The sequence below is a fragment of the Myxococcales bacterium genome (assembly GCA_016706225.1).
Lineage (GTDB): Bacteria > Myxococcota_A > Polyangia > Polyangiales > Polyangiaceae > JADJKB01.
Genome location: JADJKB010000005.1, coordinates 458,512 through 573,854 on the forward strand (window position 1 = coordinate 458,512; position 115,343 = coordinate 573,854).

Annotated in this window: 97 protein-coding genes, 1 tRNA gene and 1 pseudogene (1 of these 99 running past the window's edge); 47 read left to right on the forward strand and 52 right to left on the reverse strand. The window is 67.1% G+C overall.

Going from position 1 to position 115,343, the window contains the following annotated elements; all coding sequences use genetic code 11:
• Positions 1–102 precede the first annotated feature (102 nt).
• The 5 genes from IPI67_09800 (at position 103) to IPI67_09820 (ending at position 4,302) form a co-directional block, all read left to right on the forward strand.
• A complete protein-coding gene (locus IPI67_09800; protein ID MBK7580485.1) occupies positions 103–909 on the forward strand; it encodes a class II glutamine amidotransferase in 807 nt (268 codons plus the stop codon).
• A gap of 110 nt (positions 910–1,019) precedes the next feature.
• Positions 1,020–2,213, forward strand: a complete 1,194-nt coding sequence (locus tag IPI67_09805; GenBank protein MBK7580486.1) for a hypothetical protein — start codon at positions 1,020–1,022, stop codon at positions 2,211–2,213.
• Between the two features lie 17 nt (positions 2,214–2,230).
• The gene (locus IPI67_09810; GenBank protein ID MBK7580487.1) at positions 2,231–2,752 is read left to right on the forward strand and encodes a hypothetical protein; all 522 of its coding nucleotides are present in this window, start codon (positions 2,231–2,233) and stop codon (positions 2,750–2,752) included.
• On the forward strand, positions 2,749–3,648 hold the full coding sequence (locus IPI67_09815) for an endonuclease/exonuclease/phosphatase family protein (GenBank protein MBK7580488.1): 900 nt from the start codon (positions 2,749–2,751) through the stop codon (positions 3,646–3,648). Before IPI67_09810 ends, IPI67_09815 begins: the two co-directional genes overlap by 4 nt.
• 180 nt (positions 3,649–3,828) lie before the next feature.
• On the forward strand, positions 3,829–4,302 hold the full coding sequence (locus IPI67_09820; GenBank protein MBK7580489.1) for a hypothetical protein: 474 nt from the start codon (positions 3,829–3,831) through the stop codon (positions 4,300–4,302).
• Positions 4,303–4,422: 120 nt separating this feature from the next.
• Here the strand turns inward: IPI67_09820 and IPI67_09825 are convergent, their stop codons facing one another.
• A complete protein-coding gene (locus tag IPI67_09825; protein ID MBK7580490.1) occupies positions 4,423–5,169 on the reverse strand; it encodes a hypothetical protein in 747 nt (248 codons plus the stop codon).
• 140 nt (positions 5,170–5,309) lie between these two features.
• On the opposite strand from IPI67_09825, the gene IPI67_09830 reads away from it, so the two are divergent.
• Both IPI67_09830 and IPI67_09835 read left to right on the forward strand, forming a co-directional pair.
• Positions 5,310–6,914, forward strand: coding sequence for an aldehyde dehydrogenase family protein (locus tag IPI67_09830; protein ID MBK7580491.1), 1,605 nt, complete (start codon positions 5,310–5,312; stop codon positions 6,912–6,914).
• A 27-nt stretch (positions 6,915–6,941) separates the two neighbouring features.
• Positions 6,942–7,490, forward strand: coding sequence for an NUDIX hydrolase (locus IPI67_09835; protein ID MBK7580492.1), 549 nt, complete (start codon positions 6,942–6,944; stop codon positions 7,488–7,490).
• A gap of 4 nt (positions 7,491–7,494) precedes the next feature.
• Here the strand turns inward: IPI67_09835 and IPI67_09840 are convergent, their stop codons facing one another.
• On the reverse strand, positions 7,495–7,881 hold the full coding sequence (locus tag IPI67_09840) for a hypothetical protein (protein MBK7580493.1): 387 nt from the start codon (positions 7,879–7,881) through the stop codon (positions 7,495–7,497).
• Positions 7,882–8,087: 206 nt separating this feature from the next.
• Here IPI67_09840 and IPI67_09845 point away from each other — a divergent pair, with 206 nt between their 5' ends.
• Positions 8,088–9,128 (forward strand): SUMF1/EgtB/PvdO family nonheme iron enzyme, encoded by a 1,041-nt coding sequence (locus IPI67_09845; GenBank protein MBK7580494.1) that lies wholly within the window; start codon positions 8,088–8,090, stop codon positions 9,126–9,128.
• Between the two features lie 116 nt (positions 9,129–9,244).
• Positions 9,245–9,463 (forward strand): hypothetical protein, encoded by a 219-nt coding sequence (locus IPI67_09850; protein MBK7580495.1) that lies wholly within the window; start codon positions 9,245–9,247, stop codon positions 9,461–9,463.
• 12 nt (positions 9,464–9,475) lie between these two features.
• Here IPI67_09850 and IPI67_09855 read toward each other — a convergent pair whose 3' ends face one another.
• The gene (locus tag IPI67_09855; protein MBK7580496.1) at positions 9,476–11,695 is read right to left on the reverse strand and encodes a M3 family metallopeptidase; all 2,220 of its coding nucleotides are present in this window, start codon (positions 11,693–11,695) and stop codon (positions 9,476–9,478) included.
• A gap of 40 nt (positions 11,696–11,735) precedes the next feature.
• A complete protein-coding gene (locus IPI67_09860; GenBank protein ID MBK7580497.1) occupies positions 11,736–13,019 on the reverse strand; it encodes a DUF362 domain-containing protein in 1,284 nt (427 codons plus the stop codon).
• Between the two features lie 171 nt (positions 13,020–13,190).
• Between IPI67_09860 and IPI67_09865 the strand changes: the two genes are divergently transcribed.
• Positions 13,191–13,913, forward strand: a complete 723-nt coding sequence (locus IPI67_09865) for an AgmX/PglI C-terminal domain-containing protein (protein MBK7580498.1) — start codon at positions 13,191–13,193, stop codon at positions 13,911–13,913.
• Here IPI67_09865 and IPI67_09870 read toward each other — a convergent pair whose 3' ends face one another.
• Complete coding sequence (locus IPI67_09870) at positions 13,914–14,669, reverse strand: hypothetical protein (protein ID MBK7580499.1); 756 nt, start codon at positions 14,667–14,669, stop codon at positions 13,914–13,916.
• A gap of 49 nt (positions 14,670–14,718) precedes the next feature.
• Positions 14,719–15,471 (reverse strand): dienelactone hydrolase family protein, encoded by a 753-nt coding sequence (locus IPI67_09875; GenBank protein MBK7580500.1) that lies wholly within the window; start codon positions 15,469–15,471, stop codon positions 14,719–14,721.
• Between the two features lie 191 nt (positions 15,472–15,662).
• Here IPI67_09875 and IPI67_09880 point away from each other — a divergent pair, with 191 nt between their 5' ends.
• A complete protein-coding gene (locus IPI67_09880; protein MBK7580501.1) occupies positions 15,663–15,953 on the forward strand; it encodes a hypothetical protein in 291 nt (96 codons plus the stop codon).
• A gap of 37 nt (positions 15,954–15,990) precedes the next feature.
• Here IPI67_09880 and IPI67_09885 read toward each other — a convergent pair whose 3' ends face one another.
• Positions 15,991–16,815, reverse strand: a complete 825-nt coding sequence (locus tag IPI67_09885; protein ID MBK7580502.1) for an amidohydrolase — start codon at positions 16,813–16,815, stop codon at positions 15,991–15,993.
• A 25-nt stretch (positions 16,816–16,840) separates the two neighbouring features.
• Between IPI67_09885 and sthA the strand changes: the two genes are divergently transcribed.
• The 3 genes from sthA (at position 16,841) to IPI67_09900 (ending at position 20,893) form a co-directional block, all read left to right on the forward strand.
• On the forward strand, positions 16,841–18,244 hold the full coding sequence (sthA, locus tag IPI67_09890; GenBank protein ID MBK7580503.1) for a Si-specific NAD(P)(+) transhydrogenase: 1,404 nt from the start codon (positions 16,841–16,843) through the stop codon (positions 18,242–18,244).
• Between the two features lie 39 nt (positions 18,245–18,283).
• Positions 18,284–20,035, forward strand: coding sequence for a hypothetical protein (locus IPI67_09895; protein MBK7580504.1), 1,752 nt, complete (start codon positions 18,284–18,286; stop codon positions 20,033–20,035).
• A gap of 72 nt (positions 20,036–20,107) precedes the next feature.
• Positions 20,108–20,893, forward strand: a complete 786-nt coding sequence (locus tag IPI67_09900) for a leucine-rich repeat domain-containing protein (protein ID MBK7580505.1) — start codon at positions 20,108–20,110, stop codon at positions 20,891–20,893.
• A gap of 45 nt (positions 20,894–20,938) precedes the next feature.
• Here IPI67_09900 and IPI67_09905 read toward each other — a convergent pair whose 3' ends face one another.
• From IPI67_09905 to IPI67_09915, 3 genes and pseudogenes are all read right to left on the reverse strand, one after another.
• Complete coding sequence (locus IPI67_09905) at positions 20,939–21,490, reverse strand: hypothetical protein (GenBank protein ID MBK7580506.1); 552 nt, start codon at positions 21,488–21,490, stop codon at positions 20,939–20,941.
• 103 nt (positions 21,491–21,593) lie between these two features.
• Positions 21,594–23,654, reverse strand: coding sequence for a KUP/HAK/KT family potassium transporter (locus tag IPI67_09910; GenBank protein MBK7580507.1), 2,061 nt, complete (start codon positions 23,652–23,654; stop codon positions 21,594–21,596).
• Between the two features lie 588 nt (positions 23,655–24,242).
• A pseudogene (locus tag IPI67_09915) lies at positions 24,243–26,132 on the reverse strand (potassium transporter Kup).
• A 365-nt stretch (positions 26,133–26,497) separates the two neighbouring features.
• Here IPI67_09915 and IPI67_09920 point away from each other — a divergent pair.
• Together IPI67_09920 and IPI67_09925 are read left to right on the forward strand one after the other, a co-directional pair.
• Positions 26,498–28,450, forward strand: a complete 1,953-nt coding sequence (locus IPI67_09920; GenBank protein MBK7580508.1) for a hypothetical protein — start codon at positions 26,498–26,500, stop codon at positions 28,448–28,450.
• 33 nt (positions 28,451–28,483) lie between these two features.
• Positions 28,484–29,485, forward strand: coding sequence for an SPFH domain-containing protein (locus tag IPI67_09925; GenBank protein ID MBK7580509.1), 1,002 nt, complete (start codon positions 28,484–28,486; stop codon positions 29,483–29,485).
• 18 nt (positions 29,486–29,503) lie between these two features.
• On the opposite strand, the gene IPI67_09930 is transcribed toward IPI67_09925, so the two are convergent.
• Positions 29,504–30,067 (reverse strand): DUF4345 family protein, encoded by a 564-nt coding sequence (locus IPI67_09930; GenBank protein ID MBK7580510.1) that lies wholly within the window; start codon positions 30,065–30,067, stop codon positions 29,504–29,506.
• 77 nt (positions 30,068–30,144) lie between these two features.
• Between IPI67_09930 and IPI67_09935 the strand changes: the two genes are divergently transcribed.
• The 6 genes from IPI67_09935 (at position 30,145) to IPI67_09960 (ending at position 37,537) form a co-directional block, all read left to right on the forward strand.
• The gene (locus tag IPI67_09935; GenBank protein MBK7580511.1) at positions 30,145–30,411 is read left to right on the forward strand and encodes a hypothetical protein; all 267 of its coding nucleotides are present in this window, start codon (positions 30,145–30,147) and stop codon (positions 30,409–30,411) included.
• On the forward strand, positions 30,408–31,391 hold the full coding sequence (gene rsgA / locus IPI67_09940; protein ID MBK7580512.1) for a ribosome small subunit-dependent GTPase A: 984 nt from the start codon (positions 30,408–30,410) through the stop codon (positions 31,389–31,391). The genes IPI67_09935 and rsgA overlap by 4 nt, the downstream gene beginning before the upstream one ends.
• A gap of 66 nt (positions 31,392–31,457) precedes the next feature.
• Entirely contained in the window at positions 31,458–33,776 is a 2,319-nt protein-coding gene (locus IPI67_09945) for a DUF1343 domain-containing protein (protein MBK7580513.1), read from the forward strand.
• A 53-nt stretch (positions 33,777–33,829) separates the two neighbouring features.
• Positions 33,830–35,182 carry an acetyl-CoA carboxylase biotin carboxylase subunit gene (locus IPI67_09950; protein MBK7580514.1) on the forward strand — a complete coding sequence of 451 codons (1,353 nt, stop codon included), beginning with the start codon at positions 33,830–33,832 and terminating at the stop codon, positions 35,180–35,182.
• Between the two features lie 7 nt (positions 35,183–35,189).
• Positions 35,190–36,920, forward strand: a complete 1,731-nt coding sequence (locus IPI67_09955) for a propionyl-CoA carboxylase (protein ID MBK7580515.1) — start codon at positions 35,190–35,192, stop codon at positions 36,918–36,920.
• Positions 36,917–37,537: a hypothetical protein gene (locus tag IPI67_09960; protein MBK7580516.1), complete on the forward strand. Its 621-nt coding sequence runs from the start codon at positions 36,917–36,919 to the stop codon at positions 37,535–37,537. The genes IPI67_09955 and IPI67_09960 overlap by 4 nt, the downstream gene beginning before the upstream one ends.
• Before the next feature lie 380 nt (positions 37,538–37,917).
• Here the strand turns inward: IPI67_09960 and IPI67_09965 are convergent, their stop codons facing one another.
• Positions 37,918–38,418: a hypothetical protein gene (locus IPI67_09965; protein MBK7580517.1), complete on the reverse strand. Its 501-nt coding sequence runs from the start codon at positions 38,416–38,418 to the stop codon at positions 37,918–37,920.
• Positions 38,419–38,455: 37 nt separating this feature from the next.
• Between IPI67_09965 and IPI67_09970 the strand changes: the two genes are divergently transcribed.
• On the forward strand, positions 38,456–40,450 hold the full coding sequence (locus tag IPI67_09970; protein MBK7580518.1) for a hypothetical protein: 1,995 nt from the start codon (positions 38,456–38,458) through the stop codon (positions 40,448–40,450).
• 40 nt (positions 40,451–40,490) lie between these two features.
• Here the strand turns inward: IPI67_09970 and IPI67_09975 are convergent, their stop codons facing one another.
• Positions 40,491–41,786, reverse strand: coding sequence for a metallophosphoesterase (locus tag IPI67_09975; protein ID MBK7580519.1), 1,296 nt, complete (start codon positions 41,784–41,786; stop codon positions 40,491–40,493).
• A 131-nt stretch (positions 41,787–41,917) separates the two neighbouring features.
• Between IPI67_09975 and IPI67_09980 the strand changes: the two genes are divergently transcribed.
• Positions 41,918–42,829 (forward strand): hypothetical protein, encoded by a 912-nt coding sequence (locus tag IPI67_09980; protein MBK7580520.1) that lies wholly within the window; start codon positions 41,918–41,920, stop codon positions 42,827–42,829.
• 10 nt (positions 42,830–42,839) lie between these two features.
• Here IPI67_09980 and IPI67_09985 read toward each other — a convergent pair whose 3' ends face one another.
• Entirely contained in the window at positions 42,840–43,487 is a 648-nt protein-coding gene (locus IPI67_09985; GenBank protein ID MBK7580521.1) for a YceI family protein, read from the reverse strand.
• Positions 43,488–43,608: 121 nt separating this feature from the next.
• Here IPI67_09985 and IPI67_09990 point away from each other — a divergent pair, with 121 nt between their 5' ends.
• From IPI67_09990 to IPI67_10000, 3 genes are all read left to right on the forward strand, one after another.
• The gene (locus tag IPI67_09990) at positions 43,609–44,553 is read left to right on the forward strand and encodes a LysR family transcriptional regulator (GenBank protein ID MBK7580522.1); all 945 of its coding nucleotides are present in this window, start codon (positions 43,609–43,611) and stop codon (positions 44,551–44,553) included.
• A gap of 79 nt (positions 44,554–44,632) precedes the next feature.
• On the forward strand, positions 44,633–46,219 hold the full coding sequence (locus tag IPI67_09995) for a GMC family oxidoreductase (protein MBK7580523.1): 1,587 nt from the start codon (positions 44,633–44,635) through the stop codon (positions 46,217–46,219).
• Positions 46,220–46,226: 7 nt separating this feature from the next.
• Complete coding sequence (locus tag IPI67_10000; GenBank protein ID MBK7580524.1) at positions 46,227–50,105, forward strand: protein kinase; 3,879 nt, start codon at positions 46,227–46,229, stop codon at positions 50,103–50,105.
• 66 nt (positions 50,106–50,171) lie between these two features.
• On the opposite strand, the gene IPI67_10005 is transcribed toward IPI67_10000, so the two are convergent.
• The 7 genes from IPI67_10005 to IPI67_10035 form a co-directional block, all read right to left on the reverse strand.
• Positions 50,172–51,230, reverse strand: coding sequence for a hypothetical protein (locus IPI67_10005; GenBank protein ID MBK7580525.1), 1,059 nt, complete (start codon positions 51,228–51,230; stop codon positions 50,172–50,174).
• A gap of 89 nt (positions 51,231–51,319) precedes the next feature.
• Entirely contained in the window at positions 51,320–52,396 is a 1,077-nt protein-coding gene (locus IPI67_10010) for a hypothetical protein (GenBank protein MBK7580526.1), read from the reverse strand.
• A gap of 107 nt (positions 52,397–52,503) precedes the next feature.
• Entirely contained in the window at positions 52,504–52,734 is a 231-nt protein-coding gene (locus tag IPI67_10015) for a hypothetical protein (protein MBK7580527.1), read from the reverse strand.
• 242 nt (positions 52,735–52,976) lie between these two features.
• A complete protein-coding gene (locus IPI67_10020; protein ID MBK7580528.1) occupies positions 52,977–54,599 on the reverse strand; it encodes a cytochrome P450 in 1,623 nt (540 codons plus the stop codon).
• Between the two features lie 112 nt (positions 54,600–54,711).
• Positions 54,712–56,022, reverse strand: coding sequence for a DsbA family protein (locus IPI67_10025; GenBank protein ID MBK7580529.1), 1,311 nt, complete (start codon positions 56,020–56,022; stop codon positions 54,712–54,714).
• A gap of 53 nt (positions 56,023–56,075) precedes the next feature.
• A complete protein-coding gene (locus IPI67_10030) occupies positions 56,076–58,040 on the reverse strand; it encodes a mucoidy inhibitor MuiA family protein (GenBank protein MBK7580530.1) in 1,965 nt (654 codons plus the stop codon).
• Between the two features lie 201 nt (positions 58,041–58,241).
• Positions 58,242–58,835 (reverse strand): hypothetical protein, encoded by a 594-nt coding sequence (locus tag IPI67_10035; protein ID MBK7580531.1) that lies wholly within the window; start codon positions 58,833–58,835, stop codon positions 58,242–58,244.
• 221 nt (positions 58,836–59,056) lie between these two features.
• Here IPI67_10035 and IPI67_10040 point away from each other — a divergent pair, with 221 nt between their 5' ends.
• The 6 genes from IPI67_10040 to IPI67_10065 all read left to right on the forward strand — a co-directional run bounded on the left by IPI67_10040 (position 59,057) and on the right by IPI67_10065 (position 61,481).
• The gene (locus IPI67_10040; GenBank protein ID MBK7580532.1) at positions 59,057–59,335 is read left to right on the forward strand and encodes a type II toxin-antitoxin system RelE/ParE family toxin; all 279 of its coding nucleotides are present in this window, start codon (positions 59,057–59,059) and stop codon (positions 59,333–59,335) included.
• Positions 59,336–59,347: 12 nt separating this feature from the next.
• The gene (locus IPI67_10045; protein MBK7580533.1) at positions 59,348–59,662 is read left to right on the forward strand and encodes a HigA family addiction module antidote protein; all 315 of its coding nucleotides are present in this window, start codon (positions 59,348–59,350) and stop codon (positions 59,660–59,662) included.
• A gap of 148 nt (positions 59,663–59,810) precedes the next feature.
• On the forward strand, positions 59,811–60,065 hold the full coding sequence (locus IPI67_10050) for a hypothetical protein (GenBank protein ID MBK7580534.1): 255 nt from the start codon (positions 59,811–59,813) through the stop codon (positions 60,063–60,065).
• A 93-nt stretch (positions 60,066–60,158) separates the two neighbouring features.
• Positions 60,159–60,392: a hypothetical protein gene (locus IPI67_10055; GenBank protein MBK7580535.1), complete on the forward strand. Its 234-nt coding sequence runs from the start codon at positions 60,159–60,161 to the stop codon at positions 60,390–60,392.
• Positions 60,393–60,417: 25 nt separating this feature from the next.
• Positions 60,418–60,819 (forward strand): hypothetical protein, encoded by a 402-nt coding sequence (locus IPI67_10060; protein ID MBK7580536.1) that lies wholly within the window; start codon positions 60,418–60,420, stop codon positions 60,817–60,819.
• 137 nt (positions 60,820–60,956) lie between these two features.
• Positions 60,957–61,481: a hypothetical protein gene (locus IPI67_10065; GenBank protein ID MBK7580537.1), complete on the forward strand. Its 525-nt coding sequence runs from the start codon at positions 60,957–60,959 to the stop codon at positions 61,479–61,481.
• Between the two features lie 183 nt (positions 61,482–61,664).
• Here IPI67_10065 and IPI67_10070 read toward each other — a convergent pair whose 3' ends face one another.
• From IPI67_10070 to IPI67_10080, 3 genes are all read right to left on the reverse strand, one after another.
• Complete coding sequence (locus IPI67_10070) at positions 61,665–62,120, reverse strand: hypothetical protein (protein MBK7580538.1); 456 nt, start codon at positions 62,118–62,120, stop codon at positions 61,665–61,667.
• A 247-nt stretch (positions 62,121–62,367) separates the two neighbouring features.
• Positions 62,368–62,443, reverse strand: a tRNA-Arg gene (locus tag IPI67_10075).
• A gap of 42 nt (positions 62,444–62,485) precedes the next feature.
• Positions 62,486–63,289 (reverse strand): hypothetical protein, encoded by an 804-nt coding sequence (locus IPI67_10080; protein ID MBK7580539.1) that lies wholly within the window; start codon positions 63,287–63,289, stop codon positions 62,486–62,488.
• Positions 63,290–63,484: 195 nt separating this feature from the next.
• Here IPI67_10080 and IPI67_10085 point away from each other — a divergent pair, with 195 nt between their 5' ends.
• Together IPI67_10085 and IPI67_10090 are read left to right on the forward strand one after the other, a co-directional pair.
• The gene (locus tag IPI67_10085; GenBank protein ID MBK7580540.1) at positions 63,485–64,648 is read left to right on the forward strand and encodes a hypothetical protein; all 1,164 of its coding nucleotides are present in this window, start codon (positions 63,485–63,487) and stop codon (positions 64,646–64,648) included.
• Positions 64,636–65,205, forward strand: a complete 570-nt coding sequence (locus IPI67_10090; protein MBK7580541.1) for a hypothetical protein — start codon at positions 64,636–64,638, stop codon at positions 65,203–65,205. Before IPI67_10085 ends, IPI67_10090 begins: the two co-directional genes overlap by 13 nt.
• A gap of 13 nt (positions 65,206–65,218) precedes the next feature.
• Here the strand turns inward: IPI67_10090 and IPI67_10095 are convergent, their stop codons facing one another.
• The 4 genes from IPI67_10095 to IPI67_10110 form a co-directional block, all read right to left on the reverse strand.
• On the reverse strand, positions 65,219–66,175 hold the full coding sequence (locus IPI67_10095; GenBank protein ID MBK7580542.1) for an OPT/YSL family transporter: 957 nt from the start codon (positions 66,173–66,175) through the stop codon (positions 65,219–65,221).
• The gene (locus tag IPI67_10100; GenBank protein ID MBK7580543.1) at positions 66,072–67,166 is read right to left on the reverse strand and encodes an OPT/YSL family transporter; all 1,095 of its coding nucleotides are present in this window, start codon (positions 67,164–67,166) and stop codon (positions 66,072–66,074) included. Before IPI67_10100 ends, IPI67_10095 begins: the two co-directional genes overlap by 104 nt.
• Before the next feature lie 261 nt (positions 67,167–67,427).
• Positions 67,428–67,694, reverse strand: coding sequence for a PilZ domain-containing protein (locus tag IPI67_10105; GenBank protein ID MBK7580544.1), 267 nt, complete (start codon positions 67,692–67,694; stop codon positions 67,428–67,430).
• A 228-nt stretch (positions 67,695–67,922) separates the two neighbouring features.
• Positions 67,923–68,372, reverse strand: coding sequence for an SRPBCC domain-containing protein (locus IPI67_10110; GenBank protein MBK7580545.1), 450 nt, complete (start codon positions 68,370–68,372; stop codon positions 67,923–67,925).
• A gap of 133 nt (positions 68,373–68,505) precedes the next feature.
• Between IPI67_10110 and IPI67_10115 the strand changes: the two genes are divergently transcribed.
• Both IPI67_10115 and ftsH read left to right on the forward strand, forming a co-directional pair.
• Positions 68,506–68,862, forward strand: coding sequence for a PilZ domain-containing protein (locus IPI67_10115; GenBank protein ID MBK7580546.1), 357 nt, complete (start codon positions 68,506–68,508; stop codon positions 68,860–68,862).
• 38 nt (positions 68,863–68,900) lie between these two features.
• Positions 68,901–70,820, forward strand: a complete 1,920-nt coding sequence (gene ftsH / locus IPI67_10120) for an ATP-dependent zinc metalloprotease FtsH (GenBank protein MBK7580547.1) — start codon at positions 68,901–68,903, stop codon at positions 70,818–70,820.
• A gap of 3 nt (positions 70,821–70,823) precedes the next feature.
• On the opposite strand, the gene IPI67_10125 is transcribed toward ftsH, so the two are convergent.
• Complete coding sequence (locus IPI67_10125) at positions 70,824–72,047, reverse strand: hypothetical protein (GenBank protein ID MBK7580548.1); 1,224 nt, start codon at positions 72,045–72,047, stop codon at positions 70,824–70,826.
• Between the two features lie 115 nt (positions 72,048–72,162).
• Here IPI67_10125 and IPI67_10130 point away from each other — a divergent pair, with 115 nt between their 5' ends.
• Positions 72,163–73,077, forward strand: coding sequence for a hypothetical protein (locus tag IPI67_10130; protein MBK7580549.1), 915 nt, complete (start codon positions 72,163–72,165; stop codon positions 73,075–73,077).
• A 9-nt stretch (positions 73,078–73,086) separates the two neighbouring features.
• On the opposite strand, the gene IPI67_10135 is transcribed toward IPI67_10130, so the two are convergent.
• The gene (locus tag IPI67_10135) at positions 73,087–75,219 is read right to left on the reverse strand and encodes an enoyl-CoA hydratase/isomerase family protein (GenBank protein MBK7580550.1); all 2,133 of its coding nucleotides are present in this window, start codon (positions 75,217–75,219) and stop codon (positions 73,087–73,089) included.
• Positions 75,220–75,335: 116 nt separating this feature from the next.
• On the opposite strand from IPI67_10135, the gene IPI67_10140 reads away from it, so the two are divergent.
• The 3 genes from IPI67_10140 (at position 75,336) to IPI67_10150 (ending at position 78,478) form a co-directional block, all read left to right on the forward strand.
• A complete protein-coding gene (locus tag IPI67_10140) occupies positions 75,336–76,685 on the forward strand; it encodes an endonuclease/exonuclease/phosphatase family protein (protein ID MBK7580551.1) in 1,350 nt (449 codons plus the stop codon).
• A 90-nt stretch (positions 76,686–76,775) separates the two neighbouring features.
• Positions 76,776–78,068 carry a hypothetical protein gene (locus IPI67_10145; protein MBK7580552.1) on the forward strand — a complete coding sequence of 431 codons (1,293 nt, stop codon included), beginning with the start codon at positions 76,776–76,778 and terminating at the stop codon, positions 78,066–78,068.
• 17 nt (positions 78,069–78,085) lie between these two features.
• On the forward strand, positions 78,086–78,478 hold the full coding sequence (locus IPI67_10150; GenBank protein ID MBK7580553.1) for an EVE domain-containing protein: 393 nt from the start codon (positions 78,086–78,088) through the stop codon (positions 78,476–78,478).
• Between the two features lie 65 nt (positions 78,479–78,543).
• Here IPI67_10150 and IPI67_10155 read toward each other — a convergent pair whose 3' ends face one another.
• The 6 genes from IPI67_10155 to IPI67_10180 all read right to left on the reverse strand — a co-directional run bounded on the left by IPI67_10155 (position 78,544) and on the right by IPI67_10180 (position 85,954).
• Complete coding sequence (locus tag IPI67_10155) at positions 78,544–78,765, reverse strand: hypothetical protein (protein MBK7580554.1); 222 nt, start codon at positions 78,763–78,765, stop codon at positions 78,544–78,546.
• Between the two features lie 2,501 nt (positions 78,766–81,266).
• On the reverse strand, positions 81,267–82,259 hold the full coding sequence (locus tag IPI67_10160) for a hypothetical protein (protein MBK7580555.1): 993 nt from the start codon (positions 82,257–82,259) through the stop codon (positions 81,267–81,269).
• Positions 82,260–82,302: 43 nt separating this feature from the next.
• Positions 82,303–83,883 carry an outer membrane protein transport protein gene (locus IPI67_10165; GenBank protein MBK7580556.1) on the reverse strand — a complete coding sequence of 527 codons (1,581 nt, stop codon included), beginning with the start codon at positions 83,881–83,883 and terminating at the stop codon, positions 82,303–82,305.
• Positions 83,884–83,930: 47 nt separating this feature from the next.
• Positions 83,931–84,317: a hypothetical protein gene (locus IPI67_10170; protein ID MBK7580557.1), complete on the reverse strand. Its 387-nt coding sequence runs from the start codon at positions 84,315–84,317 to the stop codon at positions 83,931–83,933.
• Complete coding sequence (locus tag IPI67_10175; GenBank protein MBK7580558.1) at positions 84,314–85,447, reverse strand: hypothetical protein; 1,134 nt, start codon at positions 85,445–85,447, stop codon at positions 84,314–84,316. Before IPI67_10175 ends, IPI67_10170 begins: the two co-directional genes overlap by 4 nt.
• A gap of 48 nt (positions 85,448–85,495) precedes the next feature.
• Complete coding sequence (locus IPI67_10180; protein MBK7580559.1) at positions 85,496–85,954, reverse strand: NUDIX hydrolase; 459 nt, start codon at positions 85,952–85,954, stop codon at positions 85,496–85,498.
• Positions 85,955–86,110: 156 nt separating this feature from the next.
• On the opposite strand from IPI67_10180, the gene IPI67_10185 reads away from it, so the two are divergent.
• Complete coding sequence (locus IPI67_10185; GenBank protein MBK7580560.1) at positions 86,111–87,670, forward strand: L,D-transpeptidase; 1,560 nt, start codon at positions 86,111–86,113, stop codon at positions 87,668–87,670.
• A gap of 644 nt (positions 87,671–88,314) precedes the next feature.
• On the opposite strand, the gene IPI67_10190 is transcribed toward IPI67_10185, so the two are convergent.
• Complete coding sequence (locus tag IPI67_10190) at positions 88,315–90,039, reverse strand: hypothetical protein (GenBank protein ID MBK7580561.1); 1,725 nt, start codon at positions 90,037–90,039, stop codon at positions 88,315–88,317.
• A 206-nt stretch (positions 90,040–90,245) separates the two neighbouring features.
• Here IPI67_10190 and IPI67_10195 point away from each other — a divergent pair, with 206 nt between their 5' ends.
• Complete coding sequence (locus IPI67_10195; protein MBK7580562.1) at positions 90,246–91,250, forward strand: DUF4325 domain-containing protein; 1,005 nt, start codon at positions 90,246–90,248, stop codon at positions 91,248–91,250.
• A gap of 2 nt (positions 91,251–91,252) precedes the next feature.
• On the opposite strand, the gene IPI67_10200 is transcribed toward IPI67_10195, so the two are convergent.
• Entirely contained in the window at positions 91,253–92,947 is a 1,695-nt protein-coding gene (locus tag IPI67_10200) for an acyl-CoA dehydrogenase family protein (GenBank protein ID MBK7580563.1), read from the reverse strand.
• 90 nt (positions 92,948–93,037) lie between these two features.
• On the opposite strand from IPI67_10200, the gene IPI67_10205 reads away from it, so the two are divergent.
• Genes IPI67_10205 through IPI67_10215 form a run of 3 tightly spaced genes read left to right on the forward strand, consistent with a single transcriptional unit; the run spans position 93,038 to position 97,093 of the window.
• Entirely contained in the window at positions 93,038–94,087 is a 1,050-nt protein-coding gene (locus IPI67_10205) for an amidohydrolase (protein MBK7580564.1), read from the forward strand.
• A gap of 39 nt (positions 94,088–94,126) precedes the next feature.
• Positions 94,127–95,752: an ABC transporter substrate-binding protein gene (locus IPI67_10210; protein MBK7580565.1), complete on the forward strand. Its 1,626-nt coding sequence runs from the start codon at positions 94,127–94,129 to the stop codon at positions 95,750–95,752.
• A gap of 45 nt (positions 95,753–95,797) precedes the next feature.
• Entirely contained in the window at positions 95,798–97,093 is a 1,296-nt protein-coding gene (locus IPI67_10215) for a hypothetical protein (protein ID MBK7580566.1), read from the forward strand.
• Positions 97,094–97,101: 8 nt separating this feature from the next.
• Here IPI67_10215 and IPI67_10220 read toward each other — a convergent pair whose 3' ends face one another.
• From IPI67_10220 to ruvB, 5 genes are all read right to left on the reverse strand, one after another.
• Positions 97,102–97,323 carry a hypothetical protein gene (locus IPI67_10220; GenBank protein ID MBK7580567.1) on the reverse strand — a complete coding sequence of 74 codons (222 nt, stop codon included), beginning with the start codon at positions 97,321–97,323 and terminating at the stop codon, positions 97,102–97,104.
• The gene (locus tag IPI67_10225; GenBank protein ID MBK7580568.1) at positions 97,298–98,299 is read right to left on the reverse strand and encodes a PEGA domain-containing protein; all 1,002 of its coding nucleotides are present in this window, start codon (positions 98,297–98,299) and stop codon (positions 97,298–97,300) included. Before IPI67_10225 ends, IPI67_10220 begins: the two co-directional genes overlap by 26 nt.
• Positions 98,290–99,921: a protein kinase gene (locus IPI67_10230; GenBank protein ID MBK7580569.1), complete on the reverse strand. Its 1,632-nt coding sequence runs from the start codon at positions 99,919–99,921 to the stop codon at positions 98,290–98,292. Before IPI67_10230 ends, IPI67_10225 begins: the two co-directional genes overlap by 10 nt.
• A gap of 226 nt (positions 99,922–100,147) precedes the next feature.
• On the reverse strand, positions 100,148–101,329 hold the full coding sequence (locus tag IPI67_10235; protein ID MBK7580570.1) for a CAP domain-containing protein: 1,182 nt from the start codon (positions 101,327–101,329) through the stop codon (positions 100,148–100,150).
• A gap of 120 nt (positions 101,330–101,449) precedes the next feature.
• Entirely contained in the window at positions 101,450–102,514 is a 1,065-nt protein-coding gene (ruvB, locus tag IPI67_10240) for a Holliday junction branch migration DNA helicase RuvB (GenBank protein MBK7580571.1), read from the reverse strand.
• 81 nt (positions 102,515–102,595) lie between these two features.
• Between ruvB and IPI67_10245 the strand changes: the two genes are divergently transcribed.
• Positions 102,596–104,056 carry a L,D-transpeptidase gene (locus IPI67_10245; GenBank protein MBK7580572.1) on the forward strand — a complete coding sequence of 487 codons (1,461 nt, stop codon included), beginning with the start codon at positions 102,596–102,598 and terminating at the stop codon, positions 104,054–104,056.
• A gap of 13 nt (positions 104,057–104,069) precedes the next feature.
• Here IPI67_10245 and IPI67_10250 read toward each other — a convergent pair whose 3' ends face one another.
• The 9 genes from IPI67_10250 to IPI67_10290 form a co-directional block, all read right to left on the reverse strand.
• Positions 104,070–105,569 (reverse strand): hypothetical protein, encoded by a 1,500-nt coding sequence (locus IPI67_10250; GenBank protein MBK7580573.1) that lies wholly within the window; start codon positions 105,567–105,569, stop codon positions 104,070–104,072.
• Positions 105,569–106,795 carry a hypothetical protein gene (locus tag IPI67_10255; GenBank protein ID MBK7580574.1) on the reverse strand — a complete coding sequence of 409 codons (1,227 nt, stop codon included), beginning with the start codon at positions 106,793–106,795 and terminating at the stop codon, positions 105,569–105,571. The genes IPI67_10250 and IPI67_10255 overlap by 1 nt, the downstream gene beginning before the upstream one ends.
• Positions 106,796–106,878: 83 nt before the next feature.
• Positions 106,879–108,300, reverse strand: coding sequence for an amidase (locus tag IPI67_10260; protein ID MBK7580575.1), 1,422 nt, complete (start codon positions 108,298–108,300; stop codon positions 106,879–106,881).
• 49 nt (positions 108,301–108,349) lie between these two features.
• A complete protein-coding gene (locus IPI67_10265) occupies positions 108,350–110,203 on the reverse strand; it encodes a HAMP domain-containing histidine kinase (protein ID MBK7580576.1) in 1,854 nt (617 codons plus the stop codon).
• Positions 110,200–110,829, reverse strand: a complete 630-nt coding sequence (locus IPI67_10270; GenBank protein MBK7580577.1) for a HAMP domain-containing histidine kinase — start codon at positions 110,827–110,829, stop codon at positions 110,200–110,202. The genes IPI67_10265 and IPI67_10270 overlap by 4 nt, the downstream gene beginning before the upstream one ends.
• Entirely contained in the window at positions 110,741–111,631 is an 891-nt protein-coding gene (locus IPI67_10275) for a hypothetical protein (GenBank protein ID MBK7580578.1), read from the reverse strand. The genes IPI67_10270 and IPI67_10275 overlap by 89 nt, the downstream gene beginning before the upstream one ends.
• Positions 111,628–112,200 (reverse strand): GNAT family N-acetyltransferase, encoded by a 573-nt coding sequence (locus IPI67_10280; protein ID MBK7580579.1) that lies wholly within the window; start codon positions 112,198–112,200, stop codon positions 111,628–111,630. The genes IPI67_10275 and IPI67_10280 overlap by 4 nt, the downstream gene beginning before the upstream one ends.
• Before the next feature lie 53 nt (positions 112,201–112,253).
• The gene (locus IPI67_10285) at positions 112,254–114,791 is read right to left on the reverse strand and encodes a serine/threonine protein kinase (GenBank protein MBK7580580.1); all 2,538 of its coding nucleotides are present in this window, start codon (positions 114,789–114,791) and stop codon (positions 112,254–112,256) included.
• Positions 114,792–114,911: 120 nt separating this feature from the next.
• Positions 114,912–115,343: the end of a pyridoxal-phosphate dependent enzyme gene (locus tag IPI67_10290; protein ID MBK7580581.1), read on the reverse strand. It continues 570 nt past the right edge of the window; the window shows 432 of its 1,002 coding nt (coding positions 571–1,002); the start codon falls outside the window, past its right edge; it ends in the stop codon at positions 114,912–114,914.

Consider the following 115,343-nt stretch of genomic DNA (forward strand, 5'->3'; position numbering starts at 1 on the left):
GTCCCGCGAGAGGAGCGCTGCGCGTGCCACTCGAAGCCGAAGCCGAAGCGCCCTGGCGAGCCGTCGCCGTTCCGGCGTCTGTTCAGGATGTGAGAGGCTACCGTGTGTGAGCTGTTCGCGATGTCCGCGCGGTTCCCGACCACGGTCCGCCTCTCGTTCGACGAGCTGGCGCGGCACGGCGGCGGGACCGGGCCGCACCGCGACGGATGGGGGATCAGCTTCTGGCACGACGGAGACGCGCTGGTGATCCGCGAGCCTGACGCCGCCAACGACAGCCAGTGGGTCCGGTTTCTCCACGAGCGAGAGCCCCGGACCTCGATCGCGATCGCACACATTCGTCGGGCGACTCAGGGGCCGCGGTCCTTGCGCAACACCCAGCCGTTCAGCCGGGAGCTGGGCGGCCGGATTCACCTGTTTGCGCACAACGGAATGTTGCCCGGCATCGAGGCTCTCCCGCAGTTCTTGACCCGCCGCTTCCGTCCCATCGGGGATACCGACTCGGAGCACGCGTTCTGTGCCCTGCTGGAGCGGGTGGCGTCGCTGTGGGACAAGGGACATCCGAGCGTCGAGGACCGCCTGCGCGCGATCCGCGCCTTCGCGGCTGAGCTACGACCGCTCGGGCCCGCAAACTTTCTGTATACGGATGGCGACGTGGTTTTCGTGCATGGCGATCGCCGGAAACACGACTCCGGCGACTTCCGCGCGCCCGGGCTGCATGTGCTCTGCCGGAGCTGTTCGACCCGCTCGGAGGCGGTGTCGCTGGTCGGCGTGTCCATCGACCCTGAAGAGCATCAGGACGTTGCGCTGGTCGCCAGCGTCCCGCTCAGCGGCGAGCCATGGCAGCCCGTCCCAGAGGGCGAGATCGTGATGTTGCGCGAAGGTCGCGTGATGTCGCTGCCCGCTGCGTGACGCCGCGGGTCAGTTGACCCGCGGGAGCAGCGCCCCGTTTCTCGCGGAGGCCGCGCGCCGTAGCTTTTGCGTCGGTTGATCGGGTAACATCCGCTGCTGAGCTGAACCCGATGCACATTGTCCTTTCTCGCGTGGTGTTCACCGTACTGATTTCAGTTGGAGTCATTGCGGCCTGCGGAGACTCCGCATCGGACAGCCCCGCAGGTGGCGCTGGCAGTGGAGGCTCGGCTGGTGGCTCTGGGACGGCTGGGACGTCGGGCAGCGCCGGCACAGGCGGCTCGTCGGGCAGTGCTGGTGCGGGGGGCACGTCCGGGAGCGCCGGCGCCGGCGGCTCGGACGCGGCGGTCGACGCTTCCGGAGGTGCGGCAGGTAGCGCGTCCGATGGCTCGACGCCGAACGATGCCGGCGCCCCACGCTGGCCGGGGCATCAGGTCGGCAAGATCTTGCTGGGCATGTCGACGCCCGCCGCGGATTGGAACGCGAAGCTCGCGGAGCTCAAACCCCAGGCTCCGGGTGTCCGGCGCAAGTTCTACGAGTGGAACGAGGCCGCCGCCGAAGACACACAGATCGCTGCGGACCACGCCGCTCACCGCATCCCGTGGATCTCGTTCAAGCCACCGGTGCTCACCGGTACGGTCCCGGCGCGCTGGGCAGCAGTGACCGCCGGGGGTTACGACGCGGACATCCGTGCGCGGGCGCAGCGCTATGCCAAGCTGAGTCGCCCCGTCATCGTCACCTTCCACCACGAACCTTCCAACGACGCGTCGGAGGCCGACGGTGTGAAGTGGGCGAACGCCTGGATCCACATCTACGACGTGATGAAGGCGGAGACGGGCCTGAAGAACACCGCGTTCGCGCCGATCATCGGCGACTGGCTGTTCAACGCCAAGAACTCCCAGCAAGACCCCGCCAACTGGGTCAAGCCTGGGGTGATCAGCCGGCAGCCGTTCCTTGGCATCGATCTCTACCAGAACGACAGCGGTGAAGGTTTTTCGGCGCGGCTGGATGACATCTTGAAGTGGCTTGCCAGCCAAGGGGATCCCAACGCCATGGTGGGAGTCGGAGAGGTCGGTTCGACCGACTTTTTTGCCAAGTCGGATCCAAAGGCCCCGAGCGCCGTGAAGTGGTGGAATGACTCGTGGCAGTGGGCCAGCACCCACACCGACCGAATCGGCGTGATTTCGTATTTCAACTCCACACGCAACAGCAAGCCCGACCACGTGTGGGATCTCGGAGAGTCGCCGGCCAAGTTGACGGCGTTCAAGGCTGCGCTCGCCTCCCCCGTCGCAACGTCCCTCCCGTGAGCGCGCGTGGCCCGACCGTGAATCCCGCAAGCACCGGCCTGCTCTTCGGCTTCGGGCTGCTCACGCTCGCGTGCGACGCGCGGAGCCGGAGCGAGTCAGGAAGCTCGAGCGCGTCGGCGCCGAGCCCCGTGGCAGCCACGCCGCAGGCGCTTTGCCAACGAGCCGCTCGGGCGCTCTCGAGCGGGGACGCGCAGGAGCTTGCGGGACTCTCGCCCGCGACCGGCGTCGACGTTCGGGTCGAGATCAAACAGTCGCTGGTCGAGACCGACGAGCGCACGGCCGAGACCCTGCATTCCCGAGCCGAGCTCGAGGCTTGGCTCGGGAGGACACGTCCAAAATGGACCTGCTCGGGGGACGACTGCACCTGGCCGCAGGGCTTCCTTGTCGGAGCTCTCGCACGCTGCCTCGGAGACTGTTGTTTCTCCGACTGGCCGGACGGCATCGAGAAGAAGGCGCTATACCTGAGTCGGATCTGCGTGGCAGGTCGCGAGGGCAACCAACCCCGGCTCTCTTACATCGGCTTCGTGGAGGCGAAATGAAACAACTGGGTCGAGCGGTTCTCTTCGCAATCGGACTGCTCAGCTTGGGCTGTGGTGATGACACGGAGGACTCGCAGGCACTGCCCGCGAAGCCACTGACGGTCATGACGTACAACGTGCTCTGCTCCATCTGCAAGGGCGGTGAGTACGACCCCTGGGCCGAGCGCCTCGGCTACTTCGGTGACATCTTCAAGCGGCACGATCCCGATCTGATCGGTGTGCAAGAGCTGACGCCGCTGACCGGAGAGGTCGACGCGCTCTTGGCGCAAGCGCCGGGGCGCAGCGCGCTCTTCTTCGAGCAAGAGGGCTGGCCGCCGTATCCCGACGCGGCGATCGTCTACCGCACGTCGCGGTTCAAGGTGCTCGAGCACGGAACGTACTGGCTCAGCCCGACTCCGGACGTCGCGCGCTCGACGGGTTTTGCCGATCCGCAGCTGCCACGCCTGGTCGTCTGGGCGCGGCTGCTCGACAAGGCAGGCGACCGCGAGATGTTCTTTGCCAGCACGCACTTCGACAACAACTCACCCAGCCAGGAGCTGAGCGCGCCGCTGGTGCTGGAGCGTACGGCGCCGTTTGCGGGCACACTGCCGGTGGTGTTCGTCGGCGACTTCAACTCCCGCCCGGACAGCAAGGCCTATGGGATCTTGACGGGTGACACGAGCCACGGCGTCGTGTTCCAGGACGCCTACGATCTCGCGCCGTCGCCTGGCATCGTCGAGAACCAAGATCCCGATCCGACCTTCGACGACAAGGACCGCATCGACCACGTGTTTCTGGCGGGTGACGGTGTGACCTGGAGCGCGGAGAGCTGGGTGTCGGATCTGTACGTCTACGGCGCAAAGAACCGCTACCCGTCCGACCACTTCGCGGTCGTGTCCCGCATTGATCGAGACTGACGCTCGGCCGGCCTCGCCATGCCCACCCTGATTCCGACTCCTCGCCACTCGGGCGCATATCGACGACGCACGGCGCTCGCGCCGACGCCGGAGCCGTTCGCCTTCGGTACGGGCGAACGACTGGTCCTGTCCTTCCCACTCCCTGTCGAAGAAGTCGTTCGGCGCCTCTCCGTCATCAGCGTGCCGGATGCGTCGCAAGACAATCTCCGAGGCCAGCCGCTACGTTTTGTGGGCAAGGTGCAAACACCAGAATTTCGCTTGGCGCTCAATGCCCGACTCGGACCGCTGACGCAGATCCGCGGTCGAATCAGCACCGATGCCGACATGACCCAGCTGCAACTGGAAACGCTGGTCGTGCCCATCGTTCCCCTAGGGGCCATCGTCATTGCCGTGGCCCTGCCTGTGATGGCCGCTGCCGAACGCCGGCCGCCGAGCACGGTCTGGTTCTGGGCCAGCTTAAGCGTGGTTGGGGTGGTGCTCAGCATCGTGGCAGCGATCGCCACGGTTCGCAGTGGCTTGCCCCGCGCCCGCAGGGTAATCCTGGATGCTCTGCTACCAGAACGCGATCCCGAGGCCGGCGATGACGACCTTCCCCCGACGGTGGAGGAGCTCATTGAACGCGTCGAGTCGCGCGTTCACGATCACCGCGACTGACGAGACGTCATTCCGTCGAGGTCGAGCTTGCTCGCCGTGCGCCGCCGCCGCGCAGGCGACGAGGCCGGTGCTCCTGCCCGCCCTCGTCGCTGCGCAGTGAGGGGCCTTGGCCCCCCGCGCTCACTGCTTCGTATACGTGACCGAGAACTTCACCGCGGTCGAGTAGAGCGTCAGCGAGGTTGGGGTCGCCGTGTAGCTCGAGTACACAATGTCGACGTTGGGGGATTGGGTCGAGCACGTCGTCGTGGCCGTGATGCCCGTGCCGGAAGTCGTGAACGTAAAACTCTTGTGATAGACGGGGGGGCCCTGTTCGTCGCCGACCAGCTGCCCGACGCCGCCGCAAATCTCGAGCGTCTGTTTCATCGTGAGCGAGCCCAGCGGGTTGCCGGTGTAACCCTCGATCTTCGTCAGGTGGTACAGCCCCTCCGCAATCGTGCCGCCGGTGCCGGTGGGCACCGCCGTTGCGACCTGCGTGACCGGCACGAACGCCGCGCCGTTCGCCAGGCTGTTGCACGCCGCCCCGGCGTCGGGGAACGCGGTACAAGCGCCAGCGTCTGCTCCGCCGCTGCCTGAAGCTCCGCCAGTGCTCGTTCCGCCACTGCCCGCGGCGCCTCCCGTATTCGAGCCGCCCGCACCCGCGGCGCCTCCCGTATTCGAGCCGCCCGCGCCCGCGGCGCCTCCCGTACTCGAGCCTCCGCTACCGGAGGCGCCTCCGGTGCTGGCTCCTCCGCTGCCCGAGGTCCCGGCCGTGCCGCCACTCGATTTGCCCCCGCCGCCGCTGCTGTCGTCGCTGCCGCAGCCCGAGGTCAGGCTCAGGGTCATGGATACCGATGAGGTGATGATCAAGAAGAAGAGCTGTTTGCGCATCGAGGAAGCGTCCACTTGCTGCCCGGCCGCTGTCAATGGTCTGCACTGTGCCAGGGATTTCTGGCTGCCACGTCCCCCTGACCTGCCATCGGCGTGGACGTGATTGAAGCGGGCAAGCTCCGGGGATAAGTCGCACGGCCATGGGGCAAGGAATCTTTTCGGAGAAAAATCCCGGCGACCTCTCGGCGCTCTCGCAGGTCGAAGCGACCAGCAAGGACGAGGTCGCGCGCATCGTGGCGGCGGCGCGGGCTGCGCAGAAGCAGTGGGGCGACAAGAGCGTCGATGCGCGGGCCGAGCTGATCCTGGCCGTCGCCCGACGCATGATGGAGCAGCGCGCTGAAGCCCTGCCCATCATCGCGAGTGAGACCGGACGCAGCGAGACCGAGTGCCTGATGAGTGAGCTCGCGAGCGCCCTCGAGTTCTTCAAACAGGCCATCCGCGCGGGCAAGAAGGCGCTGATGCCGGAGCGCATCAAGATTTCCGCGCTGGACTACCCAGGCAAGAAGGCGGTGGTCGAGGTCCTGCCGCGGGGAGTCGTTGGCATCATCGCGCCGTGGAACTACCCGCTCGGAAACTTCATGAAGTCGCTGGTCCCGGCGCTGCTCAGCGGCAACGCGGTGGTCCTCAAGCCGAGCGAACAGACACCGCGCACCGGTGCCTGGCTCGCGAAGATCGCAGGCGAGGTCCTGCCCAGGAACCTGGTGGGTCTCGTCCAGGGCGGGGGCGAGGTCGGCGAAGCGCTGATCGGCGCGGGTGTCGACGCGATTGTCTTCACCGGCTCGGTGAAGACGGGCAAACGCGTGGCGGTGAGCGCTGCCGAACGGCTGATCCCGTACTCGGTGGAGCTCGGGGGCAAGGACGCCGCCATCGTGCTCGCGGACTGTGATCTCGAGCGCACCGTCGCCGGCATCGCCCAGTGGGGTCTGCACAACGCCGGACAGAACTGCGCCGCCGTCGAGCGGGTCTATGTCGAGGAGTTGATCGCCGACACCTTCGTCGAGCGCCTCGGCCGTTTCGTGAGTGAGCTGCGGGTGGCGCCCGAGGACGGCTTGACCGATCTCGGACCGTTACAGAACGAACCTCAGCTGCGAATCGTCGAGCGTCACGTCGACGAAGCCAAAGACAAGGGGGCAAAGGTCGTCTGCGGGGGTGCGCCGACCCAACGGGGTTACGGCTACCGACCGACGGTGCTCGACCGCTGCACCCACGAGATGGCGGTGATGCGCGAGGAGACCTTTGGTCCGGTCATCGGTGTCATGCGTGTGAAGAGCGCCGAGGAAGCGGTCCGGCTCGCCAACGACTCGAGCTATGGTCTGAACGGCTCGGTGTGGACCCGCGACATCGAGCGCGGCATCGTGCTGGCGAAGCAGCTCGAGGTCGGGGTTGCGCTGGTGAACAACCACGCCATCACCGGGATCCTGCCGGAGACACCCTGGACCGGCGTGAAGGACACCGGCCCGGGCGTGGCTTCGAGCCGGCATGCGTACTCGACGTTCACGCGACCGCGGACCGTGTTTGTCGACCGTTCGAGCAAGCCGGACCCGTGGTGGATGCCCGCGGATGACAACCTGCGCGCCCTCGGCGAGGCGCTGGTCGAGCGGCAGCTCCACGGCGGACTTGGCGTCTTGCTCCGCCTCGGAGCGCTGGTGGGCAAACGCGTGAAGGCGATCCAGGCGGCGGTCACCGCGCCGCCGCGCAAAGCCTTGCCGCCGGCCAAGGAATCGGCCAAGTCGGCCGAGGCCTGAGCCCCACGCACTCCCCGAAACCGTCTCATGAAACCGTGGCGCGTCGTCGAGAGCTCGATCTTGCTCGAGCGAAAGTGGCTTACGGTTCGGCAGGAGCGCATCGAGCTGCCGCACGGCGGTGAGATCGACGAGTTCCACCTGATCGTGGCTCCAGACTGGACCGGGATCTTGGCGCTGACCGAGGACGGCCAGGTGGTGATGGTCGAGCAGTACCGCCACGGTGCCGCCGACGTGAGCCGTGAGCTTCCGGCTGGTGTGATCGACGACGGCGAAGACGCGCTCGTCGCGGCGAGGCGCGAGCTGCGCGAGGAGACCGGCTACGAAGCCGAGGACTGGCAACCTCTCCTGTCCGTCTCCACCGAACCCAGTCGGCACACCAACCGCGCCCACTTCTTCTTCGCGCGGAGCGCGCGGCGCGCCTTCGAGCAAGAGCTCGACGCGAGTGAGCACATCCGGGTGACGCTCGTGCCAGTCCGAGAGTTGATCCCGGCCATCGAGCGCGGCGAGATCTTCCACGGCGTGCACGTCGCTGCCATTCATGCCGCGCTGCACCGCGGCCTGCTCGGGACCAGCTGACGAGTCAGTCGTCGCAGCGGGCGGTTTTCACGTCGAGCTGCAGCTCCTCGTAGCTGTCGTCGACCTTGGTCTCGCGCCCCGGGCGCTTGCTCGCGCCGCGCACACTCAACACGGTGGCCTCGACTCGCAAAAATCCGCTGCAGTCAGGGGCATCCTTCACGTAGATGACGGTCTGCGACCCGTCTTCGAGATCGAAGTACTCGCTCTTTTTGCCGGGCACGCTGGTCATCAGGTGCTGCCACGGCACCTTGGAGAGCTTGCCACGAGCGATGACCTCGGCGCCGGCGCGCCAGGTTCGAGAGTCAGGTTGGGTCTCGGCGGAGGCCGTGGGGGCTGGTGTGGCAGACGGGGCGGGGCTCGGCGCGTCCGACGCCGGCTCGGGGACCGTCACCGCTCTCGGCGGTTCATCGCGCGGGGTGCTCGGAGTGCAAGCTGCGACTGCAAATGCGAAGAACGCGCACGGGCTCCGGAAGCTAACCAAGGTCAGAGCCTATCACGCCGAGACCAACGGGGAATGTCCCCGTGAGCGCGCGGCGTTGCTAGCGTTGCGACTGGTTCTCGATGCTCCGTCAGTGCGCCGCTTGTCTCGTCCTCGGAATGGCCGCGATGGCTTGTGGCAAACGTACGCCTCGCCCGGGCCCCGATGCTGGCGCGACGCCGGCCCGAACGTCCGCCGCGCAATCTTCCGACGCGGCGGTTGTTGCCAGCGCGCCTCCCGATGCCGCGCTCGCTGACGCCGCGCCTCCACTCAGCGCCGCCGGCGGACCCCGACTCGCCGCGCTCGGGTTCGCACTCACCCAGACCTATCGCGAGCCACGCTTCGAGTGGCGCAGGTGGCAGGAGCTCTACTGGCAAGGGGTGGCCGATTCGTTGCCCGCGCTGCCGCCGGAGCCCGCGGCGGACGGCAAGGGCTGCACCGCAGGCATGTTGCGCGTGAAAGGGAGCTTCGTGCTCGATACCTCGAAGCGTGACGACACCGACGCCGTGGCCGGCTACCAGAATGAAACGTGCACATTCTGGCGCACGGCGGACCACGGGGAAAACGGCCTGTGTGATCGCTTCGACGCCGCCAAGTGGCGCGTGAAGCTGGAAGGTCTGCCCCGGAAGCAGCTGGACTTTTGCATCGACCGCTACGAGTACCCGAACGCGTACGCTGAGTTTCCACTCGTGGTGGTCACCTTCGCGGAGGCGGTGGCCTTCTGCAAGAAGGAGCAGAAGCGCCTGTGTGACGAGAACGAGTGGACCTTTGCCTGTGAAGGGGAAGAGGCGTTGCCCTATCCCTACGGCTTCGAGCGTGACTCCGCCAAGTGCAACATCAGCGTGCTCGGCCCCGGCCCGACGAAGGACATGTTCAGCCCACGCACCACGGGCGACACTGCAAAGGGCATCGATCTGTCGTGGCGAGGTAAGCGCTCGGGTGAGATGCGTGCGTGCGCGAGCCCGTTCGGCGTGATGGACATGACCGGCAACATCGACGAGTGGACGCTGAACGCGCGCAAGTACGGGCGCAAGATGATCATGAAGGGCGGGCACTGGGGGCCGGCGCGCCAGCGCTGCCGGCCCGCAACCCGCGGGCATGGTCCGTTCTACGTGCGCTACGACCAGGGATTCCGCTGCTGCACCGACGCGCCGGGGTGACGGGACCGGAGGACGGCGCCTCCGGTTCGTGCGTGAGCGCCAGCTCGGGGCGGGCGCCGGCACGGGAAACGAGCGGGATGGATGCGGGGAGAGTCCGAGAGGGTTAGGGTCCTGGCGTGAGCCTCGACGCCAACTCTCTGCTGGCCTCCCTGCTGGTGAGCTCCATCGGGATGGTGCTGTTCATCTACGGGAAACGTCAGTCGCGGCTGCCGCACATGGGTGTGGGCATCGTGATGCTGGTCTACCCGTATTTCGTCGGCAGCCCGCTGTGGATGCTGGGGATCGCTGCGCTGCTCGTGGCGGCGCTCATCGGTGCGGTGCGACTCGGTTGGTGAGCGGAGTCAGGGCTACTGGGTCGGGAAGCCGCGCTTCTCGAGCAAGGCCTTCACATCCGGGTCACGCCCGCGGAACTGGCGGTAGGCTTCGGCGCGATCGGTGGCGTTGCCCGGCGCGAGGATGAACTTCCGGAGCTTGTCGGCGGTGGCCTTGTCGAACACGTTGCCTGCCTCGACGAAGGCCTGGCGCGTGTCGGCGTCCATCACCTCGGACCAGAGGTAACTGTAGTACCCCGCCGAGTAGGCATCGCTCGTGAACAGGTGATTGAACTGCGGCAGGCGGTGGCGCATGGCCACCTCCTTCGGGGCGCCGATCTTCTGCAGTGTCTCTCGCTCGAAGGCGTCGGGATCCGCGACGCCTTCGGGCAGAGTGTGGAGCGCCATGTCGACGATGGCCGCCGACAGGTACTCGACGGTTGCGTACCCTTGATTGAATTTCCTGGCGGCGAGCACCTTGTCGACCAGGGCCTGGGGCATGGGCTTCTTGGTCTTGAAATGGTGGGCAAACCGGTCGAGCACCGGGCGCGTCAGCACCCACATCTCGTGGACCTGCGATGGGTACTCCACGAAGTCGCGGGGCGTCGAGGCGAGGCCGGGGTAGTTCACCTCCGAGAGCAGCGCGTGCAGCGCGTGCCCGAACTCGTGGAACAACGTCTGCGCGTCATCCAGGGAGATGAGCACCGGTTGGCCCGCCTCGGCGGGCACGAAGTTGTTGTTGTTGGAGGTGATGGGCGTGATGACCTTGCCGGTGAAGGTCTCGTGGCCACGGTAGCCGGAGGCCCACGCCCCGGAGCGTTTGTTCGTGCGTGCGAAGTAGTCGCCGTAGAACAGGCCGACGTATTTGCCGCTCGTCTTGTCCTTCACCTCGAACACGCGCACGTCGGGGCGGAAGACCGGCACCTTGCCCGGGATCTCCGTGAACGTGAGCCCGTACAGCTCACCCGCCATCCAGAACGCTGCCTCGATCATGTTGTTGAGCTCGAAGTACGGCTTCAGCTCGGCCTGGTTCAGGTTGTACTTCGCCCGCCGGACCTTCTCCGCGTAGTAGAGGTAGTCCCAGGGCTCGAAGGAGAGCTTCGGGTCGTCCTTCTTGGCGAGCACGGTCATGTCCGCCACCTCTTCCTTCACCCGCGCGACGGCCGCGGGCCAGACCCGCAGCATCAGCTCGCTGGCCTTCTTGGGGTCGACGGCCATGGTGTCCGACATGCGCCAGTGGGCGTGGGAGGCATAACCAAGTAACTTCGCTCGGTCAGCGCGCAGCTTCACGATCTTGGCGATGGTCGTGTTGGTGTTGTTCTCGCCCGGATTGTCGCCCCGGTCCTTGAACGCCTTCCAGACCTTCTCGCGCAGATCGCGGCGTGACGAGGAGGTCAAGAACGGGTCGACGCTGGAGCGGGTGTTGACCACGATCCACTTGCCGTCGAGCTTCTTCTCCGCCGCCGCTGCGTGATAACTCGCGACCAGGGAGTCCGGCAGGCCTGCCAGGTCCGCCTTTTTGTCGAGCACGATCCAGCTGTTTTCATCGGCCAGTACCTTGTTGCCGAAGTCAGTGAAGAGGACAGCGAGCTTCTGGTTCATGTCGCCCAGGCGCTGTTTCTCTTCGGCGCTGAGCTTGGCTCCGGCGCGCACGAACTGATCGTAGATGCGTTCGACCAGGCGCTTTTGCTCCGCGGTCAGCCCGGATTTCTCCCGAGCGGCGTGCACGGCCGAGATGCGGGCGAACAGTTTGTCGTTGAACGTGATCTTGTCGTAGGCCTCGGCGAGCTTCGGCGACCACTCGTGGTCGATGGCCTGCACGTCCGGGGTGTTCAGGTTGCCCGTGAGCACGCTGAACAGCGTCTCGATCCGGTTCTGATGACGCCCACTGTCTTCGAGTGCGCGCAGCGTGTTGTCGAAGCTCGGCGGTTCGGGGTTCGTCGCGATGACGTTCACCTCGGCCAGCAGGAGATTGATGCCCGCCTCGAGCGCCTTGGGGACCAGGTCGGGTTTCACCTTGTCCCAGGGCGGCACACCGCCGAAGGGGCCGGTCCACTCTGCCAGCAACGGATCCTTGTCGGCAGCCTCGCGCAGGCGAGTTGCCTCGAGCTTCGCGACGCGGTGCAATTCTTCGTTCGAGCTCACGGTTGGTCCTGGGCTGGGCTTGGGTTGGGGCGGGGGCAGCGGGCTGGGAGCCGGGCCACAAGCGGCGGACAAGAAGAGAGCGACGGCGGACCCCACGAGGCGCTTCGACATGGTCCGCTTTGTCGCACGACTTCGGGCGTGAACGCACGCGCTAAGCGCGCGGGTGCGCAGCGCGGCGCTTGCGCGCGAGGTTCTCCGGGCTCTCTGCCACGGCCATGCCGACCAGGCGCATGCCCTCGGCGAAATGGGCCAGGCCCGTCCGCACCAGCTCGGCGTGCTCTTCCCCCACGTCGGGGTAACCGCGCCCGTCCGCGTCGGGTTTCACGTCGCCCCAGTTGGCGAACAACCTGCCCCAGTCACTGCGCAGTGTGTCCTCGACGCGCTTCTTGCCGTAGTACGGGTACCAGAACAGATCGTGGTACGCGACGCTCGCCACGTAGGCCCACGGCGCGAGCCAGGTCTTGAGTGACCACTCGACCGGCTTCTTGAGTGGGCCCCAGTAGATGCGGTGCTGGTTTTTGCTGGCAAAGGTCATGTTCTTGAACGGGCCGTCGAAGTGCCAGTTCTCCTTGGCGGCGTCGACGTCGCCCACGATCTCGATGTCCCGCGGATCCCCGACGCCCAGCCCCTGCTCGTGGGCCAGACGCACGAACTTGAGGTCGCGCATCGGGTCCATGCCCATCAGCTTGGCGGCCACGGCGTCGATGGCCACCTGATCGGAGCTGGCGAGCAGCACGTTCTTGACGTGCGGGATCATGCAGCGCGGACCTGGTCCATCACCGACGAAGGTGCCGTCCATCACGGCGAACACCCCGCGGTGGATCTTCTTCTGGATCATCAACAGATCGACCAGCGTCTCGTGGATGACCGGGTGGGTCCAGTGACGGTGTTCGTTCAACAGCCCGCCGAAGGCGTTCTTCATCGCGCCCGTCGTGGTCGTGAAGATGTGGGTCTTGACCGTCGGCAAGTGGATGATGTTCTCGCCGATGAAACGCTTCGGGATGCTGAAGCCCTTCGGGTAGACCTCGTTCAGGCACAGGAACTTCTTGGTCAGGTCGCCGACCGCGTCGCGCACGTCGATCCAGTCTTCGCCCTCGTAGAGATGCACGTTGCGGAGGCCGTGGGCTTCGACCACGTCGATCTGCTTGTTCTCGCGCTCACCCAGGTGTGCATCGATGACGACGGTGCGGTTGTGGCAGGCGTGGATCAGGTCACTGGAGTAACCGTCCTTCTTCATGGCGCGAATCACACCTTCGAGCTGCCACGGCGTGGTCGACGACCCGGGGTAGAAGAAGTGCCACGAGATGTTGACCTTCAGCCCGGTGTCCGCGGTCTTGTCGACGACCTCCTGGTAGTCCGCCAGGTTCATCAGGCGGTGGTAGTCCTCGAGGACGGTCTTCGGCGACGTGCGGACGATGGCGACTTTGGACTTCATGACGGGGGCTATGTGCCGCGTTTCGCCGCGCTCGCCAAGACCTCGGATGGCGTCTCCACGAAACCTCCAAGCTTCCTGCACCCGGGTGGCCGATAAATGCCGGCAAACGGCCGAAAAGTGCCGTCTCGCTGCAAGGCGCACCGACTGGGGGTGTCTTCCCGCTGAGAGTTGATGGGAGAGCGCAAGAAATTCGGGTTGGTGGGGCTGGTCATGGTCCTTGGCGCCTGCGCCAGCGCGCCGCCGCCCGTCGCGAGGGAGCCCAGCGTGAGCGAGGCGGAGGAGGCCGAGGTGCACGTCCTGCCAGGGCCCCTGTCCCTCGAGTCCGAGATTGGCGGCATGAGCCAGGATGGCGTCGAGGCGAAGCTCGCGGAGCTGCAACCTCGGTTCATCGACTGCGTCGAGCGGGCGACGGAGCGCCTGAGTGCCATCGGCGGCCGGGTGAGCGTGCGCATGCGGGTCGACAAACAGGGCAAGGTGCGCTGGGCCTACCTGAAGGACACGACCCTCGGCGATCGCGACGCCGAGACGTGTGTGCTCGAGCTGGTCAAGAGCCGCCGCTGGCCGCGACCGAAGAGTGGTGAGGGCCTGGCCGAGACATCATTCGAGGTCGAGGCCGCGGAGGCTCCGCGGGTCCTGTCGCCGCCGCGCGCGACGCTGTTTGCGCGCCAGGCAGGCTACGCAACGCGTGCCTGTCGCAAGGGGCTGCCGTCGGGTTTCATGGCGACCGCGTACCTCGGTTCGAAGGGTGAAGTGCTCGCGGCCGGCGTAGCGCCGCCGGACGAGAGTGGAGAGGCCGCCTCCGATTGCATCGCGGAGGCTCTGCTGCGCATGCGCGCTGGCGGTCTCGTGGCGTCCCGTGACGTAACCACGAAGGTCAGCGTGCGGATCCCCTGATCACGACAGGACGTGTACTCCGCCGTGTTCGTCCTTGACGACTGCGAAGCTGGTTTCGGCGGCGCCGCCGACTACCAATGGCCAGGCGAACGCCGCCGCCTGCACCGCGAGCAGCGAGGGTAGGCGAGTCACTCGCTCGACGTAGTTTTTCGCCTGGGCGAGGGCGGCGTCCGCGCGATGCCCGTGGATCTCACCGCGGGAGCGGCGGCCTCGGTAGGCATCGGCCGTCTCGAAATCTTCGGTCAGATCCAGGGTCAACAGATCGGGCACACTCGTGCGGGCCTTGAAGAACTGAGTGAGGGGCTCGCGCAACCTGTACGTCAGCTCGGGCAAGAAGATGCGGGCGAAGTGGCGCAGTTTGTCCTCGCCGAAGATGACCTTCACGGAAACCGTGCGTTGCTTGCCGCCGCAGACGTTGCAGGGGCGCACGAATCCGTGGTCGTCGGCTACACGAAACTGACACTCGGTGCAGCGCTGGATCTTGGCGGAGCGGGATTGCGGATCGAGTGAGCGAAACCGCTCGCCATTCAAATCGTTCACGTCGGGCGGCGGGGGTTGCTCGTCGAGCAAGCGCTCGAAGTCGTCTTCGCTGACCTCGGCGTCGTCGGTCCAGGTCGAGCGCTCGACGCCGCGCCCGCTCACCAGGATGGCCACGACGCGTTCAGTTGGCTCGGCAGTGGAGGGGGTACTGCTGCGCCCGCGAAGCGCCGCCTCGACCTCGGCCGCGTTGGGGCTCACGTCCTCGAAGTTGGGCATGAGAGTTGGGAGCTTACCTCGTTTCGGTGACGACTGACGTGCGTTATTCTCAAGTCGGGGTCAGCAGTTTCTCCCGGAAAAAATCCAAGACGCGCGCCACACTCGCCTCGTCCCGGTGCTCGGTGAGCACGGAGTGGTCGGTCACGTTCTGCGATTCGAGCTCGATGGCGATGAATGCATCGCCGAGGAGCCGCTTCAGTGACTCGAAACGCGTCCCGACCAGGCGATCGCCCTTGAAGCGCAGGCCGAGCACCTGGCAGCCGTCTTTGGCGCGGCGCTGAACCGCCAGGCGATCGGCGGGCGACAGGTTCAGGTCGGCGCCGCGGCGCTTCGAGATGGCGAAGGGGAGTGAAGGTTGGCTGAGCACGGGTGCGACCATGCGTTCGTCGACCATCATCGCCAGGGCAAAGCCTCCGCTGAAACACATGCCAATCGCGCCGATTCCGGGTCCGCCGAGCTCCGCGTGAAGCTCGGCGCCGAGAGCGCGCAGCCAGGCCACGATGGGTGAGGTCTGGTTGGCGGCCCAGGTGGAGAACTCCGCGGCGACACACAGCTTGGCCATCGAGCTGACGTTGTAGGCGGAGCTCACTGCTCTGCCGGGTGTGCCGATCAGATCCGGCAGCACCACGGTGAATCCCGCATCGACGACCTCGCGGGCGAAGCTCATCACGTTGGGGGTGATGCCCGGGATCTCGTGCACGACGATCACCCCGGGTCCGCTCCCGGCGCGATGGGTGTCGCGCGTGAAACCGGAGTGCGTGAACGAGCCGCGCGTCCAGCCAGGCAAGGTCACGGAGGGCATCAGCTCGACCTGTAGGGCGATCGTCGGGATGCGCCCGCCCAAACTCGTAGCATGCCGAACCGGGGTCGCGCGCGTCGTTTTCGTCCGCGACATGGGAGCACGCGGGCCGAGCCGAGCTCGCCCGAAACGTGCATGACCGGAAAAAGGTTGCGATGTTCGCGTGCCGAGCGCGCGGTGGTACGGTTTGCCCAGTGGAGGTGGAGACCATTTGGGGCTTGGCCATTGCGGCCGTCGCTCTGCTCAACTGCGTGTGGTACGAGGCCAAGTGGTTCCTGACGCGGAACGGTCATCGAGTCGGGTGGCTGTGGGGTCATCTCGCGGACTTCGGTTCGTTGCTGCAGCTGGCGCGCTCCACCGCCTCCGCCAAGGTCAGGGGCGGCGCGCGCCGACGGTTGGTGCTCCTGGGAAGCCTGTTGGTCTCGTCGTTCGTGCTCGTGGCGCTGTCGTTCGCGAGCGGCTCCCACGTGGAGCGGACGCGCTGAAAGGCGCGCGGTTCGGCCCACACCTCGAAGCTCGTCCTCAGCCCAACCCGAACAGCCGCGCGGCGTTGTCGTGCAAGAACAGGCGGCGCGTCTCGGCGTCGAGACCGAGCGTATCCACCTGAGCCAAGCAGTCGCCCGGTAGGATCATCGGGTAGTTCGAGCCGAACAGGACCTTCCTCTTTCCGTGCCCGGAGAGGAACGCCACGAGCTCCGGCGGAAAGCGCTTCGGTTTGTAGGCGCTCGTGTCGATGTAGACGTTCTCGTATTTGGTTGCGAGGGCGATCATCTCGTTTTGCCACGGGTAGCCGATGTGCCCGCCGACGATCGTCAGCTCGGGAAAATCCAGCGCGACCTGGTCGAGGTACGGGATGGGCCGCCCCGGCTCGGACGGACCGAGCGGTCCGGTGTGCCCGACCTGCAAACAGAACGGGATGCCGAGCTCCACACACTCCGCGTACAGCGGATAATACAGGCGGTCGTTGGGCGGCTTGTTCCACAGCCACGGCAGCAGGCGCAGGCCCTTGAGCCCCAGCTCGCGCACCGCGCGCCGGAGCTCGCGGATTGCGTCCAGCGGCCGAGCGAGATCCACCGACGCGATGCCGGTCAGGAGGTCCGGTCGCGCGCGCACGGCAGCTGCTACCTCGTCGTTCGAGATCAAGGCTCCGGTCGGCCCGAACCAGGCGGAGATGAGCGCGTGCTGAACGCCGGCAGCCTCGAGGGCACCGGTCGTGAGCTCGAGCGGGATGCTGTCGGGGATTTCTCCGGCGCCCATCCAGCGGCGCAGTGATGCGAACATCGGGTGCTGAATGAACGCGCTCGTGGGGTGCTGGACCCAGGCGTCGATGATGGGCTCGGCGGACATGACCCACTCGATCTAGGATGTCCGCATGGGGAGCGAAAGCCTCGAAGCCTTCGACCTGGTCGTGATCGGCTCCGGGCCGGCGGGGGAGAAGGGCGCTGCTCAGGCCGCGTACTTCGGCAAACGAGTCGCCGTCATCGAGGCCGAGCCGGAGCCCGGCGGCGCTGCGGTGCACACCGGGACCCTGCCCAGCAAGACACTGCGCGAGACCGCGCTCTACATCTCCGGTTACCGTGCCCGCAACCTGTACGGTGTGGCGGTGGAGCTCACCCGGGACGCGACGATCCCCGCGCTGATCGCGCGCAAGAACGCCATCGCGGAGGCGGCGTCGCGATCGATTCGGGACAACCTCGAGCGTCACTGCGTCACCTACGTTCAGGGTCACGGCAGCTTCGAGGACGCCCACACCGTGGTGGTGGAGGGCCCCCAGGGACGCCGGCGCTTGCGTGGTGAGTTCGTGCTCATCGCCACGGGCTCCCGCCCCTACCGCCCGAGCGACATCGATTTCGATGATCCCGGGATCGACGACAGCGACGAGATCCTCGGGATCCAGAAGCTCCCCACGTCGCTGACCGTGCTCGGAGGGGGGGTGATTGGCTGTGAGTACGCCAGCATGTTTGCGGCGCTCGGAGTCGACGTGACCCTGATCGACGCGCGCACGGAAATCCTGCCGTTCCTCGATCCCGAAATCGTCGAGCGACTGCGGGAGGCCATGGGGCGAATGGGCATTCGTGTGGTGCTCGGGCAGCGCTGGAGCCAAGTGAGCCGCGACGGGCAGAGCATCGTCGTCGAGCTCGGCGGAGAGCGTATCGAGTCCGAGTACCTGCTCTTTGCGGCCGGACGGCTCGGTAACACCGAGAAGCTGCGCCTCGAGCGCGTCGGCGTGCAGCCGAACCCACGCGGCTACTTGGAGGTGGACGCGGCCTACCGCACCAGCGCCCCGAGTGTGCTGGCGGCGGGGGACGTGATCGGATTTCCTGCGCTGGCGTCGGCGAGCATGGAGCAGGGACGGGTCGCCATCTGCAAGGCGTTCGGCTTCGACTACAAACAAGCCGTGGCCGAGATCGTGCCCTACGGCATCTACACCATCCCGGAAGTGAGCGCGGTCGGCGAGACTGAGGCGAGCGCCCGGGAAAAGGGTCTGGACGTCGTGGTCGGGCGGGCCCTCTATCACAACAACGCGCGCGGGCAGATCACCGGCGACCTCGATGGCATCACCAAGCTGGTCGTCGAGCGAAGCAGCCGGCGGGTAGTGGGCGTGCATGTGATCGGCGAGCGGGCGACCGAGCTCGTTCACATCGGACAGACGGCGCTCCACTGCCAAGCGTCGGTCGATCTCTTCATCGAGATGGTGTTCAACTATCCAACGCTGGCCGAGAGCTACAAGTATGCGGCCTACGAGTGCCTCGCGGCGCTGGCGAAGGGGTCCTGAGGCGGGGCCGCCGGGGCGAAGCGGATTTGGGCGCGTGACATGAAGATCATCAAGCGGCGACCGAAGCTCCGGGTCCTGGTCCCACGCGTCGTCCACCCCGGCGAACATTTCGATGCCAGCTTCGAGCTCGAGATCGAGCGTGCGGTTCCCATCGAGCACTTCGACGTCACCTTGCGCGGCAAGGTTCAGGTGGCGGTCGGTGATCGAGGCCACGCCGAGTCCGGGGTTCCGATCTCGCAGTCGGCCCGGCTCAGCGGACCCTGTGAGCTCGAGCCGGGACTCCGGCGTTTCAGCTGCCGCTTCAAGCTGCCGCCGGACGCGCCGCCGAGCTTCGATGGCCGGATCGTGCACGCCTCGTACGTGCTCGGGGCCCAGCTCGCCATCCCGTGGTGGCTCGATCTCGATCGCAACTTCACGGTCACGGTCGTTCACGCCCCCGTCAAGGCCGCCGGGCCGCCGCGCCCGTTGCTCTACTCGAGCGCCCCCGACGGCCCGGCGGAGCGAGAGCCCCACGCCGAGGTGAGCATCGCGGACGGGGTCGTGCAGGCCGGCGACGTGATCCGCGGGGCCGTGGCCCTCGGGAACGTCGCCTTCGCGCGTTACACGGGCGTTCGCGTCGCGCTGTCCGGTCACGAGTACGCGCACGGAATGGAACGCGGCGGCCCCTTCGGCTCGTGGCAGATCGACCTACCGTTGGCGGAGCTGCGAGAGGGGGACCCGATCCCCTTCGCGCTCCGGGTTCCGGATGTCTTTCCGACCTTCGAGAGCGGGTCGTTTCGTATCTGGTGGTTGCTCGACGTCACCGTGACGCGCCGGCTCGGCGCCGATCTCGTCGTGTCGATGCCGATCGTCGTACGGCCACGCGGCAGCGTCGAGTCCAGTGACAGCAAGCGTTTGATGAGTGCGCCGCCCACCGTCGGAAACGCCCGCGTGCAGGCGGTGTGGTCCGTGGTTGCCAAGCGGGCGGGCATGAACCTGGAAGGCGAACGGCTCGAAGCTCGGGTGGGGGCCATCGATGTCTCGCTGTATCGCGACCACCCCGGCGGTCACTCACGGTTGGTTGCCGAGCTCGACCTACCCGATCTCGGCCTCGAGTTGACGGGCGAGACCGGCTCTGTGCTCGCGCGGTTTTGGGGCCCCGAAGGCGTGGCCTTCGGAAGCGGAGGCTTTGGAGTGCGAGGCCGTGACGAAGAACAAGTCCGTGCGCTCGTCGCCGGGCTCGAGCCAGAAATCGGCAGCGCCCGCGTTCGTTACTTCGACGACACGCGCCTGGTGCTCGAGACGTCGGGCGCCGGACTCACTGCAGAACCGGTGTTTGCCCTGGCGGCGAGCGCGCTCGCGATCGCGGGCAAGCTGCCCGAGCTCACACGGACGTTGCCGGGCCCGACGGGCGTCGAGCTCGCGCCCTGGCGGGAGCTGGCGGACGCGTTCGGAGGAGCGCTCGCGCCTGCGCGCCCTCGAGTCGAAGGAGCGCTCGACGGGCGTCGGGTCGTCGTGGCGCAGGCTTGGGCTCCGGGCGGAGTTCAGGCGAAGGTCGAGCTCAGCGTCGGGTCGCGCTCGCCGATCGACGCGAAGTTCATCGATGTGGACCCGTTTTCCGACGTGGTCCCGAGCGAGGCTCGTGCACTCGTCAAGGGGCTCGTGAGCGAGGGCGCCGAGCTCACAATTTGCGCTGACCGCGTCACGTTGTCGTTGCCGGGCACGGTCTTGGCCAGCGCTCCGATGCTCTCGGCGGCCGAAGAACTCGGGCTGTTTGTCGACGTATTGACGCGTCGAGGCGCGTACCGCTGAGCTCCCGCACTTGCCCGGCCCGCGCAAGCTCGGGGTACCCCGCGGGCGCGGGCTCGCGGTAGAGTGCGCCCCATGCTGATGCGCTCGTTCCTCGCGTTCTCGCTGCTCGCTCTCGTCTCGGCTTGTGACGAGGAGAAGAAACCGGAAGCCCAGAAGCCAACGGCGACCGCGACGGCCGCGCTCCCACCGACTCCCGCGCCGAGCGCCGACAAACCCAAAGAAGAGAAGAAGGTTCACCCAAAAAAGAGCGCGGCGGACTGCCCCAAGGGTCCGGCGGTCGCCTTCGACGACAAAGCCGTCGAGGCCGAGGTGCGCAAGAAACTCTCGAAGGCCGAGGGGGACATCACCCAGGCCGACCTCGGCAAGCTCAAGAGCCTCAACATCTCGCAGGTGGAGACGCACCAGCTCGACCCTTGCATCATTCCCTACGCGAAGAACCTGAAGGAGCTGTTCCTGGGCCCGGGGGATCTGGATGACCTCTCGCTGGTGGCCGGGCTCAAACAGCTCGAGTCACTCCGCGCCAGCATCAGCAAGGTGAGTGACCTCTCGCCGCTCGAGAAGCTCACGAAGCTCGACCGCATCGATCTCGGTCGCACGCAGGTCACCAATCTCGCGCCCCTGGCCGGTCTGACGAACCTGACGGAGCTGGCCTTGGACGACACCCCCGTGCGTGATCTCTCGCCCCTCGCCAAGCTCACCAAGCTCGAGCGCCTCAGCATCCAGCGCACACAGGTAAAGGACTACAGCGCGCTCAAGGACATGAAGGCCCTGAAGTTTCTCTACGTCGCGGGCACGCCCGAGGGAGATCTCAGCGTGATCCAGCCGCTCCGGGACAAAGGCCTCAAGGTCATCGACTGAGCGCGCACGGACGCGTCGCGCGTGTGGCTCATGCTTGCGAAGAAGTCAGCTGGGCGCGCCGGCGATCTCGGGCACCGACCTGGAGCCTCGGGTCGTTTTGCCCGCTGCGGAGCGCAAGCGTGGCAGTTCGACCCACTCGTCCCACTCGTTGCCCCAGCCCGTGTAGTGGATCTTGTAGAAGCCGTTCTTCGAGGCGATCACTTCGGCGGCCCACCAGCTGCCGTGCCACTCGACCTCGAGTCTCTGTCCAACGCTGGCGCTCCGGAGTGGAGGCCGTTTGACGGCCGGGGGCGGAGCCACACGCAGTCGCTCTTGTCCGACCCACTCGTCCCACTCGTTGCCCCATCCGGTGTAGTGGATGCGGCTCAGCCCGGCCCGGGTCTCCATCACCTCGGCGGCCCACCACTGCCCACCCCAGAGCACCTCGACCGTGCGGCTCCGAGCGGCGCGGATGGGCGTCACAGCCAGGCTGGGCGCCCTGGGCGGCGCGGCGGTCTTGGCTGCCGGCTGGGGAGCGGCCTTCACGCTCTTGGCTTCTGCGGCTGCTGGCAGGGCCGCCAAACTCAGCGAAAGTCCCAACAGTATTCCACGCCACATGCTCCACGTCCTCCCGTTCCACAGCCTCGAACGACCGACTGCGTGTCCATCTTACGCTCGAGGCGGGCGAAAGACTTCCGGGCGTGCGGGGTAGGGGCGTTGCCTACAGCTCGATCTGCGAACCGACCTCCATCACGCGATCCGACGGGACGTTGAAGAACGTCGAGGCGCGCTGGGAGTTTCGGCTCATGAAAGCGAAGAGATGCTCCCGCCAGAGCGCCATGCCCTCGCGCTTGGTTGCGAGCAGGGTCTCCCGGCCCAGGAAGAAGGTCGTGTGTTCGAGGGACCAGTCTTCGAGGTGGCGCTCCTCGAGCAGCTGCGGAATGTCCGGCTGCTCCATGAACCCGTAGCGCGCCACGACGCGCCGGAACCCCTGGGGCAGATCCTCGACCGTGACACGCTCGTCCGGCATCACGCGAGGCTGCTCGGTCGTGACCACCGTCAACAGGATCACTTGCTGGTGAACCACGCGGTTGTGCGTGAAGTTCTGGAGCAGGGCCGGCGGCGCGCCGTCGGCGTTGCTGGTCATGAAGACCGCGGTGCCGGGCACACGAGCGGGGCGTTCGATGAGGATCAGCTCGAAGAAGTCCGCGAGTGGGATGATCCGCTCGCGCATGCGCGTGCCGAGCAGTACCCGGCCGTCCTTCCAGGTGGTCATCAGCGCAAAAACCCCGCCGGCGATCACCAACGGGACCCAGCCGCCATGGGGGATCTTCACGAGCTGCGCGCCCCAGAACGCCAGATCGACGACCAACAGACCCAACGTCAGGCTGACCGCGGCCGGTGCGCTCCAGCCCCAGCGGTGGCGCGCCACCACGTAGGCGAGCAGGGTGGTGATCACCATCGTGGTCGTCACTGCGGTACCGTACGCCGCCGCCAACTTCGACGACGAGCCGAAGCCGAGCACCAACGCGATCGTGGAGAACATGAGCATCCAGTTGATCGCCGGCACGTAGATCTGGCCGATCTGCGTGGACGAGGTGTGCTTGACCTCGATGCGCGGCCAGAACCCCAGCATCATTCCCTGGCGGGTGTAGGAGAACGCGCCGGAGATCACGGCCTGCGACGCGATGATGGTGGCCATCGTCGCCAAGCCCAGCATGGGGTAGAGCGCCCAGGACGGCAGCGAGCGATAAAACGGGTTCGAGGCGGCTGCGGGGTTCTCGAGCAAGAGCGCGCCCTGCCCGAAGTAGGTCAGCAAGAGTGCCGGGCCGACGAAGAAGATCCAGGTCACCTGGATCGGACGTCGGCCGAAGTGCCCCATGTCCGCGTAGAGCGCCTCACCCCCGGTGACGACCAAGAACACGGCGCCGAGCACCAGGAAGCCTTCCGTCTTGTTCACCAGCATGAACCGCACCGCGTGGTGTGGGCTGAGCGCCTGGAGCACGCTGGGGTGCCCGAAGATATGAACGGTGCCGACGGTGGCGAGCACACTGAACCAGATCAGCATGACCGGGCCGAAGACGGCTCCGATGCCTGCCGTCCCGCGCTTCTGGATCATGAACAGACCAATCAGGATCACGATCGTCGCCGGGATCACGAACTGCTTGGATGCGGGCGCCGCGACCTCCAGACCCTCGATGGCGCTGAGCACGGAAATCGCCGGGGTGATCATGCCGTCGCCGTACAGCAACGAAGCGCCGAAGATGCCCAGCACGACCACCAGCTTCGGCCCGAGCTTGCCCTTGATGCTGGAGAGGGCGAGCGCCATCAACGCGAGCTCGCCCCCTTCACCGCGGTTGTCGGCCCTCAGCACGTAGATCAGGTATTTCAGCGTGACCACGATCACCAGCGCCCAGGCCATCAAGGACAGCACGCCGAGCACGTTGCCGCGGGTTGCTGCGATGGCGTGTTCGCCGTGGAAACACTCGCGAAGTGCGTAGAGCGGGCTCGTGCCGATGTCGCCATACACGACGCCCAGCGCGGCAAGCGCGAGCGGCCCGAGCCGACCGTGGCCCCCTGCCGGAGCGTCGCGCAGGCTGACGGGTCCGTGGGTGGGTCGGCTCTTCGGCGGCGCCGGCGGCTTATCGGCTCGCGCTGAGCTCGCGGCCTTCTTGGGCTCGGCCTTGGGCTTCGTGGGTTCGGCCTCGGTCTTCGGTGCTCGGCGAGGGCGTGCCGGAGGCTCGGAGCGCGACGCAGACTCCGGTTCGGAGCTGCGAGCCACTGGCTCGGTCGTTGCGGGCTCGGGCTCGGCCGTTGGAGCCTCCGTGGGCTCGACGAGCTTCTCGGGCTCACGATCGGTGACGGCCTCGGTCTCGGCGGCGGCATCGGTCTCGAGCTTCGGGACCGGCTCAGGAACTGTCTCGGTCGGCTTCGGCGGCGCCGACACGGTAGCTGGTTCGGGTTCGGAGATCGTCGCCGGTTCCTCTTCGGAAACGGCGGGCTCCTCCGCGCGCGCCAGCTCGGGCTCGGAGACCCGAGCGGAGGCGGTTGCCGCCTCGCCGGCGTTGGGAACGGACGAGCGCGCCGGTGCCGGCACGGGTTCGGGTTCCGGTTCGGGTTCGGGTTCGGAGAGCGTGACAGGCTCCGGTTCGGAGACACGTATGGCCTCGGCTGCCGAGGCCGGGTCGGCGTCTGCCTGCACCAGCGGCTGGGTCTGCGCCTCGGGTTCCGCGGCTTCGTCCGACGGCCGAGGTTCCTCGGCGTCGGCGCTGGCGTCGGCCTTCGGCCCTGGAGGCGCCTTCGAGTCCGCGTCGGTCACTGGGGAGACGGCTACTCTGACCCGAAGGCGGCGGTCAAGCCGAGTTCCAATCTAGAGCGCGATCTGCGCACCGACCTCGAACACACGATCCGGCGGGATCTTGAAGAAAGCCGTCGCACCCTGGGCGTTCGCCGACATGAACGCAAACAGCATCTCTCGCCAGCGGGACATGCCCTCACGCCCCTCGGCGAGCACGGTCTCACGTCCCAGGAAATAACTGGTGTGCTCCGGCGCAAAGCTGAGCAGGCCGTGTTTGAGCAAGAGCTGGGGTACGTCGGGCTCCTCTTTGAATCCATACCGGACCACAACTCGGGTGAAACCCAGGCGGAGGTCCGAGATGTCGGTGCGTGCTTCATCCGTCTCGGTCGCTCGCTCGGTGATCACGACGGTGAGCAGAATGACTTGCTCGTGCACCACCCGGTTGTGGAGGAAGTTCGTCATCAGGGCGGGGGGAGTCGCGCCCTGGTTGCTCGCCATGAAGACGGCAGTGCCGGGTACGCGTTCCGGTCGCTCCACACGCATCAGCTCCAAGAAGTCGTCGACGGGCACGAGCTGCGCGAAGATGCGCTCGCCCAGCACCTCGCGCCCGCGTTTCCAGGTCGTCATCAGCACGAATACGCCCGCGGCAACGACCAGAGGCAACCAGCCGCCGTGCTCGATCTTGAGGGCGTTCGCGCCAAAGAACGCCAGGTCGACGATCAAGAACGCGGCGGTCGGCCCGAGCGCCTTCGTGCGACTCCACCCCCAGCGACGTCGCGCAACGACGTAGGCGAGCAGGGCGGTGATCACCATGGTCGTCGTCACCGCGATGCCGTAGGCGGACGCCAGCGCGCTGGACGAACGAAATGCGAGCACCAGGGCGACCGTGGCAAACATGAGCACCCAGTTCGTGCTCGGCACGTAGATTTGCCCAATCTGTTTGGCCGACATATGCAGCACCTACACGCACGGCCAGAAACCAAGCATGACCGCCTGGCGGGTCAAGGAGAACGCGCCGGAGATCATCGCCTGGGACGCGATCACCGTTGCGGCGGTGGCGAGGATCACGAGGGGCACCAGCGCCCAGCTCGGCGCCGCTCGGAAGAAGGGATTCGCGAGTGCGCTTGGGGTGGTGAGGATCAGCGCGCCTTGCCCGAGGTAGTTCAGCATCAGCGCAGGCCAGACGAAGACGAGCCAGGTGCGTCGGATGGGCCCTGCCCCGAAGTGCCCCATGTCGGCGTAGAGGGCCTCGCCGCCGGTGACCACCAGGAACACCGAGCCCAGCACGAGGAAACCAGTCGCGCCGTTGTGGCGAAAAAAGGCCAGAGCGTGGTGGGGAGAGAGCGCCGCCAGAACGGGCGGGTGAAGGGCGATGCCTCTCAGGCCGAGCAGCGCCAAGATCCCGAACCAGAGAAACATGATCGGACCAAAGATGGCGCCGACCCGCTCGGTGCCCGCGCGCTGCGCCGCGAATAAACCGATCAGGATGAGGATCGTCCCCGGCACCACCCAGCTCGTTGCGCGCGGGGTCACGAGCTCCAGGCCTTCGACCGCGGAGAGCACGCTGATCGCCGGAGTGATCATGCCGTCCCCGTACAAGAGCGCTGCGCCGAACAGGCCCAACGCGATCACGATGGGAGTCTTCGCTTTGTGGATCCCCGGGCGGTTCATGGCCAGAGCCATGAGCGCGAGCACCCCCCCTTCCCCGCGGTTGTCGGCGCGGAGCACGTACGCCAGGTACTTGGTGCTGACGATCAAGGTCAGCGCCCAGAACACCAGCGACAGCACCCCGAGCACGTTGGCCCGGGTCACCGCCAGGTGGTGCCCGCCCGCGAAGCACTCCCGAAGCGCGTACAGTGGGCTCGTTCCGATGTCGCCGTAGACGACCCCGAGCGCGCCCAGACAGGAAACCAGGAAACGGCGACGTTGTGGTTCAACGTCGGCCAGGACCGATTCTGACATTTTGGACCTCGACTTCCTACCGAGCGTCAGCGCGCGACTGCGCGCCCTGGGGTGTCGGAATCGGAGCGAGGAGCCCCGGGGAATTTCCCTTATCCCCTAGCCAGCCCGAAAGCATTCGAGCTGGCACCCAGACCCGGTTCCCGCTGCTGCGGGATTCGGCTGTCTCTTTTTCTGATGAGACGGCGCTGATCTAGCGCCAGGCATCTCGCCGGTCAATTGGCTCCTCGACTCGGGCCCGGAGCTGTCGAGGCCGAGCGGGCGAGGGACCCCTGGACCGCCGCCACCCCTCGCCGCCCCGCTCGGGCTGCCCTTTCGATTGACCTAAGTGCCCTGGACCGGGAACGCTGCGTCGTTCGGGAGAAGAGATGGCGGTTGAGCGAGGCTTTCGCGCGCGGCTCCGGTATCGATACGAAGGGTTTCTGAGCGGAGGCGCTCGGAAACAGCTCGTGTTCCTGTTCCTGCTCACTCTCGCGATGGTGTCGCTGTTCGCGGGGTGCTCGGTGCTCGCGGCTCCGGCCGGAGTCGAGCTCTCGGAGGGCAGCTTCCTCGACCGGGCCTGGTTCTATTTCACCCGCATCATCGACCCGGGCACGATGGGCAGCGACTCCGGGAACGCGAACCGGTTCGTCTCGACTGCCGCCACGATCCTCGGCGTCATCGTCGCGGGTCTCTTGATCTCGTCCCTCGCCGGCAACTTCCAGGCAAGTCTCGAGGCGATCGCCCGCGGCAGCTCGCCAGTGCTCGAGCAGGGGCACTTCTTGATCCTCGGCTGGTCCGAGAAGGTGTTCAGCGTCATCGACCAGCTCGCAGAGGCCAACCTCGACCGAGGTCGCATCGTCGTGGTGGTGATGGCCGAGCAGGACAAGGTCGCGATGGAGGCGGCGCTGAACGACAAGGTCCGGCACCTGCGCCGGCTGAAGCTGGTCGTGCGCAGCGGCAGCTCGGTGGCGCTCTCCGATCTCTCCAAGGTGAGCTTCGACCTGGCGAGTGCCATCGTGGTTTTGGTCGACGACGCCCACGGCGAGCAACCCCACCGGGCCGACGGGCGGGTGATCAAGACCTTGATGGCGATCTACAACCACCCCGACGGCCACGGCAAGACCGACGCGATCAAGGTCACCGCGGAGGTCATGCTGCCCGAGAGTCGGGACATTGCGTCCATCGCCAGCCGCGGTCGCGCGCAGATCATCAACACCAACGACATAATCTCGAAGATCATCCTGCAGACCTCGCGCATCAGTGGGCTCAGCCTGGTCTACGACGAGCTCTTTCGGTTCGAGGGCAACGAGATCCACTACGCGAGCTTTCCCGCTGCGGTGGGGCGTCGGGTCGCCGACCTGGTGCTTGATTTTCCCAATGCTTGCCTGGTCGGCGTGGCCAAGGCCGACGGCTCCTCGCACATCCTGAATCCGCCGGCGGATCACGTGCTTGGCAAGGACGAGGAACTCCTGCTCGTCGCCGAGGACGACGACATCCGGTTTGCCCCCCACCCGAGCGCCCTGCGCTTCGAGGACGTCCGGGTTCCGACCGCGCCCGCCGCCGACAAACCCGTCGAGCGGCTGATGGTGCTCGGTTACAACGAGAAGCTCTTCCCTATCTTGAAGGAGCTCGACGCGTACGTGGGGCAGGGCTCGTCCGTCACCCTGGTCAACGCCGTGCCGCTCGACGACCGCGCGCGGGAGATCTCGGAGAAGTGTGGCGAGCTCTCGAACGTGGAGGTCGTGCACGCGGTCGGCGACTTCACCAATCGGCTCTTGCTCGAGCAGCTGCATCCGGAGAGCTTCCCGACGGTGGTGGTGCTGGGTGACGCGTCGGGCGCCAGCGGCATGGACGAGAGTGAGGCGGCGGACACCCGGGCAATCATCGCGCTCCTGCTACTGCGCGACTTTCGCCAGCGCGCGGGCTTGTTGCGCCAGGAGGTCTGCAGCGAGATCCTGGATCCGCGAAATCGCGATCTTGCGGCCACCACCGAGATCAACGACATCGTCATCAGCAACGAGATGGTCAGCATGGTGCTCGCCCAGGTCACGCACGAGCCGCGGATGCGCCCGGTGTTCGAGGATCTGTTCCAGGCCGAGGGTTGTGAGATCTACCTCAAGGAGCTGTCGCTGTACGTGCCCCTCGGGGAGCCGACGACCTTCGAGCAGTTGCTGCTTTCGGCGAAGGCCCGCCAAGAGGTCGCGTTTGGCGTGCAGCTCCATGTGGACGACGCAACGAAGCGCTACGGCATCAGGCTGAACCCGTGGCAAGGGAGGGCCGAAGAGTTCGTTCCCAAGCTCGGGGATCGCCTGATTGTGCTCGCGGAAGACGACGGGTGACCGTCAGCGCGAGTCGCGAGTACGCTCGACGAAATGACGCCGCTCTCCCTCGACGAAATTCACCACACGAGCCTCTTGCAGCGCGCTGCGAGCCCGGCGTTTCTCGGGGCGCCGGCCCGGGTCTTGCCGAGTCAGGCGCTGGTCTTCCTGTCCCAGGGTCGCGTCGCGGGAGTGCTGGGGCCCGGTGAGTATTCCCTCGACCCCCGCGCGTTGCCATTTCTGGGCCCCATCGTCCGGCAACAACCGACCGGCGCCACGCTGGGGGACGACGTCTTCTGGGTGAAGATGGGCGCGCCCGTCAGCCTGGACGTGTCCGCCGTGCTCGAGACCGTGCTCGATCCGGCGGTGGGCGAGAAGGTCACGCCGAAGCTCGAGGCGCGACTGTCCGTGGCCGTCGGAGATCCGGTGCAGATGATCCAGGCGCTGGGGGGAAAGGTCGACGAAGGTGCGGTCGAGCTGTGGGTGAAGCAGCGAGTGAACGAGCAGGCCTCGGAGCTCGGTCGCAAGTTTCCGCGCCTGGCCGAGCTCAGCGCGGAGAGCAAGCGGAGTGAGCACGCGCGGGCGCTGGGTGAGGCGTTGCAGGCGACGTTCGCCCCATTGGGACTCGCACTCGTGGCCTGCGACATCACCGCGATCCGCGTGCCGGACCATGTCGCCTCGCGCCTGCGGCTGATGGGCGGCACCCATACCGAGTACGCCGACGGCGCGTCGAAGGCCGTGGTTGCCGAGGGCATGCGCGCCCGGATCAGCAAGGACGGGCAGTGGTACTCCGGGCGCGTCACGCGTGTGTCCGACGGCCGGGCGGAGCTCATCTGGGACGTGTCCGGCGCACGCTCGGAAATTGCCCTCGTCGAGCTCGAGCCCGAGCCCGCTTATCCAGGCGCTTTCAGCAGCGGCACGCGCCTGCTCGCGCAGTGGCCGGACGGCGGGTTTTATCCAGCGACGGTGAGGGTGTTCAACGGCACGCTGTACGAGGTCGAGTGGGCCGATGGTTCGGCGTCGTGGCTTCCGCCAGGCCAAGTGAAGATGAGCTGACGACGGGCGCCGTTGCCCTCAGTCGTCCTTCGACTGCGGCAGGCGCACGGTGCGTTCGACCAGAGGTTTGGTGCGCTCGAGCGGTGCGGTCTTTTCGATCACCTTCGTCTTCTCGACGCGCCCTTCGCTTCGTAGCGCAGCGATGTCGCCCTCGAGATCAGCCTCGGCCGGGCCGCGCTTGATGCGCATCAGCCCGTATCCCGCGGCGACCACACCTGCGACCTCGATCAGCAAGAACAGGAGCACGGTCACACCGGGCCAGCCCTCGACCGTCATGCCGTAGATGCGCGCGGCCACGATGCCGAGCAGCGATAGCAGCGCAGCCAGCAGACCCGGCAGTTGCCAGTCTTTGCGCATGGCGGTGACGGCGAGAAAGACCCCGAGCCCGATCTCGATCCCTCCGTAGAACGCCCGGAGCTCGATCAGTCCGAGCTTGCTGGTGGTGGAGAGGTCAGCGAAGGCCGCGAGCTTGGCCGGAGCCAGCAGAAAAGCGACGCCCACGGCGACATAGCCCGCGGCCAGGCCCAGGAGAACTGCGCGGGGCACAGCCGAAGCTTCGGCCGAGGCGTCGGGTTCGCTCATGGGGACCGAATCTAGCCACGACGCCCCAGGCAGGCCAGGCCGAGCGCGCACGCCCGCGCTATGCTCGCCAGGAACCCGTGGATCCGAGCCAGCGCAAGCAACAATTCGTGGCCCTCGTGGCCGAGACGACCGAGCGACAGCTGAAGGCACAGACCCGGCGTCACACGGCCTGTGTCTCGCCCACGTTGGGTCCAGTGCTCCTGGCCCAGCGCTTTCGTCCGGACCGGCTGCCCGATGAACCCGAGCTGTCGCGCCTGGCGGAGGGCCTGGTGGCCTGGGCGCTCGGCATCGTGCCGAGCACTCAGCGACCCTACGCGGAGTCCGATCTGGAACGGAGCGGATGAGCCTCGCGAGCCTGGGTTTCGACGCGAGCTTCGCCCGCGAGCTGTCGGCGCTCGCTGTCACCGACGCGTTCGCCGGACGCGTCGCTCGCGTCGACGCAGACATCGCGCAGTTGTTTGTCGAGTCGGGACCAACGAGCGCGCGCGTCCCGCGGCGGGTGGTGCGAGGCGAGCTCGGTCGACCCGTCACCGGGGACTGGGTTGCGTGTGTCACGCGCGGCGAGCTGGTGATCGACGCGGTGCTTCCGCGCCGCTCGGAGCTCGTGCGTCGAGCCGCGGGGCGTCGTCAGATCCCACAGCGGCTCGCCGCCAACGTCGACGTGCTGTTTGTGATCATGGGGCTCGATGCGGATTTCAATCCGCGCCGCCTCGAGCGTTACCTGACCCTCGCGGCGGAAGGGCGCATCCGCCCCGTCGTTCTCTTGACCAAGGCCGGTCTGGTCAAGAACGCCGACGCACTCCGCGAGCAGGCGCTGGCTGTTTCGCCGGGGATCGACGTGCACGCCATCGATGTAGTCGACGGGATCTCTGCCGACGCGCCGCGGCGCTACCTCGGCGAGGGAATCACCGCAGCGGTCGTCGGGTCGTCCGGTGCTGGAAAATCGACGCTGGTCAATCATCTGCTCGGCGAAGACCGCATGCGCACTGGCAGGGTGCGGGAACACGACGATCGGGGACGGCACACGACCTCGCACCGCGAGCTCATTAAGCTCGCTTGCGGCGGCGCCATCATCGACACGCCGGGACTTCGTGAGCTCGGGCTGTGGGCGGATGCCGGCGCTGTCGACACGGCCTTTCCCGACGTCGTCGAGCTAGCCTCGGGTTGTAAGTACCGTGACTGTTTGCACGGGACCGAGCCGGGCTGCGGAGTTCAGCAGGCCGTCGTGGAGGGCAGACTCCCAGCGACGCGCCTGGCGAGCTACCTGGCCCTCGGGCGCGAGCTCTCCGGGAAGAATCGCGGCGCTCGACGGGACGGACGCTGAGGCTCTGACATTCGCCGTGTCGCGGGAATCGAACGCGAACCTGCCAGCGTTCTCTCCGGCGGACAGATGGGCCCTGGTCGTGTGCTCGTGCTCTTGGCGCTCGCGGTCGCGGCCGACTCCGCCCGTGCCGACGCACGTTCTGTGCTCCGGCAGACCCCACGCCTCGTGCTGCCCTCGCTCGCCCGAACGCCGCCTCCCGCGCCGTCGAAGCCGGCCGCATCACTCCGCTTGCCCGTGGCCACCGAGCTCGCCATCGAGCGCGAGATCGATCACGCCATCGAGCATGGCGACATGCCGGGCGCCGTCGTGGTGGTCGGGCGACGGAGCGGGGTCTCGTTCCGCCGCGCTTTCGGTCTCGCCGCGGTGTTGCCCGCTCCGCGACCGATGACGGCAGACGCGGTGTTCGATCTCGCATCGGTGACCAAGGCGGTTGCGACCGCCACCAGCATCGCGGCCCTGGTGGAGGACGGTCAGCTCGCCTACGACGAGCCCATCGCCCGCAGCCTGCCCCTCTTCGCGACCGAGGACAAACGCGGGATCACGCTGCGCCATCTGCTCACCCACACGTCCGGGCTGCCCGCGGTGAACCCCGTGCCCACGCATCCGGTCGGCGCGCGGGAGATGCTCGCGGACATCGCCGGCACGAAGCTCGTCAGCGCGCCGGGTGAGCAGTACCGCTACAGCGATCTCGGGTTCATCGCGCTCGGCGAGGTGGTGCGCCATAGGGCGAAGGAATCGCTCGACCACTTCGTCGCACGGCGGCTGTTCGCTCCGCTCGGGCTCAGGAACACCCGCTTTGTTCCGGGTGGCGGTCCCCGTTTGGTTCCGACCGAGAAGGAAGGCGAGGCGTTCCTGCTCGGCACCGTGCACGATCCGCGGGCGCGCGCCCTCGGCGGCGTGGCGGGACACGCGGGGCTGTTCTCGACGGCGGACGAGCTCGCTCGTTTCGCGCGCATGTTGCTGGCGGGGGGCGAGCTGGATGACAAGCGTGTGCTGCGAGCCGGCACCGTTGCCAGGATGACGGCGCCCATCGAGGTGCCGGGTGCGCGGGTCGCGCTCGGCTGGGACTCCCCGGACGATCCGACCCGGTCGGTGTTTTCGGCCCGGAGCTTCGGCCACGAGGGGTTCACCGGAACGTCACTCTGGATCGATCCTCAGGCGGATCGTTTCGTCGTGTTCCTGAGCAGCCGACTGCACCCAGATGGCAAGGGGCGCGTGGCTCCGACGGCCCAGGCCATCCGCGCGCTCGTGGCTCACGTCCGGGAAGAGCCTCGTCAGCCGGTCGTCGAGCTGGGCATCGAGCGCCTGCTGCGCAACGGAGCCAAGCTCCTGGGCGGCGCGCGGGTCGCCTTCATGACGCACTCGGCCGCGCGCGATGGCGAAGGGCGTCGCAGTGTGGATCGCCTGTTCGAGGTCCTCGGCGCGCGGCTCGTGCGCATCGTGACGCCGGAGCATGGCATGAGCGGCACCCTCGAGGGGCCGGTGCCCAATGGCCGCGATCCGCGCACGGATCTGCCGATCGTCAGCCTGTACGGTGCCGCCTCGTCCGCTCCGGCCTGGCAGGGCGTCGACACCATCGTGGTCGATCTGGTGGACGTTGGTGTGCGCTTCTACACGTATCTCTCCGCGCTACGGACTGCGCTCGAGTCCGGACGCCGGGTCGTGGTGCTCGATCGGCCGAACCCCAACGGTGGGCTCGACGTCGAAGGACCGGTCTCGCTCGCCGCTCCGCCCTCGCTCATCGATCCCCACCCCTTGCCCGTGATGCACGGTATGACGTTCGGTGAGCTCGCGCGCATGCTGCTGGCGGAGCGTGGCCTCGGCACGCGCCTCGAGGTGTTACCGATGACGGGGTGGAGACGCGGCATGTCGTTCGGGGATACCGGCCTCAGCTGGTTCGCTCCTTCACCGAACCTGCGTTCGGCTTCGGCGGCGCGCCTGTACCCGGGACTCGCGCTACTCGAGCTGACGAACGTCTCGGTGGGTCGGGGCACCTCCACTCCGTTCGAAGTGGTCGCCGCGCCGTGGCTCGATGCCCCGGAGTTGATCAGGGTCGTGGGCCCGGTCGCGGGCGTGCGCTTCCGCGCCGGTGACGTGACCCCGAGCGCGGGACCGTATCGGGGCGAGCGCTGCGCCGCCGTCTTCTTTGCGCTCACCGACCCGGCAGCGTTGCGCCCGGTGGACCTCGGCCTCGGCCTCGCGCGGGCGCTCCGGCTCACACACCCCGAAACTTGGGAGACACGCAACCTCGGTGTCCTGCTGGGCGGGAGCGCGGCGCGCGATGCCCTGCTTTCGGACGAGCCCCTAGCGTCGGTCGAGCGGACCTTCGCCGCGCAAGCGGCCGCCTTCGTCGAGCGCCGCCGCCCGTACTTGCTCTACGAATGAGCGCGCCGTTCCTTGGCCAAACGGACGGGCATCGATGCTAGCCTCCGCCCGCCATGCCGCTGTCGTTCCGCCGCGTCCTGATCGCCAACCGAGGTGAGGTGGCGGTGCGCATCGCGCGCGCCTGCGACGCCCTCGGGATCACGCCGGTGCTCGCCGTGAGTGAAGCCGACAAGGGTGCCGCTTACACCGAGGGTCGAGAGACCGTGTGTCTCGGTCCAGGGCGCTCGGCCGAGAGTTACCTCGACCTGCAGCGCGTGGTGCAAGCAGCCAAACAAATGCGCTGTTCGGCACTCCACCCAGGCTGGGGGTTCCTGTCGGAGAACCCCCGCTTCGCTGCGCTGTGCGAGGCGCACGGCATCACGTTCGTGGGACCGCCGGTCCACGTCATGCACCTGATGGGCAAGAAGACGCCTGCCAAATCGGCCATGAAACGCGCGGGGCTGAGCGTGATCCCCGGCAGCGACGGAGTGCTCAGCAGCTTCGACGAAGCCGTGTCTGTCGCCGACAGCGTCGGATATCCGGTGTTGATCAAGGCGGAGAGCGGCGGCGGCGGTCGAGGCATGCGCATCGCTCGCAGCGCCGAAGAGCTGGAAGAAGCGTACGCCGGCGCGTCCCGCGAGGCAGCGGCCGCGTTTGGCGACGATCGTGTGTACCTCGAGCGCTTGCTGGAGGGCGGACGCCACGTCGAGATCCAGATCATGGCCGACCGCTACGGCAACGTCTGCCACCTGGGTGAGCGAGACTGCTCGGTGCAGCGCAAACACCAGAAGCTGATCGAAGAGTCACCCTCGACCGCCCTCACGCCCGACGAGCGCACTCGCACCACCGAGCTCGCCGCCCGCGCCGCCGCCTCCATCGGTTACGTCGGGGCGGGCACCATGGAATTTCTGCTCGACGACAGCGGGACGCTACGATTCATGGAGATGAACACGCGTCTGCAGGTCGAGCACACGGTCAGTGAGATGCGCAGCGGCATCGATCTGGCCGCGGAGCAGCTCAGGGTCGCCGCGGGTCACCCGCTGTCGTTCTCCCAGGCAGACGTCCGACTCGACGGGCACGCCATCGAGTGTCGGATCAACGCCGAGGATCCCGAGCGAGACTTCCGTCCGAGTCCCGGCACCATCAGCCTGTGGCGCCCCCCCGCCGCGAGCGAGCACGTGCGGGTCGATACCCACGTGTCCGAGGGCTACAAGGTGCCACCCTTCTACGACTCCTTGATCTGCAAGCTGATCGTGAAGGGTGCGGACCGACAAGACGCAAGAAAGCGCATGCTCGCGGCGCTCGGCGAGCTCCGCGTCGAGGGCATCAAGACCACCGCGCCGATGCACATCGCCGTGCTCGAGAGCGAAGCGTTCACGAGCGGGCAGTACGACACCCGCAGCATTCCCGGCTGGCCCGCGGCCTAGGAGAACCATGGCACTCGTCCCCGTCGTCCCGATCGGCCGCCCCTGGCAGAGTGTCAGTGACGCCGAGACATTTCGCAGCCATCGCGAGACGCTGACTGGGCTCGAAGACAAACTGCGCGAGCGCCGAGCGGAGGTGCACGCCGGCTGGGGTGAGAAGTACCGCCAACGTGTGCACGAAAAGGGCAAACTCACGGCCCGCGAGCGGCTGGCGAAGCTGGTCGACGAGGGCACACGAGCCTTCGAGGTCGGCACGTTCGTCAACTACGGCATCGAGTTCGAGGGCGGTCTGAAGTCGCCCGGCGCGGGAGTGGTCACCGCGTTTGCTCGCATCGAAGGCCGCTGGTGCATGGTCATCGCCAACGACAACACCGTGGCGAGCGGCTCGTGGTGGCCCAAGACCCCGGAGAAGATCGAACGCGCGCAGACCATGGCGCTGCGCCTGCGCATCCCCACGGTGTACCTGGTGGATTCGAGCGGGCTGTTCTTGCCCGAACAGTCCAAGGCCTTCCCGGGCGCAACGGGCGCGGGTCACATCTTCAAGATGAACAGCCTGCTGAGCGCCCACGGGGTGCCGCAGGTGGCCGGTGTGTTCGGGGACTGCATCGCGGGCGGCGGCTACATGCCCATCATCAGCGATCGCGTCTACATGACCGAGCAGGCCTACATGGTCATCGCGGGGGCCGCGCTGATCAAGGGCGCCAAGAGCCAGAAGATCACCTCCCTCGACATCGGCGGCCCCGAGGTGCACGTACACCAGAGCGGGTGTGCCGACGTGCGCGTGCCGAACGACGACGTCCTGCTCGAGTGCCTGCGGCGCGAGGTGAAGAAACTTCCGACCTCGGCGGCGGACTACTATCGCGGCGACGCACGACCGGTGGAGCCGGCGTTTGCCAGCCACGAGCTCAGCGGGCTGTTGCCGCCGGATCACCGCGAGGCCTACGACGTGCTCGAGATCCTGGCGCGCCTGTGCGACCAGAGCCTGTTCTGGGAGGTCATGCGCGACGTCGGCGAAGAGATGGTCTGCGGCGTCGGGCGTGTGGCAGGTTTGTGGATGGGGTTCATCGCCAATCGTCAGGGCCTCGTCGGGGATCCCGAACATCCCGGCAAACAGCGCCCAGCCTCCATCTTTTACCGCGGCGGCATCGCGAAGGTGGCCGCCTTCAGCCGCGCCTGCAACGACGACGGCATCCCCATCGTGTGGCTGCAGGACATCTCCGGCTTCGACATCGGCGCCGAGGCCGAGGCGCAGGGTCTCTTGGCCTACGGCTCGAGCCTCATCTACACGAACTCGACCAACACGGTGCCCATGTTCACGGTGCTGCTCCGCAAGGCCAGTGGCGCGGGTTACTACGCCATGGCCGGCCTGCCCTACGATCCGATCGTGCAGCTCTCGACCAGCGTCGCGCGCCTGAGCGTCATGGAGGGGCGCACCCTCTCGATTGCGGCCTACAACACCAAGCTCGACGACAACTTCGAGATCACGTCGCGCGATCCGGCGGAGCGCCAGAGCATCGAGGAGGGCATGAAGGCGGTCGAGCGCCGCATCGAAGCGGACATGGATCCCTTCGTGTCCGCGCGGCAGATGGACACGGACGAGATCGTCGAGCTCGGTGAGCTGCGCGACTACCTCGGCATGTTGGCGGAGGCCGCCTATCAGGCGCCGGGGGTGCGCCGCATCAAGAACAGCCGCATCTGGAGCCTGCACGATCTGGCGGTGCTCACCGAGGGGGTGCGATGAGCGCGCGGCGACCCTATCCGGAGGATGGCCGCGTATTCCGCCGGAGCCTCACGGCCCGGAGCACTCGCCTCGAGAACGGCCGCACTCGGTTGCAAGCGCCGGCCGTCGGCCTGTGGCGCGGGGCGCCCGCACCCGGCACGCTCGTGATGCCAGGCGGCCACCTGGGTGAGCTGGAGGTGCTCGGTGTGCTCCACCAGCTCGTCGCCGACGAGCACTCCCACGGGCTCGTGGTGGGCGAAGTGCCCGGCGCGCGCACCGCCCGTGTCGCAGTCGACTACGCGACCGTGCTTCTCGAGCTCGATCCAAGCGCGGGCGCGGTGCTCGCGGTCGAAGCGGAGGCGGAGGCCGGGCCCGCCGGGGGTCTCGCCTTCCGGTCACCGTCGAGCGGCCGTTTCTACCTGCGCCCGGCCCCCGACAAGGCGGCGTTCATCGAGCCCGGCGCAATCTTGCAAGAGGGCCAGACCGTGTGTCTGCTCGAGGTGATGAAGACGTTTCACCGCATCAGCTACGGCGGCGCCGGCCTCCCCAAGCGCGCCAAGGTCATCGCGGTCGTCCCCGGGGACGGAGCCGACGTCGAGGCCGGCGACGTGCTCCTGTCACTGGAAGAAGTCGGCTGAGCGCTCCCGTAGTGTTCGAAAACCCAGCCCACGAAATCGCCGCCGATTTTGGGGTAATGAGGCTCCCCCTGCAGCAGTCACTCGGCCCATCTACATGCGCTGGATGAGAGCTGTGGTGATGCAGCAGCAGCAGTACATGCGGGGCGTCCGGCGGAAGTGCGCCTCGTCGACATCGACCTCGACTACGCGGGGTTCAAGTGGCAATGCCAGGACACGCCTGAATGGCCGAATTAAAGGGGGCAAGGCGCATGTCCGGATCTCGCTGCCCGCACGAGGCGGCGCTGCGGCGCCGCACACTTTCGCAGCGTGCGCGTGCTCGGGGTCGGATGACGAGCGCCAGACTGTTGCATGGCATTTCGAACGTAGCCCCCCAGCCGTGCTCATGGCGGCGTACACACTCCGAAGCCAGGGATGAGCTGGAAGCACTTGTAGCCTTCGGCGACCCGGCACTCGGCGTCGGACGCGCACGGGGGAGTGCAGATCGTGAGCGTGGTGCTGATACGACCACCGGATTGTCCGATGGACGCGCAGCCCGCTATTTCGCCGCACTCTTTGTCGCTCGACTGGGTGTCACAGGCCTTCGAGCAGAAGCCGTTTGGGAAGTTGATGGTGGGCACCGGGCCGCCGCCGATGGTGGTGTAACACTCAGCGCCGGCGACCGCGCCGCAGTCCGCGTTCGAGCTGCACGGCTCACCGATCTCTCCGACCGCGCTCCCTCCTCCAGTGGCGCCGGAGCCCCCGCCGCCGTTGCCTCCGCTACTTCCGCCGCCACCGGCTGCAGCGCCGCCAGTCGCTCCGGCCCCCCCCGCGCCACCGGAGCCGCTGCCCGCGCTGCAGCTTGCCAGAACCAATGGGAGAAACATCGCGACTCGGGCCCGCATGGGAACGAGCATAACTCAATGTTACCGTCGTCGGGTCATGACCGAAGTCCTCCCCATCCGGCGTGTGGTCCTGTTCAAACACGGTGTCGGTTACTTCGAGCGGGAGGGTCAGGTCGACGGCGACGTCAGCATCGACCTTGCGTTCAAGGCCGCGGAGATGAACGACGTGCTGAAATCGCTGACGGTCCTCGACCTGGGCGACGGGCACGTGTCGAGCATCAGCTACGAGTCCACGCTGCCGACGGAGAAACGCCTGGAGGACGTCGCCATTCGCCTGCCGGACGGTAACAGCCTGAGCGGGCTCCTGGAGCAAGTGAAGGGCGCGCGGGTCGCAATCGTCGCCGGTAGCGACAAGGTCGAAGGCGTCGTCGCAGGCATCGAGACCCGCTGGCGCAAGGTGGGCGAGGACACGCTGCACGAACACCAGCTGGTGCTCCTCGTCGGTGGCCAGAGCCTGCGCGCATTCGAGCTCTCCGAGCTCAAGTCCCTCGATTTTCTCGACGAGAGCTTGCGCAAGGATCTCTCTCACCTGCTCGAGATCTTGATCGGCGCAAAAAAGAAGGACCTGAAGAAGCTGACGATCTTCGCCAAGGGCACTGGCTCGCGGCCGGTCCAGGCGAGCTACGTCGTCGAGACCCCGGTGTGGAAGACCTCGTACCGCGTGATGCTCGGCAAGCCCGAGACGCGCATCCAGGGCTGGGCGCTGGTCGACAACACGCAAGACGAAGACTGGGACGACGTCGCCCTGACGCTGGTCGCGGGCCTACCCATCTCCTTCGTCCACGATCTGTACTCCCCGCGTAGCCGTCGCCGGCCAGTGGTGGAGGTCGAAGAAGAAGAGGCCTACGCACCGCCGATGTTGGAGCAGGCGGCGTACGGCGGCATGGACGAAGAGGCCCACACCTTCGTTGGCGGCGCTCCGCCGCCGCCCATGGCCAGGCCCGCCCCGTCGATGGCGCCGCCGCCGGCCCCGGGTCGCATGGCGCCCCCCCGGAGCCCTCAGCAGATTTCGGCGGCCCGCAGCCGCAGCGCACCCGTGCAGACCCGCACCGTGCAGGTCGGGGATCTCTTTCAGTACGTGCTCGACCGACCGGTGACCGTGAAGCGCAACCAGTCAGCGCTGGTCCCCATCCTCTCGGCGGCCCTCACGGGTAAACGTGTCGCGATCTACAATCAGAGTGTGCGGGACAAGAACCCGCTGTCCGCGGTCTGGCTCGAGAACACGACGGGGCTGACCCTCGAAGGCGGACCCGTCACGGTGCTCGAGGACGAGGCGTATGTCGGTGAGTCCATGCTGGAGACGCTGAAGCCCGGCGAGAAGCGCCTGGTCCCGTACTCGGTCGAGCTCGGCGCGGTGGTCAGCATCGACCACAAGAGCGACGTGCGGGACGTGCACGCGGTGCGGATCGTCAACGGGGTCTTTCACCTCTTGAGGTACAAGATCGCGCGGACCATCTATCGTGTCACCAACAAGACCGACGCGCCGCTCGATCTGTTTCTCGAGCACCGCTTCGAGCAAGGCTGGGAGCTGGTCGAGACCCCGAAGCCGTTCGAGACCACCGAGAACTACCAGCGCTTCCGCTTCGACGTGCGGGCCAAGGCCGAGACCGAGTTCGTCGTCACCGAGCGCGGGGATCAGTGGGAGAGCATCTATCTGAACCAGACCACCCGCGAACACCTGAAGGTCTGGACCGCGAGCCGTTACCTCGACCAGGCGGCGCACGACGCGCTGGCCCAGATCGTCTCCGTGAACGAGCGCGTGGCCGAGTCCGCGCGGCGGCAAGCGGAGCTGCAACGGCTGATCGCCGAGGTCGGCGAGAAACAGGCGCGCGTACGGGAGAATTTGGCCGCGTTGCGCGACTCCCGGGACGAACAGCGCCTGCGCGAGCGCTACGTAGCCGACCTCACTCGCGACGAAGACGAGCTCGTGCGCTTGAACACCGAGCTCGCGGCGGCGCGCCAGGCGAAGGTCAACCTCGAGGCGGAGCTCCGGCAGCGCACGCAAAACCTGAGCTTCGACGCCAAGCTCTGAAGAGCGGGCGGCCGCGAGGCACAGGGCGCTCGCTCGGCGCTCACGGCAAGGGGATTTCGAAGCTGTCCCGCTCTGCGCCCTTCACGTCGATGGTGCGGCCCTTGAGCGACGTGGCGCCGACCTCGAGCAGCGTCATCTGATAGAACGAGCCGCTGCTCTTGCGGAGCGCACAGGTCGGGCGGTCGATGTTCTTGTCCACGTCCTCGAGCGCTCCACCGCCGCCCCCCACCGTGAGGTAGGTCGTGACCTTGGTTGCATCCGCCGTGGTTGGCACCTCGAAGCGCTCGTACCCGTGCATGTGCCCCTGGATCACCAGCTTGACTCCGTACTTCTCGAAAGCCGGCGTGAGGGCAAGCCGGCTGCTCTCGTCCTGACTTTTGTCACCACAGGTCAGCATGGGGCGGTGGAACGTCAGGATGCTCGCGCGATAGCCAGGCTTCTTGGAAGCGCCGGCGAGCTCTTGCTCGAACCATGCGAACTCTGCCGAGCCAGGATTGAAGTCGGTCTCGGTGTTGAGGAAGAAGAACCAGATCCCGCCCGATTCACCACGGAAGTGCCCATCCGCGCCGGCGAACCCGGCTTGGTCCCAGAAGCGCTGGTAGTAGAGGGTGTACTCGTCGGGCTGTTCGTATTCGTGATTGCCCACGGCAGGCAGAAACGCGCCCTGGGCGAGCATCGGCGACATCAAGCCGAACCAGTGCTGCCAGGTCTCGAGCCCCGAGGCGTAGTACTGAATGTCTCCCGCGTGCAGCGTGAGGTCGTAGCCCTCTTTGCCCATCAGCCCGAGCAGCGTGACCGTGTTTTCGCCGAGTCCGGGGTTCGTGTCGCCGGTCGCGAGGATCTTGAAGCTCGCGCCGCTCGGTCGTGCCGTGCAGAAGCGCCCCTTCCGTTCGGCATCTTGCCCGAGCGCGTAGGCGTAACACTCGCCGACCTCGAGCCCGGTCAACGCCGCGTCGTGCATGAAATAGGTGCCGGCCAGATCTTGAGGTTGTTTGGGCGCGAGGGCCGCGAGGTACGTCACGGGGATGTCCACCGCCTTCGCTGTTGCATCGAGCTTCTGATCGAGCGCGCCGCCTTCGGCCCCAAACGCTAGCTCCGGCGAGGTGCCGGGCCGACACGCTTCCCAGCGTACGAGCGCGCTCGTGCCATCGACGTGCATCACCCAGGGCCCCTTGCTCACGCCGCTCGCCGGGCACCACTCGATGCCGGCCTCGACCTCGACGTCACTGCCCGCATCGCCAGTCGGCTCGTTCGAGGTCGCCTCGTCCTCCCCGCAAGCCCATGCCGAGACGAGCGTGAGCACAGCGGTCCCGGCGACGACCCAAATCAGGCGCATGTCCGCCACGATAGCGTGAGACGCGCCATGAGGCTGCCAGCGTCGTCGATTTGAGAGGGACAACGCGGGAGGCTCGGGGCTAGCGTGGCCCTCGCATGTGCGCTCGAACCCTGCTCGGTATCGCCCTTTTCATGCTCTCTTCGCTCGGCCTCGGCTGTGGTGGCGCCCCACCACCGGCAGGCGCAAGCACCGTCCCGAGCGGAGCGACCAGAGAGCCGTCCACGCCCCCCACGCCCGGCTCCGAGCCGGTGGCCGAGGACGGCAAGACCGCGTTTCGCTTCACCCTGCCAAGACCCGGAGACCAGCGCGTCGACCGGGAGAGTTTCACGCTCGCCCTCGACATCGTGCTCACGGACAAGGGCAAGACCGTCGCCACCGAGAAGAACGGCGAAGGCAAACGCATGCTGCGCCACACGACGGTGCTCGCCAGCGACGGCAAGGCGGTCACCAAGAAGAAGGTTCGCTACGAGGAGATGATCAAGGTCGCCAAGAAGGGCGAGCGCGAGCAGCGCACGCCGAGCCCGCTCACGGGCAAGACCTACGTCATCAACCTTCAGCAAGGGAAGGTCGTGATCACGGGTGCCGGGGGCGAGCCCGTGAGTGATGTGGAGATCGAGGCGGTCCTCGACGACAACAAAGAGTTCGGAAAACCACCGCAGTTCGCGGCGTTCGTCCCGAAACACCCCCTCGCCCCGGGTGAGACGTTCTCACCCCCGGCGGAGGTGCTCGCCGACATGTTCGGCAGCGGCGGCGGCGAGGGAAAACGTTACAGCGACGTGCTCTTCACCTTCAAAGGCACCGAGGAACGAGCCGGCAAGCGCCTGGGCAAGTTCGAGCTGGCGATGACCGTCACCGAAGCCAGCAAGGGCGCCACCACCACCATGCACACGCGCGGCACGGTTCTGTTGATGATCGACACGGGCTGGCCCGTCGAGCTCTCGTTGCAGGGAAAGGTCGAGCTCAGCGCTCCCGGGGACAAACCCTCTCAGAAGGTCACCGGCAGCGGCGAGCTCGAGATGAAACTGGCAGCCGAGTACCGCTGAACCGAGCTCCTCAGCTCGACTTGGTGGCCGCGCGGATCGTCAGCTTGATCAGCACGTCATCGCGGATCAGGTCATCGACCTTGCCGGGGTAGTTCAGGCCGAAGTCCTTGCGATTGATCGAGAACTCGCTGTCGACGGAGACGTTGCTCCCCTCGACCTTGATCGTCGCCGGGAAGCTGATGCTCTTCTTCACGCCGCGCAGCTCCAAGTTGCCGGTGACCGTGTGCGTCGCGCCCTTCTCGCCTCCCGCCTTGATGTTCGTCGACTCGAAGCGGGCCTTGGGGAACTTCTCCACGTCGAAGAAGTCCGAGCCCTTGAGGTGGCCGGTGAGCTTGGCGGTGTCGGTCGTTATCGACGCGGCGTCGATGTCGACGTTCACCTGACTCTTGGTCACGTCCGCGGATACGAGCTTCACCGAGCCGGTGAAGGTTCCGAACGAGCCGTCGTGTTTTCCGGTGACCTTGGCTCCCACGAACTCGACCTTCGAATCCGAATTGCTGAAGGTGAGGGTCTGGGTGTCCGCGGCCGCCGCAGGGGTTGCAGGCGCCGCCGGCGCGCTGACCTCCGCCTTGGCTTTGTCCTTGGTTGGGTCCTCACATCCGGTGGCGGCCAAGCTGAGAGCCAAGATGAGTCCGAGGTTGATGCGGGTGGATAACATGTCTTTTCAGTCTCCTTGCTGGCTGAGCGCGCTGAACTTGGGTCTGCGGCCCGAGCGCGGAAACCCCGTAGCCGCGGAAGTCACTGTTGCAATTTCGCAACGATTGGTAATTATCGTTGCAATGGCCGCGATCCGTCGCTCCGCTCGGGCTCCTGCGCTGGACGAGTTGAGGGCTTTTGCCCGGGTTGCCGAGCTCGGCGCCTTTGCCAAGGCGGCGCGCGAGCTGGGAGTTCCGACCTCGACGCTGAGCCGCGCGGTGACACGACTGGAGTCGTCGATGGGGGTCCGGCTCCTGCACCGCACGACGCGCACGCTTCGGGTCACCGAGCAGGGGGCGGACCTGTTGCAGCGCATCACCCCGGCGCTGGTGACGTTACGGGACGCCGTGCGGGAAGTCGAAGCGAGTGAACACGCGCCACGCGGCCGTTTGCGCGTGACGACACCCACGGACATCGGGATCAGCTTTCTCGCGGAGCTGATCGGGGACTTCAGCCAGCGTTATCCCGAGGTGTCGGTCGATCTATCACTCACCCAGCGTGTCGTCGACCTGGTCGCGGAAGGATTTGATCTCGCGATTCGTGCCGGGGAGCTCCGAGACTCCTCGCTCGTCGTGCGGCGACTCGGTGGGACGGACGCCCAGCTGTTTGCGGCGCCGGGTTATCTCGAGCGGCGCGGTGCCCCGCGCGCCCTGGGTGACCTCAACGAGCATGACCTGGTGTTGTTCCGTCCGGTGCACGGGCGCACGCGCTGGGTTCTGGGCAGCGGTGCGCGCGAGCTGACCCTCGACGTTCGGGGGCGGATCGGTTGTGACGACTTCAGCTTCGTGCGGGCGGCCGTCGTCGCCGGCGCGGGCATTGGACTCGTGCCCCGATTGATCTGCGCACGCGATGAGGCTGACGGGCGCCTGGTGCGAGTCCTGCCGCGGTTCACCGGGCGCCTGGGCTCCCTGCACCTGGTCTACCCCTCGGCGCGACACATTCCGGCCAAGGTCGCGGTCTTTCGGGACTTCCTCCTGGAGCGGTTATCCCAAGATACGACACCGCAGACGGGCAGCCGGCGGCGCTGAGCTCGAGCCCCGACTCCCGATTTGCAGCCGCGTGGAGCCGCCATTCTACCGGCGAAGCGTTCGGGCTACCCTCTCGCGGATGAGCAGTCCGGCCTGGGATTTCGTCGTCATCGGCTCGGGTTTCGGCGGCAGTGTGTCGGCGCTGCGGCTGGCGGAGAAGGGCTACCGCGTGCTCGTGCTCGAGAAGGGCAAACGCTTCGCGAAGACCGACTTTGCCAAGAACAACTGGGAGCTCGGGCGTTGGCTCTGGGATCCCAAGCGAGGCCTCGCCGGGATCTTCCAGATGACGTTCCTGCGACACGTCACGATCTTGCACGGCGTCGGTGTGGGCGGCGGCTCGCTCGTGTATGCCAACACTCTCCCCACTCCGCCTCCACCGTTCTTCGCTGCGCCGTCCTGGGCGCAGCTGGCGGACTGGAAGCGGGAGCTCGAGCCGCACTACGCGACGGCGCGTCGGATGCTCGGGTCGACGGAGAATCCAAAAGAGACGCCGGGCGACCGAGTGCTCGGCGAGATCGCACGAGAGCTTGGGCGCCCCGAGCACTTTCATCGCACCGAGGTCGCCGTGTTCTTCGGAGAGCCCGGTCGTGAGGTGCCGGACCCATACTTCGACGGAGAAGGCCCCGCTCGCACTGGCTGCACCTTCTGCGGAGCCTGCATGACGGGCTGTCGCGTCGGGGCGAAGAACACCCTGGACCGCAACTACCTGTACCTCGCGGAGGCCAAGGGGGCGAGCGTGCGCCCCGAGACCGAGGTCACGCGGGTCCGGCCGCGTGCCGAGGGCGGCTATGTGGTCGAGACCCGGGGCAGCTTCGACGGCGGTGACGTCGGGAGCTTCGAGACCGCGAACGTGGTCTTCGCCGGCGGTGTGATGGGTACCATTCCGCTCCTCCTGGCGCTTCGCGACGATCCCCAAGGGCTGCCGCGCCTCTCCCCGCGGGTGGGGGACTTCGTTCGCACCAACAACGAGGCGCTGATCGCGGTGTTGTCCCCGGGATCGGACGACGACTTCAGCGCGGGTGTCGCCATCACCTCGATCCTGCACACCGACGAACACAGTCACATCGAGCCCGTTCGTTACGGAAAGGGCTCCTCGTTCTTTCGCATGCTGACGCTCCCGCACGCGTCGGCGAAGAGCCCAATCCGTCGGCTGCTGGGCGCGGCCCGGGAAATGGTGGCCGAGCCTGGGCGCTGGCTTGCCGCTTACACGACGCGGCGCATGTCCGAGGTCACGCAGATCCTGCTCTACATGAAGACCCTCGAGGGCAGCCTGCGCTTCCGGCTCGGCCGCAGCGCATTCACGGGTTTTCGGCGCGGTTTGGTCAGTGAGCTGGCGCCCGGCACCACGGCTCCGACGGCGTTCATCCCCGAAGCCACGGAGCTCGCCCGCCGGTTTGCCCAGAAGACTGGCGGTGTGCTGTCGACGATGGCCACCGAGACTCTGCTCGGCATCCCGACGACCGCTCACATCCTGGGCGGCGCGTGCATGGGCCGCGACGCCGAGGAAGGTGTCATCGATCACCAACACCGAGTCTTCGGATATCCGGGGCTCTACGTGGTCGACGGCAGCGCCATCAGCGCCAACCCCGGCGTGAATCCGTCCCTCACCATCACGGCGCTGGCAGAACGCGCGATGAGCTTCATCCCGGCGAGGGCCGCTGGTTGATACGACGATGAACGACGTTGGCACCATCGCGGAGCGGTTCGAGACGGAAGCCCTGGCGGGCAGCGGTGGCATGGGCTCGGTGTACCGCGCCAGGGATCGTTTGACCGGCGGCCTGGTTGCGCTGAAGCTGATGACGTCGGCTCCCAAGAACGACTGGCGCTTCGAGCGCGAGGCCGAGCTCGTGGCTCAGCTGACCCACCCGGGGATCGTGCGGCACGTTGCCCACGGTCGACTCGACGATGGCAGGCTGTGGCTCGCGCTCGAGTGGCTCGAAGGAGAGGATCTGGAGGCGCGCCTCGGCGGCCGCGGGCTCACCATGCGTGAGTCGCTCGTGCTCGCGCGTCGTGTCGCCGAGGCGCTCGGGGCGGCTCACTCGGTCGGTGTGGTGCATCGCGACGTGAAACCCGGCAACATCTTCCTGGTCGATCGCGATCCGCTCAGGCCCAAGCTGCTCGACTTCGGTGTGGCCCGGGTCGTTGGCGCAAAAGCCACGCGGACCGGCTCCGCGCTCGGCACTCCGGCCTACATGTCTCCGGAACAAGCGCGCGGTGAGCGGGACGTCGATGCCCGCGCCGACGTGTGGTCTCTCGGGGGGGTGCTGTTCGAGTGTCTGACCGGCTCGCCGCCCTTCACCGGTGACCACCCGATGGCGATCCTGGGGAAGATCGTGATCGCGCGGGCGCCGCTCGTGACCGAGCTCCGGCCCGAGGTGCCCATTGCCGTCACCGAGCTGGTGGCTCGCATGTTGTCACGCGAGCGTGACGGACGACCGCCGAGTGGCAACGCCGCCGCGGTGGAAATCGCAGAGCTCGGGGAGCTCGGAGTTCCCGATCGGACGACGCGCAGCGCACGGCGACCTTCGCTTACGGCGACCGAGCAGCGTTTGCTCGGGGTGATCATGGCCGACTCGTGGCAGGGGCGCGACGTGGATCTGGCCACCGCGCCCACGCTTTCACCCGGCCAGATGGATGAAGCCCTCTCACGGGCTCGCACCATCGCCAGCGGATTCGGCGGGCATCTCGAGGCGGTCGCTGCCAACTCGGTGATCGTCACCTTCACGGTCGGAGGCACCGCGGTCGAACAGGCGACGCGCGCCGCACGCTGTGCGCTGGCGCTGCGCTCCGCGCTCCCCGAGATGCGTTTCGCGGTCTCGCTGGGGCTCGGTGTCATGGCAGCCATGAGCGCGTCGGGTGAGGTGATCGATCGCGCTGCCGCGCTGCTTCGCGCGCTCCACACCCTCTCGGCGCGCGGATCGCCCATTGCCCTCGACTCCGCTGCGGCGGGTCTCCTCGACGCAGCGTTCGAGATCGAGACCCGGGGGGAAGTCCGGCTGCTCGTGGCAGAGCACGACGCGCTCGAGGTCGCGCGGACCCTGCTGGGTAGGCCGACCCCCTGCCTCGGCCGGGACAACGAGATCCGAACCCTGTGTGACGTCCTGGAGGAGTCCATCGGCGATCCCGGCGCGCGGCTCGCGCTCGTGACCGGGGCGGCGGGTCTCGGCAAGTCTCGTGTCGTCAGCGAGCTTGGCCGGGTGGCCCGCGCCCGCGACGTGGACGTGTGGGTGGCGCGCGGTGATCCCATGAGCGCGGGTGCGCCGTACGCGCTCGCCTCGCGCGCCCTCCGCCGCGCCGCCCGCGCCCTGGACGCGGAGCCGCCGGAAGGTCAACGCGACAAACTCGTCGCACGGGTCGCTCGCAGGGTCCCAGCAGCTGACGTCGCGCGTGTCAGTACATTCCTGGGAGAGATGACCGGCATCCTCTTCGATGCGGACCCCAGTGTGGAGCTGCTCGCGGCCCGTCGTGACCCCAAGCTACTCGGCGATCAGATCGCGCGCGCGTGGGTCGACCTGTTCCGCGCCGAGGCTCTCTCCGGACCAATCCTGCTGGTGCTCGACGATCTGCACTGGGGCGATCTCGGGAGTTTGTCGCTGGCGCTGTCTCTAGCCACGAGCTTGCCCGAGTCCCCGATCTTCACGGTCCTCCTGGGACGCCCCGAGGTGTTCGAGGTGTTTCCGCGGCTGCGCGAGGCCCGCGACGTGGTGGAGCTGCCGCTGCGCAAGCTGAGCAAGAAGGCCTGCGTCGAGCTGGCGCGAGACGCCCTCGGTCCCGGCGTGCCGGAGGCGCGGGTTTCGCTGCTCGTGAACCACGCCGACGGGAACGCCCTCTATCTGGAGGAGCTCATTCGCGCGCAGGCTTCTGGCGCCGACAGTGATGTGCCCGAGACGGTGCTGGCCATGGTGGGGGCGCGACTCGAGGCGCTCGAGCCCGAAGCTCGGCGGGTCCTCCGGGCTTGCAGTGTCTTCGGCGAGACCTTCTGGCCCGAGGGCGTGCGCCGCCTGCTCGGTGCGCGGCACACCGACGACGGCGGAGAGTGGCTGCGCGAGCTGTGTTCGCGCGAGCTCGTCCTGCGTCAGCCCAGCACGAAGCTAGGCGGACGCGAGGAGTACGCATTCCGTCACTCGCTCCTGCGCGAGGCAGCGTACCGGATGCTCACGCCCGAAGATCGTGCGCTCGGACACCGCCTGGCCGCGGAGTGGTTGAGCGAAAACGGCGAGAGCAACGCGCTGGTCTTGGCGGAACACTGGGATCAGGGCAACGAGGCGGAGCGGGCCATGAGCCTGTATCTACGCGCCGCCGAACAAGCGCTGGCGGGGAACGATTTTCCGCGCGTGCTCAGCTGCACCGAGCGGGCGCGCGTCATGGGCGCGACGGGTGATCTGTTGGGGCAGCTCGCGATGATCGAGTGCGATGTGCTCGATTGGCAGGGTGAGCATGCGGAGGCTAGCCTGCGGGCGGCAGCGGCAGCGCTCGCGTTCACACCCGGGTCGGTCGGTGAAATTCACGCGCGGCTCGAGGCTGGACTGCACGAGTCGCGGATCGGGAAACTCGATGGCTTGATCGCCGCGGTCGAGCGCTTACCCCAGTTCCCCGAAGCCGACCGTGACACCCGCGTGGCGCTGACCCTGGCGCGCGCCGTGTCGCAGCTGCTGCGGGCCGGCCGCATGGAGCTGGTGCGTTCGGTCGTCGAGAGCCTGGAGGCTGCGCAGGCGGAGCGCAAAAACGACCCAATGTACGAGTACGCGGTTCAGCTCGGCGCCGCCTGGGTCGCGCTCTTTGCCGGAGACATAGCGGCGAGCCTGGCTCACGACGAGGCCGCCGTCGTCGCGGCGGAGCGCGCGGGCAACCTGCGGATTGCCTGCAAACAGCGCGCAGATGCCGGCTACGAACGTCTGTTGCTCGGGGACTACGCCGGTGCGCTGGAGCTGTTCGTCACCTCGCTCGACCAAGCGCAGACGATGGGGCTCGAACCCGTGCGACTCGAGTGTCTGCACAACGGTGGGTTGGCGCTGTGCCGGCTCGGGCGCCTCGACGAGGCGGTGGATTTCGAGCAACGAGCCGTGGAGGGTTACGCCAAGGTCAAGGACTGGCGGCTGCAAGGCGCGTCACACTGCTACCTGTCGATCATCCAGCTCGAACGCGGCGACGCTGCGGCGGCGGAGGTCGAGGCCCGCATGGGCTCGGGGCTGATGTCGGAGGTCCCCGCGACTCATGGGTTCGGGTTGGCGTGCCTGGCGCAGGTGCTCCTGGCCCGGGGAAAGAACGTCGAGGCGCTCGACGTCGCCGAGCGGGGTCGGGCCGAGCTCGAAGTGGCGGGGCAGGTGGAAGATGGCGGCCAGCTGATCCGTCTGGCGATTGCAGAAGCATTGGCCGCCAACGGCAAGCAGCCCGAGGCCAACGCCGCGATCCGCTTCGCCAAGGACACGCTGCTCGCGCACGCCGAGCGCATCCAGGACGCCGAGTCGCGCCGCAGCTTCCTCGAGCGAGTTCCGGAGAACGCACGCACGCTGGAGCTGGCCCGGGCTTGGCTCGCGCCAAGCGAGCAGTGAGCCAGCCAGTGAAGGCCGGCGACGTGCGCTCGCTCAGAGCGCGGCGAGCCCCGCTGCCGGGTCGAGTCACTGGCAGCAGACTGTCATCGGCCCGGTGGGTGTTGCGCTGCCCACCGGCGTGCCACCGCCGGGCACACAAGCCGGCGCGCTGGCCGTGACCTTCACCGACCGCAAATTCGGCGGGGCCGTGATCTGGAGACACGTTCCTCCTTTGGGGATCGGGCTACTCGTCCCCGAACATCCGGTCCCGTCGAAGTCCTCCGCGCTGACGGCGCAAACCCCGCTGTTGTCGCAGGTGCACGCGCTGCAGCCGCGGGTGTCGTCGACGCTCGAGTGGACACTGAGTTGATTGGGGTAGCTCGCCGGGCAGCTCACTGTGCCGACCGAGTACACGCAGCGCTTGCTGTAGTTGGCGTCGGGTTGTGGTGTGCACACGCCCGCGGCGCAGCCGGCACCGAAGCTGGTGGGCACACACAGCGCGTGACGCGAGGTCCACCCGATCGGAGGCACCGAGGGGCTACCCGCGGGCGTCGGCGAGCAGCTCAGGTTGCCCGACACTCCCGTTACGTAGTTCGCGAAGGACGGGACACTCACCGAAAGATCCGTGCAGCCTTCACCGAGCGGCGTATAGGTCCCGCTCGAGGTGCAGGTGTTGGTCTGGTACTTGACCAACGCTAGGCACGTGGGCGAGCTTTGCGCGCTGCACTGGCACCCCACGGCGCTGCAGTCGGCGGGCGCTACCGAGAACCCCGCGAAGAACCCCAGCTGAGCGAAGGTTCCAGAGGCGCAGGGCGGCGGAGGCTGCGCGCCAGTGCCGGTCCAGAGCAGGCCCGGTCCCTTGAACCCCGAAGGCGCGGCCGGCTCGCAGGAGAACTGACCCTGACAGGCCACGTCGGCGCAGTCGATCTGCTTGTTGCCGTCGTCATCCACGCCGTTGAGACAGTCCTCGCCTCCGCCGAGACCACTGCCTCCCGAGCCGCCGACGGCGGCGTCGCCACCCGCGCCACCGAGCCCTCCCGACGCGCCGAGCCCTGCTGGTTCGTCCTGGTATTCGCCGTCGATCCCCAGCACGGATGCGCAGCCGAGAGGGAGCACGCAGAGTGCAACGAAGAAGCAGCGGCGCATGCGGAGCGGCACTCTAGCGCAAACTGACCGCTGACGTGATCACCGGGTTTGGCGCAGACACTTGCCGGGTTACCCGACGGGGCTGTGTGTCATCTTGCACGGGCGTAGAGCACTGCGTCTCCGGAGCCCGCCACGCGCTCGACCCAGTACAGACACTTGTCGTCCAGGCCAATGACCTCGACGAAGTGGTCGCTCGGCACGCTGGCCATGGGAACTGCTGCGCCGCCGTCGTTCGGGATCTTGACGAGGGAACCGGGAGCGTCCTTTCCCTTGCCGGCTAGCGTGGCAAACACTCCCTTCTGGTCCACCGCGATGCGCGCGTTCTTCACCAGCCCCGCGGCGAGCTTGGTGGCGGTGCCGCCGGATTTCTTGACCTTCATCAGATCGCCCTTCAGCGCCAAGCTGAAGTAGATGTTCGCGTCGTCGATGCCGAGGGCGAAGGGCCGCTCTTGCCGCGGCGCGATCACCTTGGGCTTGGCGCGTTCGAGCCCGAAGCGGAGCACGCGGTTCCCGCTGGAGTCCGTCACGTAGATGGCCTCCGCGTCGGTCACCACTGCGCTGAAGCCTCTCGGCTGCTCCTCCGTGTCGGGTCGCTCCGACACGTCGAGCTCGTAGGTCATGCCGCTGCCCTTGTCGGCGCGAATCAAGCGATCATAGGGCCCGTAGTCGCTGGGGACGCCGTAGATGTACTTGTCCGTCGCGGTGACACTGAGCGAAGAGAAGGTCTCGACCAGGGTCTTCGACTCGCCCCCCGCCTTCGGCATCTTCATCAAGCGGATGCCGGATGTGAAATATACGGAGGCGTCGTCCACGACGACGCCTCGCGGTTCGAGCGACAGCGAAGCGAGGTTCATCCCACCCTTGCCGTCCTTGCGCGCCCGGCGCAGATCACCGCGCCCGCCAAAGACCTGCCACCTCCCGTAGTAGAGGTGGGTGGCGTCGGCTGCCAGGTCGTAGACATAGCCACTCGTCTTGTCGAGCGCGGTCGGCTCGCTGCCAGCAAGACAACCCCCCGGCGGGGGCTCCGGGGCCGGCGCAGCGCTCGCACTCGCGGTTGCCGTCGGCTCTGCCGTGACTTCGGTCTTGGACTTGTCACACGCCGAGAGCGCCAGCGCGAGCGTAACGGTGATGGCGATCGTGCGCCGGCCAAGGATGAGCGTCCGCATGCTTGCCTCTCCGTCAGTGGATTGCTCGGCGCGACCGTCGTACTCGGCGATGCACCTCTGAGACTCAGCCGAACAGAATTGGTCGCTGCTGACAAGCGACCGCGGGTTCATCCACCCTTGTTCCGTGACGTGTCATCCGGGAAGCCGAAGTGAACTGGGTCGACGTTGGGCTGATAGTCACAGAATTGGGTGTAGTCACCGGATGCGGCGATGGTCTCCGCACTGGCGGCGCAGTACGGACAGCGCGCGTGTTCGTCCGCCGAGAACATCTGCCCGGTGCGTCGGCACCGAAGCGTCTCCAGTCTCACTTTGGACTTCGTATGAGGGTCGTCCGGCATGACCGCACCTCCCGCTTTCGGTCAGCATAGCGAGCTAGCCGGTCGTCGGCTGCGCAAGTTTTGCCTGCGCGGCGCAGCTCCGGTGCAGGCAAATCCTCTCCAGCGGCGTGCTCAGCTCAGCGCCGAGACGCGCGCTCGCAAGCCGTCCTTCGGCTCGGGCGGAATGATTTGCATGCGGTAGCTCAGCTCTTGTTTGGGCAGCTCCCAGCTGTAACCCCTGAGCAAGAGCACCGTGAACATCTTCATGAAATAGGTCGCGTAGTCCGTGCCGGGGCACTTGTGCCCCGTGAGCGGTCCCGGCCCTTGCGGAGCAAACGCGTGGGTGTGTCTCTTGTGCTCCGCGCGTCCCTTGGCAAACCGCTCCGGATCAAAACGGGTCGGCTCCGGGTAAATGTCGGCGAGCATGTGATTCTCATGCAGCGCCAGGCAGACCATGAAACCCGCCGGGATGGGTGGCCGGCGAAGCTGATGTCGCGTTTTGCCTTGGCCATGATGAAAGGCAACATCGGAGTGATGCGCTTGGTCTCGTCGACGACGCGGCTGAGCAGCGGCATGCCGTGAAGCGTCTCCAGGTTGACCTCGCCGGCCCCTGCTTGCTCGCGCACCTCGTTGGCGAGCGTCTGTCTCAGCTCGGGATTCTGGTCCAGGCGGAGCACGACCGCCGCGAGCTCCGCGAACACGATGTAGCCCGCGAGGAAGATGTGGTGCAGCTCCAAGACCGCCGCGTCATCATCGATTTGGCTGCCGTCGGCTGCCTTCGCCTGCAGGATGCGGGTGAAGCCGACGTCGCGGCCCTTGCGGCAGGCCGCGACCTGTTCGCGCAAGAAGACCAGCAGGCGATCGCGAGCCTGATTGGCCTTGCGCAGCGGCGTTCCGGGCATATCGATGGGTGCGGCACCCACCCCGCGGGTCACGGCGCCGTAGTCTTGCGCGAGCTGATCGAGCTCGGGTCCCGGGCCGAGCCCGAGCATGTTGCCTGCGATGCCTTCGATGGCCAGCTGCGTCAGCTCGGGGACCCAGCGGATCTCGTCTTCTGCGGCCCATCCGGTCAGGCGGCGTTCGATCGCGGCTTGCAGTCCGGGCATGTAGCTGGACAGAGCGGCGCGGTCGAAGCCGGCGAGGACCTGCGCTTTTCGCAGCCTGTGGGGCGCGCCGTCCATGGACGGCAAGCTGTGTCCGCCGAACAAACCAAAGATGTGATCGAACATCGAACCGTCGCGCATCAGCTGGGTCTGATCCACCCACAGCTCGCACGCCGCGGGGCCGGTGATCACGGCGACGTCGCGGCCCACGATCCGCGTCTTGAACAGGCGCCCGTGTTTTTCCAGCCGGACTTTGACGAAGCGAAACGGGTCTCGGACGAAGGCCAGGGTCTCGCCAATCAGCGGCCAACCGCGGCTGCCCGGCGGTGGCGGCAGCGGTTCGCCCGTGCGAGCCGTCCCCGGGGGCGGCTCCTCGACGCAGTCGGCGATGGCGAGCGCGAGGTTCTTCAGGTCTGGCGTTCCGGTTGCTGCCAGCGTGCGCGCGACCTGCGCCGCGTTGCGCTCGTCCGCGCTGAGTTTCAGTGAGTCCCCCAGCTTGGCCAGGATCTCGACCTCTGCGTCGTGGATCACGCCGTCCGCACGCGCGATCCAAGAGGCGATGGCGTACACGAAGCTCTTGGCGTCGTCGTCGAGCTCGAGCCCGGCCAGGGCGTCGAACTCGACCCGCTGCCGGGTGCTCTCCTCGACCGCCTCCAGATCGGCTCCCGAGAGCCCACACGCACGCGCAGCTTGCGCGAGCGCCTGCGCCTCCTCCGGAGCGACCTCCCCGTCGGCCCACGCGACCGCTGCCAGTGCCACGAATACGTCTCGCCCCAGCTCCATCCTCGGATCTCCTCTTTCCGCTTCTGGGAAGCGGCAGAGCGACTCTAGCAGGCTGGGGTGCGCAACGGTTCTGCCAAGGGCGCTCGATGCCGCCGGCACGACGCGAACCTCGCTAGCCGACAGTGTGGCTCCGAGCGGAGCCCGGGCCCACACCGAGCAGGGATCCCACCGCCCACAGCCGGTCCTGCCCCATCACCAGCGTCTCGCCGATCCGGAAGCAGGGCACACCCCAGTGGCCCAGGCCAAAAAGCTCCTGGCGATTGGCCTCGGCGGTCGCGCGCCAGCCGTCGTCTCCGAGGGCGCCGAGAGCCGCGCGCCACTCCAATCCGGCCCGCTCCGCGAGCGTGCGCAGCCCGCGGTCACTGCCCGCGTCGATGCCCTCTGCCCACACGCCGCGCATGAACGACGCCAGGTAGTCCTCGCCCCTTCCGACCCGCTCGGCCAGCGGCATCAGCGACAACCCTCGCTCCACCGGTCGCCCGACGGGATCGTTCACGCGGCCAAACGGGATGCCGCGCGCAAAGGCTTCGCGGGCCGCGTCTTCCGCGATGTAGCGGCGCTTCGCGCGCGGGACGGGCAGCCCACGCATCACCATGGGGAGCACGAAGCGCAGGCGGAGCTTCGCGCCGGTGAGCCGGGCAAGCTCGAAGATCCTCGGCGTCACGATGGCGGAATAGGGGCTGCGCAGCGAAAAGAAGAAGTCGATCTCGGGCGCCGGTTCGAGTGGGGTAGGGGTCCGCAAATCTTTGCTGGGCGGGAAGAGCAGATCGTCGACACCCGAGCGCGCGGCCCCAAGCTCCTGCAGTCGCTGCTCGAGGTGGTACAGACGATCGAGACCCCAGTACCACTCTCCGCCGTAGTGAAAGGTGGCGCCGAGGTAGTGACCCAAGCGCGCGCGGAGCGCGGTCCCGCGCCGAACGCTGGTTTCGGCGCGCTGGTCCGCGCCCGAGGTCGTCGCCGCGAGTGCTTCGGGCTCGCTCCAGAGTCGTCGAGAGATCGCCCAAGCTTCGTCGACGAAACGCCCGGTTTCGATGGCCTCGGCCAAGAGCGCAGTCGCCTGCCGCACGCTCTCTGCCGCAGGCTGGGCGCCCGGGTCGGCCAGCTCGAGCCCAACGTGCTCGGCGAGCTGCGCTGCATCGCGCCGGCTGTGGGTCACGAGCATGGCTTGCTGGGGCGCGGCGTCGTCGGGCGGCGGACCGGTCAAGTGCGGCACGAGCTCCACGTCGTAGCGGGCGAGCAGGCGTGGGAGCGCCGCGGTCGCCAGGGCGCTGTACGGATCATCGACCTGGTGAAAATAGTGGATCCGGTGCGGTTCGCCGCGCCGTTTGCGTTTGCGCTCCGCGCGTGAGCGTTTCGCTAGCAGTCGCTCCCGCGACAACAGCCGCGCCGCGACGATGGGCATCAGCAGGCTCTTCAGTGACATCAGACTCTGCGTTCGCTGAGGGGCGAAAGCATCCCACAAAGCGGTCGACCCTGTCAGAACGCGTTCTCGAGCTGCTCGATGTCCTTCCGGAGGTCGTAGGCTTTGCGCGGGGCAGGCGCTGCCGCGGGGCTACCCGGGCGGTTTTGGCTCGCGTCGGCGGCCTCGCTCTTTCTCATCTCCACCACCAGGGTGGGCGGGTATTCGATCTGGTACTGGATCTCGAATTTTCGCTTCTCTTTCGGCTGGAGGGTCAGCGGCCAGCGCAGGATGCCCTTCCCGTCGGGCTTCACGTCCGGGGTGATCTTGATGCCGCTGATCACGATGTCCTTGTCCTCGGACACCGGAATGCGATCGGCGAGCTTCAGCGACATGGTCTTGCCGGACAGGTTCTCGACCGTGACGACGAAGGCGAGCTGCATCTGGGTGCGCTGCTTGCGCACCAGCGCACTCCGCTTCTTGTCGAGCACCCGGGAGATCTTCAGCTGATCTGCCACGCTCAGGAAGACCGCGAATTGTTCTCCGTCCGCGACGAAGTCGAGGCTGGTCATGCCCAGGAATGCGCCGCCCTGGTAGAGGGCCACGTTGCCCGGCAAGAGCGACTGTCCGCTGTCGTTGAGCATCTCCAGAGTCTGAGCTGCGTTGAGGGACTGCTCGGGAGCCGCGACGATGGCCTTCTTGGCCTTCAGGTTCGCGCGACCGAGCGGCACCCTGACCGAGCGGCCATCTGCGCGCACCTTCGTGGTGTTCATGGCCTTGAACTGCGCGGTCGTCCCGCGCTGCTGCAGGCTCTGGAAAATTTGCACCGTCTTGCTCTGGGTCACCTCCAGAAACTCGACGTTCGTCTGGTAGCTCTGCTCGAAGCTGCGGCTTCGTCCGGCGCTCTGCACCCGGGTGTTCCACAGACGATTCTGCCCCTTGAACGCGGCTTCGGCACGCTTGAACGACGCCGATTGCCGCTCGATGGTCTGGCTCGCGGCTCGACCCGCGCCGAGCGTGAGCGCCTCGAGCTCAGGGATGCGAACGGCAGCGGTGGACGACTGCGTGGAGAACGTCAGCTCCGCGTTGTCCCAGTCCTCGCCGCTCGCCTGGGTGACGACCGCAAACGAGGTGACCTCGACCGATGTGGCGTCGCTGCCGGTGGCGCGAAGCTCGTGGGATGCCTCCCAGGTTGCGCCAGGAAGCAAGTAGCTGAGCTGGAGCTGGCCGTCGGCGGGCGTCGTCCCTTGCACGGTCACGAACACGCGCGTCTCTTCGAGCTGGGTCAAGCCGCGCAGATCGTCGAGGTGGTGTTTGGCGGCCTCGACTGCCGGGGCGAGCTTCTCGCGCTCGGCCTGGACTGCGCGCCGCCCCTTGGCGATCTCCCGCATCTTCGTGGCGATGAAGTCGACGACCGCCGCGTAGGTGCTGACACCGACACTGCCGGGGATCACGACGCTGCCGGCTGGCGGCGGGCTGCCCGCGACCACGTCCTTGTTGAGCTTGTCGAGGGAGAACGCCTTGATGTCGTCGACCTGTTTGGTCTGAGCGTCGAGCACCTTGAGCTCGTCATCGAGCGCGAGCAGTCGGCTGGCCAGTACGCGAGCGTCGGCCTCGGCCTTGCGGTAGCTCTTGCCCGTAGCCTGCGCGAGGTAACTCCTGCCGACCCGCACGTCGAGGATGCGGCCGTTGGTGATGGCCGCGCGCACGGAGCCATCGTCGACCCAGCCGGGCAGGTGTTTGAACGCGTACACGGTTGGTTCGGTGGTGAGCTTGACGCTTGCTTCCCGGGACACGAGCGCTCGGTCCGAGTAGACCGTCACCTTGCGGATCGCAGACGGGACGGAGACCGCGTTGGGGTCGTCCGCGGACACCAGACTGGCCTGAGGGACCGAGGGGTCGACCGTGCCAGCTGCGCCCGAGCGATTGGCCGAGGCGGCGGACTGTGCGGTCGCTGCGCTTCGAGCGCAGCCCGTTGCCATCACCAGCCATCCTCCAAGGCAAATCCAAGCCAGTTGCCGCATGCTCTCGGTTCTCGACATTGTCACTCCTCTGCTCGAGGCAGGCGTCGTGCCTCCGCTGGGCGGCAGTGTGCCAGGCGCTCGAGCGTCGCTCCAGCGGCGTATACGTGCGGACCGACGTTCCGATCTGACGCGGCGTGAAGATTCCCCCGGTAACGCGCCGCACGACGCGCCTGTGCGCTGGATTTGGCGAAGCGCCTTCGCCGAGCGCCTTGCTCCGTCCTACTTCACCAGCTTCCCGGCGGACTCGAGCACGCCGAGCACTTGCGGGTGGTTGCGCGCATCTTGCCCGGGCGGCGCGTCGCTCGGGTAGCCGCTCTCGATGCGAAAGCCTGATTCTTTCATGCTGTCGATGACGATGACGGGCATGTTCAGCGCGACGGACGACAGCGTGGACACGAACGCGCCGAGGTACGCGCGCTGCCCGTTTGCGGTGACGACGAAGGGTAGTCCTTGCACGCCCACGGCAGGCAGCTCTTTGATGATGTACTCGCTGGAGTGCCAGCCGTCCCAGGCAACGGAGTGGCTGGTCGCGTCGTACCACTCGACTGCCATCAGATCGAAGAGCGCAGTGGGGCCTGCCAGCTGCAACGAAGCCAGCGGCACCGCTGCGGCTTCGGTTGCTGTGATCGTTGGGTCTTGCAGCAGCCGGACCTCGAGTCGGCTCGCCCAGGCGTAAGGCGCAATGGCGACGTTCGATGCGTACAGCCGTGTCCCGTCGAGCGCCTGGCCCGGTGCCGAGACCGAGAGACACGCGGTTGCGTAAGAAAGCTCCTCGTACGAGCCGGGCGCGTCGATTCGCAAGCTGCCCGACACGGTGGTTTCCTGGCCCGCGGGCCAGGCGGGATCCTGGACGGAGACTCCGATCGCTGCCGCCGGGCACGCCGCCGAGGGCGGTCACCGCGCGCGCATTACGGCCGATGGCGCGGATGCGTGCGGAGGCGCAGCTCCGGGCCGTTGCGAAGCGCTGGCCGGGGCGGGAAGTGAGCCCCGTCTTGTACGCTTGACGTACAGCGTACAATGGGTAGGCTAGCGGCATGATCCGGTCGTTTCGGTGCGCTGAGACGGCCGCGGTCTATGAAGGCAAGCGGTCTCGGCGTTTCGACTCGATTCGGCCTGTCCTGGAACGGAAGCTCATCATGCTCGACTCGGCGGTTCGCTTGGATGACCTTCGTTCGCCGCCGGGCAACCGACTCGAAGCGCTCCGCGGTGACCGAGTTGGGCAATACTCGATCCGTATCAACGACCAGTTCCGAATTTGCTTTCGTTGGACCGACGTCGGTCCGGATGAAGTCGAAGTCGTCGACTACCACTGACGAGGAACAGCCATGAAGAACCGCATGCGCCCCATTCACCCCGGCGAGATCCTCCGAGAGGAGTACCTCGTCCCGCTCGAAATGAGCGCGAACGTGCTCGCGCAGGCCATCGGCGTCCCCGCGAATCGCGTAAGCGCCATCGTGGCGGGCAAGCGGGCCGTGACAGCGGACACCGCGCTCCGACTCGCGCGCGCTCTCGAGACTTCGCCTGAGTTCTGGATGAACCTCCAGCAGGCGTACGATTTGCGGATCGCCGAACGAGACAGCGGCCCCTCCGTGCGGGCCGTCCGGCCCGTGCGACGCGAGCGGCGTCACGCGGTGAAGTAGGCCCAACGCTCGCCCAGGGCGTTTCTTCGCTCTGCGGCTTCTGCGCCCCAACCCCGACACAAGTACGAACTTTCAGAGTCGGTTTAGGGTCGAGCGGACCGCGCGGCGGGCGAAGCCGAAGCCAGTGCCGACCGAGCCACCGAGGATCGTGCGGCTGCTGGCCAAGGCGGAGGAGTGGCAGGGGATGCTCGACGCTGGGGAGGTGAAGCGTCGGGCGGAGCTGGCGCGCAGGGCGGGGGTGTCGGCGATGCGGGTGACGCAGATTCTGGCGCTGCTGAAGCTCGACCCGAGCATCAAGGAGCTTATTCGCGGGCTGCCGGCGGGGACGCCAGAGAGGCTGGTCACGGAGAGAAGCCTGCGTACCGTCGCGAGGCTCGAACGGTCCGTCCAGGCGCAACCGTGAACCGCCGGTGGGTTGCCGGACTGCGGGTTGAGCTGAATGCGTGTCCTGAAACCGAGCGGGTGCGCTTGTCGTCCCGGTGGTATCCTGGGCTCGATGGCTCAGCCCAAGCCCACTCCCGACCCCGCCGTGGTCCCGGAGGCACTCAAGCCGCTGGTTGAAGAGCTCGCGAACCTTCAGCCGGGCGAGCGTGACCTCGTCGTGCGTGCGGCCGAAAGGGCCCAACGGCGGTACAAGCCGGTGAGCTGGGAGCTTCTCGAAGCAGCTCGCGGAGTCGTGAATCTTGGAGGCGATGCGGTAGAGGACTGCAAGGCGCTCTACGATGGCTGAGGTCGTTCTCGACGCCAACATCATCGTGGGTTGGCTCGACAAGGCGGACGCCCACAATGCTCACGCCACCGAGCTCGTCGAGGGGTTGAAGCGAGATGGCCACGTGGCGTTGCTTCTTGACGTCTTCGTTGCCGAGGCCGTGTCCGTCATCTGCCGGCGTGCTCAGGAGCGGCGCTCGAAATCGACCGACCTGCTGAATGCAACGTCGGTCGTGCGCCGATGGCATGAGGCCGGCCAGATCGCTCCGGTGAGCGGGGATATCAACAGCCGGTTCGACGCCATCTTGGACGTCGTCGAAGCTTCGGCCGGCGCGCTGAACTTCAACGACGCGCTGCTCGTCGTCCTGCAACGCGATGGCGCAATCGGGCACGTGGCTTCATTCGACAGGGCGCTGGACACGGCAGAGGGTTTTCGTCGGTTGAGTTGATCCCTCGGCTCAGCGCCCGTACAGGACCGCGAAAACGCGTCGGTTTCCTCTGACTGTCGGTCCGGCGTGACAACGACCGAGCGAGGTCGTTTCCACGCCGTTGCCACGGTGGCAGCATCCAGGGCGGGGGCACTGCCATGAGCTACTTCATCTGCAACGGGTTGGGTGACTCGATCGACAACCCGACTCCGGCGCAGATGAGGGAATTCCTGGACGCCCTCGACCCAGAGGACGAGGAACACGGCGCGGCTTGGCTTCAGAAAGACGCCGAGTGGACCATCGAGTGGAGCATCGACGGAGTCCTGTCACTGAACCGCGGCGACTACGAAGCCTTGCAGCACATGACCGGCATCCCCAAGGTGCGAGTCCTCGAGCTCTGGACCAAGCTCGTGGCGGGTCGCATCGCCGAGATCGAAGCAGAGCCATGGCAGCCTGGAGGCCGACCCAAGCTCTCCGCCGAAGAGGAGGAGAGGCGGGCTCGCGAATACGCCGAGTGGCAACGCCAAGAAGATCGCGAGTTCTACGACATACTCGGTCCAGAACGACCCGAGGTGCCGTGTCGCCGCGAGGGATGCACCCGCGGCGCCATCGAGCTCAGCGTCCTCTGCCGACCCCACCACTTCGAGAACATCAAGGATCGGCCCTGCCCGTTCGACGACTAGGCTGTCACCCAGCCTTGCCCAACAACCGAATCGCCGCGTGCAAGTCGCTAGCGGCGACATGCGCGTAACGCTGCGTCGTCGAGAGGTCCGCGGGTTGCTGTCGGGAGCGCCGGAGAAGACAGGAGAAAATGCCCATGAGCCCGAGAGCAGTCTTTTGCCTACAACGAGGGTTCTCGGCGAACGCTACGGCCGTTCGCTGACTGGAACGAGCATGAGCTGGAACCGCTGCATCGATAGCTGCACGACGTGATCAAGGGCCCCTTCCCCAAGCTCAAACAGGTCGGCGTTGGACAAGCCAGGAACGGCCCCGTCGAACGCTTCCGAAGCTCGCGCGCCCTGGATCAACACGAGAAGGTACAGAGCGCGATAGGCCGCCCAGTCCTCGATGCCGACTGAAGCTCTACCCAGGGGCGTGCTCAAGAGCCGCTCGCGCAACCGGGACACCGGGGTCTCGATGTACTTGTTGAACGCCTTTTCGGCCGCATCCGTGTTCAGGCCAGGGAGGCAGAATACCTCGCCCGTCCCACGATGATGGATGCGGCCGTCGTCGAAATCATAGTACTTGACCTTCCCGCTCTTGAGTCGCCACGGCTGGAACAGGAACTCGCTGACGTAGTGATGTTGATCGAAGCCGGGCACGTCACAAGTAGTAGCGCGTCTGCGGCGCGCGGCCAGCCCAGTCGTAGCGTGCAAACCGCGTGTTGGATGCACGCCGTGGCGACGCTCGGGCCTGGTGACCAAGCTCTGATCTGGGGCGGGATCGGAAAAGAAAAGCAGAACCTCCCGCCCGAGCAGGACTGGATGCTCTCGCCGGAGTTGTGCCTTCTCGTCTGACTGTCGCCGCGAAGCCCAAGCGAGCAGTGCTTTTCGTACACACGTCGTAGGTTGGCGCCCCCGGCACGAATCGAACGTGCGACCCACGGTTTAGGAAACCGTTGCTCTATCCCCTGAGCTACGGGGGCTCGGGACGGCGAACTCTTGCCCGAGCGTTGGTGTCGGTCAAGTCAGGTGCAGGTCGAGGACCACGACGAGCACGTGTAGCCGGCGGGCAGAGAGATGCAGATCTTCTGGCCCGAACACGTGCAGCAGCTTGCCGCCGAACCGCAGGTCGTGGTGCCGCAAACCTGGCCGGTTCCGCCGCCGGTTCCGCCGGTGCCACCCGTGCCACCCGTCCCGCCGCTGCCACCCGTGCCGCTCGAGCAACTCCCGCACGCGTACGACGTTACCTCGCCCGCACACTTGCTGTCCCACGACGTCGAACAGCAGAAGCCATCCTTCGCGCACACACACGCCTGAATCGTCGCGTTCGTGCAGCCGGCCGTCGCGTGCGAGGTGCAGCAATTGTGCGCACCGCCCGAGCCACCACTGCCGCCCACACCGCCCGAGCCACCACTGCTGCCCACACCTCCTGAACCACCGAAGCCGGCCGCGCCACCGAAGCCCGACGTGCCACCGAAGCCGGCTGCACCACCAACGCCTCCCGAACCACCGAAGCCGGCCGCGCCACCGAAGCCGGCCGCGCCACCGAAGCCCGCTGCGCCACCGAAGCCCGCTGCGCCACCGAAGCCCGCTGCGCCACCGAAGCCGGCCGCGCCACCGAAGCCCGCCGCGCCGCCGAAGCCGCCCACCGCTCCCGTCGCACCCATGCCACCCGCGCCGCCGCTGGCACCCACACCCGCGCCGCCCTCGGCGACGACGCAGAACCCGAGCTCACACGTGAGGCCAGGGGCGCACAGGCCCGCGTCGTCACACGGTGCGGGCCCCCCACCAGAACCGGACGAGGCACAGGCCCCGGAGAGCGAGGCCACTGCTGTCAACGATATCAGTCTTCGCATGGACATGGTTCGACCCTTCCCGTCGCGCCCGTGAACCATCCCCGGTCCTGCGCCGTGGTGCAAATCAGGCCGATGTTGCGGCGGAATGCACGGGTCCGTTGAGCTTGCGCGCGAACGAGCTATGGTCTGCGGGTCGGGTCGACTCCCGATTTGTACCTGGAAGCTCCCTTGCGGCGATCGCTCATTGCTCTCCTTTGTGTGGCGGCTTGGGTCGCTGCATCCGGCTGCACAGTCGACTCCGTGGATCTCAAGGGCAAGGAGTGTCCCTGCGCGGACGGCTACGTCTGTGATCTCGCTACCGACCTGTGTGTGCCCAAGGGCGCAACGGGCGGCACAAGCAGCGGCGGGACCGACGCCGGCGCGGGCGGCAGTGGTGGTTCAGGAGGTGTCTCGGGCTCCGGTGGCGATTCAGGTGGCGGCAGCGGTGGCACCATGGGCGGCACCGGCGGCACGACCGGCGGCACCGGCGGCACCGGCGGCACCGGCGGCACCGGCGGCACGACCGGCGGCACCGGCGGCACCGGCGGCACCGGCGGCACCGGCGGCACCGGCGGCACGAGCGGGTGTCTGAGCACCCAGAAGCTCTGCGGCGGCACGTGTGTATCGAAGTACAGCACCACGTATGGCTGTGCCTCGACTTCTTGTACCCCGTGTCCCAGCGGTCAGCCCCACGCGACCGCCGCTTGTGTGAGCAGCGCGTGTGGCATTTCTTGTACCTCGACCGCCCACGGCAACTGCGACGGTGTGTCTTCCAACGGTTGCGAGACCCCTCTCGGCGTCGGCGATCCCAGCAACTGCGGCAAATGCGCTCGAACCTGCGCGACCACCAACGCGACGTCGTCGAAGTGTGCCGACGCGAAGTGCGAGCCAGAGTGCAGTGACGGTTTTGGCAACTGCAACGAATCGTCGAAGCCGCTCCCTGACGACGGCTGCGAGACCAATCTGAAGACGAGCACCGGAAATTGCGGTGTTTGCGGCCGCAGTTGCTCCCTTCAGGGCGGGTCGAGCTCCAAGTTCACCTGTTTTGACGGTGCCTGCGGCTGCAGCTCCGCAGCGCAGTGTGAGGCGGACAACGGCCTGAGCGGGGTCAGCTGCAACACGCTCTCGCATACCTGCGTCTGCGCTGGCGCGACCTGTCGAGCCGGTGAGGTCTGCACCAAGAGCGGTCCCAATGCGGTCTGCAGCTGCAACGGCGGCGCCGCCTGTGCGACGGGTCAAGGGTGCTGTTCGACGGGTTGCGCCAGCTTCCTCACGGACGTCAACAACTGCGGCGGCTGCGGCAAGAAGTGCGATACAGGTCAGAGTTGCGTCAATGGAGCTTGCGTCAACTGACGCCGACCGACCTCCTGACCGCGAGTGCTCACCAGCTCCGCGAGGCGTTCCGAGGCGGGCACGCCATCGACAACATGGCGAGCCTGGATGACACCGAGTACCGAGGCGTGAGCCTGGGCCTGCCCCGCTTCGTCGAGCGCCTCACCTGGAAGAAGTTCAAGAAGGTCTTTCATCGCGACCCTGACACCGGCCACCTGCGCGGCTGGAACGTGCGGCTCGAGCAGAACGAGCTGGACGGGCCGTGCATCGCCAAGGTTCGCCGGGGCGCGCCGTTCACCTTTGGCCACTTTCGCGTGATCGAGGCGCCTGGGCGCAAGCTTCCCGTGCCGGGCAAACCGTCGCTCATTCTCGACTACGGCCTCGGAGAAAACTCCAGACTCGACTTCATGCGCTGCGTGCGTGACCCACTGGTTGCGCTGAGCGCCGGGGACTCCCGCGTCCTGCTCGGTTGTATGTACGTGGAGCTCGGGCCGATCTGCCTGCCGACCCCGAGCTTCTTCACCCTCGAGTACGACTCTGCCCTCACCGATGTGGTGCGCCCACCCGGGCGCCGCTGAAGCGGGTCGCCGCTCAGAGCACGAAGTTCTCCACCAGGATCACCCCGATGCCCATCAGCGCACCCCCGGCGATGAGCCCGGCACAGGTGGGTTCCATGTTCTTCACGAACACCTGATGCGCCGTGCTCGTCTCTTTCTTCAGCGCCCGCTCCGCCAGCCAGAACAGGAACGAACCGAGGAACATCGCCAGGCAGGTGTTGAACGGGATCACGAAGGCCAGCCCGATGCCGACGCCCGACAGCCAGAATCTCCCCCGGGTTGCGAGCTTGCCGATCTCGAGGCCGATGCCCGTCAGCCCTCCGATCAGCGCGATCCAGCGGGCGCTGACCTCCAGATTCGACAGGCCCTTGGTCAACACCTCGGCGACCGCCTTCCAGATGGTCGCGCCCGGCATCGGGTACTGATCCGTCACCAGGTTGGCCGGCCCGTTGCGCATGAACACCAGGTAGAACACCGGCACGGATACCAAGGCCCCCGCGATGATCCCGAGCACGTGACCGATGGCCTGGTGCCGCGGTTTCCCACCCAGCATGTAGCCGGGTTTGATGTCCATCAGCAGGTTCGAGGCGTTGCCGGCGACCTCGCCCGTGATGCCGGCGGTCATCAGGTTGGTGGTGATGTTGCCCGGTGCGATCACGCCGAACGTCAGCTGAGTCAGCTTGCCGAGGGCGCCGCTCGGGGTGATCGACGTGAGCCCGGTGGAGTTCACGGCGATCAGCGTGAACACGAAGATCAGCGGGATGGCGAGGATCCCCATCCACACTTTCACGTCGAAGAACATCGATGCGAGCGTGACGACGATGCCGCCCACCACCGGAATGCCGATCACGAAGACATTCATCGGCAGCTCGATGTCCTTGAGGATGTCACTCTGCCGGCTGGCGTCCTTTTTGCCGAACAGCCCCTTGAAGGCGCTGATCAGGATCTGCGGCTTGGAGAAGAAGGCGAACAGGCTGGCCGTCGTCATCATCGCCACACCGCCCCAGAGCGCCCACATGGTGATGGCCCGAAAGCCGTAGGTCGTGACGCCATCGCGCAGCTTGCCGTGAATGTCCCCGTTGTTGATGGCCCAGGGCGCGAGCAGCAGGTAGTTGATGCAGGCGCCAATCAGGATGGAAACGCCGGTGCGGATCCCCATCAGACCGCCGGCCGCCATCATCACGAAATCCGTGTCCGGGCGCACCGTCAGTTGCCGTAGATCGACCCCGCTGATCTTCAGCGTCGTGAGTTTTGTACAGCCAGTCGTCCAAGAATTCGGGCACGTGCAGGATGGTGAGCTGGAGCTTCTTCATGATCGGCTCGCTCTGGGCGACCTTCAGGAGGGCCGCCAGACCGCCGGTGACGACCAGGATCTTGGCCTTCAGCAGGCCCGCCTTGGCGTCGCCCGAGTGCAGTGCCTCCATCACGACACCGGCCGCGCGCCCCTCCGGGAACGGCAGCTGCTCGTCGTTGATGAACCGCCGCTTGAGCGGGAAAGCGAACAACACGCCCAGGACCGCCACCGCCGAGATCCAGATCATGGTCGTCGACATCGGGATGACCTTGCCGGTCACCATCATGTCGGCGCCCAGGCTCGAGATCATCGGTGCCGTCATGTAGCCGGCGCTGGTCGCGATGGACTGCATCGCGTTGTTCTCGAGCAGAGTGAACTCACTGCCGAGCTTGAAGCTAGACAGGATCTTGAACATGGCAAACGCCAAGATCACGCTGGTGATGCCCACGCCGAGGGTCCAGCCCGTCTTGGCGCCGACGTACAGGTTCGTGAGGGAGAGCAGGCCGCCGAGGAACATGCCCGTCAGCGCGGAGCGCAGGGTGAGCTGCGGCATGTCACCGCGGTAGACGTTGTCCCGCCACCAGCGATCCTTCTCTGCGAGGCTCCAGGTGCGGACCTGCTCGTCGGTGAGCTGCAACAGGCCGGCGGGACGGTGGATGCCCTTGCCGGGGCTCGCGGCGCCTTCCACGGCTGGCTCGTCGGCGTCACCCTTGCTGGGGCTCGCGGCGCCTTCCACGGCTGGCTCGTCGGCGTCACCCTTGCCGGGGCTCGCGGCGTCTTCCACGACTGGCTCGTCGGCGCCGTCCTCCACGCCGGAGGTCTCTTCAACTTCTGCGGCCGCCTCGCCCTCATCCTTCTTGGAGCTCATGGCCGCGGTCGATGCCATCGGCCCCCCCGGGCTGCAAGAGGACGTGACCGCGCCGAGCGGTTCAGCGCCCAATCAGCGGCTTCAGACCTTGTGCAGACCGCTGATCCGGCAGAACGAACGCAGGGCGAGCTCGGCTTCGCGCTCGATCTCGACGAAGCGCAGCGCCGCGCGGTTTTGCTCGCAGCGCGTGACGGCGGCGCGGGCCTCCACGGCGTAGCCGATGGGCAGCTCGAAGTAGACGCCGACGATCTCTCCCTCGCGCAGCTCGAGCTCGGTCTCGACCGAGAGCCCACCGCGCGAAACGTTCAGCGCACGCCCGGGTCGCGACGCGACCTCGGTGTCGATCATCACGGGCATTCCGATAGCCGCACGCCGGTCGGCGCGTCGATCCGGACGTGCAGCCGCCCCTACGGCCACCTGTGCGGGTGTGTTCGGCATGCACCCAAACGAGGCAGGGCGCGTGCCACTTACATGATTCTTGCGATTTCAGGACATTGCGTCGAAGGCGGTGCTTTGCCTACACGCCCGATCTGTCCCGTTGTTGAAAAGATTGCGGAGCCCCCGCCGACTTTGCGCTCACTTCTTGGCTCGGGTCTTGGGCTTCGCCCGAGGCGGCTTGCGCGCCTTCGCGCTGCTCGCTCGCAGCCAGCTCGCAAGAGGAACCCAGTAGAAGTCCTTCCAGCCTCGAGTGATCCGCTTCTGGAACGCGTCCGGCACCCCCGCCTGGGTCAACGTCAGCTTGGTTCGGCCCGTTCCGGCTGGCGCAAGCTCGAAGCGCGCGATGGACCACGCTCCCTCTTTCCATTCGTTCGCGCGCCACGCCTGAATGACCCGCACACCCTTCACGAGCTCCACGTTGAAGCCCACGATGTATCCGTCGTACGCGCTGAACGGGCCGCCAACCTTGCCGTCGTTGCTGGCGTGGCTCCCGGTAAAGGCTGCGTGCTGCTTGGCGTCGACCAAGGCGCGGTAGACCACCGCAGGCGTTGCGTCGAACGTCACCGTCTCGGAGATGTCTCGTCCCATGTTCCCTCCGTTCCTGGCCGCCGAAATGGCACGTCAGGTCGTCCGTCGCCGTATACCAGAGCTGCGCGGCGGAGATCACGCGGCCTTCGAAGGGCGCTTGGCTGCGGGTGGAAAGCCGCTATGCTCGTGCGCAATGTCCCGCCGCGAGAACGATCGCTACCAGGTCTGGATCCCCGTCAAGGTCGACGCGCTACGCGAGGGCATTGCGGTGACGCACGACGCCAACAGTCGCGGTGTGTTGATGCTCACGGCCAGCACCCTGGATCCGGGCGCCACGGTCGAGGTTGCACTGAAGCTTCCCGATGAGCCCGTGCCGCGGCGCGTGACCGGCCGGGTGGTGCGGGTCGAGGAGAATCTCGCGGATCCCCATGGGCTCTGGCCACACCGCATGGCCATCGAGTTCGACCAGGAAGTGAAGGAGCTCGAGTGGGTGGTCGGCGCCTCGGTGCCACCGGAACGCCGCCGCGATCCCGAGCGCGGTGGGGCCTGAGCGACACCGGGCGCTTGCCGCGCTAGGGTCGAGGAGTCATGTCTCAGAGCCTGCCACCGGGGAAGTTGCCCGGGAGTTCACCCGCGCCGGGTGACAAACCAGAGAGCGATCGGCCCTCGTGGAAGGGCTGGACCATCCTTGCTCTCTTGCTGTTCGGCTTCTGGGCTTGGCAGTACTTCGGAACCGCGGACGACGCACACCCGGAGATTAGCTACACCGAGGCCTACCAGTTTGCCGAAGCAGGCAAGCTCGAGAGTGTGGTTCTGCGCGGGCAGCACGTCACCGGCAAGCTCAAGGCCGAGGAGAAGATCGCCGGGCGCTCGCTCAAGACCTTCAAGTCGATGGTGCCGCCGCAGGAGGACAAGGATTTCCTGCCGCTGCTTCGCCAGCAAAAGGTCGAGATCGTCGCCAAGAGCGAGGAGCAGCCGTTTGCGCTGCAGCTCTTGGTGAACCTGGTGCCGTTCGCCCTCATCATCGGGTTGTGGATCTGGTTCTCACGTCGGGCGCAGCGCATGCTGGGTTCGGGTGGGCCCTTCGGCTCGGGGGGCGTGCTCAAGGGTCGGCAGCATCGCTTCGAGCACGAGGGTCAGGTCGCCGTGAAGTTCGACGACGTGGCCGGGCTCGGGGCGGCAAAGCAGGATCTGCGCGAGGTCGTCGAGTTCCTGAAGGAGCCGGAGCAGTTCCGTCGCCTGGGCGGCAAAGTGCCGCGGGGGATCTTGCTGGTGGGACCGCCGGGAACGGGCAAGACGTTGCTGGCGCGGGCCGTTGCCGGAGAGGCGGGCGTGCCGTTCTTTTCCATCAACGGCTCCGAGTTCATCGAGCTGTTCGTGGGGGTTGGTGCGGCGCGAGTCCGCGAGCTGTTCGCGGAGGCCAAGAAGGTAGCGCCGGCGATCCTGTTCATCGACGAGATCGACGCCGTCGGGCGCTCGCGCGGCTCGGGTCTGGGCGGGGGCCACGACGAACGCGAGCAGACCTTGAACCAGCTCTTGTCGGAGATGGATGGCTTCTCGCGCAACGATCTGACGATCGTGCTCGCTGCGACGAACCGACCGGACGTGCTCGACTCGGCGCTGCTCCGGCCGGGCAGGTTCGATCGCCGCGTGATGGTCGATCGCCCGGAGAGCGCCGCCCGGTTGGCGATCTTGGGAGTGCACACCAAGGACAAACCCTTGGGCTCCGACGTCGATCTCGAGGCGGTGGCGCGAAATACGCCGGGTTTCTCCGGCGCAGATCTGGCCAACCTGGCCAACGAGGCGGCCCTCGGCGCGACGCGGCGCGGTGCCATGGCCATCGAGCAGGCAGACTTCCTCGCGGCGTACGACAAGATCGTGCTCGGTGATCCGCGTGAGACCAAGCTCGATCCGAAGGAAAAAGAGCGCGTCGCCGTGCACGAGGCCGGACACGCCGTGGTCGCGCATTTCACCGCTGCCGCCGAGCCGCTGGAGCGGGTGACCATCATCCCGCGAGGGATGGCGCTCGGTGTGACGCAGCAAGCCCCGGGTGAAGACCGCCACCTCATGACCAAAGCGGAGCTCGAGGCGCGGCTGCGGGTGCTGATGGGCGGCTACGCAGCCGAGAGCGTCGTCTTTGGCGACGTATCGAGCGGCGCTGCCAACGATCTGCAGAAAGGTACCGACATCGCGTTCAAGATGGTCGCGCACTTCGGGATGAGCGAGAAGGTCGGGCCGGTCTTCCACGAGCACCGGACCGAGCATCCATTCCTGGGTCAAATGCTGGCGACCGAGGGTGGAACGAGCGACGCGACCGTGCACGTCATCGAGCAGGAGACGCGGGCATTTCTGAGTGAGGCGCTGGAGCTTTCGAAGAAGCTGATCTGCGAGCGCCGCGCCGAGCTCGACCGCCTGGTGGCGGCGCTGCTCGACGCCGAGACCGTCGACCGCAATCGACTCGGAGAGTTGCTGGGCGAACGCAGCTCGGTCGCGACGGCGACGGCCTGACGGTCAGTGGCCCGCGTCAGGGCCCGCGGTGTCCGTCACCAGTTGGAAGAAGCTGCCGTAGCCGCGGGTCCGGTTGCGCCACTTGAACTGGTCGAACGAGCTGACCAGGCTGGCGGTGCGGTGACCTTCCATCTGCGCCGGATGTCGGCGCCCCTGGTCCAGATAACAGCGCAGAAACAGCGTCCGCTCGTCGGAGGGCAGGGCGTCGATGTTCGCCGCCCAAGCCTTCCACTTGTCCGGCTCCATCAAATACTGCTCGACGTTCGAGGTGTAGAACACACTCACCGGAAGATCGCGACGGGCCAGCTCCGCGCCGATCTTCTTCAGCGCGTGTTCACCCGCGAAGTCACCAACCACCGGGATTACGCGGTTCTGCTGCTGCAGCCGCTGCACCCGACGAAACGCGGCCTCGTCGTCGAGAAAGCTGCCGAGCTTTCCGCTTTGGTCTTTGGCCGACAGCAGCTCACGCAGGCGCGGATACTTGCGACCGTTCTTCTCGTGTAGCTCGAAGCTCGTGTCGAGGCCGCGCTCGAAGAGGGCGCGATGCATGGCGCCGAGCGTCTTTTCGTCGTCCGCGCTCAGCTCGAAGCCGTGCGCGCGGATGCGTTTCAAGAGCTGCGCGTGGAGCTCGGCGTAGACCTTGGGATCGGCCGGAGCGCGTTCGGCGTGTTTCAGCACCTGGGCGAGCTCGGATGCTGCGCCAGGCTCAGCGCTTTCTTCGTAGCGTCGACCAATGAGCAGGGCGACGAAGTGAGCGCGGGAGGTGGCCGTCTCGAAGATGGCTTTGTAGAGCAAGTGCTCGAGCGCGTTGCCGCGGCGGATGTCCAGGATGAAGGCGAGCCTCGGCTCCGTCAGGGCCAGGTAAGTGAAGTTCTGTTCGGGGCCGACGCCGATGTAGGCGCCGCCCTGGCGCGCCCGCGCCGTGAGGTCACCGGCCACCTGCAGGTAGCTGGTCTCGTTCGAGACGTAGTTGTCGCTGAAGAAGTAGCGGTCGGGCTCGGAGAGCTCGCGAAACAGCCGCACGAGCTCGGTGTCGGGGAGCGCCTCGGGGCTTGGCGTCGGGGCGGCCGCGTCGTTGCTGGCGGTGCTCGCGCTCGGGCTCGGCTTGGGGACACCACTGCCAGCGGCGGGTGCCGGATCCGGGCTTGGAGCCCCGCGTGTGGCGCCGCCGCCCTGACAGCCCGCCAGGAACGCTGTCACGAAAATTGCCGAAAAAAACCGCGTCATGTGCTGACTCCAACGCCACGCCAGCCTAGCGGATTCCGTCGGCCAAGGCCGCCCCCGCTGCTCGCGCGGGGAACCGAGCCTCCCGGACGGTGTCACAATCGCCGTGTTCGCAACCATGGTCGAGCCTCTGCGCCCCGCAATCGCGCTCTCAGCGCTCGTTCACGCGCTGGTGTTCGGCCTTGCGATGCTGTCGGGTGTGCATCGCGCAGCCGTCACACCAAAGGAGGAGGCCGGCGCCAGTGTTGCCGGGGACACCTTCGACATCGACGAGCTGATCCCTCGCGACAAGACGCCGACCCCCCCAGCGCTGCGTGCGCCGGCGGCGGCGGGCGCGGGTGAAACCGAGCCATCGATTCGCTCCGGGCGGCCCAAACCCAAAGCCCTCGCCGAGCCGCGACAGCCCGTCGCCCCAACCCCCGCCAGACCAAGACCCGCGCCGAAGGCACCGGCCGGAGAGACGACCGGCGCGCAAGCGTCCGCGGCAGCGTCGGCTCCGAAGGCAGAAGCTGATGCGGCCAAGCCCGGTGCAAGCGAGAGCGCGAGCGCAAACGCCGGCGAGCTCCCGAAGGGCGGGACCGCTGGGACCGAGCGCGGGGTGGCCGATCTCGCCAAGGCGTTTGCCAAGGCGGTGACGGCAGCGACACACAAGGATCCGATCTGGGAGCAGCTCCCGCTCGGTGCCGTCGGCTCGATCCGGGTGACACTCGAGGTCGACGCCGAAGGGCACATCGAAAAGAGCAGCGTCTCGGAGAGAGACACCGCACCCACCGCCTTGATCCGCCTGGTCGAGCGCACGCTGCTGTTGTTGAAGGTTGGGCGTTTTGCCCTCAGCGGAGCCGAAACGAAGGCGGGCACCCAGGCCTTGCGCATCGCGGTGGAGCTGTCCGCGGTGCCTGCGGAGGAGGACTTCGAGAGCCCGAAGGACACGGTGAAGATGGGCTTCGAGCCGCCGCGCCCGGGCCAGGCCGGCCGGTCTTATTTCGTACACGCGGGCGGGCGCCGCTTCGATGCAAGCATCAGCGTCGAGTGAGGGCGTCGATCAGAGCAGCGGTCTCTGCGCCCGGGCGCAATCGGTCAAATACGCGGCTGGCTCGAAGATCGGCGCGTCGAAGCGCTCACGCCACTCGGACAGCGCAGCGCGGACCGCGGCCGCGCCGATGAAGTCGGCCCAGCGGAGGGGTCCACCTCGGTAGGCCGGAAATCCCATGCCCAAGGTCGCGGCCACGTCCACGTCGCTGGGCCTCAGCACGATCCCTTCTTCGACCGCGCGACACGCCTCGTTCACCACGCCGAACAGCAGCAGGCGCTGGATTTCCTGCTCCGAAATCTCCAGGGCGGGCGGAGAGCCAGCGAGCTCCCGGGCGCGCTGTACGAACTCGGCGAGGTCCGGATCTTCTTCGGCGCGGCCCCCTGCGTGACGGTAGTGGCCGAGCCCGGTCTTTTCGCCGAGGCGTCCGGCTTCGACCAGGAGGCGTCGCAACGGCGAGCGGTACGAGCGCTCCGGGTAGGCGGCGTCCAGGATCCCTCCCGCCGCAACGCCGACGTCCAGGCCTGCCAGATCACTCATGCGAGAAGGTCCCATCGGCATGCCGAACCCGACCAAGGCACGATCGATCCGGTAGGGGTCCACTCCGCGGTCGATCAGAAATCCGGTCAGCTGTGAGTACGGCATGAAGATGCGGTTGACCAGGAACCCGGGGCAGTTGCCCACGATCACCGCCGTCTTTTTCAGGCTGCGGATGAGCGCGACAGCCTCCGCGATCGCGCGCCCGTCCGTGCGCGGCGTGCGCACGACCTCGACCAACTTCATCACGTGCGCGGGGCTGAAGAAGTGCAGCCCGAGGACACGCTCTGGCGTGCCGCTCGCATCCGCTAGGATTGTGACGTCGATGGTCGAGGTGTTGGTCGCGAGCCAGGTGTCCGACGGAACCAGGCGCGCCAGCTCGGCGAAGAGCCGGGATTTCAGCTCGACGCTCTCGCTGGCGGCCTCGATCACCAGCTCGGCGGTCGCCGCGCCTTCGAGGCCGACGAGGGTCGTCAGGGCAGCGAGGCGCTCACCCGCGAGCTCGGCGCTGAGGCGCCCCTTGTCGACCTTGCTTTGGAAGATCTTCTCGATTCGCGCCCTCGCGCCCTCGGCGCGTTCGGTCTCGGTCTCGACCAGGCTCACCGTTCGCCCGGCATCGAGCAACGCGGCGGCGATGCCGGAGCCCATGGTGCCGCCGCCAATCACGGCGATGCGCTCGAGCTTGCGCGCCCTCGCACCTGCCTCGATCCCGTCGGGCAGCTTGCCGCTGGTCCGCTCCGCGAAGAACAGGTGGAGCATTGCGCGGGCCGGCTCGCTGGCGAGGGCGGCCACAAAGAGCTCGCGCTCCCGCTCGAGCCCGGCGAGCCCGCCGTGTTCGAGCCCGTATTCGATCGCGTCGAGACACGCGCTCGGATGAGTGACGTTGCGGTACTTCTTCGCCACCCCGGCTCGGGCGCGCGCCATGATCTCGCTCTGTGCGGCCGCGCTCTCCAGGCGATCGTCGCGGGCCAGGGTCTCGGAGCGCACGCGGCGTCCGTCGGCGAGCTCCCGGGCGAACCGGCAGGCCTCCGCGGTCAGCGTGTCACTCGACGCAATCGCATCCACGATCCCGAGCCGCAGGGCTTCGTCTGCCTGGGCTTGCCGGCTCGAGAGCATCAGCTCGATGGCCGCCTCGACGCCGGTCAGTCGTGGCAAGCGCTGGGTTCCGCCGGCTCCAGGGATCAGACCGAGGGCAAGCTCCGGCAGGCCCACTCGACAGCGTGTCGAGCCAACCCGGCCTTGGCACGCCAACGCGAGCTCGAGGCCGCCGCCGAGGGCAAAACCGTCGATAGCGGCCACACTGGGTTTGGCGCTGGATTCGATGCTGGCGCACAGCTCCGGCAGTCGCGGCACTCCCGGCGTATCGAGCGGAGCGCCGTCGGCGATCTTCTGCAGCCGGCTGACGTCCGCGCCGGCGACGAAGGTCTGGCTGTTGCCGGTCAGGACCACGGCGTTCACCTCGGGAGCGGCTTGCGCGCGGTCGAAGGCGCTGCGGAGTCCGATCAACACCTCCGCCGAGAGGGCGTTGACCGGTGGGTTGTCGATGCGGATGACACCGATCCCGTCCTCGATCTCCAGCGTGACCGTGCCGTGCCTCGTCTCGCTCATGGCGTCGAGGATTGCACACCCAACGCTCCGCGTGACCCTGCGACTCGGGCTGTCCCGACGAGGGTGAACCCCAGGGAGTTCCATCGGGAGCGAATCCAACCTAGCGTTTCCCGAACATGCGCCCGTTCTCGAAGGTCGTCTTCGGCGCTCTCGTGCTCGCGAGCTGCCGCGACAACTTGACGCCGCCGGCGCCGACCGGCGCGGCGTCGGCCGGACCGGAGCCGGCCGCGTCCACCGCTCGGGCTGATACCCTGGAGCGCGTGCGCTTGCGCGCCCAGAACGAGGCGGGTGTACCGCTCCACCCCGAAGCTCGTGCTGCTGCCGTCTCGGGCCGCGTGCCCGATGGCACGTTGGTGCAGGTGCTAGGCCGCAGCGACAACTGGCTCGAGATCTTGGCGCCCGACGGTGCGCGCGGCTGGATCACCCAGCGTTATGTCGAAGGCAAGGTCGACGCGGGCGCACCGGTCGCTCCTCGACCGACCTCGGCCGGTGCGGCGACCGCGGGCTCACCCTGGCAGTCGCGCGCGGACTGCGAAAAAGCCCTGGCGAGCGGCCAGCGGCTGGAGCGCGCCGCCGGCGTTGCGCGGCTCGGAACCTGGAACGTGCGCTGGTTCCCCGACGGCAAGCCCGGTAAAGGTCAGGATGGCCAGGGCACCGACCTGGCATGGCTCGGCTGCTCGATCGCGTGGATGAACGTCGACGCCCTTGCAGTCCAGGAGTTCAAGGCGAACGCACGCGCGCGTCGCTCGGTGGCGGAGCTGCTCCAGGTCCTCAATCGTCACACGAGCGGGCGCTGGGAGGCGAAGTTCGACGACTGCCCCAACAGCGACTCACAACACGTGGGGCTGCTGGTCAACCGCGCGCGGGTCACGGTCAAGGCGGAGACGACCGTAGCCGAGCTCAACCCTCATGGCACGGCCTGCAAAGACAACCTCCGTCCAGGGTTCTCCGCTTACCTGACCCTGCCCGGCGGGCTGGATTTTCATTTCGTGTCGGTGCACACCAAGAGCGGAACCGAGAGACGCTCCAGCGATCTCAGAGAGAGATCCCTGAAGGCCCTCTCGGCCGCAGACCGAGTCCTCCTGGGCATCGAGCCCGATGCGGACGTGATCATCGCTGGTGACTTCAACACCATGGGTTGCAAGGATTGTTCGCCGAGCATTGGCGCGGACGACGAGCTCACTCGCATGGACACGACGCTGGCCGGGCTCGCGCCGCCGTTCCGTCGGCTGACTGCCTCGAAACCCTGCTCCGAGTATCACGCGGGGCACGGCACTCTGCTCGATCACTTCCTGGTCTCGCGCTCGTTCAGCGAGGTGGGGCAGGGGATCACGGCGCAGGTCTCTGGCATCTGCCATGCCCATGCGTGCGCCGTTCGACCGCCGGATGGGCCCGGGGCGGCCCAGCGAGAGCTCAGCGACCACTGCCCGCTCTTGCTCGACATTCCCGACCGCGATCTCGACTAAATTCCGGGATCCGTCCCGCCCGGACGGGTGCCCGCCGAATGTCCTCCGGCAAGTCGAGTCTGCGCCGCGCCTCTGCTATCCTCCAGGGCAATGCGTTGGGTTTCGTCGATGATCGGAGCGGGCCTCGCGGCTCTGGTCGCTCTGCACTCCTGCAAGGTCTACGACGAGTCGCTGCTCGGAGGCACGAAGGGAACTCCAGTGCCTCCCGACCAGTGGGGCAGCGGCATCGGTTGGTGGAGCACCAAAGGCACGAACGGGTGCATCAGCGCGGGGCTGCCGACCCAAGCGGACCGCCCCAAGAACACGGCGGCCGACGAGCTGGAGCCGCTGTACTTTGCCATCAGCTCGATGGCCTTGGGATCGCTGGACCGCAACGGCGACAAGACCGAGGGCGCATGGAAGTCCCTCGGGTTCGACATCGACGGGTTGTGCACGAACTCGGACACCTGCGAGGCCGAGGTGACCGAGCTGCCTTGCACGCCGAAGGCCGCGATCTCTGGCGACGGCCGCGAGTGTCGGGACAACACCTTCGGCCACCTGGAGTCCGATGCCATCGCGCTGCAGGGCCTGGGAAAAGATTTTGGTCTCAGCAACGACGCCTTCAACTGCGCGCTCTGCCGTGGGGACTACAACTTCATCTTCCGCGTCTCGAAGTGGAATGGCACGCCAAACGACGAGAGCATCCGACTCGACCTCTATCCGTCGCCGGGGCTCGAGAAGACTCCGAGCTGGAGCTGCGAGATCAACGCTCCGATCGGCGACTGGAAGAAGAACACCTGCTGGACCCAGACGGACCGCTGGACCATCCAGAAGAACACGTTCGATGGCGTGCTCGAGCCGGGGAAGGACCTGCCGAACGCACTCTCCAACGACCCCAATGCCTACGTGAAGGACGGTTACGTCGTGGCGCAGCTGCCCGAGAACACGAACTTCTGGTTTCCCGGCAAGAGCGCCGCGTGGGCCTACCCGCTCAAGCTGCAGCGAGCCCTGGTCGTCGCCAAGCTGACTCAAACCGAGACCGGGTATCGCGTCGAGGACGGGACCATCTCGGGGCGCGCGCGCACCAACGACCTCGTCTCCGCCTTCGCGGATCTCGGGTTGTGTGACGGGCACAGCCTGTACGTGCTGATGAAGTCGCAGATCGAGCTGAACGCCGACGTTCTCTGGAACGGCACGAACTCCGAGCAGGCCAGCTGCGACGCGCTCTCGGTCGGCATTGGTTTCGAGGCGGATCTGGCAGGTTATGGCGGCGAGCGGGATCCGGTGACGTTGCCGGGTTGCCCGCCCACGACCGACGGCGGAACGGATGGCGGCGGCATTCCGGACGGCGCCGCCGGAGACTCCGGGGTGGACTCCGGTCCCAAGGACGCGGGCCAGGGCTGAACGTGGCGACCTGGCTCTTGAAGACCGAGCCCGGCACGTATGCCTACGCGGATCTCGTGCGGGACAAACACGCAGTCTGGGACGGCATTCGCAACGCCGAGGCCCGCAACAACCTGCGCGCGGTGAAGAAGGGCGACCTCGCGCTCATCTATCACACCGGAAAAGAGCGTCGGGTGGTGGGGCTCGCCCGGGTCAAACGTGCTGCGTATCCCGAGCCAGCCGCTGCCGAGTGGTTCGCCATCGACCTCGTGCCGCTCCGGGCCATGCGGGCGCCGGTCACGCTCGCCGCCATGAAGGCCGAGAAGAAGCTCGCGGACTTCGCCCTGATCCGTAGAGGGCGGCTGTCCGTGGTGGGGGTATCCGATCCGGAGCTGAGCGTGATCCTCGCGCTGGGCTCGACCAAGCTCTGAGGCGCGCTACGCGGAACGCTGGGACCCGCGTCGAAGGCTCGCTGAGCACCGTTGGCGCAAACCCGCTACTCGTCGGCCTTCTTCTCGGGCTTCTTCTTGCTTGGATCCGGGACGTCGTGGATGTCGATCAGAACACCCAGCGCTTCGATCTCGCGCTTGGCCTGGATCTCGCGCTGGCGGAGGGACTTGATCTCCACCTCCACCTTGCGCTGATCTGCCTCGATCGCGCGGAGTGACTCTTTGAGCCGGTCGCGTTCGGCTTTCAGGGTTTCGACGTTCAGCCCCACGGGGATCTCCTCAAGGTCATTGGGGTTTACCACCGATCACTGGCGTGGCGGAGCGAAACTTCGAGCGGCTGTCCCAGAACGCAGCACAGCGCCTGCCGGGGTCGCCGGCATGGGCTCGGCGGCTTCTCTGACTGTTGAGGTGGTCCGCCGGCGGAGCTTCACACACACACACTTCTCGGCGGCATGGATTCCATGTGAGCAGCGTGCTCAAACCCGAGAGTGGGCCGCAGATTCAAATGTAGTTAGTCGTGACAATCAAACAGACATATCAAATGAATATTGTAGACCAAGATGGTGCTCAGCCCTGCCCTGCTGGGTTGAAAAGTCGCCAAAAGCGCCGAGAATTTGGCAAATTGTAGCGCGCGCTGTGGGGCCTGGGTCCAGCCTGTGGATTACCTGTGGCTGACGCTGTGGATAAAAAAATCGCATCTGCCGCGATTTTGTTGTTGCTTAGAATGGCGACCTGAAGCATTAATAGCCCTCGGAAGTTCGCGGCACATCTGCCAGCGAGCGACTGATTCGTAGAGAATCTCAGAAGCGCCGTGTCGCACTGTCTGTCGTGTGGGTCGCAAGCCCCGCGGCTGGTAGGCGTCACCGCCCTCCGCTCAGGTCGACCCGTCAAGGTCGGGCGAGGCGGTCGGTGAAAAAGGCGTGAGGGTGTCCCCAGCTCCTTCTTCGCGAGGGAGAACATTTCTTCGGAATTGGTGGCATCCCGGCTCGACGGAGTAGCGCCTCTGTCTGGGCTTTCTCGAGGTTCGAAGGCACCCCGGTCTTCAGGACTACCTAACCCGTTCGCGCGGGCGGTGGGAATGGGGGCCTCGGTTGGCGAGTCGATTGTTCGAATCTCTTCAGGTTCAAGCAGCGGCAAGTCAACGACAGTGGGGTGTTCGAGAGGTGGCCTGAGTGGGCCTCTGCGTCGCAGCACGCACAGCCAACTCACCGCATCTCGGCCGGTACGGCAGGTACCTTCGGGGTATCAGCTGGGGTTTCCTCCGAAAGGAAGAGGTTCCGGTGCCGTGCTGCTCACGGCTCGATTCGACTTCGGTCGGGGCGAGTACCGAAGGGAGCGAAAGCGTTTCTTCGGGTGAGGAAGGGTCGTTCGATTGGTGTGCTCGGGTTTCGCGTTGAAAGGTTGCAGAATCTGGTGAGCGTCGTCTGGCTCGAGAGGCGAGCCTCGGTTGCGGCTGAGGTGAGCGGACGGAGCCTAGCTCAAAGCGGATAACTCCCGCTGTGAGCGAAGGGACGCGCGAAAGCTGGACCCGTGATCGGCAAAAACCGAACGCGGGGATCAGCGAAGGGCCTGAGAAGGGCTCCTTGCCAGAGGGAAGATGTTCCGGGCCATGGAAGCCGTCGCCATTCACGCACTGCGGCGGTCGAAAGGGTCTTGGTCGTCCGGATTGCGCTGGCCTAGTACGCCGGTGCGGCACGGACGGTGACGGGAGCATCAGAGGTGACGGAGCTCCACGCGGGGTCGCAGGCGGATAATGCCAGCGGCAACGAAGGAAGCGCCGGCCGAAGCGAGTGACTGCGGCGTGAACCGCAGCAATCATCGAAGCGCATCGGGGGCAACCCCGGGCAGCGACTCGGTAACCGCGCGAGACAACGAGTGCTTGTTTTTGAAATGTGATTATTGCAGTCGTCGACCGGACGTATCTCTGGTCGGGCTGATTCGCCGCCGAAAGGCGCGAGTTGCGCTCGACATAGCTCGAACGGAACCGAGGGGCTCTTGAACGGAGCGTCGCGGCAAACCGGGTGAGTGAACGGGTACGCGCTACCATCAACTTCGCGTGGACAACCGAGTAGATGGTGACGGACGTGGGGGTAATACCTTGCGTGTCGCAGGTACGATGACAGGTGTTCTGAGTCGTGTGCAGCGTTGTTCTTAAACCGTTCGGCGCAAACACGGCTCTGGCCACAAGGGTCAAAGCCGCTTCGAAAGAGCGCTCGCGCAAGCGAGTAGTGGTCGAGGCGATCCAGCGGATAGCAAGAGCCTGAGGTCTTGCTGACCGTGCCCGGGTGGTGACAGAGAACATCAGAGGCTGGGTATTTCGTTGGTGAAGGCTCCTCCAGTTGAAAGACGCGGGGGGTCAGCATCCGTGACCGCGACAACGCGAGTCACGCCGAGGCTCCGGTGGGCGCAAGCTGACCGAATGAGCGATGCGCCGACGATACTCTTCGCCAAAGCTGGCAGCGGCTAACGACCCTGCCACCGCACCAGGCCAAGTCATCGCGAAAATGACGGGCTAAGGAGAGCGGAATTCACATTGAGACAACGATGCCACCCCGACCGCTTGCAAGTGGCGGAGTGGAGGCCGGTGATAGCAAAAGCTGAAACATGCTCGGGGCGTGTCCCGCCCACCATCGGCAAAAAGTGACTTCCCAAGGGCGATCTGGGTGACCAGATCGCCCTTGTTCTTTTTGTCTCGCGGGGACGCGCCGGTGAATCGACGGTGAGCGACCCGCGTGGCTCTCGCGCGGCCCAACCCCGGGGTCCGTTGGCGTCACGGGGTGATGACGATCTTCCGGGTGGCGAGCTCGGTGGCGTCGGGCGTGTACGCGCCGCCGTTGTTGGCCTTGTAGTACTTGAGCGTCGGGAGGCTCTTCGAGCTCTTGAAGGTGAGGTCGTGCGCTCCCGCCTGAATCGAGACGTGGTTGGTCCCCGTGAAGTCGACCCCGTCGAAGGTGACATGGTGGGTGTTGTCGTAGATCTCGACGCTGTCGACCTTGATGGTCCCGCCGGTGAAGGTGAAGTTTTGGAACGCCAAGGGGCTGACCCACTCGTCTGCCGCGCCCCCGCCGAGTTTCATGTTTCCGCCCAGGAAGCTGTCGCCGGTCGACGAACCGCCGGTCAGCCCGTAGATGCGGAATGCTTTGACGTTGGCGCGGTAGACCGAATTCTTGCTCGTGAACGCCGCGATCGCTCCCCGCAGGGAGTACGAGTCGCCGCCGTTGGGGTTGGTGGTGATGTCGACGTTGTCGAGGCTGGCCGACTGACAGTCCCCCAGGTACACGCCGTAGTTGTAGGAGTTGATGGTCACGTTCTGGAGCGTGACCGAGGTCACCTTCGTGGCGTTGCCGCCCTCGACACCCTTGTCGGACGAGGTGATGCAGAGGTCTTTCAGGCTGGTCGCGCCGTCCTTCAGCACCACCGGACCCGACGCGGTGCAGCTGGTCGAGCCGCCGCTGCCTGTGCCCGCGCCGCCGCCCGCACCCGCGCTGCCGGACGCTCCGCCGCTCCCGCTCGCGCCCCCGCTGCCGCCCCCGCCGCTCTGCTGCCCGCCTGTGCTTACACCGCCTGCCCCCGCGTTGCCGGAGCCGCCGGAGCTGGTCCCGCCGGTGGTCGAGCCGCCGCTGCCGGTCCCGGAGCTTCCACCCGAATTCGAGGGGGACGAGCTGTCATCCCCGCCACAGGCGGGAGCCAGACACAGGCAGAGTGCAGACAGAACACTGGGCCAGTGACCGTGCATCGTCAGACGCGGCGCCGTGCGTTTCATGCCGACGAGAATACACCGATTCGGCGGTGCGGCTCGGTGCTCGTCAGAACCGCGCGACCGCGCCCAGGGAAAACACGTTGGCGTGCTGGGAAACCTTGCCGCCGTTGACCGCGTGGTACGAGCGGTGGTCGGCCGAGCCGCTGCCCGCGATGGCACGCTGCTGGCCGTCGCCGCCGTTGTCGAGTCCGGCGTTCCAGATGTGCTGGTATCCGCTCTCGATGTCCACACTCCCGGCGCGGAGCACGAAGCCTCCGCCGAAGCCGCCCCGGAGCGCAGGCACACCGGTCACCGTCAGGTACTCGGCCTTTGCCGCGCTGGACTCGACCCAGGTGCCGAGCCGCAGCCCCATCAGGTTTCGCATCGCGTTGTACTGCATGCCGAGGCGCGCACCGAACGAGTCGCGCCAGCCGGTGGGACGATCGGCGTTGGTCGGAACGGTTCCCGGCAGCCCCAGCACGTTGATGCCGTCGGCAAAACGGATCTCCACGTTCTCTACGCTCGAGTTGTTGGCCCAGGTCAGATCCAGCTCCATGTCGTAGAGATCGTCGCGCAGCGGGTCGCGCACGCGGTATCGATCCTTGCGGAAGCTCTCGGCTTCGAGCGGTGAGGTGACCTTGCGCGGCATGTGCCAGCGGGCACCGACCCGCGCCTCCATGGGCAGGCCGAGCACGACCTTGGCGCCATTTTTCCCGACCTGATCTTCGCTGCGCGTGATGTCCGCGCAGCCCTTGCCCGGATCGTCCTTGGTCTCGCCCGAATAGGCGCAGACTCGCCGCCGAGTGCCGGCGGAGTTGAAAAACGGCGCGATGACCTCGAGGTCACCCTCGGCGCGGATCTTGTCGCTGTAGCGATACCAGCCGGCGAGATCGAGGTTGTCGGTCGCCTCGAACAAGCTCCCGACCACCACGCCGGGGACGAACAAGTCTTTCACCTTGATGCGACTGCGTGTGTCCTGGGTGTACTGGTCGCCCGGATTGGTCTGGTCGACGTTGCTCATCGACATCGACCGGAACTCGAGCAAGGCAATGCCCGCGACGAAGCCGACCCCGACGTGGAAGCGATCCGTGACCGAGTAACCAACCGACAGCGTCGGAAACAGGATCGTGCCCTTGGTGTAGAGCGAGAGGAATCGCTGGGGTGCCGGCAGCGGCTGATCGCGGCCCTCGACTGACACCAGATACGGCCACTCGAGGGTGCCGTACGACGAAGGCGGCACGATGGTCAGGCCGACTCCCAGCTTCTCCGCAGCTCGCCAGGTGAACGCCAGATTGGGGATCGCATTCGGCTGGCCGGCGTTCGAGTTGCAGACCTCGCCGTAGGTGAAACCCTGATCCGCCAGCCCCTTGCTCGGTCCGATCTCGGTGCCCCCTGGGCCCTTGCGGTCGAAGCAGATGGTCTGGAAGGCGAGGTTCAAGCCGATGCCGAAGCTGGTGGCCTGCGTCGCGAGCCCCGCGGGGTTGTAAAATCCGGCGATCGGATCGGTGGCCGTGGCTAGCCAGGCTCCGGCCCGAGAGAACTGGGCCACGCCGTTGTCCGGGTATTCGAGGGCGCTGGACGCGTGGGCCACGCCGGTGTTCGCGCTCAGACTGAGCAGACTCGCGAGAATGGGGATCGTTCGTCGCACCGGTGGCCCTCCTTCGTTTGGGAGCAGAGCAAGGGATGGTGAGCAGGTCAACGAGAACGGCGGCCGGGCGCTGGTTTGTCGGCGTCGGCGACGAGCGCGCCGCGTGCTCCCACTTGCAGCTCCGTGCGGCGGGTCAAGAGGCGGGGGCCAGTGTGCTCGCGGGTGAGATACTCGAGCGCGCTCCGCCGCGGCTCGGGTCGCGGCACACTCACCACCCGACAAACGGCCGCGCCCACCGGCAGCGCGACCGTGATGCGACGTTCCCACACCGTGCCGGGGCCGGCGGACAGACGTTCGACCTGAGCGTTCGGGTGCTCACCGGCGGAGATCCAGGTGTCTTTGAATCGCAGCAGGAAGCTGGTCTTCTTGCGGCCGCGCGCCACGATGGTCTCGCTCTCGAACAGCTCGACCTGGACCAGCTCGAGTGGGCTCACTTCGGGGGGAGTGGCGCGTAGCCCGGCTTGTTGGGTGGCGGCACGATGCCGTCGTCGCCCGCGCCCTTCTTGCCGTCGCCCTTCGTGTCCGGCTTCTTGTCGTCGCCCTTCTTGGCTTCGGGTTTCTCTTCCTTGGCTTGCTCGACCCCGCCGAAGCGCGGCGGCGATGCCGAGTCACAGCCCGGACCAAAACCCGTGGCGTCGAACTCGAAATCGAAGCTGCCGCGGCGCTCGTCGCCCTCGGTGTTCTGGTGCGTGATCTCGACACGCACATGGCGAATCCCGGCCCGCGCCGGCGAGCAGTAGGCGAGCAAGTAGTGGCGCTGCAAGAGCGCGTCGACGTGGGTGGCTGCTTCGTCGAAGGTGGGTCCGACTCCGCCCAGTGATGGCGCCCACAGTGTGCTGGTCTTGGCGACTGCGCCCACGTCGAACGCCCCTTCGGCGCCGACCGCGATCACCACGATCTGGTGCGGGGATGCGTCGACGGTCGCCTGGACCGCCTCGGTCGTGGCCCGGCCCGCGACGTCGGGGCCGGCGGTCAGCACGATCAGAGTGCCGATCCGGATCGGCTTCTGTTGGCCCATCAGGCGCGCGTCCAGCTCCTTCAACCCGGCCTGCACTGCGCCGTTCAAGTTGCGAGAGGGGTCGGCGCTCACGAAAGCCGCCAGCTCCGGCAACTCGGCGGGGCCGCTCTCGCCCTTGGCATACTCCCCGATCAGCTTCGGCTCGACCCCGCCGTCGAACGCGTACACGGTCACGCCCTGAGTCTTCCGCACCGCGGCGACGAAACCCGCAGCGCCGCGCGCGATTCGGGTACGCGTGTCCGCGTCCTTGGCGGTTGACATGTCGACCAGAAGAAGCGCGCGGTGATGTGCCGCCAGCTCACGATCTAGCAAGGTCAGCTTGCTGTCCTCGCTCGAGAGCGCTTGGTCGTTCTCGAAGATCGTGAAGTTTTGCTCGGTGAGCTCCGTGAGCGGCGTATTGCCATCGTTCACCGACAGGTAGACGGCGACGTTGCTCGGTTTCTGGACCGAGTGCCCTGGGGAGTCGATCTCGAGCTGCTTGAACAGACCGCACGCGGTCGAAAGAAGACAAAAAACCAGGACGGACAAGCCGCGCCAGAGCGCCATGGCGGTACCCTGCCACGCTCCCGGACGCGGCGGTAGACCCGGGCGAGCTCACTCCCAGACCGGCACGCCTTTGACGGCGTCCTCCAGCATGCGGGTCATGCCATGGGCGAGATGTGACGGCAGATTGGCGGTCTCGAACAGCCGGACCTCGGCGACCTCCACCGGGTTTTGCGGGGGGCGATCGGGTTCGGTGACCCGAGCGTGCACGACGACCGTCACCGCGTGGAATCGGCGGTCGCGGCTCGGGTCGGAATAGACGCCGGCGACCTCCCCCAGCTCCGTCACGAGCACCCCCGCCTCCTCGGCGAGCTCCCGTTCGATCGCGTCGCGTAGGCACTCGCCCCACTCCAGCGTGCCACCCGGCAGTGCCCACTCGCCGGTGTCGGTCCGGCGGATGAGCAGCCAGCGACCATCGGCGGTGCGAGCCGCGGCGGCAATGCCCACCACGGGGCGTCGGAGCACGTGGCGTGCGATTTCTTTTATGATCGTGAAGGCGCCGTTGGGGATTCGCACGTCGAGCTCGGGTTCAACTGGGCCGTTACACGCGGATCAGATCACGATCGGCAGCGCTGTGGAAGGCCTGGGGCAAAACGCGGCGCATCGGCGCGGAAGAATCAGGAGCCGGCGCGCGATTCATGCTAGGCGGTCGGCTCGACCTCGCCCATGTCTCGCTGCGCTCATCATCCATTCGCCCTCGCTCTTGCCGGCGTGTGTTTCGTGGCTGGCTGCAGCCGTGCCGAGCCTCCGGGCGCGGCGCCGGCCCCTTCCGCATCGGCTGGGATGGTCAGCGCCAAGGCCAGCGCCGCGCCCAGCAACAGCGCGGGCGCCCCGGCGGTGATGGTGGACGCAACGCCCGGCTCCATCGAAGACAACCTGCCGTTTTCGCCCGATGGAACCAAGGTCGCGAGCATCGCGTGGCGTAACTGGGTCTACACCGACGTGGGTAGGGAGCGCACGCGCTACGGGTACCTGCGGGCGGGCCAGATCATCGATGTCCGGACTCCGCCCATCGTGAACGACGGCTGCGAGGGCGGCTGGTATCGCGTGAACCCGCGCGGCTTCGTCTGTGTCGGCAAGGGCGCCACCAAGGAGCTCGAAAATCCGGTCGTCGTGGCGTCCAGCGTGCGGCCCGTGCGCGGCCAGGGCATGCCCTACATGTACGCGCTGAACGGCGAGGTGCCGCCGCTCCTCTACTTCCGGCTGGCCAGCAAGGACGAGATCGAAAAGGTCGAAGGGGAGGGCAGCCTCGGGCGTGCCGCGCGCTTTCGAGAGCAGCTCGGGTCGAGCGGACTCTCGAAGATCCTCGGCGAGCCCGGCCCGCCGCCGGAGTTCGTGAGCACCAATCGACCTCTCGAGAAACCCTACGGTGTCGAGCGGAAGCTCCACTTCTCCGTCCACGCAGGGCGAGCGACGGCCGGTTCGGGTTTTGCTCTTGCCCGGGTCTTCAACCACGAGGGGAGGGTGTGGGGTCTGACGACGCAGCTCGACATCATCGCGCTCGACCGCATGAAGGTCGTGCGTCCCAGCGCGTTTCACGGGGTCGAGCTGGGTGACGGCGAGACGCTGCCCGCGGCCTTCATCGAGAGTCACTACGCCCAGCGCTACAAACTCAACGAAGCGGGGCAACTCAGCGCGAGTGGCAGCTACACCCATCGTGAAGGGGTGAAGCTGACGGGGCAAAAGAAGACCGGCGGCGGCAACTTCTACGAGAGCCGCGACGGTTTCTACATGGCGGGTGAGGGCGCGCGCGTCATCACGCCCCGGGATTCTTACCCGAGCTTCGCCACCGGAACGCGGAAGTGGATCGACATCTCGATCCGCGAGCAGTCGTTGGTCGCCTACGTGGGCACCAAGGCGGTGTACGCGACCTTGGTGAGTACCGGCCGCGGCGGCCTGGGTGATCCGGAGAAGGTACACGCGACCGTGCGGGGCACCTTCATGATCTATCAAAAACACGTGAGCGCGACCATGGACGGCGAGGAAGACAAGAGCGACAGCTTCGCGCTCCTCGACGTGCCCTTCGTGCAGTACTTCCACAAGGGGTACGCGCTCCACGGCACCTACTGGCACGACGAGTTCGGCAAGGTGCGTAGCCACGGCTGTGTGAACCTGTCGCCGATCGACAGCGCTTGGCTGTTCGAGTGGACCGACCCCTCGGTGCCCTCCGACTGGCACGCGGTGATCAACAAAGACCGCGGGACGGTGGTGTTGGTGCGGCCCTAGTGTCGTGAGGCCGCAATTCGCAACCGAATTGCGGACCGCGCTCCGCGCGGCGCTGCTATCGCAGCGCGGACACTATCTTTCTCGAAAGGGCGCCGCGCGCCCTCTCTCGCGCTTCGCGCGATTCACCCCGCGGAATTCGCTCCCGCGAATTCGCTAGGTGCCGAGGTCACATCTTGCCCGATTTGCGGACTCGGCACACCCCCGCCCCCCCCCCCCCCCCCCGTTCCCTTTCCCCAGCGCCAAGGAGCTTGCAGACCACCCCTTGCCCCTGCCCCCGTCCTTCCCCCCCCCCGCCCGGGACCCCCGCCTTCCCCCCCCCCCCCCCCTCGCCCCCCCCCCCCCCCTGCGCCGCCGCCGCCACTCAGACAAGCACGCGGGTCCCGGGCGTTAGCCGAGGGGCGCTCGAGCCCCGCCCTCTCGCGGCACCCTGGCGCCCCTTCCTTTGCGCTGGTCTGAGGCCGAATGCCTGCTCGGAGTCGTCCGCCTCGCGGCACGGCAGTCGGCGCCGACCCCCGGCCTCCCCCTTGTACGCCCCCCCCCCCCCCCCCCCCCCCTTCCACTTTCCCCCTTTCCTTGGGCCCGCGGCCCCACCGGGCGGGGGGCCACCCACTCCCTCCACGCGACCGGTCATTTAGCCACTCGGCTCAGGGCAGCAGATCCACGCGATCCGCGAACGCTTCGAATGCCACCGGGGGGTTGGATGCCTTGGAGACGTCGAGCTTCGCCCGCACGGTCACCCCGGCTTGAGCGGGCAGCTCACTCGCGAGAGAGAAGGTGGCCTCTGCGACCACGTTGGGGGGCTTCTCCGTCGGTTCACTCGGGTTGACGTTGCCGTCCAACGTCCGCACTCGCAGCCCGAGTTTCTCACGCGTTTCGCTGGTGGCGTTGAACACACACGCCTCCACGTTGCGCTCACTCCCGTCGCCGGTCACGCGCAGGTTGCAGGTCTTCACGTCCGACAGCGCGCGGATCAGCCGGTCCAGATACGGCGCCTCGTCATCCCGCATGGCTTCCTTGAGCTTGAGCGCCGCCTCCTTCGCCCGCGGGTCGCCCAGGTAACCGAGCAGCATTGCGCCGTGCAACCGCACCGGACGGTGGTTCGCGTTCAGCAGCTCGGCAATCAGGTTCGTGGGCGCCGCGCCGTCCCCGCCAGGCCCCAGCTCCCCTTTCAATGGGCGGTCCACCTCGAAGGCGCTTCCGCGCGCTTCCACGTTCCACTTGATCGCCTGGCCGGGCGTCAGTGGCCCCTCGAAATACACCGCGCGATTTGCGACGGAGTAGCGCTGGTTCGACGGGGGCGGATCCTGCTCGAAAAACCCGATGGACATGGCGATTTCCCGCAGATCTTCGGCGCCGTTGTTGACCGCCGCGATGTCGATCTCGAGCCGCTTGCGCACCGGCCCCACCACCAGTTTGCGTGAGAGCACCAGCACACCCAGCTTGGGGATGGGCGCGTTCCAGAGCAGCGAGCTCGAGCGCGTACAAGTGCAGCGCTCCTCGAGCGCAATGGTCGGCGCGGACGACGGCTGAGACGCTGCGCTCTCCGACGATGCCGGTTTGGGGGGCGAAGGCGGCGCGACATTCTTGGGTCCTTCGAGGTCTGGCTCCGCACGTCGATCTTCACCCGTGGCGAGCACGGCGACCTCGCGCGCCTCGCGCGACGGTGTGATCAACCAGCGCGCCGTCAGCACCGCGCCGAGCAGACAGGCAGTCAGTGTGATCACCACGGCGGCCGTGGTGCGCGGCAGCCAACCTTCGAAGGACGGAAGCCGCAGCGGCTTTTCGGCAGGCACGGGCCGCGCGGGGAGCCGCACGAGCGTTGGGAGGTAGCGCGAGAGCTCGACGGCGAACGCCTCCCGCGCTGCATCCCCCTCGAGTCCCACACGACCGAGCTGTCGATCGGCGAGCAGTCCCACGCTCAGAATGGCGAGCGCCGCGAAGCTGGCGATGACAATTGCTGCCCCTGCCCCCGCGCGGGGCGCAAAACGCGGCAGGGTCAGCGCCGAGAGCATGGCCGCGACCAGGGCGGCGGCGCCCGCGGCGATCCAGACGATCAGACGTTGTTTGAAGGCCTCGCGGTGGTGGGCATAGTCGCCGGTCGTGAAGGCGGTGAGCACCATGCGGTGGTGTGGGGTTAGCTCGGGATCGAGCGAGAAGAAGAGCTGATCCCCCTCGACCCTAGCCTCGTGCACCTGGGACCACGGCACCGTGATGCGGGTGCCCGTCGTGAGCGCGCCGGGGGCGTAGCCTTCGCTGAACGCGCCGACGCCGAGATAGGTCAGCCCGAGCCCGTGCGGTGTGCACTCGAGCTCGACACTACCGATGGCGTTGGCGCGCTCGGCAGCCACGGCGGTGGCGCGGACCTTCATGGGCAGACCATCGTAGCCGCGCTCGAGGAGCGCGGCCGAGTCACCGGCCGCTGCACCGATGTACAGCCTTCGAGTGAGGCCCCGGCAATGCTGAGGCAAAACGCGCAAACCCGAGGGTTGCCCCGTTACGTTTCGAGGAGAAAAGCAGCGCTGGCATTTACGTTGTGAAGTTTACGTTTTTGCCACATGCCGTACGATCTTCCGCGATGACAACCCGCAAGCTGGCGCTGGAGCTGCTGAGGCAACAGCCCGCGCTGTCCGCGGGGGAGCTGGCCCGCGCCGCGGGGGTCAGCCGCCAGGCAGCCCACCGCCACCTCCGCCAGCTGGTCGATGCTGGCGCGCTGGTGCGTTCGGGGGCGGGCCGCGGCGCTCGTTACCTGACCCCGCGCCGCAGCGTCGAGCTCGAGCGAGAGTGTTCGGCTTCGGATGCAGTCAGTCTGTACCGGAGCGCGGTTGCTGAGCTGCCGCCCCTCGGTTTCATTCCGCCCCGCGCGCGTGAGCTCCTGGAGCACGCGCTGGTCGAGCTGGTCGACAACACTCTGACCCACTCGGGAAGTGACACGGTGCGCGTGGTGGTGAGCCTGGCGACGGACCGCGTTCGGCTCGAGGTCAGCGACCGCGGAGCCGGGGCCTTCGAGTGCGTGCAGCGTGCGCTCGGTCTCGAGACCCCCTTCGACGCGATGCTGGCGTTCGGCAAGGGGCCCATGACCCGCGACCCCGATCACCACCGCGGCGAAGCGCTGTGGTTCGTGGCCCAGACGGTGGATCAGTTCGAGCTGTCGGCCAACGGCCTCGTGTTTCGCATGGCTCACCGCCGCGGCGAGTCCGGCTTCGAGCGCCGGGCTACCGGCGTCGGCACTCACGTACGAGCGGAGATCGACCTCGACACCGATCGGCGCTTGAGAGACGCGCTGGCGGAGGTGACGCTCGAGCACGCCTTCGCCCGGACGAAGCTGGCGGTGCGGCTGTTTTCCGTCGGCTCCCGTCTGGTATCGCGGAGCGAAGCGCAGAGGCTGCTCGCGGGCCTCGAGCGCTTGAGCGAGGTCGTGCTCGACTTCAGCGGCGTCGAGTGGGTGAGCCAGAGCTTTGCCGACGAGGTGTTTCGCATCTGGGCGCGCGACCACCCGACGCGGCTCTATCCCGCCCACATGAACGACGACGTGAGCTTCGTGGTGCGCCGCGCGCTGATGCCTCGGGGGCCAGCACTCTGAGCCTACAATCCGGGCTGTTCCACCAGCGCTGCTCGGATTGGGCTTGGCGGAGCGAGCTCGCGCTTCACGAACCGATCCTCCGTGACCGCGATGGCAGCGCGTTTCTGAGCGTCGTCCGGGAACGCGGCCAGCTCCTCGAGCATCGCCGTGACCTGAAGCAGCGCGGCGGCTTGATCGACCAGCAAGCGACCGTAGCGCTGGTCACCCTCCCCTGCGGAGATGCGCTCGAAGCCATGGGCCAGCGCCGCCAGACCCTGCTGGGCGCGCTCGATCAGCGGCTGGTCTTCTGCCGGGAGTGACAGCCGCTTCAGGGCCTCGCCGAGCTCCTTGCCGAACGCGAGGTGCGCGCCGTAGCGCGCCGAGTCCTTCAGGACCTGCTGTACCAACACGTTGTGGCTGCCTTCCCAGCTCTCGAGCACCATCGAGTCGCGGTAGAGCTGGACCAGTGGTGAGAAGGTTTCGATCGTGCCGTTGCCGCCCAGGATCTCGATGGCGCGCTGGGCGCAGTTGGTGTTGCGGACCGCGGTCCAGTACTTGTTCACGTTGACGGCGACGCGCCAGGCAAGCTTCTCGTCGTCGCTGGCCTGACCGCCGGCCATACGGTCGGCGGCGGCGGCGATGCGCAGCGAGCCGGCCAGCGCTGCCAGCGCCTCCGCCTTCAGCTCCGCGAGGGTCGCGCTGACCAGCGGGAAGCTGGCGATCGCCTCGCCGAACGCGCGACGGTGCTGGGCGAAGCTCGCCGCCTCGCGATAGGCGCCGGTGATGGCACCGGAGCAGCACACTGCGTTGTACAGACGCGAGGTGTTCAGCACGATGGAGACGACGTTCTTGAAGCCGCGGTCGAGTGGACCCACCGGTTCGGCCCAGGCCCCGAGGAAATCCGCCTCGCCGCTGGCCATCGCGCGTGTCCCGAGCTTCTGCTTCAGGCGCCGCACGTTGAAGCGGTTGGTCTCGCCGTCGACGTTCCGCGGCACGATGAACAACCCGAGACCGCGTGTGCCGGCCGGCGCGCCTTCGGGCCTTGCCGTCATCAAGAACAGCTGGGCGTCGATCACACTGCAAAACCACTTCTCGCCATACAACCGGTAGCCGCCGCCCTCGGCCCGAGCGACCACCGCGTTCAGCCCGACGTCGGAGCCGCCCTGCACCTCGGTCAAGAACTGCGAGGCGTGGAGGCGGCGGTCGTAGTCGCGCTCGAGCAGACCCGGCAGGTACTTCTGCTTCTGCGCGTCGGTACCGAGCTCTTGGATGCTCTTGATCATGCCCGCGGTGCAGGCGAGCGGGCACAGATGACCGGATTCACCCACCTCAGCGAACAGGTAGAGCAGAGCCATCTGCAGCGTCTCGTTGCCCGGCTTGGCGTAGTCGCTGAGCACGCCGGTCTGCCAGATCAAGCGGCCGGCTTCGTGGTAGCTCGGGTGAAAGACCACCTGCTCGTGTCGCACACCGAGCCCGTCGAAGCGCTCGAGCCGCGGCAGATTTGCGTCGTGGTTCGTGTCGACGGCCAGCTGCCGGAGCCGGGTGGCGACCGCTTCACCGGCTTGCTCCAGCCGAGGTCGCTCCTCCCCGAAGCGCTCCTTCCCCAGTCGGAGTGACAGCACTCGCGAGAGGTTGGTGTCCCAGGTGAAGAAATTCTTGGGTTTGTCCGCGTCCCAGGCGAGCAGCGCCGCACGCCCGCGCTCGATCTCGGTGGTCATGTGCCTCGGTTAGCATTGCGCGCCGGCGACGACCAGCGTCGGGGCCCGACCCTTTCCCCAGCCGCGAGCGGTCGTACTAGCCTCGGGTCGATGGCCGACTTTCCGACCCGGTTCGACAGCACACTCGATCTGGCGCGCCTGCCTTGGTTCGACCGAGTGGGCAACGAGCTCGTGCTCGCGGACGAGAGCATCGGACCGACCGTCGACGTCCACACCCATCTGGCGCTTTCGTTCATCGTGCCTCAACGCGTGGATCTTGGACGTGAACACGCCGTGACGGAGCACTACCTTCCGGTCGAGCGCCGGCTCGATCTCGACGTGTACGCGAATCGGAACTTCTCCCCGACCGACATGAAGCGGCTGGAACGAGATCTGGCCTTCGGCAGCTTCAAATCTGGCGGCATGCGTCGGACACACACGGTGCCCAACCTCGAACGGGAGATGCGCGGGCTCGGTGTGGTGCGCTCGGTGCTTCTGGCCATCGACTTCCCGGTGCTGAGCGACAACGCTGGCGACTGGTTGAAGGCCGCGAAGGGCCATGACGACCTCGTTGTCTTCGGCTCGGTCCACCCGTACCGGCCCGGCATGGAGAAGGAGCTCCTGCGTCAGATCGCCCTCGGCGCACGCGGCATCAAGGTGCACCCGGCCGTCCAGACCGTGCTGCCCGGCGATCCGCGCGCCATGAAGCTCTACGGCTTGTGCGGCAAACATCGGCTGCCGGTGCTGTTTCACTGTGGGCCAGTCGACATCGAGACCCGACTCGGGCGGCGTTTGTCCCAGGTCCGGCACTATTTTCGCCCGATCGAGAAGAACCCGGACACGACCTTCGTGCTGGGCCATTCGGGGGCACTGCAGCTGGAGCTCGGGCTCGAGATCGCGCGGCGCTACCCCAACGTCTACCTCGAGATCTCCAGCCAATCGCTGAGCAACGTCCGGAAGATCCTCGACAGCGCCGACCCCGAGCGGGTGATGTTCGGCAGCGACTGGCCCTTCTATCACCAGGCCATTCCGCTGGCGAAGCTGCTGATCGCCAGCGTCGGGCGTGAGGAGCTCCGGTCGAAGGTGCTTCACGAGAACGCGGCGCGCCTGCTCGGCCTCGATCCGAAGACGCTTCGTGCGGGGCATCGGCCGGTGATTTAGGCCTACGCTGAACTCGTGCTACGGTTTTGCCGATTGGGGATGAACGTCCGGCAGACAGTGGGGTTTTCGTCGCGGCCCGCGCGGCTGGCCGGGGCGGTGTTGGCGCTGGCCGCCGTCGCGGCGACCGTCACGAGCTCGTGCAACCTGGTGGTCGATACCGACGTTGCCCAGTGCGAGACCAGCGACGACTGCTTCAAGAAAGGCCCCGAGTTTGCCGACTCGGTCTGCACCAAGGACAAGGTCTGCTCCGCCGGGGGTGACTGCGAGACCAACGCCGAGTGCAGCGCTCGCTTCGGCGGCGCGCCCTCCATCTGTAGGCGCCCGGGGAAGACCTGCGTGCAGCTCACCACGCCAGACTGCGCGGAGGTCTTTCCGGCGGACGCCCTCACCGACGACCAGACCATCGTGCTCGGGTTCATCGGTCCGTTGAGCGGGGCGGACATCTCGAGCGGTGTGCCGGCGTGGAAGGGTGTGAAGCTCGCGCTGAACGAGTTCGAGCAGAGCGCGGTCGGCCTGCCCGTCAAGAACAGCACCGAGCGGCGGCGAGTCGCCGTCATCGCTTGCGACGATGCCAACGATCAGGAAGCCGCCGCCTCGCATCTGGCGAAGACAGTCCGGGCGCCCATCATCTTCGGGCCGGCGTTCAGCAGTGTCACCCTCGACATCGCGACCAAGGTCACGATCCCGGCGGGCTCGCTGCTGTTTTCGTTTTCGGCCACGAGCCCTGCCATCACCGATCTGAACGACAAGGGTCTGGTCTGGCGCACCTGCCCGTCGGACGCCCTTCAGGCCATTCCAATGGCAGCACTGGTCACAGATCTCGAGTCCGAGATCCGGATTGAGCAGAGCATTCCGGCGGGGACCCCCATTCGTGTGGCCATGACCGTGCTCGGGGACGCCTACGGCACGGGGCTCGCCAACGCTGCCAGCGCGCTGATCAAGTTCAACGGAAAGGCCGCCAACGATAACGGCGACAACTTCCTGCGCATCGACTACAAACCCGACGCCACGGATTTTTCGGCCGAGTTGCAGGCGGTGACGAGCATGAACCCGCACATCGTGCTGCTGGTCGGCACGACAGAGACGGTCACCGAGTTGTTTGGGGTGCTCAAGGACGACGGCAACGCGCTGAAGCGCTACTACGCGATCAGTGACGGCGGGAAGATCCAGCAACTGCTCGACTCGGTCTCGAGCAACGCGACGCTGAGACAGCGTGTTTTTGGCACTGCGCCGGGTCGAACGACGGCCCAGTACCAGGCGTTCAAGAGTCGCTTCAAGGCGTTCTACGCCAACGAAGATCCCCTGACCTACGCGGAGCACGCCTACGACGCCGCCTACCTCGCTGCGTATGCGCTGGTCGCGACCAGCGATGTGCCGGCGACCGGCGCAGCGGCGAACCTGGGACTCGCTCGCACCGTCGGCGGGGTGGCGATCCCCGCCGGTCCGAACCAGCTGAACACCGCCTTCAGTGCGCTGCTCAATCAGGATGGAGCCATCGACTACGACGGTGTGTCCGGCCCTCCGGATTTCGACGTGAACAAGGGTGAGGCTCCGGCGGACGTCGACGTCTGGTGCATCAACGCGGCGAACAAGTTTGCGTCGAGCGGGCAGTTTTACAATTCGGCCACCAACAAGGTCGAAGGTTCGCGGGTCAACTGCAACTGAACCGGCGGGCGGCTCGAGCGAGCGCGGCGTGATAACCTTGCCGACGTGAAGCGTGCGCGTCAGCTGTGGTTGGCCGTCCAGGTCGTCGGCCTCTCGTTCGTGGTACTGGGCTGCACGTCTGCTCCGGAGGATGACGAACGCACCGGCTCCCTGGTGGGCGGCCTCGGCCCGCTCCCCGGCGCCATCCGCGGAATGCACTACGAGACCGCCGGGCATGTCGGCACCACCGATGCGGAGGGTCGGTTTCGGTATCGCACGGGTCAGAGTGTGCGCTTCTCGGTCGGTGCACTCGGCTTCCAACCGGTGACGGGCGCCGCGCGCGTGAGCCCGTTTCAGCTGGCCAACGGGCAGAGCTGTGACGTCGGCGCGCCGCTGTTGCGGGTGCTCCAGGCCGTCTTCAGCCTGGACGAGGACGACGACCTGGACAACGGCGTGAGTCTGCCGGACGTCCCCAAAGCAGAGAACCTTACGGTGGTGGGAGAGCTCGATGAGCCCGCGCTCGAAGCGTCACTCCAGGTCCTCCGTCCGAGCGCAAAACTCATGGACTCGGCGCTGGCCCTCGAACGGTTCATCCGACAGGTGAACGATGAAGCGTGGGAGGGCGAGAATTCGCCGACGTTCTTCTTCCCCGACTCCGTTTATCGTGGGCAGGGCACGGCCACCGATGGCAAGCGCTGGTTCTTTTCGTCGGCCAACCATCTGCAGCGCACGAACTCGGCGTTCGAAGCCGAGGTCGACAACTTCGCGCCGATCCCGACGGACATCTTCAAGCTCGGCGGCAAACACATCGGCGACATCGATGTTCACGAAGGGCTGCTCTACGCCTCGATCGAGGACAAACCCGACTTCTTGCACCCGTTCGTCGTGACTTACGACCTCGAGACTCTCGAGCCGACGGGCCCCGGTCGGTTGCTACCAGAGGAGCTGCAACTGCAAGGTGTGCCTTGGGTCTGTGTGGATGGGCCTCGCCAGCGCCTCTACAGCGCGGACTGGGATCCCACCGACCACATCAACGTCTACGACCTGGCAAACCTGGCGCTCGTGAAGGCGCTGCCGCTCGAGCCGCCGATCGGGCGCATCCAAGGTGCCAAGGTGTTTCGAGGGCAGCTCTACGCTGCCAGCGACAACGACGACAAGTCCATCTACAAGATCGATCTCGACACAGGGATCGTGATGAAGCTCCTTGGTCTCGATACCCCCAAGTCGGAGGCCGAGGGTCTGGCGTTGACGGAGGACGCGGACGGCGCACACCTCCACGTGTTGAACGTCGTCATCCCGAACGTGGATTTCGTGACCTTCCTTCGCACACGCGCCCCGCTTCGGGACGACGTGTGCCCGTGACGTGAAGGTCAGTCGATCCAGCGCACCAGGCTACTCGTCACGGGCAGGTCGAAGAGCGCGCCGGTATCGAGATCTTCCACCTGTGTCTGCCAGTCCAGGCTCCGGAAGCTCGAGCTGAGCACACACGCTCCGCTCGGATGGATGCTGGGTTCGTTGAACGAGCCGGGAAACTTGCCGAGCTTGGGAGCGGCCGGGCGCGCCCGCTCAGAACGTGCCGGCCACGCTGACACTGCCTGGACCCACACCCACGACCACGTTCGTCGCGGACTTGTCGTGTTTGGGGTCGTCCGGCGACTTGATGAAGGTCAGGTAGGAGGCGTAACCGCCGACGGCCAGCGTGCCGACCAAGAACACGTCGGTCACGATGGCCAGCGTCCGGGTCTTGGATGCAGAGTCGTCCAGCGATTGTTTGCTGGCTGGGTGTTTCTTCTTCGCGTCGAGATCATTCTGGGCGCCCAGGGCGAGCACACCAAAGACCGCCGTCCCGGTCGCCAGGCCTCCAGTCACACCCCACCAGAGCCAGGGGATCTCGCGCCCGGAATCGGCCTCCGGCCGCTTCTTCTCCGGAGTGCTCGGTCTCGGTTTGGTGACGCCCCCTGTTTGCGGCGTGGCGGGGCTCGAGCCTTGGCGCAGCTCCAGCGTGAGCGAGCTCTTGTCACCACCGGCAACCACCACGACCTTGTTCACCGTTGCGTACCCACTCTTGGACACACTGATCTTGCGCTTGCCCGCGTTGACGGTCAGTGGCTGGTCCAGCGGGGTCTCGCCGACCTCGAGGTCGTCCAGGCTGACCTGCGCACCATCGACGTTGACCTTGACGTCGACGCTGGCGACGCGGGTCTGGAGCTTGGCGATCTCCTTGTCGATCTCCGCTCGGCGTTTTTGATCGACCTTTTTGCCGCCGTCCGCCAGGTACTTCTTGAATGAACGAAGCGCACCGGCGTGATCGTTGATCTGCAGATAGACCAACGAGATGTTGTAGAGGATCTTGTACGAAGGCGCCAAATCGTAGGCGCGCTGAAGCTCTGTCAGCGCTGCGTCGAAGGCGCCCTCCTCGTAGAGATCGAGGCCCTTCTTGTAGCGAGTGCGGGCCTCCGCTTGGTCGTCCGCCTTGCTTCCGTCGGCGAAGCTCGGAGTCGGGGAGAACAACACTGCACAGGCCACGAACAACGCGGCGAGACGCGAGAGCGAGCGGGTCACTTCCATGGGTCGTCCGGATCGAGCTGAGTCGACGGCGGCTTCTTCTTGAGCTTGATCTCCGGCTCGTCCGGCTTGGGCGGTGGCGCCGCGATGACTGGCCCACGGGGTCCCTTGCCGGAGAGCTTCTTCAGGGCGATCTGCAGCTCGAGGTTGCGATCGAAGCGGATCACCCGGTTCTCCGTCTCATATCCCGGTGCCTCGACCTTGAGCTCGTGGTCGTCGCTGCTCTTCGGATGATCCGCGGCGTACGGCCGAGCCGTCACCGGCACACCGTCGAGGGTGAGTTTTGCGGACTCCGGCTCGATCACCACCCGCAGGCGGACCTGGGCGGACGCTCCGGTGGCCGTCGGCGCCGTGGTCGGCGCCCGAGTGTTGGCGCCGGGGTCGGTCGCGGCGACAGGCTTCACCGGCTCCACATCCGGGCTCTGGGGTTCGGGTCGGTTGGCAATGCGAATGGCGAGCACCGAGCCGGCAACGACCAGAAACACCGACAGTGCCGCCGCGACGCCGATGGCCGCGGCGTAGGTCCGCCGGGGTCGCGGGGCCTGGACCTCCACCGAGGGGATGGTGTGGCTTCCGAGCTGCATCGCGCCGCCCGAGGTGCCCACGCCCGATGGCGCGGACCCGAGGTACTGCGCTCTGGCGGAACGCGAGGGGTTCGAGTCGCTGTTGAGCACGTGTGCGGGGGGCAACGAGTCGAAGTTCGTTGGTGCTTCGCGGCGACCCGTCAGTTGATCTTGGATCACGGACTGGAGTCCGGCGCGCTCTTTCTCGAACTGTTTCCCGATCCAGTCGCCGAGCGCGCGCGGATCGACTCGGGCGGTGTGGCTGAACAGGAAGTTCTCCAGGGCCGCGCGAAACTCGTGGGCGGTTTGGTAGCGATCTTCCGGGCGCGCCGCCAACGCTCGGTTCACGACCTGCTCGAGCTCCGGATCGACCTTGGGATCCACGCTGGATACTTTGGGGATCTCGCCCTGGCTCAGCGCCTGCATGATCTGGATCTCGGCGTAGCCGTCCCAGATCCGCGTGCCCGTGATGGCCTCCCAGAGCATGACCCCCACGGAGAACAGATCGGCGCGGTGGTCGACCTTGGCGCCGAGCACCTGCTCGGGTGGCATGTAGGCGACCTTACCTCGCAGGATGCCGGCGCGGGTCTCGACCGACGAGACCATGCTCTTGGCGATGCCGAAATCGCATAGCTTGGTCTGACCGGTATAGGTGACGAAGACGTTGTGCGGAGTGACGTCGCGGTGCACGAGCTTGAGGGGCGTGCCGTCGTAGTCCTTGAGCTCGTGCGCGTATTCGAGGCCGGAGAGCACCTCACACAGGAAGTGGAGGTGCCAGTGCAGCGGCAAGTAGGTCTGGGTCTTGTGGGCGCGGCGGAGAATGCGGTGGAGCGGCTGCCCGTCGAGATACTCCATGGCCATGAAGTAGTGGTCACCCTCGATCTGCACCTCGTGGGTCTGGACGATGTTCGGGTGATTGAGGCGAGCGGCGAGCTTGCCTTCGTCGAGGAACATCGCTTTGTGCTCGGGCTCCTCGAGCAACTCCGGCTTCATCAGCTTGACGACCAGGAGTTTGTTGAAACCCGCCGGGCCGGCCGCGGCCGCCAGAAACACCTCCGCCATGCCGCCCTGTCCAAGGCGGGCTATCAGTCGGTATTTTCCGAGGGCTTTGCTCTGAGTGCTCGTGGCGTTCGTCCGCGGTTGTGGCTTCGCCGTCCGGGAGGCCGGCGCGGCGCCTGGTTGGATCCAGATTATCCCAGGCGGCCAGATCCGGGGCAAGCCGAGGGCGGAATGTCAGGGCGCGCGCGACAAAACGCCGGCCAATGTGGCGTTTTGCCGGCGCCGCGGGTCAGTTACAGCTGACGACTTTCACGTCGTAGTTGATGGGCTGGCTGACTCCGCTGACCGAGACCGTGTAGGTGTGCCCGGCTTGCGAGGTCCAGCCCTGCGGGTTGAAGCGCAGCGCATATTTGCTGCCGTAACCCCCGAGCAACTGGGTGACCGTCACGGGTTTGTTGGCGCCCGCGTCGGTCACGGTGACCTGGGCGCCGGAGAGCACGATGCTGTCGCTCTGGATGGTCCAGCCCGTCGAGTCGAGGTTCTGGAATGAGGCGGTGAACATCTGCACGGGCACCTCACCCGCAGGCGGGAACGGCATGTAGGGTTTGGCGGCCTTGCCACTGCCGCCGATGACCTGCATGCACGAATATCCGCTGGCGGTACCGAGGCCAATTGGCCCCAACGAGTTCGACAGGATCCAGCGCCGGTGACCGATGGTCGTCGGGTTGCCGGGATCGGCCATGTACAGATCGACCGCCTTCACGCCGGGCGTCGTTGCGATGTTGCTCTTGCCCGCGGAGCCGGCGCCCGTCGCCGAGTAACACTTCCAGCTCGCGGGTGGTGTGTGGCTGAGCTGCCCGTTGGCCTGCATCATCAGCGCGCACTCCTGGGCCTGGGCATCCGTCGCCGGGTTGTTGGTGACCTCCGGCAACCCGGCCAGGAACCGGTAGAGGTTCACGATCTTCAGGGCGTTGGCCCGACCCGCAGCGGTGACGTCGCCCGCGGTGCAGCTCGCCGTGCTGCCGCTCCACGTGCCCTCGCTCATGTCGGCGCGGTCGGCCTTCCAGCGGGCGCACACACTCGTTGCACCTCCGCTGCCCGTGGTGCCGCCGCCGCTGGTCGTGCCGCCGCCGCCGCTGGTCGTGCCGCCGCCGCCGCTGGTCGTGCCGCCGCCGCTGGTCGTGCCGCCGCCGCTGGTCGTGCCGCCTCCGCTGGTCGTGCCGCCGCCGCTGGTCGTGCCACCGCCGCTGGTGCTGCCTGCGACGCCCCCACCGCCTGGGGCCTGTCCGGCGCTGCCACCGCTGGTCACGCCCGCCGCGCCCGCGGCTCCGCCGGCGCCACCGCTCTGGCTGCCACCGGCACCGCCTGCCGCGCTCCCGCCCGTCGCGCCGAACTCCACGTCGTCGTAGCCAAGTAGGTTGCTGCAACCCAGCGCTGCCAGGCTCGACACCGCCAACAAAACTCGACGCATGGTCTCTAGAATGCGCGAGCTTCTGTCCGCGAGCAAGCACGAGCGCGAGTCCCGCCACTTGTGCGCCGCGACTTGGAGCTGGACGTGGGCGCGGCGCGCAGCGCACCGACCCAGAACCGATCAGAACAGCTTGCCCTGACCGCCGCGCCCGTCGAGCTCGATACCCAGGTGGGCGTAGGCCTTCTTGGTCGCCACGCGACCGCGCGGCGTGCGGCCCAAGAAACCCTGTTGCAATAGGTAGGGTTCGTACACGTCTTCGATGGTGTCGCGGGGCTCGGCCATTGCCGCGGCGATCGTCTCGACTCCTACCGGGCCGCCGTCGTAGTGCTCGATCAAGATCCCGAGCAGCCGTCGATCCATTTCGTCCAGGCCTCCGCCATCGACCTCGAGGCGGTCACAGGTCAGCTCGACGATCGCGTCGTCGATCTCGCCGTTGCCCTCGATCTCTGCAAAGTCGCGGGCGCGGCGGAGCAACCGGTTGGCGACGCGAGGGGTGCCGCGGGAGCGGCGCGCCAGCTCCCGCGCGCCGGCGGCTTTGCACGGCACGCCGAGCAGCCGGGCGCTGCGCGAGATGATGCGTTCGAGATCTTCCGGTGGATAAAAATCCAGCCGCAGGGTCACGCCGAAACGCTCCTGGAGCGGCTTGGTCAGGAGCCCGGTGCGCGTGGTTGCTCCGACCAGCGTGAACGGCTTTAGATCCAGGGGAATGCTCTCGGCGTAGGCGCCGTCCCCCATCATGACGTCGATGCGAAAGTCCTCGATCGCGGGGTAGAGCGCCTCTTCGACCGGCGCGCTGAGCCGATGGATCTCGTCGATGAAGAGCACGTCGCCACGCTGAAGGCGCGTGAGCAGTCCGGTGAGCACTCCCTTGTGCTCGACCGCGGGTCCGCTGGTGACGCAGACCTCGACGCCCATCTCCTTGGCCAGGATGTAAGCGAGGGTGGTCTTGCCAAGGCCCGGTGGACCGCACAAGAGGATGTGGTCCAGCGGCTCTGCGCGACGTTTGGCCGCCTCGACGTACACCTGCAGGTTCTTTTTGTGTTTGTCTTGGCCGATGAACTCGTCGAGCGACTCGGGGCGGAACAGGCGATCGAAGCGTTCGTCGTCGCCGCCGGCGACGGGAGCGAGCACGCGCTCGGCGGCGGGTATCGGGGCTTCATCGGCTGGCTTTTTGCGGGCGGCCATCGGCGGCCGGACTCTACTCTGGGCATCCCGGCCTGGCCATGCCATGCCTCCGAGGTGCGGACAGGCAAGGTCCGCTTGCTCATGGCCCGCGCTGTTCCCTTCCTGTTCGTGCTCGCGTTGGCAGCACACGCGCTCGCGGACGTACCGAGCGCCGAACAGGCATCGGCCAAGCCCGAGGCGCGCATCTGGAGCCGAGGGCAGACCACGTGGATCTATGCCGAGCCCAAACGCACGAAGAACGCCCTTGGCTACGTGCGCCTGGGTCAGTCGGTAGCCAAGCGAGCCGACGAGCCGGTGAAAGGGCCGGGCTGCGCTGGTGTCTACCAGCCCGTCGAACCCTACGGTTGGGTGTGCATGGATCGCACGGCGAGCGACAGCGGGAGCTCACGCTGGTTGCGAGCCATGGCCGCAGCAGCGCCGCGGACCACCTTGATGCCGTTCGAGTTTGCGCTGTCGAATGGCGCGCCGATGTACCGCCGGCTGCCCACGGCGAAGGAAGTCGAGAAAGAACGCCCGGCCTTTGGCGAGGCGGGCAAGTTCAAACCGCAGGCCTGGGGCAATCGCGGACACGAGAAGCTGGCCGAGGTGCGCACGGTGGCCGATACCGGGCCCGTGCCCTGGTTCCTGGGCGACGGCGGCAGCGCCGGCGAAGCGCACCCGCTCGAGGTGATGCGTCGGCAGATCCCCCACGGCTCGATGCTCGCGTACAGCGCAGCCTTCACCCACGAAGGTCGGAGTTATCTGCTCAGCTCCGACGGAACCGTCGTCCCGGCCGATCGAGTGCGCCCGTTCCGGGTGAGCGAGTTCCGAGGTGTGGCTCTGGGCAAGGACAACCGCCTTCCGCTGGCGTTCTTCCGCGCTCGACCTCGACCCAAGTTGCGGCGCGTCGAGACGGGTTTCGAGCCCACGGGAGCGAGCTTTGCGGCCCGCAGCCACGTCGAGCTCGATCCAGGTGTCGACGCGGCGGAAGCGAATGGAAAGCGTTTTCTCGCCACGCGCGAACGCGTCGGGCAGCAGATCGTGTGGGTCGCCGAGGACGACGCGACGGTGATCCGTGAGCGGGAGCAGCTGCCGATCGGAGTGGCTGCGGGGTCGAAGTGGATCCTGCACAGCATCACCCAGGGAACCCTGATCGCGTTCGAGGACAAACGCGCGGTGTACGCCACCTTGGCGTCGCCCGGTGCCGGCGGCGTGCCGATCAAGGGCAAGGATCCGGTGAAGATGAGCACGACGCCACTCGGCGTGTACCGCATCACCTTCAAACATCGGGCGACGACCATGAGCCCGGAGTACGGCGAGAACCGCAAATTCTGGATCGCCGACGTACCGTACACCCAGTACTTCAACGCTCCGTTCGCGCTGCACACGGCGTACTGGCACGAGGACTTCGGCGAGCCGATGAGCGCCGGCTGCGTGAACGTGTCACCCAGGGACGGCAAGTGGCTGTTCGACTGGACCTCCCCCACGGTCCCGACCGGTTGGGGTGGGGCGGGACCCGGAGGACGCCACGGCGCGGGGACCTACGTCGTGATCGCGCGCTGAAGTGAGGTTTCGCTCAGTGTCGGACGCCGAGCAGACGCAGCTCGCCGCCCTCCGCCTTGAAATGGGCCTCGAACGCCCGAGGCACTCGCGTTCCCCGCCGCTCCGCGGTGAGCCTCACCACGATGTAGTCGGACGCGAGCTCCGGAGCCTCGAGCACCAGCTGATGAGTCTGCGTGCGCAGCCTCCGGGGAGGGGAGAGCTCGCGGCCGTCTTCGCCCAGGAACCGTACTTCATAGCGGGTGATCGCCGGGCTCTCGAGCCGGGCGCGGAGCGCCCGATCGGTGAACGTGAGGGTTCGCCCATGCACACTCTCGACCTCACACGGAGTGACCTGAGCGAACCAGTAGGACACCAGCTTCCGCCGCCGCGCCTCGAGGGCGTGGAGCACGTGGCGCTCGAGCTCCGGAGCCGAGAATTCAGCGGCGCGCACGCTCTCCTTTAGCAGCGCCGACGGGATCTGCTCCAATCGTTTTGCGATCCAGTACCCGTCGGATGCAAGCAGGCGGTTGACCGGTTCGTAGGGGTGTCCCAGCTCGTAGTGGGTGTTCACCACTGGCGACAACACCCGCAGCGTGCGCGCCGGATTGGCTCGGCGCTCGGCTGGGCGCCGCAACCCCAGCGTGAACAGGTTCTCGACGGTGCTCCCGCGTACGGGCCCGACGGCCGTCTCGTGGGAGTGAGAGGGCGCGAGGGCCGCGGCCCCGAGGGCGTCGTGCAGCCCCACGACGAAGTGTCGAACATGACCGCGTCCGGGAGCTCCGACGTAGGCGTCGACCAGGCGGGTTGGCCCGAGCTCCCGCAGATCGAGCCACGCTGCGACGACGCCCAAAGCGCGGAGTGTTCGTCGATCGCGGTGGGCGATCCGATCGTTCGGGTCGTCGCTGCGCGTGTAGGTCATGTCAGTCGGGCCCAGATTTGCCCCCAAGGGCCAGCGCACGGCGACCCAGAGCGGCGCGCTCGCGCCGCCGACGCCAACCAGCCCCAGGTCTTTCGGGTCGACGAGCCAGGCCTCGGGTGTCAGGTATCCGATCGCTCGTACGAGCCGGCTGGCGATCAGCTGTGCGGCCGTGTCCACCTCGGGCAGGCCCCGGTGGTCCGTCACGATCCGGTACTCGCGCCCGCGTGCGTCGAACAGGCGTTTCGGGTTGCTTCCACCTTCGACCCGCACCGGTGCGACCGGCGGACCGTCCACCGCGTAGGCGCGCTCGAATGCTCGCGGCTCGAGCGGCAACGGTGCAAACCAGGCAGAGGGTGGCACTTCATCCAATGAGCTCACGTCGCGCGCGAACGGGAAGCGCTCGGCATCGAGCGCGTCGACGAGGGGGCGCCGCAGGAAGACGTCCGAAAGGTAGAACGCCTCCACGAATGGAGTACGGCGTGGCACGGCAATCGGTCGAGTGTCCCCCGCGCTCGTGAGCGGCGGTTGATCCCGAAAGCGCGCCGGTTGGTAGGCACAGCCGGCTGCCGAGAGGACAGCGAGGGTGAGCGCCAGTTCGAGGTTCGAGCGCGGCATCAGCTCCTGTGTTGGCGATCGCCAAAGGACGACGCCACTCCGAAGTAGAGAATGAACCGCATGCCGTCGGGGCTGCCCGAGACCGCCAGTGACCCGAGCGACGAGCTCCTGCTGTAGATGTCGAAGCCGAAGCCCGCGTCGTAGCGCAAGGCCTCGAGGCTGAGCGCGTTCACCCGCGGCGCCACCGTGGCTACGTCGCCGAACGCGCGTGCCGCAACGTAACGAGCGATGGCCCAGCGATAGTCGAGGGAGGCTACGGCCGACACGTAGTCTCGCCGGTTGTCGAAGCCGCGGAAATCGGACTGCCGAGGCAGCTCGACGAACGGCACCGGCCCCTCGGTCACCGAGAGCCCGTCGAGCACGAGCTTGGGCGAGAGCACGTTGCCCCGGGAGAGGATCGGGAAGAACCCCGCGACCCTGCCGCCCGCCCGCACGAAATTGTGCTTGGACTCACCCAAACCGTCCCCGCGGCCAGCGTAGGTCTCGAACAGAAATCCGGGCTCGGGACCGGCGCGCGACCGCCGGGTATCGAGTCGAAACGCGAGCTCACTGTAGACCGTCTGCACCAAGCCGTAGGCGCCAGGGACACTGCCGTCCTCGAAGACATCGGCGAGGCTGTCGCTGCCGTCCGCCGGGTTCATCAGGCGGCGGCGGGTGAAGCTGGTGGAAATGAACAGCTCACTGTCGTTGGCAGGCCGCACTCCAGTGCCAGCGATGAAACGTTCGCGCTGCTCGCCGTAGGACGCCCCATGCGACGGCGCCGTGCTTCGATACGCATTGCGGGTGTCCTTCTCCGGCTCCTGTCCGAGCCCGAGAAATCCGATCGACGAGCGCTCGTCGTGCAGCGCCTCGAGGGACAGCGCAAAGGGCAGTGGCTCGCGGAAGGCGAGTCGGAGTCGGGATTCGGCGACCAAGTCGTGGGTTCCGCCGAAGCCGAAACGAACGGTCGTCGCCACGTTGTCGACGCGGCCGATGATGCGAGCGCCGACATTCACGCCAGCTCCGGTCTCGGCGAAGGCGGTTGGGAAGATGTGGACCTCGCCGTCCCCCGGGTTCAGCATGTCGTCGACGCGGGGCACGATCTGCTCCTCGTCGATCAAGCCGATGGCGGTCCCGGTGGCGATGAAGAACAGCTCCGTCGCCACCCGCGGCACGAACAAGACGACGTTGGCCGCGCGCCGGGCGGCGTCGCCCGGCTCCGATTCTTGTCGCTCGACGCCCGACAAGTCGTCGGGCGTCGGCGGCGGTTTGTGCGGCGAAGTTGGCTCCGCCCGCGCTCCGGACCCGAACAGGAGCAGGGACGCGGCGATCAGCGCGCGATGGCTGGAATGCGCGAAGCCCAGGGGCGCGCCTCCTCGAGCTGGGCCGACAGACGGAACAGCGTGGCCTCGTCTCCGTAGCGGCCGACGAGCTGCACGCCGATCGGCAACCCGTCGGCGTTGACGTGCAGGGGCAGGCTCGCCGCCGGCTCCCCCGTCATGTTTTGTATTGGTGTGAACGGCGCGTACTCTGCGGCCAAGAACAGTCCCGCCAGGGGGTTGTCCGGTTGATCGAAGCTGCCGAGCGGCAGCGGTGGCTGCGCCAGCGTCGGGGTGACCAGGACGTCCAGATCCGCCCGCTGTTTCGCCCACTCGCGGCTGAGGCGCTGAAGGATGGCGATCGAAACCAGGTACTCGTGGGCGCCGCGTTGTTTCCCTGCTTCCGCCAGTGCAAGGCTCATCGGCTCGACGTTCTCCGGCGTGACGATGCGTCCGGTCATCAACGAGAGCCCGGCGAGTGTGGCAGCAGCACCCGCCGTCCACAGCACGCTGAACGCCTCCAGGAACATGTCCGCTGGCAGGAAGATCTCGCGGTCGACGACGTCGTGACCGAGCTCGATCAAAAGTTGTTTGGTGGCTTCGAGCGCGGCGAGACAATCGTCGTGCACCGGCACGTTGCTGATGGACTGGCCTGAAATTCCGATGCGCAATCGGCCTGGCGCGGTCCGGACCTCTTCCGCGTAAGGGCGGACGGGAGGCACCGCAAAGTACGGGTCACCAATGGACGGGCCGTGAGTCGCGTCGAGAATGGCGGCACTGTCGCGCACCGAGCGGGTCACCGCGTGCTCGGCCACGAGTCCTCCCATCACATCGCCCAAGGCGGGGGCGAGGGTGGTGCGTCCGCGCGTGGGTTTGAGACCAAACAGGCCGCAGCACGCGGCGGGGATGCGGGTCGAGCCGCCGCCGTCGTTGGCATGCGCCGCGGGCACCATGCGCGCGGCGACCGCTGCGGCCGAACCGCCGCTCGAACCGCCGGTCGAGCGCGTGAGATCCCAAGGGTTCTTGCAGGCCCCGAACAGGATCGACTCCGTGGTGGGGAGGAAACCGAATTCGGGCACGTTGGTCTTGCCGACGAAGATGAAGCCGGCTTTGCGCAGGCGCTCGACCAGCACGCTGTCCTCGGGAGCGATGAAGTCCGAGAGCAGCCGCGAGCCGGAGGTGAAACGCACCCCTTCGACCGACGCCAAGATGTCCTTCACCAAGAACGGGACACCCGCGAAGGGGGCATCGGGGATTGGCCCCTTTGCGGCGCGGCGTGCCTCGTCGAACATGGGCGTGACCACGGCGTTGATGCTCGGGTTCAGCTTTTCGATGCGAAGGATGGCGTGTTCGACCAGCTCCAGGGGTGTCGCTTTTTTGGTTCGCACCAGCTCTGCGAGGCCGGTGGCGTCCATCTGGTCGAGATCCGTCATGCGGCAATCATAGGGAGCACAGGACCAGCCGACAAAGCAGGATTGTCGGTCAAGCCGCGGGGCCGAGCGGGATCCGCACGGTGAACACACTGCCTTTTTGGCCGCGATCGGTGACCGTGACGGTGCCGCCGTGCAGCTCGATGACCGAGCGGGCCAGCGATAGCCCGAGGGCCAGCCCGCGGTGCTCCCGCTCGCCCGGGTTCGGGTTCGGGTCGAGCATGCTCGCCAGCTCCCGCGCCCCGAGGCGGGTGCTCGGGATCTCGACGTCGACCCGTGCGCCCCCGGCCCGCGATGGCGCGGCGCGCATGCGCACGTGGGACTTCTCGCTCGAGCGCAGCGCGTGGCCGATGATGGTGGCGAGGGCTCGTGTCAGTCGCAGCCGGTCGACGTTGAGCTCCGGCACACCCTCGACGATCTCCGCGACGACCTCCACCTGCCCGTCGCCGCCGAGGTCGCGCCCCTTGGCCAGCGCCTCGTCGAACAAATCGGCGACACGCACGGGCTCGCGCACGAGGGTGAGCTGTCCCGCCTCGACGCGGGAGGCATCGAGGATCGTCTCGATCAGCGCGAGCAGCTCCCGCCCGCGTCGGGCGACCAGATCGAGACTCTCGATCTGGCCGGAGCTGAGCTCCTCCGAATCGCGTACCAGATCGGTGAACCCCAAGATTGCATTCAGCGGACTCTTCAGATCGTGGCTCACGCTGGCGAAGAACAGGCCGCGCATGCGTGCGGCTCTCTCGCGCGCGGCGATCGCGCGCTCCTGCGCCCGGGCGAAGACCCGATAACGGTCGGCTAGACGTTCGATGGCGAGGCCCAGCTCTTCGACCAGCCGGAAGCGTACGGGACGCATCACCCGGGTGTTGCCGCCGATCACGGTGTCGGTGCCGAGCAGGCGCACGCCGCGCGTCGCGATGGCGATGTCGTCGTGCAACATGCGTCCGAGCGCCAGGCCGAAGACGGCGGCCAAAGCGATGGCGAGCAGCGCCACCACCATGCTGACGGGGCTGAACACCCCCAAGATCGAGGCTCCAAACCGGACGTGCGCCGTGCCCTGTTCGATGGGGGTCGAGACCTCGATCGCCCCGCCGGGTTCGTGGCTCGTGTGCGCCGGCGCGACCCAGCGATTGAGCGTCACGATGTAACCTGCGCGCTCGGCGACGAGGATGGCCTCCTCTACACCAGCGGCCTCCAGCGTTCCCGGTGTTGCGTCGAGCGCTGCGCGCGACAGGAGTCGGGCGGCGGACTCGCGCTCACGCTCGTCGGCGCGCCGCACCACGGCGTTGGTGACGAGCCCTGCGCCGATGGAGATGAAGGCGACCGGGAGCGCGACCGCGAACAGCAGGCGGCGCGGAATGTGCCGCTTCAAGGAGCCCAGCTTCTCCTCACGGTCCACCACCGAGCGCACGGCGTCCGGTGGCGCGCGCTCGAGTGTGCGGGCGAACGCACCTCGGGTCAGCACACTGAGCGGGAGGCTGGCCGCCGCGACGAATACCGTCCCGAGCAGCGCGGCGCTGACTCCGGTCGTCAGGTCGATCAACGAGGGCCGGAAGAGTGTGCCGGTCAGGGCCAGCCCAGCGAGCGGCGGCGCGAGCCACCCCGTGACCATGCGACCGCCGTCGTCGGCGAGCGCGGCCACGTCCGTCGAAGCGACGTCGCGAGAACCCGCCCGGAGCTGCTCGAGCAGGTCACGGTGGCGGTTGAGCACCACCGCGTTGTGAACGAGCGCCACGACGCCACCCGTTCCGACCGCATACAGAAGGACACGCGTGATGGCGGCCTGTACGTCGCCCGCCAGCAGCAAGAGTCGGGGAACGAGCGGCGCGACGAGCACGGCCGTTCCGATCGCAAACGCCAGCTGCCAGCCGAGCACTCGCACCAGCAGCTCGTGGGGACGAGGTCTCACGCTTCGTCCTCCCCGGGCACCGGGTCCGGCGCTCGCCGGGGCAGCCAGATGCGAAAGACGCTGCCCTGCCCCAGCTCACTCTCGAGGTCGATCGTGCCGTGGTGCATTTGGACCAGGCGCCTGGTGATCGCCAGACCCAGGCCCGAACCCGCGCGCCGCGCCGCGAGGTCCCCCGCTTGCCGATATTCATCGAAGATCCCGGCCTGGTCTTCCGGGGCGATGCCCGGGCCGGTGTCGCTGACACGGATCCGCACCCAGCGATCGGACTCCGCTGCGACATCGACCGTGACGCAGCCTTCACTGGTGAACTTGACCGCGTTGCCCACGACGTTGGCCAAGATCTGTCGGATGCGCCGGGCATCCCCGAAGGCAGATACACTCGCTCCCTCGAGCCGTACCTCCAGCGGTTTGTCCTGGGCATTGATGCGCGCTTCTCGCACCGCGTCCTCGGCGATCGGCAGGACCTCGACCTCCTGGCACGACAGCTCGAGCTCACCGCTCTCCAGGGCCGATAGCTCGAGGATGTCGTCGATCAGCTCACGCAGGTGCTGGCCGCTCCCGCGCACGACCTCCAGGTTCTCGCGCGCGTCGGCGCTGAGGGGGCCGTCCACTTCGGCCAGAAGCACGTCGGCGAAGCCCAAGATCGCGTTCAGTGGCGCGCAGCTCGTGGGAGAGCGCCGCCAAGAAAGCGCTGCGGTCGCGATCGTAGGCCAGAGCGCCGGCGAGATCCTGATGATACGCGCGCTCCGCCGCAGTGAAGCGTTCGACCAGGCTGTTGAACGCGGCGGTCAACATCCCGACCTGGTCGATGTTGCGGACCGGGATGAGCTGCCCTGCGGGGGCCGCGGCCTCGCGGGCCATCTCGATGATTCGGTCGCGCACGTACTCGACGTCGGACCGGACGTCGCGGGCGATGGAGAAGGCAACCAGCGCGGCCGCCCCGACCAGGATCCACGTCAGGGCGGCGACCGACGCGAGCAGCGAGCCGCGCTCGGCGCGGACCGCGCCACGACTGGAACGTACAGCGACTCGACCCCCGCGGAGCGGTGTCACCACCCATGCCGAAGTGGTTTTATCCGCTGCAAGCCCGCTCGCTTCGAGGTCTGCCGGCGTGGGCGCCGACGCGCCGCCCAGAGTGACTCGGCCGCCGGCATCCACGACGGCCACATCCATGCCGGAGCGCTGAGCCGCGCGGGCGATCACCGCAGAGTATTGTGTGGGTTCGGTCGCGGAGAGGCGCGCCGCCAGCGCCCGAGCCAAGAGCTCTGCCGAGCGCCTGGCCGAGGTCTCGGTTTGTTCGTCGAGCTGCCGGATGCCGACCCACGAAACGACGATGGCGGCTGCGATGCCCAACACGACCACCGCCAGGGGCGCCAGCGGAAGAAAACGGAGGCCCCTTCGTAGCTCGGGACGCGGCGCGCTGCTCACGGGTCCGTCGCCAGCCGCGCGAACACGGCGTGGTCTAACCAACGCGACCCGACGAACTCCGCCTGCCGCGCGATCCCCTCGAAGCGAAAGCCGAGGCGGGAGATGACGCGCAGACTCGCATGGTTGTCGGTGGCGGCTGCGCAGCGCATGCGATGAACGCCCATGCGCGCGAACGCGAAATCGATGGTGGCGCGTGCAGCCTCGGTCATCAGCCCGCGCCCCGTTGCGTCCCGACGTAGCCAGTAGCCCAGCTCACACGAGCGGTGCAGGTGAATGCACGAGTCCAGCCCCGCGACCCCGAGCAGCTCCCGGCTGGCACGGTCACGAATGGCAAAACGCACGGCCCGGCCCGCGTCCCAATCCGCCGCGCAAGCGTCAGCGTAGCGTTGGCTGGCCTCGGTCGTGTTGTTGAACGGAACCCACGGTAGCCAGCGCTCCAGGTGCCAGCGTGAGCCATCGACGGCCTGCCACAAGTCCTGTCCGTCGCTCGCGTCGATGGGACAGAGCAAGAGGCGCGGGGTCTCCACGGGAGCACGCCGCAGCGCTGCGCGCGCGGGGATCGACAGCAGCTGGTGCGTTGGGGGCGCCAGGCGTTGCGGCGGGGGCGACGAGCTTGGGCGGTTCACTGGCACTCAGCCCGGACTACGTAGGGTTCGAGGTGCCCCGATTCGTAGTCCCTCCACGAAACATACCACTGACCCGCCTTCGCCCCCGCGGCGATCGCCGGGTAGGGCTGCGTCCCGCCCACTTTTGCGATCACCCCGGCCGGCTCGACGCCGTCGCGGGTCATGCTCGCGAGCTTGACGCGATTGCCCTCGAAATAGGCGACCATTGCGCCGGTCGGGCTCTTCGCGATCGAGGGCGCGGAGCCACCTCGGGCGAACTCACGGTGCCAGATGGTCTGCGACTTCTCGAGGTTGAAGAAGCCCGCGAAGGCTCCGGCCTTGTCGTCGTCCCAGGCCACGAAACACTCGGCCTTGTCGCATACGATGCGCGCCTCGCCGCGGGTGCCGCGGGTCGGGCTCACCGCGATCAACTTGCCGAGGTGGCGGTCTTCCGTCTTCTTCTTTCCGTCTATCTTGACGCCCGTCGCGAGCGCCGAGTCCGTGAACGGAACATCGAGGATCATCACGCGACGTTTCTTGTCGCGCTCGAGCATGAACGAGATGACCAGGCCGCTCTCCGCGATGGCCAAGCTGGGGCGGCTCGCCAGCGCGCCGTGGCCATCCCGTCCGGAGCCCAATGCCGTCAATCTCGTGATCGGACCCAGCGGCTCGACCTCGTGCGACAGATGGCGCGCGACCAAGTCGACGCCGTCGTCGACGGCCTGCTCCCAGACCACCCAATAGGAACCGTCTGCGCCGCGATCGAAGCTTGGGTAGAACTCGGCGCGCTTGGCCTCGGAAATGCGTCGGGACGGACCGGCCATGCGCCCGTCGGGTTCGAGCAGTCTCGCGTGAACTCCCGGATCGGCCCCGCCATCGTCCCAGAACAAGAGCGCCAGCCGGTTGCCGGCAACGAGCAGCTGGGTGTGGCGCGCAGAGCTTGCCTCGGGCGTGACGAGTCGAGCCGGTGCCACTCGGCGAAGGGCGGTGTCGAGAACGGTGGTGAAGGCCTGGCGGCGCGTGGCATCCTGTTGATTGTCGACCCAAGTCACGATGGGCCCCACGGTCGTGACGGCGATGTCCGGTCGTGAGCTCGGCGTCGTCCGGTCGAAGGGTCGAGGCCGACCGAGGGCCATCGCCTTGCATTTGCCGTCGGAGTTGGGGATCGCCACCGCGGCCTGGCTGAGCAGGCCGCGTGACACACCCGAGCCGCCGTTGTTGAACGCCTCTTTGAAGGCCGCGAGAGACGCATCACCCTGCCCGTTTTGCATGAGCTCTTGCGCTTGGGCGACGGACTTTGCGTAGGCGTCGGTCTCGAGCGGTCTGTCGTACGTCGGTACGCTAGCCGAGGGCGCGGGCGCGACGCTCGCGCTCGCCGTCGGTAGGCTCGTTGCCGGTCGTGCGACGGGGGGGCGAGGGAAGAGGCCGTAGAACCAAGCGGCATAGCCACCGAGTGCGAGCGATGCCACGGCAAGCAACGCCCAAATCGCGCCCATGCCGCTTTTTTTGGCCGGCGAGGGAGTGTTGGTGAGCACTGCGTCGGCGGGGCTCGGTGCCGGTCGCGCTGGCGGGATCCCGCTCTGACTCTGGTTCACGAGCAGGTCCACGAGCGCACCCTCCTCGGCGCTCGGCGCAGAGCTCTGCCGCCAAGCCGGAGGTGAGACACTGGTCGCGGGCTGCAGCGCCTCGGCCAGGGTCTCCGCGAACTCCTTCGCGGTCTGGAAGCGTTTCTCGGGGTCGCGCTCCAGTGCCTTCGTGAACCACGAGTCGAACCGCGCGGGCAGATCGGGCAGCAGCTTCGAGGGTTTCGGGATCGGTGCTCCGGCGATCTGAGCCAGGATCATCGCCACCCCTTGATCCACGTTCCAGACCGTCGTGCCGGTCAGGCACTCGTACACGATGCAGCCGAGTGCCCACAGATCGGCCCGCAGATCGACCTCACCCTGCCCCTTGGCCTGCTCCGGGCTCATGTACGCGGGGGTGCCGAACAGCGCTCCCTCGCGGGTCAGTCGCGGTGACGCCGCCTCTCCCGTTTGTTCGTAGAATTTCGCCAGCCCGAAATCGAGGATCTTCACCACCATCTCCCCCTCCGGGGTCTTGATGATGAAGATGTTCTCGGGCTTGAGATCGCGGTGAATGACGCTGGAGTCGTGGGCCTTCTGCAGCCCCCGCGCGGCCTGGGTCATCACGGCTAGCGTCGTGTCCGCGTCGATGCGCCGCACGCGCGTCATCATGTCGTAGAGGCTCTCGCCCTCCAGCAGCTCCATGACCAGGAACGGCCGGCTGTCGAACATGCCCGAGTCGTAGACGTCGCAGATGTTCGGGCTGCGAATCGCGGCTGCCGCGCGGGCCTCACGAATGAAACGTTCGCGGACGATGCGAGAGGTGACCAGCTCCGCCGAGAGGATCTTCACCGCGACGCGTTTGCCGAGGGTGATGTTCTCCGCCTCGTAGACGGTGGCCATGCCACCGCGTCCGATCTCTTTCGTGATGCGGAACTTCCCCTCCAGGACGGTACCGACCGGAACCTGCGACTTGTTAGGGGGGGAAGCCATGCTGTGCGCCGGATGTTCGAAGCGCGGCGGCGCCTTCGGGGCCACGTTAGCAAGGGTGCCCTCGAAGCGCGAGAAAGCACGAGCGAAGCGCGGCGAAAATCCGAAGGAATTTGGCGAATGTCAGGCTCTCGGGAGCAGCTTTCGGAGGGGCGGGGGCACGTGGGGTGGCGCGCCGACTAGCAGCGGCTCGAAGGGGGCGGCGGACAGGGTGTGCCAATACAGGACGATGCGCCGTCGAGCCGAGGGGCGCCGAACCTCGGCGAGGGCTCGGGCGAAGGTCTTCGCGGTGTAGGTCGCGTCGAGGGTCAAGCCGATCTCGTGTGCCCGCTCGGTTGCGTGATCGCCGGCCGCCGTGCGGTAGCCGTAGCCGGCGCCGCGCTGCCCCGCGTCGACCTCGAGGGCTCGGGACAGCCGCAGCACCCCCGCCTCGCCGCCGTCAGCACGCAGCGCGCTGCGCGCGAGCACCAGGACCATCGAGCGGGCCAGCGCCGCGTTCACGGCGACGGACACTCCGATGACGCGGCTCGGCAGTCCCTCTCGGAGTACGCCCGC

Excerpts from the sequence above, each read along its gene's own strand:
- IPI67_09945 (MBK7580513.1), top strand. The coding sequence starts at position 31,458 with ATGGGCCCTGGTCGTGTGCTCGTGCTCTTGGCGCTCGCGGTCGCGGCC.
- IPI67_10175 (MBK7580558.1), bottom strand. The coding sequence starts at position 85,447 with ATGGCGCTCTGGCGCGGCTTGTCCGTCCTGGTTTTTTGTCTTCTTTCG.
- IPI67_10145 (MBK7580552.1), top strand. The coding sequence starts at position 76,776 with ATGCGTTGGGTTTCGTCGATGATCGGAGCGGGCCTCGCGGCTCTGGTC.
- IPI67_10195 (MBK7580562.1), top strand. The coding sequence starts at position 90,246 with ATGACAACCCGCAAGCTGGCGCTGGAGCTGCTGAGGCAACAGCCCGCG.
- IPI67_10025 (MBK7580529.1), bottom strand. The coding sequence starts at position 56,022 with ATGTCACTGAAGAGCCTGCTGATGCCCATCGTCGCGGCGCGGCTGTTG.
- IPI67_10010 (MBK7580526.1), bottom strand. The coding sequence starts at position 52,396 with ATGCGGACGCTCATCCTTGGCCGGCGCACGATCGCCATCACCGTTACG.
- IPI67_09990 (MBK7580522.1), top strand. The coding sequence starts at position 43,609 with ATGGCCGCGATCCGTCGCTCCGCTCGGGCTCCTGCGCTGGACGAGTTG.
- ftsH (MBK7580547.1), top strand. The coding sequence starts at position 68,901 with ATGTCTCAGAGCCTGCCACCGGGGAAGTTGCCCGGGAGTTCACCCGCG.
- IPI67_09860 (MBK7580497.1), bottom strand. The coding sequence starts at position 13,019 with ATGAAGTCCAAAGTCGCCATCGTCCGCACGTCGCCGAAGACCGTCCTC.
- IPI67_10020 (MBK7580528.1), bottom strand. The coding sequence starts at position 54,599 with ATGGAGCTGGGGCGAGACGTATTCGTGGCACTGGCAGCGGTCGCGTGG.
- IPI67_10030 (MBK7580530.1), bottom strand. The coding sequence starts at position 58,040 with ATGTCGAGAACCGAGAGCATGCGGCAACTGGCTTGGATTTGCCTTGGA.
- IPI67_10250 (MBK7580573.1), bottom strand. The coding sequence starts at position 105,569 with ATGCCGCGCTCGAACCTCGAACTGGCGCTCACCCTCGCTGTCCTCTCG.
- IPI67_09855 (MBK7580496.1), bottom strand. The coding sequence starts at position 11,695 with ATGTCGAAGCGCCTCGTGGGGTCCGCCGTCGCTCTCTTCTTGTCCGCC.
- IPI67_09885 (MBK7580502.1), bottom strand. The coding sequence starts at position 16,815 with ATGTCCGCCGAGCCCATCATCGACGCCTGGGTCCAGCACCCCACGAGC.
- IPI67_09830 (MBK7580491.1), top strand. The coding sequence starts at position 5,310 with ATGGGGCAAGGAATCTTTTCGGAGAAAAATCCCGGCGACCTCTCGGCG.
- IPI67_10040 (MBK7580532.1), top strand. The coding sequence starts at position 59,057 with ATGATCCGGTCGTTTCGGTGCGCTGAGACGGCCGCGGTCTATGAAGGC.
- IPI67_09995 (MBK7580523.1), top strand. The coding sequence starts at position 44,633 with ATGAGCAGTCCGGCCTGGGATTTCGTCGTCATCGGCTCGGGTTTCGGC.
- IPI67_10000 (MBK7580524.1), top strand. The coding sequence starts at position 46,227 with ATGAACGACGTTGGCACCATCGCGGAGCGGTTCGAGACGGAAGCCCTG.
- IPI67_10130 (MBK7580549.1), top strand. The coding sequence starts at position 72,163 with ATGGTCGAGCCTCTGCGCCCCGCAATCGCGCTCTCAGCGCTCGTTCAC.
- IPI67_10045 (MBK7580533.1), top strand. The coding sequence starts at position 59,348 with ATGAAGAACCGCATGCGCCCCATTCACCCCGGCGAGATCCTCCGAGAG.
- IPI67_09845 (MBK7580494.1), top strand. The coding sequence starts at position 8,088 with ATGGCCGCGATGGCTTGTGGCAAACGTACGCCTCGCCCGGGCCCCGAT.
- rsgA (MBK7580512.1), top strand. The coding sequence starts at position 30,408 with ATGAGCCTCGCGAGCCTGGGTTTCGACGCGAGCTTCGCCCGCGAGCTG.
- IPI67_10245 (MBK7580572.1), top strand. The coding sequence starts at position 102,596 with ATGGCCCGCGCTGTTCCCTTCCTGTTCGTGCTCGCGTTGGCAGCACAC.
- IPI67_09930 (MBK7580510.1), bottom strand. The coding sequence starts at position 30,067 with ATGAGCGAACCCGACGCCTCGGCCGAAGCTTCGGCTGTGCCCCGCGCA.
- IPI67_09950 (MBK7580514.1), top strand. The coding sequence starts at position 33,830 with ATGCCGCTGTCGTTCCGCCGCGTCCTGATCGCCAACCGAGGTGAGGTG.
- IPI67_10190 (MBK7580561.1), bottom strand. The coding sequence starts at position 90,039 with ATGAAGGTCCGCGCCACCGCCGTGGCTGCCGAGCGCGCCAACGCCATC.
- IPI67_10105 (MBK7580544.1), bottom strand. The coding sequence starts at position 67,694 with ATGATCGACACCGAGGTCGCGTCGCGACCCGGGCGTGCGCTGAACGTT.
- IPI67_10285 (MBK7580580.1), bottom strand. The coding sequence starts at position 114,791 with ATGGCTTCCCCCCCTAACAAGTCGCAGGTTCCGGTCGGTACCGTCCTG.
- IPI67_10230 (MBK7580569.1), bottom strand. The coding sequence starts at position 99,921 with ATGGCGGAGGTGTTTCTGGCGGCCGCGGCCGGCCCGGCGGGTTTCAAC.
- ruvB (MBK7580571.1), bottom strand. The coding sequence starts at position 102,514 with ATGGCCGCCCGCAAAAAGCCAGCCGATGAAGCCCCGATACCCGCCGCC.
- IPI67_09980 (MBK7580520.1), top strand. The coding sequence starts at position 41,918 with ATGCTCTCTTCGCTCGGCCTCGGCTGTGGTGGCGCCCCACCACCGGCA.
- IPI67_09925 (MBK7580509.1), top strand. The coding sequence starts at position 28,484 with ATGACGCCGCTCTCCCTCGACGAAATTCACCACACGAGCCTCTTGCAG.
- IPI67_10260 (MBK7580575.1), bottom strand. The coding sequence starts at position 108,300 with ATGACGGATCTCGACCAGATGGACGCCACCGGCCTCGCAGAGCTGGTG.
- IPI67_10205 (MBK7580564.1), top strand. The coding sequence starts at position 93,038 with ATGGCCGACTTTCCGACCCGGTTCGACAGCACACTCGATCTGGCGCGC.
- IPI67_09905 (MBK7580506.1), bottom strand. The coding sequence starts at position 21,490 with ATGTGGCGTGGAATACTGTTGGGACTTTCGCTGAGTTTGGCGGCCCTG.
- IPI67_10200 (MBK7580563.1), bottom strand. The coding sequence starts at position 92,947 with ATGACCACCGAGATCGAGCGCGGGCGTGCGGCGCTGCTCGCCTGGGAC.
- IPI67_09900 (MBK7580505.1), top strand. The coding sequence starts at position 20,108 with ATGCTGATGCGCTCGTTCCTCGCGTTCTCGCTGCTCGCTCTCGTCTCG.
- IPI67_10065 (MBK7580537.1), top strand. The coding sequence starts at position 60,957 with ATGAGCTACTTCATCTGCAACGGGTTGGGTGACTCGATCGACAACCCG.
- IPI67_09895 (MBK7580504.1), top strand. The coding sequence starts at position 18,284 with ATGAAGATCATCAAGCGGCGACCGAAGCTCCGGGTCCTGGTCCCACGC.
- IPI67_09835 (MBK7580492.1), top strand. The coding sequence starts at position 6,942 with ATGAAACCGTGGCGCGTCGTCGAGAGCTCGATCTTGCTCGAGCGAAAG.
- IPI67_10235 (MBK7580570.1), bottom strand. The coding sequence starts at position 101,329 with ATGCGTCGAGTTTTGTTGGCGGTGTCGAGCCTGGCAGCGCTGGGTTGC.
- IPI67_10055 (MBK7580535.1), top strand. The coding sequence starts at position 60,159 with ATGGCTCAGCCCAAGCCCACTCCCGACCCCGCCGTGGTCCCGGAGGCA.
- IPI67_09960 (MBK7580516.1), top strand. The coding sequence starts at position 36,917 with ATGAGCGCGCGGCGACCCTATCCGGAGGATGGCCGCGTATTCCGCCGG.
- IPI67_09920 (MBK7580508.1), top strand. The coding sequence starts at position 26,498 with ATGGCGGTTGAGCGAGGCTTTCGCGCGCGGCTCCGGTATCGATACGAA.
- IPI67_10110 (MBK7580545.1), bottom strand. The coding sequence starts at position 68,372 with ATGGGACGAGACATCTCCGAGACGGTGACGTTCGACGCAACGCCTGCG.
- IPI67_09865 (MBK7580498.1), top strand. The coding sequence starts at position 13,191 with ATGGGAGAGCGCAAGAAATTCGGGTTGGTGGGGCTGGTCATGGTCCTT.
- IPI67_10160 (MBK7580555.1), bottom strand. The coding sequence starts at position 82,259 with ATGAAACGCACGGCGCCGCGTCTGACGATGCACGGTCACTGGCCCAGT.
- IPI67_09985 (MBK7580521.1), bottom strand. The coding sequence starts at position 43,487 with ATGTTATCCACCCGCATCAACCTCGGACTCATCTTGGCTCTCAGCTTG.
- IPI67_10115 (MBK7580546.1), top strand. The coding sequence starts at position 68,506 with ATGTCCCGCCGCGAGAACGATCGCTACCAGGTCTGGATCCCCGTCAAG.
- IPI67_10140 (MBK7580551.1), top strand. The coding sequence starts at position 75,336 with ATGCGCCCGTTCTCGAAGGTCGTCTTCGGCGCTCTCGTGCTCGCGAGC.
- IPI67_10210 (MBK7580565.1), top strand. The coding sequence starts at position 94,127 with ATGAACGTCCGGCAGACAGTGGGGTTTTCGTCGCGGCCCGCGCGGCTG.
- sthA (MBK7580503.1), top strand. The coding sequence starts at position 16,841 with ATGGGGAGCGAAAGCCTCGAAGCCTTCGACCTGGTCGTGATCGGCTCC.
- IPI67_10225 (MBK7580568.1), bottom strand. The coding sequence starts at position 98,299 with ATGGAAGTGACCCGCTCGCTCTCGCGTCTCGCCGCGTTGTTCGTGGCC.
- IPI67_09815 (MBK7580488.1), top strand. The coding sequence starts at position 2,749 with ATGAAACAACTGGGTCGAGCGGTTCTCTTCGCAATCGGACTGCTCAGC.
- IPI67_10095 (MBK7580542.1), bottom strand. The coding sequence starts at position 66,175 with ATGATGACGACGGCCAGCCTGTTCGCCTTCTTCTCCAAGCCGCAGATC.
- IPI67_09955 (MBK7580515.1), top strand. The coding sequence starts at position 35,190 with ATGGCACTCGTCCCCGTCGTCCCGATCGGCCGCCCCTGGCAGAGTGTC.
- IPI67_10185 (MBK7580560.1), top strand. The coding sequence starts at position 86,111 with ATGTCTCGCTGCGCTCATCATCCATTCGCCCTCGCTCTTGCCGGCGTG.
- IPI67_09875 (MBK7580500.1), bottom strand. The coding sequence starts at position 15,471 with ATGCCCTCCGTGACCTTGCCTGGCTGGACGCGCGGCTCGTTCACGCAC.
- IPI67_09965 (MBK7580517.1), bottom strand. The coding sequence starts at position 38,418 with ATGCGGGCCCGAGTCGCGATGTTTCTCCCATTGGTTCTGGCAAGCTGC.
- IPI67_09975 (MBK7580519.1), bottom strand. The coding sequence starts at position 41,786 with ATGCGCCTGATTTGGGTCGTCGCCGGGACCGCTGTGCTCACGCTCGTC.
- IPI67_10015 (MBK7580527.1), bottom strand. The coding sequence starts at position 52,734 with ATGCCGGACGACCCTCATACGAAGTCCAAAGTGAGACTGGAGACGCTT.
- IPI67_09870 (MBK7580499.1), bottom strand. The coding sequence starts at position 14,669 with ATGCCCAACTTCGAGGACGTGAGCCCCAACGCGGCCGAGGTCGAGGCG.
- IPI67_10135 (MBK7580550.1), bottom strand. The coding sequence starts at position 75,219 with ATGAGCGAGACGAGGCACGGCACGGTCACGCTGGAGATCGAGGACGGG.
- IPI67_10125 (MBK7580548.1), bottom strand. The coding sequence starts at position 72,047 with ATGACGCGGTTTTTTTCGGCAATTTTCGTGACAGCGTTCCTGGCGGGC.
- IPI67_09825 (MBK7580490.1), bottom strand. The coding sequence starts at position 5,169 with ATGCGCAAACAGCTCTTCTTCTTGATCATCACCTCATCGGTATCCATG.
- IPI67_10005 (MBK7580525.1), bottom strand. The coding sequence starts at position 51,230 with ATGCGCCGCTGCTTCTTCGTTGCACTCTGCGTGCTCCCTCTCGGCTGC.
- IPI67_09805 (MBK7580486.1), top strand. The coding sequence starts at position 1,020 with ATGCACATTGTCCTTTCTCGCGTGGTGTTCACCGTACTGATTTCAGTT.
- IPI67_09970 (MBK7580518.1), top strand. The coding sequence starts at position 38,456 with ATGACCGAAGTCCTCCCCATCCGGCGTGTGGTCCTGTTCAAACACGGT.